Here is a 90,087-nt window from a genome sequence, read left to right on the forward strand (position 1 = left end):
CAAAACGGGCCCAGCCCGGTGGCGGACGGCTTGCAGGAAGCGGGGTTTGCCCGCACACCGCGCGGACTACGGCTCCGGTAAGGCCGCGATAGCGATGCCCGAAGGAGACACCGTCTGGCACACCGCGGCCGTCCTGCGCGAGCAGCTGGTCGGGCGCACCCTGACGCGCTGCGACGTCCGCGTCCCCCGGTACGCGACTGTCGACCTCACCGGGCAGACGGTCGACGAGGTGATCAGCCGGGGCAAGCACCTGTTCATCCGAGTGGGCCGGGCGAGCATCCACTCACACCTGAAGATGGACGGCAGCTGGCGGGTCGGCGACCGGCCGGTGCGGGTCGACCACCGGGCACGGATCGTCTTGGAAGCCGGCGCCGTCCGCGCCGTCGGCGTGGACCTCGGCGTCCTGGAGATCCTGGAGCGCGACCGCGACGGGGACGCCGTCGCTCACCTGGGGCCCGATCTGCTGGGCGAGGACTGGGACGCCACCATCGCCGCCGCCAACCTGGCGGCCCAACCGGACCGGCCGCTCGCCCAGGCGCTGCTCGACCAGCGGGTGCTGGCGGGCATCGGCAATGTCTACTGCAACGAGCTGTGTTTCGTCAGCGGACACCTGCCCACCGCACCGGTGAGCGCGGTCGCCGACCCGCGCCGGCTGGTCGCCCGTGCTCGAGACATGTTGTGGCTGAACCGCTCCCGCTGGAACCGCTGCACCACCGGCGATACCCGGGCCGGGCGGCAGCTGTGGGTCTACGGGCGCGCCGGGCAGGGTTGCCGTCGCTGCGGCACCCCTATCAACTACGACGACTCCGGGGAACGGGTCACGTACTGGTGCCCGTCCTGCCAGCGCTGACGCGCCCGGCTACGCCGCGCTTGCGATCGCCACTAGCCCTACGGTGGCGACCCGCAGCGCCCGGCTACGCCGCGCTTGCGATCGCCACTAGCCCTACAGCGACGACCCGCAGCGCCCGGCTACGCCGCGCTTGCGATCGCCACTAATCCCGGGCGTGCGCCAGGAAGAACTCCGCGATCGCCTCCGACCCGTCGAGCGCGCGGGTGGTGGGCCCGATGATCGCCTTGGGCAGGTATTGCCTGCCGCCCGGCCAGGTGTGCCCGCCGCTGTCGATCTGGTAGAAGGTCACCTCGGTGGACGCCGCACACGCCGTGGAGTCGAAGCGATGCACGACGGTGCCGTCCCCGACGTTGGGCAGCGCCTGCACCGAGGGGTCGCCCTGGCATCCATCGGCCGAACGCCACTTGTTCACCATGGTGGTGGCGGAGATGGAGTGGCTCAGCCCGCCTCGGCCGCGCACAGCCCCACCGTTGAACGGCACCAGCGGGTCGGCGGTGCCGTGGGCCTCCCAGACCGACACCGGCCGCGACGGATTGCACGCCACCCCGACGCCCAAGGTGCCCGCCACGGGCGCGACCGCGGCGAACACCTCGGCGCGGTCACACGCCAGCCGGTTGGACATGAAGCCCCCGTTCGACATCCCGGTGACGAAAACGTGCCCGGGGGCGATGCCGTAATCGTTTTGCACCTTGTTCACCAGGCCCGTCAGGAAGCCGACGTCGTCGATGTGCCGGCGATCCGCCGGCGACGCCCCCCGCCCGTCGGCCCAGCTCTTGTCGAAACCGTCGGGATAGACCACGAGCAGGTTGTGGGCGTCGGCCACGGCATCGAAGCCGGTGAGCCCCCGCTGACCGTTCCCGGTACCACCGCCGCCGTGCAGGCTCAGCACCAGACCGACTGGGCTACCCGGCGGCACGTGCAGCAGGTAAGTTCGATCCATGCCGCCGGAACGGAACGTCCCGGAGGCATCCCGAGCGGTGGCCGCCGAAACATGCCGCACACCACATCCCACCAAGCACACCGCTACAACGGCCACTGACAACCAACGCACGTACGGCATATCGTCAATACACCGACGGAGCCGATGCCGGAGCAAACCTGGGTGTGGCGATGATCGCAATATCAGTGATCCTGCACCGTGCGACGCCGCAACGTGCGAATAATATTCGGGCAGCCCCCGCGGTCAACGAGCAACGGCACTTCGATGTCACGGGAGTATCAGAAATGACGAGGACCCAGATTCGCAACCCCAGCCTGCTGCTGTTGCTGTTGGCTGCCGGGGTTGTCCCGGCGACCGGATTGCTGGGCGCGCTGGGAGCGGTCCCGGCTGCCCACGCCAGCGCGGCCGACGACGCTTTCCTCGCGGCGCTGACGGCCAAGGGCATCAACTACGAGTCGCCCGAAACCGCCATCCGGTCCGGTCATTTGGTGTGCCAGGAACTCGAATCCGGTGAATCGCCGCAGCAGGTGGCCAACGACGTCATGACCAACAGCCACCTCGATGGCTACCACGCCGGCTACTTCGTTGGCGTGAGCATCCGGGCGTACTGCCCCAAGAATCAGGCCTGAAATTTACAGGCAGTTGACAGGCTCGTGACAAGCGCGCCGGTAAAATTGGGCTGAACCTATCTCGAGAACTCGAAGGCCAAATGATTCCTAAACTTTTGGTCGGCGTTGCACTCATCCTCGGCGCTGCAGGTTGGACGGCAGCATCGGCAACGGCCGACCCAAGCCCGTTTAGCACGCTGAGCTGCAGTTGCCAGGAGACGGCTCCGGCGGGCAGCACGACCCTGACGGACAAGGTCGATCGGGGAATCCAGCAAGGCCTTTCGGATCCGCCGGCCATCGCCGTCGAGCACTGACACTCACTTTCGCGTCCGCCGCTCGATGTAGTGGTAGCGCGCGGCCCGTCGCCGGATGCGATCCGCGCTTCCGCGGGTGCGGTGCGGCTGCCCGACGATGTGCATCGGCTCGCTGTAGAAGAGCAACTTGCCCAGCTCCACCAGCACCAGGTAACAGACGACAAAGGTGCCCAACACGGCGAAGAACTGCCACGGCAGCGGCGTGAAACCCAGGGTGCGGGCCAGCGGTGAAATCGTCAGCCCGGCACCGACGGCGACCACGGTGAGGCTGGTGACGGCCAGCAGCGCGCTGGGCCGGCTGCGAAAGAACGGCACCATGCGGGTGCGAATGACGAAGATGATCAGCGTCTGCGTCGCGAGGGATTCCACGAACCAGCCCGTCCGGAACTCGATGGCACCGGCGTGCAGCACGCCCAGCATCAACCCGAACGTCAGGAAGTCGAACAGCGAACTGATCGGGCCGAAGATCAGCATGAAGCGGCGGATGAACGCGACATTCCAATGCGACGGCGCGTGCAGCTGCGCCGCGTCGACCCGGTCGGTCGGGATCGCCAGCTGCGAGGTGTCGTAAAGCAGGTTGTTGAGCAGGATTTGGCTGGGCAGCATCGGCAGGAACGGCAACAGTGCCGACGCGGCCGCGGCGCTGAACATGTTCCCGAAATTGCTCGACGTGCCCATCAACACGTACTTGATGGTGTTGGCGAAGATGCGGCGGCCCTCGGCCACCCCGGTCGCCAGCACACTGAGGTCTTTTTCCAGCAGCACCACGTCGGCCGCATCCTTGGCCACGTCGGTGGCGCTGTCGACCGAGATCCCCACATCGGCGGCGTGCAAGGCCAGCGCGTCGTTGACACCGTCGCCCAGGAAGCCGACGGATCGCCCCTCGCGCCGCAGCGCGACGATCAGCCGCGCCTTCTGCTCGGGGGAGATGCGCGCGAAGATGGTGCGCTTTTGCGCGATCTCGGCGAACGCGTCGTCGTCCAACGGGTCCAGCTCCGCACCCGTGATGGTGCCTTTGGATTCCAAACCCATTTCGCCGCATACCTTTTCGGCAACCTGTGGATTGTCCCCGGTAGCGATCTTCAGCTCGATGCCCAGGTCGGCCAGCTCGGACAGCGATTGCCGCGCAGCCGATTTGGGCTCGTCGGCAAACACCAGGAACCCAGCGAGCGACAGATCGCATTCGTCCGCCCGGGTGAGCGTCGTCATCGCGGGCGCCGGTTTGGTGGCCACGGCCACCACCCGGCGCCCGGCGGCGAACAACTCCGCGAGAGTCTCCTCCGCCGCCGGCGGGACCGCTCGGCACTGGGCCAGGACCTGCTCGGGCGCCCCCTTGACCACCAGCACCCGGCCTCCGTCGTCGTCGACCAGTGCCGACGTTGCCCGGCGTGCATGGTCGAACGGCAGCATCGCAACCCGGCGCGCGGCACCGGCCACCAATTGGTGCGCCTGCGGGGACTCCCAGAGCGCGGCGTCGAGCGAATTCGCGCTGGTGCCACCGGTTTCCGGGTCCACATCGGTGGCCAGCAGCCCCAGCCGGCGGACCGGGTCGCTGTGCGCGCCGGCGGGATCGACCGAGTCGACCAACCGGATCCGGCCCTCCGTCAATGTTCCGGTCTTGTCGGTGATCAGGATGTCGATGTCGCCGAGGTCCTCGATGCACACCAGCCGCTTCACGAGCACCTTCGCTTTGGCCAGCTGCCGTGCCCCGGTCGCCAGGCCGGTGCTGACGACGGCGGGCAGCAACTGCGGCGTGATCCCGACCGCGATCGCGAGCGAGAACAGCACGGAGTCGATGAGCGGCTTCTGCAGCAACAGGTTGCTGATCAAGATGATCACCATCAGCGCGACGGCGACTTGCAGCAGCAGGTAGGAGAACCGGCGCAGCCCGACCTGGAAGCCGGTTTCGGGCTGGCGTTCGTCCAATCCCGATGCGATGCGCCCGAATTCGGCGTTCTTTCCGGTGGCGTACACCACCCCGGTGCCCTCGCCGGCACTGACGATGGTGCCCATGAAGGCCAGGTCGGTCGCGTCAGCCACGTCGGTTCCGGCAGGCACCGGTTCCGGCGATTTCTCCGATCCCGTCGATTCGCCGGTCAGGATGCTTTCGTTGCATTCCAGGCCGCTGACCTCGATCAGCCGGACATCGGCCGGCACCGCCTCCCCCAGCGACAGCCGAATCACGTCACCCGGGACGAGCGCGGTCACGGCGAGCGAGACGAACTTCCCGTCGCGGCGCACCACGGCGTTGTGGTGCACGCTGGCGTGCAGGTCGGCGGCGGCCCGCTCAGCGCGGTATTCGTTGATGAAGCCCAGGCCGATGCTGGCCACCAGGATGATGCCGATGATGACGGCCTGCATGCTGTCGCCCAGGAAGTACGACACGACCGCGGTGCCGGCCAGCAGCATGAGCACCGCGTTGCGCAGCTGACGACCAAGCACCGCAAAGACATTGACGCGGTGGGTGCGCACCGCGTTCGGTCCGTAGCGCGTCATCCGGGCGGCGGCCTCCGCGCTGGACAACCCGGCCGCCGAGCTGTCCAGCCGGCGCAGCACCTCGTCGACCGGCGCGGCCGCGACCAGCGTCGTGGTCGAGGCGGCGGTCTCCTGTCGGGGGTCGGTGATCATAGCCAGTCGCGACGTTTGAACATCACGTAAATCACCACCATCAGGACGAAGATAAGGCTGGTGCTGGCGAGGAAGCCGGCGAGGTGGCCGAAGCCCGGGTAGGGCACGTTCTGACCGTAAAAGCCCGTGATCGCGGTGGGGACGGCGATGATGGCCGCCCATCCGGTCAGCTTCTTCATGATCGTGTTCAGCCGGGCATCTTGCAGCGATAGGTTGGTTTCGAAAATCGTTGTGACCATGTCGCGCAACGACTCCGTCCATTCCGAGACGCGAAGCACGTGGTCGTACAGGTCGGCGTACAGCGGGTCCAGTTCCGGGGCGGTGCCCACCTCCTGGCGGTGGTGCTGAATCGAGTTGACGACCTCCCGCATCGGCAGCGCAACCCGCCGCAGGCCCACCAGGTCGCGTCTCATCTGAAACGTCCTGCGCTGAAAGCTCGCCTGGCGCGGCTTGCCGTCGAACAGCTCGTCTTCGATATCTTCGATGCAGTCGTCCAGGGCCTCCACCGCGGCGAAGTGACTGTCCACCACGACATCGAGCAACCCGTGCACCAGAGCGCCCACACCGTACTGCTGGGCGCCGATCTCCTCCCAGCGCCGGGTGACCGCGGCGATGTCGAAGTCGGGCGCCAGGCGCACGGTGATCAAACCGCGGGGAAGCACGAAGGCCGAGATCCGCTGCATGGACAGCATCCGCCGCGGCTCGTCGGTGCCTTCGCCCGCGACGTTGACGGCATAGACGGTGAAGAACGTGTGGGTTTCGTACGCGGTGGCCTTGACGCGCTCGGCCGCCGCCACGGCGTCCTCGACGGCCCACGTGTTGAGGCCGAGTTCGGCTGCCAGGCCGCACAGCGCGTCGTGGTCCGGCTCGCACAAATCCACCCAGACCAGGGCGTCGGGTTCGCGAAGGTACTCGGAGATGTCGTCGAATGCGAACTCGTCCTGCGGCTTACCGTGGCGCCACAGGCGTCCTTGGATGTTGGGCGCGACCTGCACGAGGCCATCCTCTCAGCCCAGGCCGTCCAGCGCCTCTCAGTAGGTGGAGATTTCGTCCTGCGCGGGCAGGTCGCCGCTGACCATGAAGACGACCCGGCGGCCGACTTCCACGGCATGATCGGCGAAGCGCTCGTAGAAGCGGCCCAGCAACGCCGCGTCCACGGCGCCGGGAATGTTGTCGGTCCAGTCGTCATCCAACAGCACGCTGAACAACTGCCGGTAGAGCTCGTCCATCGCGTCGTCTTGTTCGCGAAGTCGGACTGCCTGCTGCGGATCGTGGGAAATCAGCACCTGTTTTGCGCTGTCGCCCAAGGCGATTGCCACCTTGGCCATGTCGGCGAAACACGCGCGGACCCTTTCCGGAAGTACCCGGTTCGGGTGCTCCCGCCGGGCGATCTTGGCGACGTGCACGGCCAGGGCGCCCATTCGTTCGATGTCGGCGATGAGCTGTACAGCGCTGAAGACCGCCCGTAACTCGCCGGCAACCGGTTGTTGCAGCGCCAGCAACGCGAACGCTTCCCGTTCCGCTCGCGCCCGCATCACCACCATTCGGTCGTGTTCCCGGATGACCTCTTCGGCGGCCTCAAGGTCGGCCTCCAACAGGGCTTCGGTTGCCCGCCGCATGGCGTCGTTGGCCAGGCCGCACATCTGGCTGAGTTCAACGGTCAACTCGGCCAGCTGGTGGTGATAGGCGGTTCGCATAGCGCAACGGTGGCCCAATGCGAGCCGATTTCACAAGGGACGAAAGCCACCCGAAAAGGGCCTGAACGACTCCTCCCCCGCGCGCCACCGCCCGTTAATCTGCCGCTATTACCATGCCGAGAACACTCCAACGATCCATGTGAGCCGGGAGAGCACGGTGACCACACGACGCGGCCTGCCCGGCTTGGGCATGCTGTTGGCGCCGCTGCGCGTCGCCGCCGTGGGTACCGAGATCGCCGCCGGCACCGCCCTGTTGGGCGGCAATGTCGCGATGAGCATGGGCAGGTCCCTGGTGCGCGCCACGCCGGACGTTCCGGCGCTGACCCGCGCGGCGGCGGGCGCGGTGCTCGAGGCGGCGGGCGGACCACCGGCGCGGCGCACCAGCAGTAACGGTGCGCGGCACTGGATCGAGGTGCGGGGTCTGGAAAGTGCACAGGCCCCGGCAATCGCGACCGACGTTTTGGCGGCCGTCCGCGCGACACCCGGCGTACGGCAGGCCTACCTCAACCGCACCCTCGCGCGGGTGGTGGTCACCGTGGCTGACGGCGGACCGTCGGCCTCGGAGCTGTCCCGGACAGTCGCCGGCGCCGAACGAAGGCGCGCGGGCAGGCAGCTGCCGGCCAGCCTGCCGGGCGACGACGCGCTACTGATGGGCCGGATGGTCGCGGCCACGGCCGCCTCTGTGGGCCTTGGCCTTTCACTGACCGGCAGTCTGCTGCGGCTGCCCCGACTGCCGGACTTGGTGGCCGTACCGCCGACGGTCGCCGACCACCTGCCGCGGCTGCGCAGGGAGCTGGAGCGGCGTCTCGGGCCCGACGGCACCGACGTGTTGTTCGGCATCGTGAACGCCACCGCCGCCTCCCTGACGCTGTCGCCGACGGCGGCGGCCGCCGAGGCCGCCACCCGCACCATGCTGGCGGCCGAGGCGTGGAACGGCAGGCTGGCGTGGTCCCGGCATGAGCCCGGGTTGGCCGGCCGGCCGGTGGCCGACGACGCCGGCGCGGCGCCGATCGCCAACCCAGCGCCCCCCGACGGGCCCGCGGAACGCTACGCCAACCGCATCGGCATGGCGGGCCTCGGAGCCGCCGCCGCGGTCGGCTTGCTCACCCGCAACCCCGACGCGGCCGGCGCGGCCGCGCTGGCCGCCATGCCCAAGCCGTTGCGCACCGTGCGGGAAGCGTTCGGTTGCACGATGAACCGTGGCCTTTCCACCCGCCACGACGCGCTGGTGCTGCGCCCCCGGGTGTTGCGGACACTCGACCGGATCGACGCGATCATGGTCGACCCGCGCGCGCTGTACACCGACGAATTGACGGTCAGTCGGGTACTCGGAGTGGACAATTCGGCCCGCGCCCACGCCTGGGAGGCGGTTCGGGCCGCACTCGACAACGACGGCCTGAAACCGGGATGGCACCCGCTGACCGACATACCCGGGGCCGGCAGCGTCGGCGAGGCACTCATCAGCCCCGTCCGCAATCCGTTCGCCGCCGCGGTGCTGACCGAGGCGCGGCGGTCACAGCCACGCGTCTATTCCCTCGACGACGACGGATTACGTTCCCTGGCACAAGGTTTCGACCAGCTCTACCCCGCGGACGGGTCGATCGACCACGCGGTGGCGGCGGCCGTCGCGGAACTGAAGGCCGCCGGGAACACCGTGGCGCTGTTGACCACGTCGGACATGCGTGCCGCGCACCGCTCCGACGTGACGATCGGCCTGCTGCGGCCCGGGCATTCCCCGCCCTGGGGCGCCGACGTGATCGCGCAAGATCTGACGGGCGCCTGGCGGCTGTTGCACGCGCTGCCCGCCGCGCGCGCCGCCACCGACAACGCCGTCCGGTTGTCCGCGTCGGCTTCGGCGATCGGCGCGTTGATGCTGATTCCCGGTGTGCCCGGGCGAAGTTCGGCATCGGTCAACGTCGGCATGTTCGCCAGCCTGTGGTTCGGGTACCGGGCGGCCGTGAAGACGCTGCGCGATCCGCTGCCGGAGCCCGAAACCAGCCACGACTGGCACGCGTTACCGGTTGCCGAGGTGCAGCGGCTGCTGCCCCGCCCAACGGAGGAGGACCGCGAGGAGACGACCGCCTGGTGGCAGCAGGTGCCACCGGTTCGCGCGCTGCACGACGCCAGCGTGGCGTCGTGGGGAGTCGTCCGCGATTTTGCCGAGGAGATGCGCGGTGACCTCGCGGACCCCATCACCCCGCTGCTGGCCACCGGCGCGGCGGCCAGCGCGCTGCTCGGCTCGCCTCTGGATGCCGTGCTGGTGGGCAGCGTGCTGTTGGTGAACGCCGCCTTGTCGGCCGAGCAGCAGTTGCACGCGGAGAGCACCCTGAATCGCCTGCTGGCGGTGCAGGATCCGCCGGCGAGGCGGCGGGTGGGTGCGCTGGACGCGCACCGTCGCGAGAAGGTGCCGACCAAGCGGCTGCGGCTGGGCGACATCATCGAAGTCCATGTCGACGAGGTGGTGCCAGCGGACGCCCGCCTGCTGCACGCCTCGAACGTGGAGGTCGACGAGTCGACGCTGACCGGCGAATCGCTGCCGGTGGCCAAGCAGACCGACCCCACGCCGGGCGCCCCGCTCGCCGAACGGACCTGCATGCTCTACGCCGGCACGACGGTGGTCGCGGGTACGGCGGTGGCCGTGGTCACCGCGGTGGGATCGCAGTCGGAGATGCGCAGGGCGCTGGCGATGGCTCCGAGGAAGATGCAGGAGATCGGGCTGCAGCGGCAGTTGCGGCACATCACCCGCCGGGCCCTGCCGTTCAGCGTGGCCGGCGGGGGCCTGGTCGGACTGCTCAGCATGGCGCGGGGCACCGGGTTGCGCGAGGCGGTGTCCAGCGCGGTCACGCTGATCGTCGCCGCCATCCCGGAGGGCCTGCCGCTGGTGGCGACGCTGGCCCAGCTGGCCGCTGCGCGCCGGCTCACCGGCGAGTCGGTGCTGATCCGCAACCCGCACTCGGTGGAAGCCTTGGCCCGGCTGAACGTGGTGTGCTTCGACAAGACCGGGACGCTGAGCGAGAACCGGCTGAAGGTCAAGGCGGTGCGCCCGATGACGGGCTACACCCCCGGTGCGCTGCTGGATGCCGCGTTGAGCACCAGCTACGCCCGGCACACCCACCGTGTCGACCACGCCACCGACGATGCGATCCACCGCGCGGCAGAAGACCCCGCCCTGCGCGGCGACGGCTCCGGGCCGCAGCGGCTGACCCGGGACGCCTTCCTGCCGTTCCAATCCGGTCGCCCGTTCGCCGCCGCGCTCGTCGGCACCCGGCTGACCATCAAGGGCTCACCCGAGGTGCTCGCGTCGGCGCTGCTGCACGACGACCACCCCTTGACGCAACAGGTCGACGAGATGGCGGCCAACGGGTTACGGGTGCTGGCGGTGGCCGAGCGTCAACTCAGCGCGAGTGAAGCCGCCTCCGCGGCAAAGGATCCCGACCGCCTCGAGGCCCTGTGCGGCTCGGGCCTCACCCCGGTCGGCCTGCTCGGACTGGCGGACACCCCACGGGCCGCCGCCCCCGCGGTGCTGAAGGAACTCGGCGAGCGTGGCATCGGTGTCCGGCTGATCACCGGCGACCACCCGGCGACCGCGGCGGCGATCGCCCAGGAGCTGGGGATCGACGTCACCGCCGACCAGGTGATCACCGGCAGCGATTGGGAGGCCCTGTCCGCCGACCAACGCGCCGACGCGGCGGCGTCGCGGGTGGTGTTCGCGCGGATGACGCCGGAACACAAGATCGCCGTGGTGCAGACCCTCGAGCGGTCCGGGCTGGTGACGGCGATGGTCGGCGACGGCGTCAACGACGCCGCCGCGATCCGGGCGGCCAGCGTGGGCATCGGCGTGGCGGCGCGCGGCAGCGATGCGGCCCGCACCGCGGCGGACGTGGTGCTGCTCGATGAACGGATCGAGGCGCTGCTCGACGCGCTGGACGAGGGCGAGCAGCTGTGGCGGCGGGTGCAGTCGGCGGTGTCGATGCTGTTGGGCGGCAACCTCGGTGAGGTGTGCTTCGCCCTGCTCACCACCGTCCTGACCGGGCGTTCGGTGCTCAACGCCCGCCAGATGCTCCTGGTCAACATGCTGACCGACGCGCTGCCCGCCGCCGCGTTGGCCGTCAGCCCCCAGACGGGCACCGCCGACGTCGACCGCGACGAGGCGGCGATGTGGCGGGCGATCGGAATCCGCGGTGCGGCCACCACGATCGGCGCCACGGCCGGCTGGGCGATGGCCGGCGTGACCGGCCCGCCGCGCCGCGCGGCGACGGTCGCGCTGGTCGCGTTGGTGGGTGCGCAGCTCACCCAGACGCTGGTCGATTCGCGCGCCCCGCTGGTGGTGTTGACCTCGGTCGGCTCGCTGGGCGCGCTCGCGGTGGTGGTCAGCACCCCGGGACTCAGCCAGCTGTTCGGCTGCACGCCGCTTGACCCGCTCGCCTGGGGCCAGGGGTTGCTGGCCGCGGCGGCGGCCAGCGGCCTGTCGGCGGTCGCCCCCGACCTGCTGCTGCGCGCGTCGCAGGGCGCGCAGCGGCGCTGGCTCGGCGTCGAGCCGGCGACCGAACCCGAAAGGGCACAAAGTCCCACCCCTTCGGTGCGGCCGACCCTGCCGGGTCCCGGGCGCGCCGACCACGATTGAGGCGTGCACATGCAAAATCGCTTACAGCTCAAGCCCTATCGGTCCGTATCGGAGCACATCGACGGTGCCTGGTGGCCGCGAACGACGAACCTGCTCGACGAGTTGCCGGGCCTGCTGACGGCGGTGTCCGAGCGGCTGGGCCCGGTCGTGATGGTGGGCTACCGCCGCAACGGCTGGCACGACACCCCCGCGCTGGTGCAGATCGGCGGCCACACGGTCGAACTGCTGGCCTTCACCAGCGACGAGCCGTCCAGCGTCATCCTGATCGGGGAGAACGGCCACCACCTCACACTGCACGTCATCCGCCCCGATGCCGGCGACGAGGTGGCCCGTCAGGCGCTGGAGCAGGCGCGGGTGCCCGCCGACGACGGGGTGCCGTCGCGCAGCCGGTCAACGGTGGCGCGATCCGTGGCCGACGTCGCCGACAACCTGGCCCGCCATGAGGGGCTCGGCGACGAGCAACGGACCGCGCAGATCAAGCGCTGGTCCGAGGAGGCCGCCGAGCAGTTCGTCGACGCACCCGTCCAGACCTTCGTGCCGATCCTCGTCGAACACATCGTTCGCAACCGCATGATGGAGTCCCGCAGAGAAGCCCCGTCGGTGCTGCCGGCGAGCCACCCCTGAGCGGCTGACCGCGTTCGGTGGACGCCGCGCTGATCGACCCCGACCCCGCGCTCCTCGACGCCGCCGCCGTCGTCGAAAAGCTGCGCACCGACGCCGAACTCGGGCTGACCGCCGAGGAAGCCGCCCGCCGGCTCACCGTCGTCGGCGCGAACGATATCGCGAGCGTTCCGCCGCCACCGGCCTACCAAAAGCTGCTGGCGCAGTTTCGCAGCCCCCTGATCTACCTGCTGCTCGCCGCGCTGGTCGCCTCCCTCGCGGTCTGGGTTGTGGAGGGGGCCGGCGGCTGGCCCGTCGACGCGGTGGTGATCGCGGTCATCCTCGTCCTGAACGCGCTCCTGGGTTACGCGCAGGAAGCGCGCGCGGAGCGCGCGGTCAGTGCGTTGGCGCGGATGGCCGCGACGTCGGCGACCGTCCTCCGCGGCGGCACGCGGCGCACCGTTCCCGCGAGCGAGGTGGTGCCCGGCGACGTGCTGCTGCTCGCCGAGGGGGATGCCGTCGCGGCCGATGCCAGGCTGCTGTCGGCCGCGGGGCTGGAGGTGTCGGAGGCCGCGCTGACGGGCCTGAGCGAACCGGTGCTCAAGGACGCCCGGACGCTGGCCGAGCCTTCGGCGCTCGGGGACCGAGCGGACATGGTGTTCAAGGGCACCGCGGTCAGCACGGGCGTCGGGCGGGCGGTGGTGACCGCTACGGGGATGGCGACCCAGACCGGGCAGATCGCCGGCCTGGTGCGCATCGCCGACCATGAGCCGACACCGTTGCAGCGCGAGGTGGCCCGGGCCAGCCGACTGCTGGGGATCGGAGTGCTGGTGATCGCCGTCGTGGTGATCGCGACCATTCTCCTGGTTTTCGGCATGCATACCGCCCACGACGTGGTGACGGCAGCGCTGCTGGGCGTATCGCTGGCCGTGGCGGCCGTGCCGGAAGGCCTGCCGGCCATCATGTCGGTCGTGCTCGCGCTGGGCATGCGGCGGATGGCCGGCCAGAACGCCGTCGTCAAGGAGCTGTCGTCCGCCGAGACCCTGGGGTCGGCGTCGGTGGTGTGCTCGGGCAAGACGGGCACGCTTACAACCGGGGAGATGACGATCGTGCGGGTCGTCACCCCCCTCGGCGAGGTGAAAGTCACCGGCGCCGGGTACCGGCCCGAGGGCCGCCTCGAGCGGGGCGGGTCGGCGCTGCCCGAGGGCGACGACCTGCGGCGCCAGGCCGCCCTGGTGCTCGACGGGGGGGCCGCCGCCGCCTGTAATGCCACCCTCGACGCGCACGACGGTCGGTGGACGATCCACGGCGATCCCCTCGCCGCGGCCTTCCTGGTGGCCCGACGGAAGCTCGGCGACGGACCCCGCCCGACTCCGGCCGACGTGACGACGGGCGAGCCCGACGAGGTGCTCGGCCACTGCACGCACCTAATGGCCGGCGATCGGCTGGCTCGGCTCGACGACTCGACACGGGCCGCGATCCGAAGCGATGCCGAGCGGCTGGCGCTCGACGCCCTGCACACCGTCGCGGTCGCCTGCCGGTCCGAAGGGCACCTGGTGTACCTGGGCATGGTGGGGATCACGGATCCACCCCGACCGGAGGCGGCGGCGGCGATCGCCGAGGCGCGCCGCGCCGGGGTGAGGGTCGTGATGATCACCGGCGACCATCCCCGGGTGGCGGCGCGCATCGCCCGGAAGTTGGGTATCGAAGACGGCGAGTCGGCCGTGTCCGGCGCTGAACTCGCCACGCTGGATGACGAGCAGCTGCGGGAAACGGTGCGCCTGCACTCGCAGTACACCCAGGTCGATCCGGCGGACAAACAGCGCATCATCGACGCGCTGCAGGCCGACCACGAGATCGTCGCCGTGACCGGGGAGGGTATCAACGACGCGCCCGCGCTGAAGGCGGCCGACATCGGTATCGCCATGGGCCGCACCGGCACCGAGGTCGCCAGAGAAGCAGCGAACATGATCCTCGCCGACGACAACTTCGCGACCATCGTCCAGGCCATTCGCGAAGGCCGGGGCATCTTCTCGAACATCAAGAAGACCCTGCGCTACCTGCTGTCCTCCAACATGGGTGAAATCTTCACCGTCTTCTTCGGCGTCGTGCTGGCCGGGGCGATCGGCCTGTCGCAGGGCCACACCGTCGCGCTGCCGCTACTGGCCACGCAGATCCTGTGGATCAACCTGCTGACCGACGGCGCGCCGGCCCTGGCGCTGGGCGTGGACCCGCACACCGAAGACGTCATGAGCCGGCCGCCGCGCACGGCCTCGGATCGGGTCATCGACGCCCGGATGTGGAACAACATCGTCGTGATCGGCGCGGCGGTGGCGGCCGCGACACTCGTCACGATCCACCTCTACGCGCCCGGCGGACCCCTGCCGTCGTCCCTGAACACCGCCCGCACCGCGGGCTTCACCGTGCTGGTGATCGCCCAGCTGATCAACACCATCAACGCCCGTTCCGAGACCCGGACCGCCTTCCACCGGTTTTTCGCCAACGGCTGGTTGTGGGCGGCGATCGGGTTATCGGCGCTGCTGCAGGTGGCCGTTGTTCAGCTGCCGGTTCTCAACACCGCCTTCACCACCACGCCGCTGTCCCCGAGCCAGTGGCTGGTGTGCGGGGCCATGGCCAGCACGGTCCTGTGGGTCAGCGAGATCCGCAAGCTCATCTTGCGCCACCGGACATCACGGCCGTGATCGCCTCCATGTCCGCCCGGCTCGGCAGTCCCCAGTCGGGCTGGTAGCCCAACAATTCGTTGACCCGCACCGTCTTCATGTCGATGTCGAGAAGTTCGATGGCTTCCAGCGGCACCAGCGCCGGGTGGACGTAGCCGCAGGTGCGGGCGAGCTGCAGCAACTCGAAGCGCAGGGTGGCGAGGTAGTTGGCGCAGCGCACCGACTTCAGGTCCGGGTCGAGGCCGTGCTGCAGCCACGGTGACTGGGTGGCCACGCCCGAGGGGCAGCGGCCGGTGTGGCAGCGCTGGGCCTGAATGCAGCCGATGGAGAACATGGCGGTTCGGCCGACGTTGATCATGTCGCAGCCGGTGGCCAGCGCCAGCAGCGCGTTCTCCGGGATGCCGAGCTTGCCCGACCCGACGAAGACCACATCGTGGTGCAGCCCGTGCTCGGCGAAGGCCCGGTAGACCCGGGGCTGCGCCCATTTGAAAGGCAGGGCGACGTGGTCGCTGAAGACCAGCGGGGCGGCGCCGGTGCCGCCCTCCCCGCCGTCGACGGTCACGAAGTCGACGCCCGTCCCGGTGCGGGCCATGCGCGCGGCCAGGTCACACCAGAACCGCTCCTCCCCGACCGCCGATTTGATGCCGACCGGCAGGCCCGTCTCGGCGGCGATGGTCTCCACCAGCTCCAACAGCCCGTCGACGTCACGGAACGCGGAATGGCCGGCCGGGCTCCTGCAGTCCACCCCGACCGGAACGCCGCGGATGGCGGCGATCTCGGGGGTGACCTTGGCGCCCGGCAACACGCCGCCCAGGCCCGGCTTGGCGCCTTGGCTGAGCTTGATCTCGATGGCGCGGATCGCCGGCGTGGCCGCCACCCGATCGATCAGCCGGGGCAGGCTGAAGCGGCCGTCGTCGTCGCGGCAACCGAAGTAGCCGGTGCCGATCTGCCAGACCAGGTCGCCGCCACCCAGGTGATACGGCGACACCCCGCCCTCGCCGGTGGTGTGCAAGGCGCCGGCGATGGCCGCGCCCTTGTTCAGGGCGGTGACGGCCGCGCCGCCGAGCGCGCCGAAGCTCATCCCGGAGATGTTGACCACCGATGACGGGCGGAAGGCTTTGGTGCGCCCCCGCGCGCCGCCCAGCACCTTGGCCGCCGGCAACGGCACCGCCGGGTCGGGGTGCTCGGGTTCGCCCACCGGCGCCGCGACGGGGAACGCCGCGTGCTTGATGATCGGATAGTTGTGCACCCGTTCCAGGTCGTTGTCGGTGCCGAAGCCGAAGTACCGGTTGGCCAGCTTCGACGACGTGTACACCCAGCGGCGCTGGTCGCGGCTGAACGGCCGCTCCGCGTCGTTGTCCGTCACGATGTACTGGCGCAGTTCCGGGCCGACGGCTTCCAGTAGGAACCGCAGGTGCCCGATGATCGGGTAGTTGCGCAGGATGGTGTGACGGCGTTGCAGGAGATCCCACCCCGTCAGTCCGGCCAGGCTCCCGCCGACCAACGCGGCCAGCGCCCGGGATTTCAAGAATCGAATTCCGTGTAGACGCCCAGCAGATCGCGCGCCGACACGATGCCGACCAGCGCGCCGTCGCGTTCCACCAGCACGTGGCGGATATAGCGGTCCATCATCCGGGCCGCGACCTGGTCGACCGAGGCTTCGGCGTCACACCACACCAGTTTCGTGCTGGCCACGTCGGAGACCGGTGCGGTGGCGAGGTTTCGCCCGGCGGCTACCGCCCGCACGATGTCACGCTCGCTGACCAGCGCGGCCGGCCGTGCCTCGTCGCCGATCACGACGGCTCCCACGTCGCAGGTCACCATGGCCCTGGCGGCGTCGGCGATCGTGGCGTCGGCCGGGACGCGGGCCACGGGGTCACCGGTGATGGTGGAGATCGGGATGGACCCTGGCGTAGATATCTCAGTCACGTCTCCATGCTGGCCAGAGGGCGGCTGGCCTTCTAGTGACCTGAGTCCTCAATCCGCGTCCATCCGGCCCTAGCCCATTTGGGAATGCGGGACCACGCTGGCACGCATGGGCGCTATGGCACGCCGGGGCTGGTTGCGGCCCGCTCAGTGGGTCGAACCGATCCTTGCCGCGGTGACCGTCGTCGCGTTGGCGGCCGGGGGGATCGCCTGGCTTGCCGGGGCGCCGCGGGTCGCCGACGGCTGCTGGATCGCGGGCACGGTGGTGGCGGTGGTCCCCGCGGTGGTGTGGGTGCTGGCCGCCCTGCGCCGGGGCCGATTCGGGGTCGATCTGATCGCCGTGTTGTCGCTGCTCGGCACGCTGCTGGTCGGTGAGTACCTCGCGGGCGCGTTGATCGCGGTCATGCTGGCCGGTGGGCGGGCGCTGGAGGCCGCGGCCGAGCGCCGCGCATCCCACGATCTGCGGGCGCTGCTGGAACACGCGCCGCGATTCGCCCGCCGCCGCGTCGGGTCGGCGGTCGACGTGATCGCGCTGGACGAGGTCGCGGTCGACGATCTGCTCGTGGTGGGCCCGGGCGAAGTGGTGCCCGTCGACGGGCGCATTTCCGGCGCGATCGCGGTGCTGGACGAATCGGTCCTGACCGGCGAACCGCTGCAGGTCGAGCGCGGCGTGGGCGAGCCGGTGCGCAGCGGGGTTGTCAACGCGGGCAGCGCCTTTGAGATTCACGCCACCGCCACCGCCGCCGACAGCACCTACGCACAGATCGTCCGCCTGGCCGCGGAGGCCGGGGCGGAGAACGCGCCGGTGGTAAGGCTGGCCGACCGGTACGCGGCGTGGTTCTTGCCGTTGACGCTGTTGGTGGCCGGGGCGGCCTGGCTCGCCGGCGGGTCACCGGTGCGGGCGGTGGCGGTGCTGGTGGTGGCGACGCCGTGCCCGCTGTTGCTCGCGGCACCGGTCGCGATCGTGTCCGGGCTGTCGCGGGCGTCGCGGCGCGGCGTGGTCATCCGCAGCGGTGGCGCGCTGGAAAACCTCGGCCACGCAACGACTTTGGTGATGGACAAAACCGGCACCCTGACCATGGGGCGTCCCGTCGTCATCGACGTCGCGGCCGCGCCCGGCCGCGATGCGCTCGAGATCCTGCGGGTGGCCGCCTCGGTGGATCAGATGTCTCCGCACGTGCTGGCCGAGGCGATCGTCACCGCGGCGCGGGCCCGCGGTCTGCCGCTGTCGCTACCCACCGAGGTGGCCGAGGAACCGGGCTGCGGCGTCACCGCCAGCCTGGACGGTCGGCGGGTCCACGTCGGCAAACTCTCGCACGACACCGCGACCGCGGCATGGGCCCGCGCGGTGGTCAATCGCGCCCTGCTGGACGGCGCCGCGATCGCCTGGGTCTGCGCCGACGGGCGGCCCATCGGCGCGGTATTGCTGCGCGACCCGTTGCGCCGGCATGCGCCGCGAACGCTGCGCCGGCTACGCGAAGCCGGGCTGAACCGATTGGTCATGCTGACCGGTGACCGCGCCGAACCCGCCCGCGAGGTCGCCGCCGTGCTGGGTTTGGACGAGGTGTACGCGGAACAAAGCCCGGCCGACAAGGTGGCCGCCGTGCGGACCGAGCGGGAGCGCGCCGTGACCGTGATGGTCGGCGACGGGGTCAACGACGCGCCCGCGTTGGCTGCGGCCACGGTCGGCGTGGCGATGGGCGCCCGCGGTGCCACCGCGTCCTCGGAGGCCGCCGGCATCGTGTTGACCACCGATCGGCTGGAGCGGCTCGGCGACGCGATGGACATCGCCCGCTGGTCGCGGCGCATCGCCGTGCAGAGCGCGGTCGTCGGCATGGTCCTGTCGCTGGCGGCGATGGCCGTCGCCGCCATTGGTTGGCTCCCACCGGCGGTCGGCGCACTGGTGCAGGAGGGCATCGACGTCGCCGTGATCCTCAACGCGCTGCGCGCACTGCGCGGCAACCCGGACATCGAGGTCGACCTCCCCGCGTCGACCGAGCAGATGTTGCGGCGCTTCGACGCCGAACACGACGAGCTGCGCGACGCCGTGGATCTGCTGCGCGACGCCGCCGACCAGTTGGCCGCCGCGCCCGATCGGTCGGCGCTGGAGGCGATCAGCCGCGCGCACGCCGTGCTCACCGAGCGCATCATCCCGCACGAGCAAGCCGAGGAGACGCAGCTCTATCCCGCGCTGGCCCATCCGCTGGGCACCAGCGAAGCGACCGCCCCCATGAGCCGCGCCCACGCGGAGATCCAGCGACTCTCCGACCGGATCGGCGCGCATCTGGCCTTGGCCCAGAGCAGCGGGGCGATCGGCCCCGACCAGCTCGACGACCTGCTCGCCTGCCTATACGGGTTGCATGCCCTGCTACGCCTGCATTTCCTGCAGGAGGAGGAAAGCTATTTCACCCTCGCCGAGGACGAACCCGGCGGCCCGCGAAAGCCAGATGGCCGGGATGCCTTGGCGGACAAGCTATCCCGCTGAAGGCGGCCGTTTCATAACGGTGCCGGGCAGCTCCGCGCCGATTTCGATGTCCTCGTAGTCGCGCCCGTCACCCCGGCCACCCTTGCCGCCCACCGGCGGCCGCATCGGCGCCACCGGCATGGCGGGGGTTTGCCCCGCCCCCGCCGGAAGCGCGGACACTGCCGAGGCGAGCTGCACCGGCGGCTGCGCGCCGGGCAGCATCCCCACCGTCGCGGGCGGCATGCTCAGCTTGCCCACCAGCACGGAAACGCCCAGCGCGCCCCGAGGCGCCAGCGCCCCGGAGCCGAGGGCGTTCACGAGGCTCGCATCCGCCGACGCCAAGGCAGCCGAACCCTCCGCCAGGCCCTGGCCGATGTCGGCGCCAACGCCTGAAAGTGCCTGGGCCGCATTGAGCTGCGCCAGGTAGCTGAGCAGGTTGACGGGGAATCCGCCGGCGATGAACTGCCAACCCCAGATGCTGGTGTAGCCGAACCAGCCCTTGTTGGGGTCGAACGGGGTGACGCCGAGCGCGTCGATGATCGACCCCGTGGAAGTCTGAGAGCTTGCCAGCGCGTTGGCGGCCGGCACCAGCGAGGCCTGGATGGAGACCCCCGAGGGGTTGGCGACGGGCGGCGGAGACGAGAGCGGAGAGAGCTTGACCGCGTTCAGCGAGGTCGCGCCGTAGCGATACATCGCCGCCGAGTTGTTGACCCACATGGCGTTGTACTCGGTTTCGGTTTCGGCGATGGCCGGAGCGTTGATACCGAAGAAGTTGGTGGCCAGCAACATCGCCAACCGGGCCCGGTTGGCCGCGACGACAGAGGGATGCACCACCGTCCAGTGGGTCAATTCGAATGCGGCCGTGACCGTTTCGACCGATGCGGCGATTTCCTGGCATTGCGCCGCGGTGGTCCGCAACCAGGCCAGGTAGGGCTCGAAGGCCTGGGCCATCGCCGCCGAGGACGGACCCTGCCACGTCCCGGTCAGCGACGCCAACTCCGCGGTATAGCTGCTCGCGGCCGCCTCCAGTTCGGCGCTGAGCTCTTGCCACGCGCCGGCCGCTTCGATCATTGACCAGGCGCCGGGTCCGGAGTGGATCAGCGCCGAAGTGATCTCGGGCGGCAGCAGCCCGAAATCAATCACGTCTCGCCCAACCGAACAGGACGCGCACGGTTATTTTGCTTGGGCGACAGGGTATTTGCGCCGCGATTAACCTATCCGGCGGCGAGAATCGACTTCCGGAGTGGGGAGGCGTCATCGGCTCTCATCCCCCGCTTGGCGGTCGGTGAATCACCTTCTTCGGGAGTTCCGCCCCGTATTCAAGGTCCTCAAACTTCTGTTGCTTCCGCTTGCGCCAGCCGCTGCCCGCCGAGTTGGTGGCCGGCGCCATCATGGGCATGACCGGCATGCCGGTGAGCCCGGCGTCGGCGGGCAGGGGCGACACCGACGATGCGAGTTGCACCGGCGTCTGCGTCGCCGGTAGCAGGCCCACCACCGCGGGCGGGGCGGTCAGCTTGCCCAGCGAAACCCCGACCCCCGTCGCCGCCGCGGCCGCTCCCCCGGGTGCGGCTTGCAAGGCGCTGGCCAGCCTGGTCACCGACGACGCCAGCGCTCCCTCGCCCTCCGAGAGCCCCAGGCCGATGTCGCTGCCCACGCCTTGCAGCGCCTGGGCCGAGGTGTTCTGCGCCAGGTAGCTGAGCAGGTTGACGGGGAACCCGGACGAGATGAACTGGTTGCCCCAGGTGCTGAAATAGCTGAACCAGCCGGCGTTGGGGTCGAAGGGGGTGACGCCGAGCGAGTCGATGACGTTCCCCGTGCTGGAGGCCGTGGAGTTGAGGAGGGCGTTGGACACCACTCCCTGTTGGTTGAGCGTCCCCGCCGGATTCGTGATGGCGAGCGGCGAATTGAATTGCGACAGCGACGTGGTCGCTTGCGACGACGCCGCCTGATATCGGGTCATCGCCGCGGAATTGTTCGCCCACATGGTCTGGTATTCGTCCTGGGTCGCCGCGATTGCCGCGGTGTTCTGCCCGAACCGGTTGGTGGCCAGCAACTGCGCCAGCTGCGTCCGGTTGGCGGCGACGACGGAGGGGTGCACCACCGCCGAGCGGACGGCGGTGAACGCCACCGCGGCGGACTCTGCCGAGGTGGCCATTTGCTGGGCCTGCTGCGCGGTGGTGCGCAGCCAGATGAGGTAGGGCTGTACGGCCTGCAGCATCGCCATCGAGGATGGGCCGTCCCACGAATCGATCAACGACGACAACGCGGACGCATACACGGCAACCGAGTTTTCCAACTCGACGCCCAGATTCTGCCACGCGCCAGCGGCCTCGATCAGCGAACCCGCCCCGGGACCGGAATGGATGAGCGTCGAGGTGACCTCGGGTGGCGCGAATAAGTCCATCACATCTCACCTTGTCTACGCCGGGTACGCAGCCGGAAATTTTCGATTACCAAGTTGCAAAGAGCCCGGAAACATTACGCATTCACCCCCCAGGGCGCCGCCCGCTCCCTTCCCGTCGAGTTCCGGACCGTGAGAACGATATACCGGCGACCTTAGGGTATCCAAAGTATTAGCCGGCGTCGGCACCTCGAAGAGCGGCTAACGGGATCGCCGACGGACGCTCTAGACCGTCACCGACGCACCGCTGGTCACCTCGATGATCCGATCGGCGATGCCGCGGCGCTGCATCTCGCGCGTGAAGTCGGCCAGCGGTGAAGCGAAGACGCGATAGTCGTCGAAATGCACGGCATAGCCGCGGGCTACCCGATCGCGGACTGCTCGCGCGGCCCGGAAGATTTCCACTACAGGCCGGGCAAGCAGATGGGTGCTCCGTAGCAAGGCGGCGGACCTAGCGGCCGGCGGGGAGCGTCGCCCTCCCACACGAACTGGCCAACGTTGCCCATCCCGCCGACGGGGACCCAGTACCAGTGGTGGCACACGCCCATATCCCAACGGACATCGGGCATCGGCAACGGTTGCCCCGGGCACCAGTCGTGCGGGACCGTGAAGTTGTCCAGGGGCAAGGGGCCGATCACTTGCGGCGCAATACCGCGCTCCGCCTCGGCCGTGCCCGCGGCCAGGCCCAGACCCGCCACCGCCACGCCGCCGGACAGCAGCACCCCGGTAATGACCTTCCTGACCTTGTGATTGTTCGACATTGCTTCGCGCCTTTCCTCGACGCTCCGGGATCAGTATCCGCTCGCGCCGACCCCGTCACCGGGGAAGTGGACTACGCGAATCAGCAGACACCGAGCGGTCCGCTACCGATCCCAGAAAGGCACCGCTCTAGGTCGCCCGGTCTAGGTCTTCGTCAGCGTGAAGCGTTGCGTGTCAGTTCCCGCACTGTTGCAGGACGAAGCTGGCCAACTGACGGATTCTGTTCCCTGCAACGTCACCGCATCGAAGGAATACGTGCTGGTGAGAGGGTACTTATCCCCAGCATCGCAGTAGGGGTGAATGATGACTGGCGCAGTCGTCCAGGTGGTGCCGTCTAGGTGGGCTTGGACGTCCCAGACGGGCCTCTCGCGGTGCTGGACACGCAAACAGCCCGCACCGCACGGGGCAAGAAACCACTGTTCGTCATAAGCGCCGAAGCCGTTCGCACTCACATCGTGATGCACGTTGTACAGGCCGTTGAGGTCTTCTGCCTGCGCCGGGCCCGCTAGCGCCACGCTTGCGGCGGCCGCCAGAGCGGCGGTGGCGGCAGCAAGGCTTCGAGTGATCGTCATCGATTTCCTCCGTTCCCGATTGAGGCCTCGAGGCCAGAGAAGTGAGTCTTAGCCCTAGATGGATGCGGGGCCAGAGCCGTGGGTCCCCGGGAGTGGGGTCGTTGGTCCCGTTACGGCGCGGTCATCAGAGCATTGAGCCGATCATGGTTTCGGCGTCGGGCCACACCGAGTCGCGAAGGTCTGAGCCGGTGGTGAACAAATCAATGAGGGCCGCCTCTCCGGTGGAGGTGTTGAGCAGCGCGACGGCGATTCCGTACAACGGCGACGTGCCCTGGTGGGTTGACAGATCGCCGGTGAAGCGGGCGAACTGCTCCTGCTGGAAGTGGAGGCTGACCAACTGCTTGGGATTGGAGGCCTTTTCGATCGCAACGTTCGTCAAAGATTTGGTCGCCGATTGGATGAACCCGGGAAGTAGCTGGGTGACGTTTCGGGCACTCGATTGTTGGACGACGACCAGCATGTTCGCGGTGTCGTCGTCGTTGTTCAGAATCACAGAGCCATTGTCTTGGCGTACGGCCATCCAGGCTGGGGCGGGAGTGATCGATACGTCATCGAAGCTGACCGCGGCTTTGGCCACGAGGGCTGCGGATGCACGCTGGCCGTACGCCGTGGAGGCAGCGGTTGGTCCGCTCGTGAGGATGCGGTGTTTTGGCGGGAACACGAACCACGCCGTCAGACCGGCGGCGATCAGGACGACCACGGTGATGATCACGGCGATTACGCCGGCCCCCCATCGGTGCCCCACGCGCCCCCCGTCCGCGGGGTAGCTCGGCGGCGGTGCAGCAGACGACATCGTTTCTCCTCGGTGTCGGTGGCGCGGTCAGGCCACCGGCTTACCGCCCGGCAACTGACGGGGCCGGACTTCGTAAACCATTGCGGCGCTGGCGGTTCCGCATACCTGGCAGAACGCAGCACCGGGCACCATCGCGGCCCCGCAATGCGCGCAGACCTGTTCGGCAGCAGCCGGATGCGCCAGGGCTTTGTCCCCACTGAGGGCTTCTTGGGCTTCAGCGAGCAGGCCTCGATGCAGCTCGTTGCGCGCTGCGATCAGTCCGGCCGCGGCCAGCACCAGCGCTGCCACTGTGGTCAGCACGATGCCCCGGGCGCCGTAGGGCTCCAGCAAGGTGGTGGCCAGCTCGTACAGCACGAGCAGCGTCAACCCTTGTGCCAGACCGATGACGGGCTTGCCGGTCGCCTCACGCAGCCGCATCACCGTGACCGCCGCAGCGGTAGCGAAGAGAATGGGCTGCAGAAATCCCAGGGTCAGTGCGATGAACGCCACGTGCGCGGGGTCCCCGGCGGTCGAGTCGATGTGGGTGAATGCGCCGCGCTGCACGACGATGCTCAAGCCAAGCGACAACGCCGCACCGCTGAGCGAGCAGCTGATCAGGGCATCGATGGGATGGCGGAACGCCGCCCGAGCGGTGATCAGCGTCGGCGCGATCAGCACCGCAACGAAGGCGACCACGGGCACCAGCACACCGAGTTCCAGGATCCGGCTACCCGAAGGCGGCCAGTGGGCCGGCGCGACCAGCACGACACCCTTGGTGAACTGGTTTTCCAGTAGGCCCACAGCCACACCCAGCAGCAACGAGAGCAGAAAGCCGACGCCGACCACCGTGATCGGTTCATCACGCCACACATCGTGGTCGTGGATGTAGGCGAGCACGGCCGCCGGTAATGCCACCGCCGCCAACACCAGCGAAATCGAGAGCACCCCGAACGCGGCGGCCAGCAGCGCCGCCAAGAGCGCCAGCGCGACGGCATTGCGGTACGCGCTTTGACGGCCAGCCGACAAGTGCGGCATGAGGGTGCTCATCACCGCCAGCGCACGCACCGGCTCATCGGGCACGGCAGCAAAATGTTGTGCCCGATCGATGCCGGGATGCAGCGGCGTGCCGCAGCGGGTACAGAAGCGGGCAGCTTCGGAATGCGGTGTCGAGCAGTTCGGGCACTCCATCATGTCCTCCGGGCTGGTCGAGAAGTTCCGTCTGCCGGCGTCAACTCCTGCCGATCCGAACATCTCCGATCACCCGGTACAAGAGACGAAAGTCCTCGACCGGCGCATGGCTGGGCGCCGTCAGAGCATCGAGCTGATCATGTTTTCCGCGTCGGGCCAGGCCGCGTCGCGTAGGTCGGTGCCAGGGGTGAACAAATCGATGAGGGCTTCCTCCCCCGTGGAGGGGTTCAGCAGCACGACGAGCACCCCATACACCGTCAGGGTGCCCTGCTGGGTGGACAGATCGCCGCTGAAGCGGACGGACTGCTTCTGCTGGAAATGGGGGCTGTTCAACTGCTCCGGCTTGGAGGCCGTCTCGACCTCGACGCTGGTCAACGACAATTTGGATTTCGACTTTCTGATCCACCCGGGAAGTACCTGCGCGACGTCGTTGGCATCCGATTGGACGACTATCACCTCCATGAACTTCTTTTTGTCCTTGCCCAGGATCACACCGCGCTTACCTTCTTGGTCTACGAGCACCCAGCCGGGTGCGGGGGTGATCGAGACGTCGTCGAGGCTGATCGCGGCTGTGGACACGAGCGTGGGCGCGGTAGGCGCACGCCGGCCCATGGAGCCAGGGGTTGCTTTGGGCGTGGGGACGTTGACCTCAGGAGAGGGCGGGGTGCTGTGTTTTGGTGGGAACACGAACAACGCTGTCAGGGCCGCGGCGATCAGGACGACCACGGTGATGATCGCGGCGATCACGCCGGGCCCCCATCGGTGCCCCCTGCGTCCCCGGGTCGCGGGGTAGCTCGGCGGCGGTGGGGTCCGTTCGGGCGGCGGTGCGGCGGACGACATTCGTTTCTCCTCGGTGTCGACGTGGCGCGGTCGCCGGAGATCGCGAAACAGCGCGGCGACGTCAACTCCTCCTGATGCGAACATCTCGGATCACCCGCTACAAGAGACGAAAGTCCCCGAGGGCGCGGAGTTAGCTCCGCCCGCCTGCCCCGCTTAGAGTCGAAAGCCCCTGTCGCCCGTTGGCTCACCCGATTGAAGATGCGAAAGCAGCCCGTCGACCTCGGGGGTCAAATGTCCGCCCACAGCGCAGTACGTGCGGAGCCACCAAACCAGGCTCAACGACCGTCGTTCACCTACGACGCGTTCCTGTCCTACAGCCATCGTGACGGGGAGGCCGTGGCCGGGATCCAGAAGGGCTTGCACCACATCGGTCGTCGCGTGGGCAAGTTGAACGCGTTGCGGGTGTTTCGGGATAGCACCGACCTGGCCGCCAATCCCAACCTGTGGGGCAAGGTCAGCAACGCGATGGACCAATCGCGCTATCTGATTGTGGTGCTTTCGTCGTCGGCGGCGGGCTCTCATTGGGTCAACCAGGAGGTCGCCTACTGGCTGGATCGGCGCGGTCCCGACCAGCTGTTGGTGGTGGTGGTGGAGGGCCAGCTGTGCTGGGACGGCGAGAACCGCCGGTTTGATCCCGGCCGGTCGGATGTTGCGTTGCCGGTGCTGACCGAGCCTGGGGTGCTGCCCGCCGAACCGCTTTATGTCGACATCAGCGGCGACGCGCCATGGGATCCGCACGGGCACGCCTTCCGGGACAAGGTCACCGACCTGGCCGCCCCCATCCATGGGAAGTCCAAGTATGAGCTTGCCAGCGACGACCTGCGTGAACAGCGGCGCTTCCGGCGCTTTCGCCGAGCCGCCATCGCGGGACTGGTTTTCCTTACTCTCCTCGCAGTCGTGGCGGCATCGATCGCGGTCGTGAAACAACACGAAGCTACCCAGCAGCGACAACGAGCCGAACGCGAGCGGGACCGGGCTGTGGCGCTGAAGTTGACCTCGCAAGGACAGGCCATGCTTGCCGGTGTCGAAGGTGGCGGTGACGTGCGGGCGCTGCAGCAGATCCTGGCCGCGCCGCGTATCTCGCCGAATGCCGACACCGGCGCACTGTTCACCGGGGTGGTGGCTCGGCGAAGCACCGTCAAGATGATCCAGTTAGCCGACCCGGTGAACAGCGTGGCAGTCAGCCCGGACGGGCGGCGCATCGTCTCCGGCGGCGACGACAAGGCCCTGCGGTTGTGGGATGCGGCCACCGGCCAACCGATCGGCGCGCCATTGACCGGCCACACCGCCCCAGTGCGGAGCGTGGCGTTCAGCCCCGACGGGCGGCGCATCGCCTCCGGGAGCTCCGACAACACCCTGCGGTTGTGGGATGCGGCCACCGGCCAGCCCATCGGCGCCCCACTGACCGGCCACACCGACGCGGTGCGCAGTGTGGCTTTCAGCCCGGATGGGCGGCGCATCGTTTCAGGCAGTCTCGACAACAAGCTGCGGCTCTGGGACGCCGGCACCGGCCGGCCCATCGGCGCCCCGCTTATCGGCCACACCGACGCGGTGCTCAGCGTGGCGTTCAGCCCGGACGGGCACCGGATTGTCTCCGGCAGTTGGGATGAGAGCCTGCGGCTGTGGGACGCCGACACCGGCCGGCGCATCGGCGCCCCGATGACCGGTCACACGAGCTGGGTGCTCAGCGTCGCGTTCAGCCCCGACGGGCAGCGCATCGTCTCCGGCAGCCACGACAACACCCTGCGGCTGTGGGACGCCGACACCGGCCGGCCCATCGGCGCCCCACTGACCGGCCACAAGAGCGGCGTGTACGGGGTGGCTTTCAGCCCCGACGGCACGCGGATCTGCTCCGGCAGCGGCGACCACACGGTGCGGATCTGGGACGCGGCTACCGGACGACCCATCGGCACCCCGCTGACGGGCCACCTCAACTGGGTTTGGAGTGTGGCCTTCAGCCCGGACGGACGCCACATTGTCTCCGGCAGTTGGGACAAGACGCTGCGGGTGTGGGACCCACACGCGGAGGAATCCATCACCGGGCACACGCTTCCGGTGATCGGAGTGGCGTTCAGCCCCGACGGGCAGCGCATAGCCTCCGGGAGTGACGACAAGACCCTGCGGCTGTGGGACACCGGCACCGGCCGGCCCATCGGCGCGCCACTGACCGGCCACACCCGCACGGTGTCGGCCGTGGCGTTCAGCCCAGACGGGCAGCGCATCGCCTCCGCGAGCGGCGACAAGACCCTGCGGCTGTGGGACGCCGGCACCGGCCAGCCGATCGGCGCCCCCCTGACCGGTCATACGGACTGGGTGACCAGCGTGGCGTTCAGCCCCGACGGGCAGCGCATCGTGTCCGGCAGCGGCGACGGGACAGTGCGGATCTGGGACGCGGCCACCGGCCAGCCCATCGGCGCCCCCCTGACCAGCCGCACCGGCCAGGTGTGGAGCGTGGCGTTCAGCCCCGACGGGCGCCGCATCGTCTCCGGCGGCTTCGACGCCACGCTGCGGTTGTGGGACGCGGCCACCGGCCAGCCCATCGGCGCTCCCCTGACCGGCCACACCGCCCAGGTGCGGAGCGTGGCGTTCAGCCCCGACGGACGCCGCATCGTCTCCGGCAGCATCGACACCACGCTGCGAATCTGGGACGCGGCCACCGGCCAACCCATCGGCGCCCCCCTGACCGGCCACACCGGCCAGGTGTGGAGCGTGGCGTTCAGCCCCGACGGGCAGCGCATCCTCTCCGGCAGCGACGACGCCACGCTGCGGCTGTGGGATGCGGCCACCGGCCAGCCCATCGGCGCCCCCCTGACCGGCCACACCGCCCAGGTGGAGAGCGTGGCGTTCAGCCGCGACGGGCAGCGCATCGTCTCCGGCAGCGACGACACCACGCTGCGGCTGTGGCCCGCGCTATCCCCGGCGGACTGGCCCGCGCTGCTGTGCGACAAGCTCGCTGCGAACATGAGCCATCAGCAGTGGAAAGAGTGGGTCTCACCCGACACCCCCTACATCGCGGTCTGCCCCGGCCTCCCGGTCCCACCCGATAACCCAACCCGGTAAGGAGCTTTAGCGCCTGGGCGCCACCGGCCTCCGACGAAATCAGCCCAGCGATCGCCGGCTGACGAATTCCCGCCGGGCACCCGTCACCGGATCGTCGAACTCGAGGCGCTGCGCCAGCAGCCGCAGCGGAGTGCTGAAGTCGTCGGCCGGCACGTCAATGATGTTGGGGTACAACGGGTCTCCGTCGATCGGCACGCCGAGGGCGGCCATGTGCACGCGCAGCTGGTGGGTGCGCCCGGTGCGCGGGGTCAGCCGGTACAGGCCGTCCGGGGAGACAAGTTCCACCAGCGTCTCCGCGTTGGGCGCTCCGGGTTCGCAGACAGCCTGCAAAACCCCGCGCCGCTTGACGATCCGGCTGCGCACCACGCGCGGCAACACCAGTGCCGGATCCACGCCGGCGCGCGCCAGATACGTCTTGCGCACCAACCCCCGCGAGAACAGCGTCTGGTATGCACCGCGCATCTCGCGGCGCGCGGTGAACAGCAACACCCCGGCGGTCAACCGGTCGAGCCGATGCGCCGGGCTTAACTCCGGCAGGCCCAGTTCCCGGCGCAGCCGCACCAGCGCCGTCTGCGCCACGTGCCTGCCGCGGGGCATGGTGGCCAGGAAGTGCGGTTTGTCGACCACCACGATGTCCGCATCGCGATGCAGGACCGGGATGTCGAACGGCACCGGAACTTCATGAGTCAGCTCCCGGTACAGAAACACGTGTGCGCCGGCGGGCAGCGCCGTGGCCTCGTCGACCACCGCACCGTCGGCGTCGACCACCTCCCCGGCCAGCACTTTCGACCGCGCGGCCGCGCCGAACCGCTCGGTCAGCTCGGCCAGGACCGGTCCGCCGCGCAGCCGCACCCGCGCCGGGCCGAGCCCGTCGCGCACCGGCAGCGGCGCCGGCCTCACCACACGCTCAATTCAAAGGCACCGGCTCGAGGATCTCGGCGCGCGCCTCCGGGGCACTGGCCCGCAGCTCGTCGGCCGACACGTCGTCGGGCTGGGCCTGCGACAAGATCTCGGCCTCCACCCGCGCGGAGTAGTTCGCCACCTCACGCTCGACGTCCGCGGCGCTCCAGCCCAGCACGGGCGCGACCACCTCGGCGACCTCACGGGCGCAGTCCACGCCGCGGTGCGAGTACTCGATGGAGATGCGCATCCGGCGGGCCAGGATGTCCTCGAGATGCAGCGCCCCCTCGGCGATGACTGCGTACAGGGCCTCCACCTTCAGGTAGCCCGGCGCCTCCTTGATCGGGCTGAGCAGGTCGGCGTTTCCGGCCGCCAGACCCAGCACGTCGCCGATCAGCGAACCGTAGCGATCCAGCAGATGCCGCACCCGGTACGGATGCAAACCTTGCAGCCCCGCAACGTGTTCGGCCTGATTCACCAGGGCGAAGTAACCGTCGGCGCCCAGCAGGCTGACCTTCTCGGTGATCGAGGGCGCCACGCGGGCCGGGACGAACTGGGCCGCGGCGTCGATCGCATCGGCGGCCATCACCCGATAGGTGGTGTACTTGCCGCCGGCGATGGCCACCAATCCCGGCGCGGGCACCGCCACGGCGTGCTCGCGCGACAGTTTGGAGGTCTCCTCGCTCTCTCCGGCCAGCAGCGGCCTCAGCCCGGCGTACACGCCGTCGATGTCGGCATGGGTCAGCGGAATGGCGAGCACGGTGTTGACCGTCTGCAGGATGTAGTCGATGTCGGCCTTGGTGGCCGCGGGGTGGGCCAGGTCCAGGTTCCAGTCGGTGTCGGTCGTGCCGATGATCCAGTGCGTGCCCCACGGGATGACGAACATCACCGATTTCTCGGTGCGCAGGATGATCGCGACGTCGCTGACGATACGGTCGCGCGGCACCACCACGTGCACGCCCTTGGACGCGCGCACCTGAAATCGCCCGCGCTGCTTGGACAATGCCTGAATCTCGTCGGTCCACACCCCGGTCGCATTGACCACGACGTGGCCGCGGACTTCGGTGACGGCGCCGTTCTCGGAGTCGCGGACCCGCACGCCGGTCACCCGGTCGCCCTCGCGCAGCATCGCGACCACCTGCGTGGAGGTCCGCACCACCGCGCCGTAGTGGGCGGCGGTGCGCGCGACGGTCATGGTGTGCCGGGCGTCGTCGACGACGGTGTCGTAGTAGCGGATTCCGCCGATCAACGCGCTGCGCTTGAGCCCCGGGCTCAACCGCAACGCGCCGGCCCGGGTCAGATGCCTTTGCGCCGGAACGGATTTCGCGCCGCCCATCCGGTCGTAAAGGAAGATGCCCGCGGCGACGTAGGGCCGCTCCCACACTCGATTGGTCAGTGGAAACAAGAACGGCATCGGCTTGACCAGATGCGGCGCCAGGGTGGTCAGCGACAGCTCCCGCTCGTAAAGCGCCTCGCGCACCAGCCCGAACTCCAGTTGTTCCAGATAACGCAACCCACCGTGAAACATCTTCGACGACCGACTCGAGGTGCCCGACGCGAAATCGCGCGCCTCGACCAGCGCCACCTTGAGCCCGCGGGTGGCGGCGTCCAGCGCGCAACCGGAGCCCACCACGCCGCCGCCGATGACGACGACGTCGAACTGCTCGGCGCCGAGTCGCTCCCACGCCAGCGCGCGCTGCTGAGGTCCCAACGTGGAAGCCGCCCAGGTCTGTGTGCTTTGGGGCGCCTGTATCGGGTTGCTCACGGCAGAGGACTCCTCACCGGGAAACTCCTGTCGGTTACTCGCCAGTAGGACGGTGTCGGACCAAGGCTAGTCGAGATCGTCGTGCGCCATCAGCCGACGAGCGGCCTCGGTGATCGAACCGGACAGCGAGGGGTAAACGGCGAGCGTCTGCGCCAGCTCGTTGACCGTGATGCGGTTTTGGACGGCCACGGCGATCGGCAGGATCAGTTCCGAGGCGATCGGGGCCACCACCACGCCGCCGATCACCACGCCGGTGGACTTCCGGCAGAACATCTTCACGAAACCCTGTTGCAGCCCGGACATCTTGGCCCGCGCGTTGGTGCGCAGCGGCAGCATGATCGTGCGGGCCGACACCGAACCGTCGTCGATCATCGTTTGCGGCACCCCGACGGCCGCGATCTCCGGCCGGGTGAACACCGTTGCGGCCACCGTGCGCAACCGGATCGGGCTGACGCCCTCGCCCAGCGCGTGATACATCGCGATGCGGCCCTGCATGGCGGCCACCGAGGCCAGCGGCAGCAGGCCGGTGCAGTCACCGGCGGCATAGATGCCGGCCACCGAGGTCCGCGATACCCGGTCCACGGTCAGGTAGCCGCCGCGGCCCAGCTCGATGCCGACGCGGTCCAGGCCGAGGCCGCCGGTGTTGGGGACCGACCCGATGGTCATCAGGGCGTGGCTGCCCTCGACGGTGCGCCCGTCGGCCAGGGTGACCAGCACGCCGCCGTCGGTGCGGGTCACCGACTGGGCGCGGGCGTTCTTGACCAGCTCGACACCGCGCTCGGAAAACGCCTCTTCCAGAACCAACGCGGCGTCGGCGTCCTCGTAGGGCAGCACCCGGTCCCGGCTGGCGACCACCGTCACGGGTACGCCCAGCTCGGTGTAGGCGTGCACGAACTCGGCGCCGGTGACGCCCGACCCGACCACGATGAGGTGTTCGGGCAGCGCCTCCAGGTTGTAGAGCTGCCGCCAGGTCAGGATCCGCTCACCGTCGGGCTGCGCGGACGGCAGGACCCGCGGGCTGGCGCCCGTCGCGATCAGCACGACGTCGGCCTCGTACTCGCTGGTGACGGGGCCGTCGGACCCCGAACCGGAATGGGTCGCCTTGATGCGGTGGCAGGCCAGCCCTGGCGTGGGGTCGATCAGCTCGCCGTGCCCGGCGACCACATGCACGCCCATGCCGAGCAGCTGTTCGGTGATATCGGCCGACTGCTCGGTGGCGAGTTGTTTGACCCGGGCATGAATCTGCGGCAGCGAGATCCTGGCGTCGTCGATGTCGATGTCGAAGCCGAGCCGCGGTGCCCTGCGCAACTCGGTGCGCAGCCAGGTCGAGGCGATGAACGTCTTGGACGGCACGCAGTCGTCCAGCACGGCCGCGCCGCCGATCCCGTCGGAGTCGATCACCGTGACGTGGGTGGTGTCGGGGTGTGAGGTGGCGGCCACCAGCGCGGCTTCGTAACCGGCCGGGCCTCCACCGAGGATCACGATGCGGGTCGCCACAGCCCCAACCTAGCGGGGTGACCCGCCAGCCCGCAGGTGGAGGCGCGGCCGCGAGAGCCCTCGGGAGAAGACCGCTCGTGCCCGTGACGTCTAAGCTTTCCCCGTGCCGCTCTACGCCGCCTACGGGTCGAACATGGATCCTGAGCAGATGCTCAAGCGCGCACCCCATTCGCCGATGGCCGGAACGGGCTGGTTGCACGGGTGGCGCTTGACGTTCGGGGGCGAGGACATCGGCTGGGAAGGCGCGCTGGCCACCGTCGTCGAAGATCCGAATTCCAAGGTGTTCGTCGTCCTGTACGACATGACCCCGGCCGACGAGAACAACCTCGACCGGTGGGAGGGCTCCGAGTTCGGGGTGCACAAGAAGATCCGCTGCCGGGTGGAGCGCATCTCGTCGGACACCAGCACCGACCCCGTGCTGGCATGGCTGTATGTGCTCGACGCCTGGGAGGGCGGGCTGCCGTCGGCGCGATACCTGGGCGTGATGGCCGATGCGGCCGAAATCGCCGGAGCGCCAGCCGATTACGTGCACAACCTGCGAACTCGACCGGCCCACAACATCGGCCCGGGAACCGGCTCCTAAGGCCCGTGTCGATTCTCTCCACACCAGTCGTCGCCGACGCACTGGCCCGCACGTTCGCCGCCACGGTCAGGCCGGCTCCGAAAGCCGCCGTGCGGTTTCCAGAATTCCGGAGCCAGACCTCTGAGGTCTCCATCCCCGCCCGGCACGGTCCCGTACCGGCAACCGTCTACCACCCGCCGGCCGGCACGGCGAACCCGTCCGTCTACGTCAACGTGCACGGCGGTGGCTTCGTGGTCGGTCACCCCGAACAAGACGATCCGTGGTGCCGATACCTCGCCGCGAACGCGGGCGTCGTTGTGATCAACCCGGACTATGTGCTGGCGCCGCGTCACCGCTTTCCCGCGGCGCCACATCAGGTCTACGACATCGTGTGCTGGGCGGCCGCCCCCGACCGCGACTGGGACGGCAGCCGGCTCTGCGTCGGGGGCCAGAGCGCCGGCGGCAACCTCAGCGCCGCCGCGGCACGGCAGGCGCTGGAGAACGGCGGGCCACGGATCGCGTTGCAGGTGCTGCATTACGCGCCGCTTGACCTCGTGACGCCCACCCGCGACAAGCTGTCCAGCGCCGGCGACCGGGCGGTCATGAAACCGTGGATGGGCGAGGTGTTCGACACCGCTTACGTACCCGACCCGGCGCAGCGGCGCGACCGCCTCGCCTCTCCCGCCTGGGGTGACAACGCGGACGGAATCGCGGGCATCGCACCGGCACTGGTCGTCACGGCCGAACACGACCGGCTTTGCGACGAGGCCCGCAGATACGCCGAAAAGCTCGACGCCGCAGGGGCATTGGCGGAGTACCACGAGGTGGCCGGCGTCGACCACGGCTACAACATCATGAGCGCGGCGACCGACGTCACCCGGCGAACCTACGCACACATCGCCCAGCACGTCGTGCGTGCCACGAGCTAGGGCAGCGAGAACGCGGCCGCCTGCTCGACGATGTTGACCATCACGCGCAGCCCGATCGCCAGGGCGCGCTCGTCGAGGTCGAACGTCGGCTGGTGCAAATCCAGCTGCGGCCCCTGGCCCGGCCACACGCCCAGGCGCGCCATCGCGCCGGGAATCTCCTCGAGGTACCAGGAGAAGTCCTCGCCCCCGCCGGACTGACGGGTGTCGGCCAGCGCGTCCGGGCCGATGGCCTCGATCGCGTGGGTGAGGATGCGGGTCGAGACGTCCTCGTTGACCACCGGCGGCACGCCGCGCCGGTATTGCAGCGTGTGGTCGATGCCCAGCGGCGCCAGCAGCGCCGACACCGTCTCGCGGATGATCTCCTCGAGGCCCACCCAGGTCTGCCGGCTGGCGGTGCGGACCGTGCCGCCCAGCACACCGCTCTGCGGAATGGCGTTGGCGGCCACCCCCGCGTTGACCGCGCCCCACACCAGCACGGTGCCGTTGCGCGGGTCGATGCGGCGCGACAACACGCCGGGCAGCCCGGTGATCAGCGTGCCGAGCCCGTAGACCAGGTCGGCGGTCAGGTGCGGACGGGACGTGTGGCCGCCCGGCGAATGCAGGGTGATCTCGATCTGGTCGGCCGCCGAGGTGATGGGTCCGTGCCGGACCGCGATCTGCCCGACCTCGAGCCGGGGGTCGCAGTGCAGGGCGAAGATCCGCGACACCCCGGTGATCGCGCCCGCGGCGATGGCGTCGATCGCGCCGCCGGGCATCAGCTCCTCGGCGGCCTGGAAGATCAGCCGAACCCCGACCGGCAGCTCCGGCACCGACGCCAGGGTCAGCGCGGTGCCGAGCAGGATCGCGGTATGGGCGTCATGGCCGCAGGCGTGCGCGACGTTGGGCATGGTGGAGGTGTAGGGCGCGCCGGTCCGCTCGGCCATGGGCAGCGCGTCCATGTCGGCCCGCAGCGCGATTCGCGGCTCGTGTTCGGGCCCGAGATCGCAGACCAGTCCGGTGCCGCCGGGCAGCACCTTGGGGTTGAGCCCCGCGTCGGCCAGCCGCTCGGCGACGAACTGGGTGGTGGCGTACTCCTGGCGGCCCAGCTCGGGGTAGCGGTGGATGTGCCGGCGCCATTCGACCAGGTCGTCGTGGTGTACGGCCAGCCAGGAGGAGGCGGCGTCGGCGAGGCTCATGCGTGCACCCGCCGTTCCCGCGCAGCCAGCACGCGGTCACGTTCGGCCGGCGTCTGGGCCAGCTGAACCACCGTGCGAGCCAGCATGATCGCACCCTCCACGACGGCGCGGTCCCCGCTCGGGCTGGCGGCGGCGGTGGCGAACGCGCGCTGGTGCACCGTGGCGCCGCCGGCGTCGACCCCGACCACCGGATGGATCCCCGGCAGCACGTGCGTCACGTTGCCCATGTCGGTGCTGCCCATGGGCAGCGCCGCCTCGAACTCGCGGGCCACCGGCTCGCGCCCGAGCCGGCGCATCTCGTCGCGGAAGACGTCGGCCAGCCATTCGTCGGGCCTGAGTTCGTCGTAGGCGGGTGCCGGGTTGTCGATCTCGTACTCGCAGCCGGTGGCCAGCGCACCCGCGGCGAAGCACGCATACATCCTGCCCTCCAGCTGTCTCAACGAATCCGACTCGAACGCCCGCATCGCATACTCCAGCGTCGCGTGCCCGGGGATGACGTTGACCGCCTGGCCGCCATCGGTGACGATCCCGTGCACCAGTTGGCCGGGGGCCAGCTGCTGCCGCAACAGCCCGACGGCCACCTGCGCGACAGTGACGGCGTCGGCGGCGTTGATGCCCTGATGCGGCGCGACGGCGGCGTGAGATTCCTTGCCACGGTAGTGCACGGTCGCTTCCGACAGCGCCAGCGAGCGGGCCGCGGCGATGTCGGCCGGTCCGGGATGCAGCATCACCGCCGCAGCGACGTCATCGAAAACCCCGGCCTGCAGCAGCAGCGCCTTGCCGCCGCCCATCTCTTCGGCGGGGGTACCGATCAGCGCCACCCGCAGGCCCAGGTCGTCGGCCACGTCGGCCAGCGCCAGCGCGGTGCCCACCGCCGATGCGGCGATGATGTTGTGGCCGCAGGCGTGGCCGATCTCGGGCAGCGCGTCGTATTCGGCGCACACCCCGACGGTCAGCGGCCCGCTGCCGAAGTCGGCGCGAAAGGCGGTGTCCAGACCGCCCGCGGACGCGGTGATCTCGAAACCGCGTTCGGCGACCAGCGCCTGGGCCTTGGCGCAGCTGCGATGCTCGGCGAACGCCAGCTCGGGCTCGGCGTGGATGGCGTGGGACAGCTCAACCAGGTCGGAGCCCCGTCGCCGCACGACATCCTCGACGTTGTCCAATGCGGTGGTGGGCATTCTCGCAGTATCCCACCGCGACCTTCACGGCCTCAGTTACACCAGTCCGGCGATGAATCCCGCCGCCTGTCCGGGGTAGGGCGGCACACCGTAATCGTGGTGGGCCTCCCGGTCCCGGCCGCCGACCACGCACACCGGATCACCGGCAACGCAGATGTCGATGGCGCGGCCGGCGAACTGGCCCGCGGTGGACAGGGGCGTGTTGAACCGGTTGCCGGGATTGCCGAACACCGCCACCGCCGCCACCTTGTTGGCCAGGCCCGGATCCAGCGCCGGAGCCGACCCGAAGTTGCCGATGCGCTCGCCCAGCGGCGGCACCCCCGCCAGCATCGAGACCGCGGCGGCGCCCTGCGAGAAACCGCCAAGCACCAGCTTCGTCTTCGGGCACTGGTCGGCCATCTCCGCGATGTGGTCGCGGGCGTCGTTGGCGCCGTCGGCGGTCTGCAGGAAGTTGTAGCTGGCCGGGTAGTTCACCGCGTACGCGTCGACGCTGCGCGAGCCGAGGGCGGGCTGCAGCGCGGCGAGCAGCGCGTCTCCGGCGACTCCGAGCCCGGGCGGCTCCGCGGTGCCGCGGGCGAAGATGAGCTGAACGTCGGAGCATCCGTCGGCCCGCGCCGTCGGCACCCGGCCGCCCGCGATCGAAAACAGCGACACCGCAACGGCGACGGCCAGGCCGACCACCTGCCACCTACGAAGTTTCATGCGGCAGATTTTCACATATGCCGGCGCGGGCCGTCGCGGCGCTAAGCTCCCCGACTGTGAGCGACCCCGCGTCCGACCCCACCGAACTGGCGCGACTGGCGGCGCAGGTCATCGCTGAGCGCACCGGCGTGCCCGCGCACGACGTCGCCATCGTGCTCGGATCGGGATGGCGCCCGGCCGTCGCCGCCCTCGGCTCCCCGACCGCCGTGCTGCCCCAGGCCGACGTGCCCGGGTTCGCGCCACCGACCGCCGTCGGGCACACCGGCGAGCTGATCTCGACGCGCATCGGCGAGCGCCGGGTGCTGGTGCTGGTCGGTCGGGTGCACGCCTACGAGGGTCACGACCTGTGCCACGTGGTGCATCCGGTGCGGGCGGCCTGCGCGGCCGGGGCGCGCATCGTCGTGCTCACCAACGCGGCCGGCGGCCTGCGGCTCGACCTGGCGGTCGGCCAGCCGGTGCTGATCAGCGACCACCTCAACCTGACCGCCCGCTCGCCGTTGGTCGGCCCGCAGTTCGTGGACCTGACCGACGCCTACGCGCCGCGGCTGCGGGACCTCGCTCGCCAGGGCGACCCCGGGCTCACCGAGGGCGTCTACGCCGGCCTGCCGGGGCCGCACTATGAGACCCCCGCCGAGGTGCGCATGCTGCGGGCGCTGGGCGCCGACCTGGTCGGCATGTCGACCGTGCACGAGACCATCGCGGCCCGGGCGGCCGGCGCCGAGGTGCTGGGGGTGTCGTTGGTCACCAACGCGGCCGCCGGGATCAGCGGCGAGCCGCTGAGCCACGCGGAAGTGCTCGCCGCCGGCGCCGCGTCCGCCAGCCGAATGGGCGCGCTGCTGGCCGACGTCGTAGCCCGGTTCTGAGATGAAGCCCGAGGAGTGGCGGCGATCCGCGCCCCCCGGCCACGCCGGGCTTGCGATCGCCGCGGCGGAGTGGATCGCACACGATCCCGACCCGGCGACGGCCGCCGAACTCGCGGCGTGCGGTCCCGACGAGCTCGCCGCGCGTTTTGCCCACCCGCTCACATTCGGCACCGCCGGCCTGCGCGGTCCGGTGCGCGCCGGTCCCGACGCCATGAACGTGGCGGTGGTGTCGCGCGCCACCTGGGCGGTGGCGCGGGTGCTCGACGGGCGCGGCCTTGCCGGCAGGCCGGTGATCGTCGGGCGCGACTCCCGGCACGGCTCCGCCGTTTTCGCCACCGTCACCGCCGAAGTGCTTGCCGCCCAGGGCTTCTCGGTGCTGCTGCTGCCCGGGCCGGTGCCGACGCCGGTGGTCGCGTTCGCCGTACGCCACACCGGCGCCGCCGCCGGGATACAGATCACCGCCTCGCACAACCCGCCGACCGACAACGGCTACAAGGTCTACACGGACGGCGGAATCCAGATCGTCTCCCCCACCGACCGCGAGATCGAGGCCGCGATCGCCGCCGCTCCCCCGGCCGACGAAATCCGCCGAGCTCCGGTGCAACCCGCCGTCACCGATTTGGTCGAGCGCTACATCGCGCGGGCCGCCGCGGTGCGGCGCGGCACCGGTTCGGTGCGGGTGGCTCTGACCCCGCTGCACGGGGTGGGGGGCGCCGCGGTCGTGGAAGCGTTGCAACGCGCCGGCTTCGGGCAGGTGCACACCGTGGGAGCGCAGTTCGCGCCGGACCCCGACTTTCCCACCGTCGCCTTCCCCAATCCCGAGGAGCCCGGCGCCACGGACGCGCTACTCGCGTTGGCCGCGGAGGTCGCCGCCGACGTCGCGATCGCGCTCGACCCCGACGCCGACCGATGCGCGGTCGGTGTCCCCACCGGCTCGGGCTGGCGCATGCTGTCTGGGGACGAAACCGGTTGGCTGCTGGGCGATTACATCTTGTCGCGGGTCGCCGATCCCCGAGCGGCGGTGGTGGCCAGCACCGTGGTGTCATCACGGATGCTGGCGGCCATCGCGCGCCGGTACGGGGCCACCCACGTCGAAACCCTCACCGGCTTCAAGTGGCTGGCGCGCGCCGACGCCGACCTGCCGGGCGGCACGCTGGTGTACGCCTACGAGGAGGCGATCGGGCACTGCGTCGACCCGGACGCCGTGCGCGACAAGGACGGCATCAGCGCCGCGGTGCTGGTGTGCGATCTGGTGGCCGCGCTCAAAGACCAGGGCCGTTCGGTTTCCGACGCGCTCGACGAGCTCGCCCGGCGGTACGGCGTGCACGACGTCGCGGCGGTGTCGCGCCGCGTCGCCGACGCCGCCGAGGCCGCCGAGCTGATGCGGCGGCTGCGCGAGACGCCACCGGAGACGCTGGCCGGGTTCACCGCGACCGTCACCGACATCGTCGACGCGCTGATCTTCACCGGCGGCGACGACGACGCGTCGGTCAGGCTGGTGGTGCGGCCTTCCGGGACGGAGCCGAAGCTGAAGTGCTACATCGAGGTTCGCTGCGCGGTGACCGGCGAGCTGGATGACACCCGACAGCGGGCCAGGGCGGTGCGGGACGAGCTGGTGTCCTCGGCGCAGAGCTGGTGAGTTAGCGCGGCCCGTATTGACGGTCGCCCGCGTCGCCGAGACCCGGCACGATGTAGGCGTTCTCGTTGAGCCCGTCGTCGACCGCCACGGTGAACAGGCGCGCCTCGGGCGCCTTCTTCTCAAGCGCGGCAACGCCTTCGGGTGCGGCCACCGCGCACAACACCGTGATGTCGGTCGCACCGCGCTCCAGCAGCAGGCCGACGGTGTACTGCAACGACCCGCCGGTGGCCAGCATCGGATCCATGACGAACACCGGCAGACCGGCCAGCTCGTCGGGCAGCGACTCGAAATACCCAGTCGCCCGATGGGTTTCCTCGTCGCGGGCCACGCCGACGAATCCGACCCGGGCTTGCGGCAGGAGCGCGAGCGCCTGGTCCACCATGCCCAGTCCGGCCCGCAGCACCGGCACCAGCAGGGGCGGTTTGGCCAGCCGCACTCCCTGCGTCTCGGCCAGCGGCGTGCGGACCGGAAAGGTCTCTCGGGGCGCGTCCCGGGTGGCCTCGTAGATCAGCATGGCGGTCAGATCCCGCAACGCCGCCCGAAAACCCTCGTTGTCGGTGCGTTCGTCGCGCATCGTCGTCAGCCGGGCGACCGCCAGCGGGTGATCGACAACGCGCACCTCCACGGTGTTCGACCTTATATAACGATCCGGCCGCATTTCGCTAACGCCCCGCTGAAGCCGCCCGCGTCGCCACAGGCGGCGCGCCGGGTCGACCCATATGCTCCCGTAGTGCTGAGCGGAATCACGGGTTCAACAGGGTTGACGGGCAGGGCATTTCGAGTCTTTGGGCTGCTCGGCGCGATGACCTTGGTCGCGTTGGCGGCCAGCCCGCTGACTCCGCGGATAGGCCTTGTGGCAGCGGCCATTCCGCAACCCGCGCACATCGTGATCGTGGTGGAGGAGAACCGCTCCGAAAACGGCATCATCGGCAACAAGTCGGCACCCTTCATCACCGCGCTGGCCGCGGGTGGGGCCAACATGGTCCAGTCGTTCGCCGAAACGCACCCCAGCGAGCCGAATTACCTGGCGCTCTTCGCCGGCAACACCTTCGGGGTGACCACGGACCAGTGCCCGGTCAACGGCGGCGCCGCGCCCAACCTGGGCTCCGAATTGCTGGCCGCGGGCCACACATTCGTCGGCTTCGCCGAAGGCCTGCCCGCGGTCGGCTCGCCGGCGTGCAGCGCCGGCAAGTACGCGCGCAAACACGTGCCCTGGGCCAACTTCACCAACGTGCCGCCGGCGAACTCGCTGCCGTTCTCCGCCTTCCCGATGGGCAACTACGCCAGCCTGCCCACCGTGTCGTTCGTCATCCCCAACAACGACAACAACATGCACGACGGCTCCATCGCTCAGGCGGACGCCTGGCTGAACCGCCAGCTGTCGGGCTACGCCAATTGGGCGGCGGCCAACAACAGCGTGCTGATCGTGACGTTCGACGAGGACGACGGCGGGACGCGAAACCAGATCCCCACGATCTTTTACGGCGCGCACGTCCGTCCCGGCAATTACAGCGAACAGATCAACCACTACAACGTGCTGTCCACGATCGAGCAGATGTACGGCCTGCCCAAAACCGGATACGCGGCCAGCGCGCCACCGATCACCGATATCTGGGGCTAGCCGCTCCCGACGGCAGGCCCCCTCCCCGGCCGTCGCTATTGTGTGCCGCATGGCTGCTGACCTCGTGCCCATTCGCCTGAGCCTCTCCGACGGTGACCGCTACACCGTGTGGGCGCCCCGCTGGCGGGACGCCGGCGACGAGTGGGAGGCGTTCCTGGGCAAGGACGAGGACCTGTATGTCTTCTCCTCCGTCGCCGACCTGGTCGCGTTCGTGCGCTCGGACACCGACAACGACCTGGTTGACCACCCGGCGTGGAAGGACCTGACCGCGGCGCACGCGCACAAGTTCGCACCGGCCGCCGACAAGCAGTTCGATCTGGTCGCGGTCGAGGAGCTGGTGTCGGAGAAGCCGACCGAGGAGTCGGTGAGCGGGCTGGCCCGCACGCTGGCGCTCGTCTCGTCCATCGGGTCGGTGTGCGAGCTCGCGGCGGTCTCGAAGTTCTTCAACGGCAATCCCACGTTGGGCACCGTGTCGGGCGGGATCGACCACTTCAGCGGCAAGGCCGGCCTCAAACGCTGGAACGCGCTCGGCGAGATCATCGGGCGCAGCTGGGACGACGTGCTCAGCGCGATCGAAGACATCGTCACCACCCCCGAGGTGGACACCAAGCTGTCGGCCAAGGCCGCCGACGAGCTGGCCGAAGAGCCCGAGGAAGAAGAAGCAGACGACACCGAGGCCGTCGCCGAGGCCGACGAGGACGCCGACGAGGACGTCGACGACGAGGCCGACGAGCCCGTGGAGGCCGACGCCGAGGAACCCCGCGCGGCCGTGGACACCGTGATCCTGGGAAGCGACGAGGATTTCTGGCAGCAGGTGGGCATCGATCCGGTTCGGATCATGACGAGTTCGGGCACCTTCTACACCCTGCGGTGCTACCTCGACGACCGCCCGATCTTCCTGGGCCGCAACGGGCGCATCAGCGTGTTCACCTCCGAGCGGGCGCTGGCCCGCTACCTCGCCGACGAGCACGACCACGACCTGGCCGACCTGAGCACCTACGACGACATCCGCACCGCCGCCACCGACGGTTCGCTGGAAGTCAAGGTCACCGAGGACAACATCTACGTGCTCAGCGGGCTGGCCGACGACATCGCCGACGGGCCGGACGCCGTGGACCGCGACCAGCTGGACCTGGCCGTCGAACTGCTCCGCGACATCGGCGACTACTCGGAGGAAGGCACGGTCGACAAGGCGCTGGAGACGGGCCGCCCGCTGGGCAAGCTGGTGGCCTACGTGCTCGAGCCCGGCTCGGTCGGCAAGCCCTCGGCGCCGTACGCCGCGGCGGTGCGGGAATGGGAGAACTTGGAGCAATTCGTCGACGGCCGGCTCAGGCGCGAATAGCCCCCGTTTGACGGGCCCCCGCGTCTCCTCTTTACTGGCGGGTGTCGCTTCCCGGGATCGGCCCGTTACCGCTGTACGGCTTTCAACGCCCGGGCATGCTGTTGTTCGGTTTGCTCCCGCTGGCTCTGCTCGCGGTCTACCTCCTCGTCCAGGCTCGCCGCCGGCGCCGGCTGCGACGGTTCACCGAGGCGACCGTGCCACAGTCGCCGACGCGGCACATTCCGATCGCCGTCTCACTGCTCAGCCTGGTCCTGCTGACCATCGCGCTGGCCACCCCGACCCACGACATGCGCATCCCGCGCAACCGGGCCGTCATCGTGCTGGTCATCGACATGTCGCAGTCCATGCGGGCAACCGACGTCCCACCGAACCGGCTCAAGGCCGCCGAGGAGGCGGCCAGCCAGTTCGCCAGCCAGCTCACGCCCGGCATCAACCTCGGGCTGGTGGGCTTCGCGGGCACGCCGTACCTGCTGGTGCCGCCGACGCCGCAGCACCAGGCGACCATCGACGCCCTGAAGAAACTCGACTTCGCCGACAGCACGGCCACCGGCGAGGCCATCTTCACCGCCCTGCACGCGGTGAGCGCTACCGCGATCACCGGAGGCGACACCCCGCCGCCGGCCCGCATCGTGCTGCTCTCCGACGGCAAGGAGAACAAGCCGTCCAACCCCAGCGATCCGCATGACGGGGTCTACACCGCGGCGCGGCTGGCCCGCGACGAAGGGGTGCCCATCTCGACGATCTCGTTCGGCACCAAGACCGGCGAGATCGAGATGGACGGGCAGCGGGTCGCCGTCCCGGTCGCGACGGACCAGATGAAGATGATCGCCAAGCTGTCCGGCGGGCAGTCGTACACCGCCAGCAACGTCGCCGAGCTCTCCAAGAGCTACAACGCGATCGAGAAGGACATCGGCTACCGCACGGTGCCGGGACCGGGCAGCGCCGGGTGGTTGCGCCTGGGCGTCATCACCGCCCTGATCGCGACGGCGCTGGCGCTGCTGATCAACCGGCGGCTCCCGGTCTGATCGCTCAGGAGGGCAGCCGGCGGTTCAGGAACAGGCCGGCCAGGATGGCGCCGGCCATCGCGACGGCCCCCAACAGCATCCACGCCAGGCTGGCGTCGCCCTTAACGGTCTCGTAGCCGATCTGGCGCTGCAGCGTCGAATAGACGTTCTTCAGCGACTCGAGGCTGTCGGCGTGGAACGACTGGCCGTCGGTGATCTCGCAGATCTTCTGCAGCGTTTGGTCGTCGACGGGAACCGGGATGGTGGCGCCCTCGTACTCGACCGTGCCGTAAGGCGTCCCGAAGGAGATCGTCGAGATCTGCACACCCTCGGCCTTGGCGGCCCGGGCGGCGGTGAACGCCCCCTGCGGGGCGTTGGGATCCAGCGGCACGTTCTCGGCGCCGTCGGACTCCAGCACGATGCGCGCCGGCGGCGGGCCGTCGCCGCCCCCCATCACCGAGCCGACCGTCGCGATGGCCTGCAGCGCGGTGAAGAGACCTTCACCCGTCGCGGTCTTGGGGGCCGGTTTCAAGTTGTCGATCGCCGCCTTCACGGCCGCGCGGTTGGTGGTCGGGGAGACCAGCAGCGAGGCGTTTGCCGCGAACTCCACCAGCCCCAGGTTGATGGCCGGCGTCAGGTCGTCGGCGAATTGCTTGCCGGCCTCCTTGGCGGCGGTCAGCCGGTCGGGCGGGACGTCGGTGGAGGCCATGGACTCCGACACGTCGATAACCAGCATGACGACCGCGCGGTTGAGCGGGATCCGGACGTCGGAGGTCGGCCCGGCCATCGCGGTGGTCAGCAGCACCAGCGACACGGCCAGCAGGATGGTCGGCACGTGCCGCCACCGGCTCGGGTGCGCCGGTGCGACCCGCTCGAGCACCTCCATGTTCGCGAACCGCAGCACCCGCCGGCGGCGGGCGAACTGCAGCACGACGTAGAGGCCCAGGACCAGCAGAACGAGCAACAGGAACAGGAAGAACCACGCGTTCTGGAAGCCGGTGACCGAGACGGGGCCCAGCAGGGGCAACTTCATGTGCAGCCACACTATGCGCGAACTGTGGACCGCGCACGGCCCGCCGGGTCAGCCGGCGACGAGGTCGCGGCGCTGCGTGAACTTGATGTCGAGGCTGCGGAGGTGGGTCTGCAGCCCGGCGTCCTGGATCGGGATCAGGTGTGCGGGCTCGTCGGTCTCGTTGTAGTGGGCGTGCCACATGCCCGGCGGGGTGGTGAAGGCGCAGCCGGCCCGCCAGTCCACCCGGGTCGGGTCGGCGATGTCGCCGTGCTCGTCGAGGCGGGTGCCCAGCAGCGTGTAGCAGCCGCTGGCCGGCGCATCGAGGATGAGGTCGAGGGCGACCGACTGGTGCCGGTGCGGGCGCTGCACCTGGTTCGGGGGCAGCACCCCCAACATGGCCCACAGGACGTGGGTGATGGTCAGCGTCTGTTCTTGGTTGGCGTTGGCCAGCAGCACGCTGACCCGGCTCTTCTCGTTGGCGCCGGGGCGCGACGCGATCTCCTCCAGCTTGGCCACCGCATCCGAACGGCGGAACTTGGTCGCCCGGAACCGCGGCTGGGTGGCTTCGGCGCCGAGGTATCGCATCAGCGGCTCGTCGTGCACCCAGTACATGGCCGTGTCGGCGGCGGCGTAGAAGACCGACTGGGTGCCCGCGGGGAGGGTGAGGAAGTCGCCCTTCTCCCACTGGACCAGGTGGCCGTTGACCGCGGCGAAGCCGCGCCCGTAGAGCACGTAGTACAGCTGCGAGGTGGCGTTGGGGCTGGTGTCGACCTGCTCGCCCGGCCGGATTCGCACGAAGTTGGCCAGCAGCGCGGGGCTGGTCGCCGCGCCGGTCTCGATCTGCAGCTCCTTGGACAGATCCAGCGGGATCACCCCGGTGGGCCGGTCGGTGTAGACATCCGCATCGAACCGGGTAACCGGAACCTGCGGGACGTGTCCCGAGCCGATGGGGTTGGCGGCCTTGGAGTACTCGAAATACTCGGCGTCGGAGGCCCAGTCCTGGAAGCGACCTTCGAAGCCGTACTCGGCCACGTTGATCATCGGCGCGGGAATCGTCGGATCCAGGTTTGGGGTCAGGGCTGTTTCGGTGACGGACATTCGCGTCTCCTTCGGACCGTTCGCGACTGGGGTGCGTCTCATGTTTTTCTCGTATCTATCTTGTATCTCAGTTGCCAGTTTGTCAATGTTGGCGGGGTGCGACGCGGTACGGCCCAGCCGGTAGGCCGTCGGGTGTACCGTCACCACACGCTGGGATACGACTTAGCTACCGGAAGGCTGCCGTGGCAACGAGTGACCCGCGGCCGGGCACGGCCAAGGACCGCGCGCTGGATTACGTCAAGACGCAGGTCCTCACCGGCGCGTTCCCGGGCGGGGAGCTGATCAGCGAGGGTGACGTGGCCACCGCGCTGGGGATGTCGCGCACCCCGGTGCGCGAGGCGTTCCTGCGGCTGGAGGCCGAGGGGTTGCTGCGCCTGTACCCGCAGCGCGGCGCCCTGGTGGTGCCCGTTTCGCCCGACGAGGTCCGCTCGGTGATGGAGGCGAGGCTGCTCCTCGAGCAGTTCGCCGCCACCAAGGTGGTGGGCCGCGGGCCCGCCGCGTGCGCCGCGGTTTTCGAGCGGCTGTCGGGCGAGTTGCAACGGCAGCGTGCCGCCGTCGACCGCACCGACTGGGCCGAGTTTCTCGACGCCGACCGCTCCTTCCACGCCGTCACTCTGGCCGAGTCGGGGAACGCCATCTTGTCGGGTTTCTATGGGTCCCTGCGGGATCGGCAGATGAGGATGATCGGCGAATCGGCGCTTCGCGACCCCGACCGGGTGACGACGATCCTCGACGAGCACCGCGATATCGCCGAGGCAGTGCGCGACGGCGACGCCCAGCGGGCGCTGCGCGCGGTGCAGATCCACCTGGCCGGCACGGTGCGCGCGATCGGGTTCGCGGCCGACCTGAACTGACTTCCACACGAATTGTGTTAGAAGTCCGTCTTTTCGGGGAAATCCTTCTCGCAGATGGCGCCCACCCCGGGTGCCGTTACGACAGGAGCTGAAATGGTCGGATCCATCATCCTCGCCATCATCGTGGGCGCGATCGTCGGTGTGGTCGCCCGCCTGGTGATGCCGGGCAAGCAGAACGTCGGCATGATCATGACCGTCGTGATCGGCGCCGTAGGCGGTTTGATCGGCTCGGCGGTCGCCAGCCAGTTCGGATACCACAACGCCAACGGTGGCATCGCGTGGATTCCGTTCTTCATCGGAGTCGGCGCCGCCATCGTCCTCATCGCTCTCTACGAGGCGCTGACGGGTCGTCGCACCGGCACGCGCCTTACCCGCTGAGCCGAAAGCTGCGCCGCTCGCCCGTGTTTCGGGCGAGCGGCGTCAGCCTGCGATCAGTACGGCGTAACGCGGTTTGATCACGTCGTCGATGATCGCCAGCCGCTCGTCGAACGGGAGGAACGCCGACTTCATCGCATTGATGGTGAACCGCTCGAGGTCGCTCCAGCCGTAACCGAAAGCCTCGACCAGTCGGCACATTTCGAGGCTCATCGTGGTATCGCTCATCAGCCGGTTGTCGGTGTTCACGGTCACCCGGAACCGGGTGCGGGCCAACAGGTCGAACGGGTGGTCCGCAATGCTTTTCACCGCGCCGGTCTGCACGTTGGAGCTCGGGCACAGCTCCAACGGAATTCGCTTGTCCCGCAATATCGATGCCAGCCGGCCGAGCCGAACCCGGCCGTCACCGAGGACGTCGATATCGTCGACGATGCGCACCCCGTGGCCCAAGCGGTCGGCGCCGCAGAAGGCGATCGCCTCGTGAATGGACGGCAGGCCGAATGCCTCCCCCGCGTGAATGGTGAAGCGCGCGTTGTGGTCTCGCATGTACTCAAAGGCGTCCAAGTGCCGCGTTGGGGGGTTCCCGGCCTCGGCGCCGGCGATGTCGAATCCGACAACTCCCTTGTCCCGGAACCGGATTGCCAGCGCGGCGATCTCCCGGGACACCGCGGCGTGCCGCATGGCCGTGACCAGCAGCCGCACCACGATCGGCCGGCCCGCGGCGGCGCAGGCCTTCTCGCCGTCGGCGAAGCCGGCCAACACGGCGTCGACGATCTCGTCGAAGGACAGCCCACGGTCGATGTGCAGCTCGGGCGCGAATCGGATTTCGGCGTAGACGACCGAGTCGGCGGCCAGGTCCTCCACGCATTCGTAGGCGACGCGATGCAGAGCGTCGGACGTCTGCATCACCGCAACGGTGTGCGAGAACGGCTCCAGGTAGCGCTCCAGCGAGCCGCTGTGCGACTGGGTGCGAAACCAGGTGGCCAGCTCGTCGACGTCGGTGGTGGGCAGCCCGTCGTAGCCGGTCTGGCCGGCAATCTCGACCACCGTGGACGGGCGAAGCCCCCCGTCGAGGTGATCGTGCAGCAGCGCCTTGGGTGCCTTCTTGATCTGCTCGAGTCCCAGGGGTGTGGTCACTTGACGATCCGATCGATGATCAGCGGGCGCGAGACCGGTGGCGTGTCGCCGATGCTGTAGCCGCCGTCCAGTTCGGCCAGCGCCGCGGCGAAGCGCTCCGGGGTGTCGGTGTAGAGGGTGAACAGCGGCGCGCCGGCCGCGACCGGTTCGCCGGGGCGGCGGTGGATCCGGATGCCGGCGCCGGCCTGCACCCGTTCGCCCGGACGGGACCTGCCCGCACCGAGCCGCCAAGCCGCCAGCCCCACTGCCATCGCGTCGATATCGCCCATTGTGCCGCCCCGGGCGGCGGTCACGGTGTCGGAATGCGCACCGATCGGCAACGGAACCGACAAATCGCCGCCCTGGGCGGCGATGAGCCGGCGGAACCGGTCCATCGCGGTGCCGTCGCGCAGCGTCTCGGCGGGGTCGCGACCGTCGACCCCGGCCAGCTCGAGCATCTCGGCGGCCAGCCGCAACGTCAGCTCGACCACGTCGGGCGGGCCGCCGCCGGCCAGCACATCCAGCGACTCGGCGACCTCGAGGGCGTTGCCCACGGTCGCGCCCAGCGGGCCGTTCATGTCGGTCAACAGCGCGCGGGTGGGCACCCCGTGCGCCGCACCCAGCTCGACCATGGTGTGGGCCAGCTCGCGGCACCGGTCCGCGGAGCGCAGCAGCGCCCCGGCACCGACCTTCACGTCGAGCACCAGCGCGCCGGTCCCCTCGGCCAGCTTCTTGCTCATCACCGAGCTGGCGATCAGCGGCAGCGACTCGACGGTGGCCGTGACGTCGCGCAGGGCGTACAGCTTGGCGTCGGCCGGCGCGAGCTCTCCGGCCGCGAAGATGGCTGCGCCCACATCGCGGAGTTGGTCGCGCACCCGCCGGTTGGACAGGGCGGCGGTGAACCCGGCGATGGACTCGAGCTTGTCCAGGGTGCCGCCGGTGTGCCCGAGCCCCCGCCCCGACGCCTGCGGCACCGCGGCGCCGCAGGCGGCCACGACGGCCACCAGGGGCAGGGTGATCTTGTCCCCCACGCCGCCCGTGGAGTGCTTGTCCACAGTGGGCTTACCCAGGTCGCGGAAGTCGAGCCGTTCGCCGGACGCCAGCATCGCCGCGGTCCAGCTGGCGGTCTCGCCGCGGTCCATGCCGCGCAGGAAGATCGCCATCAGCAGCGCCGACATCTGCTCCTCGGCGACCCGGCCGTGGGTGTAGGCGTCGACGACCCATTCGATGGCGGCCTCGGACAGCCGGCCGCCGTCGCGCTTGGTTCGGATCACCGTCGGCGCGTCGAATGCGTAGTCGGTCAACGGGGTTCCCGCGGCAGGTCGGCGCTGAAGGCGTCGGGCAGGAGCTCGCCGAGGCGGCGCGGCCCGGCCGGATGGTCGACCAGCAGGTCGGGGCCGCCGTGCTCCAGCAGCAGCTGGCGGCATCGCCCGCACGGCATCAGCGGGGACCCCTGCCCGTCGACGCAGGCCAGCGCGATCAGCCGGCCGCCGCCGGTCGCGTACAGGGCGCACACCACACCGCATTCGGCACAGAGACCAAGGCCATATGAGATGTTTTCCACATTGCAACCGGTGACCACGCGCCCGTCGTCCACCAGCGCGGCCGCCCCCACCGGGAACCGGGAATACGGCGCGTAGGCCCTCGCGGCAGCACTGATTGCCTTGTGGCGCAACATGTTCCAATCGACATCAGGCATATCGCAACCTCGCTCAGCTCTTGCTACGTCAGACGGTCAGCCTAGCTCTGACATGTCACTTCGCTTGGCGGACTGTGCGGCGCAGGCGGTCCCCCGGCCGGGTTAGGCTGAACTGCCCGGCTTGATGTCAGAAGGCGGTGAGGACTGGGTGACCACACAGGCGACAACCGCGGATCCGGCAAAAGAATCTGCGCCCTCGCGCAAGCGGCGTCCACCCCGGACCCTGTATCGGGGCGACCCGGGCATGTGGTCGTGGGTGTTGCATCGCATCAGCGGCGCGACCATCTTCTTCTTCCTGTTCGTCCACGTGCTGGACGCCGCGATGCTGCGGGTCAGCCCGCAGACCTACAACGCGGTGATCCACGACTATCAGACCCCGGTCGTCGGCCTGATGGAGTACGGGCTGGTGGCCGCGGTGCTCTTCCACGGGCTGAACGGCATCCGCGTCATCCTCATCGACTTCTGGTCCGAGGGCACCCGCTACCAGAAGCTGATGTTCTGGATCGTCGGCGTCGTCTTCCTGCTGCTCATGGTTCCGGCCGGCGTGGTGACCGGCATCCATATCTGGGAGCACCTCCGATGAGCGCCCCCGACCTGCAGCTGGGCCGGGGCCAGGTCGCCCCGGTGCACCAGCGCAGCCACGACCGGCCGGCCAGCCTCGACAACCCGCGCTCGCCGCGCCGCCGGGCCGGCATCCCCAACTTCGAGAAGTTCGCGTGGCTGTTCATGCGGTTCTCCGGAGTCGCGCTGATCATCCTGGCCGTCGGACACCTGTTCATCATGCTGATGTGGGACAACGGCGTTTACCGCATCGACTTCAACTACGTGGCGCAGCGCTGGGCCTCGCCGTTCTGGCAATTCTGGGATCTGGCGCTGTTGTGGCTGGCGCAGCTGCACGGCGGCAACGGCCTGCGCACCATCATCGACGACTACAGCCGCAAGGACAGCACCCGCTTCTGGCTCAACAGCCTGCTGCTGCTGTCGATGGGTTTCACGTTGGTGCTGGGCACCTATGTGCTGGTGACATTCGACCCGAATATCGGAGGCTGACCGGTGATCCAGCAACACCGCTACGACGTGGTGATCGTCGGCGCCGGCGGCGCCGGCATGCGCGCGGCGGTGGAAGCCGGCCCACGCGTGCGGACCGCGGTGCTGACCAAGCTCTACCCCACCCGCAGCCACACCGGGGCCGCCCAGGGCGGGATGTGCGCGGCGCTGGCCAATGTCGAGGACGACAACTGGGAATGGCACACCTTCGACACCGTCAAGGGCGGCGACTACCTCGCCGACCAGGACGCGGTGGAGATCATGTGCAAGGAAGCCATCGACGCGGTGCTCGACCTCGAGAAGATGGGGATGCCGTTCAACCGCACCCCCGAGGGCCGCATCGACCAGCGCCGGTTCGGTGGGCACACCCGCGAACACGGCAAGGCCCCGGTGCGCCGGGCGTGTTACGCAGCCGACCGCACCGGCCACATGATCCTGCAGACCCTCTACCAGAACTGTGTCAAGCACGACGTGCAGTTCTTCAACGAGTTCTATGCGCTGGACCTGGTTTTGACGGAGACGCCGAGGGGCCCGGTGGCCACCGGCGTGGTGGCCTACGAGTTGGCAACCGGCGAGATCCACGTCTTTCACGCCAAGGCCGTGGTCCTCGCGACCGGCGGGTCGGGCCGGATGTACAAGACCACCTCCAACGCACACACGCTCACCGGTGACGGCATCGGGATCGTGTTCCGCAAGGGACTTCCGTTGGAGGACATGGAGTTTCACCAGTTCCACCCGACCGGCCTGGCCGGGCTGGGCATCCTCATCTCCGAAGCCGTGCGCGGTGAGGGCGGCCGGCTGCTCAACGGCGAGGGCGAGCGGTTCATGGAGCGCTACGCGCCGACGATCGTCGACCTGGCGCCGCGCGACATCGTCGCCCGCTCGATGGTTTTGGAGGTACTGGAGGGCCGCGGCGCCGGCCCGCACAAGGACTACGTCTACATCGACGTCCGCCACCTCGGCGAGGACGTGCTCGAGGCCAAGCTGCCCGACATCACCGAGTTCGCCCGCACCTACCTGGGCGTGGACCCCGTGCACGAGCTGGTCCCGGTCTACCCGACGTGTCACTACGTGATGGGCGGCATCCCCACCACCGTCACCGGACAGGTGTTGCGGGACAACACTTCTACGGTGCCGGGCCTGTATGCGGCCGGCGAGTGCGCCTGCGTGTCGGTGCACGGGGCCAACCGGCTGGGCACCAACTCGCTGCTGGACATCAACGTCTTCGGCCGCCGCGCCGGCATCGCCGCCGCGGATTACGCCGACGGGCACGACTTCGTCGACATGCCGCCCAACCCGGAGGCGATGGTGGTCGGCTGGGTCGGCGACATCCTGAACGAGCACGGCAACGAACGCGTGGCCGACATCCGCGGCGCACTGCAGCAGTCGATGGACAACAACGCCGCCGTGTTCCGCACCGAGGAGACGCTGAAGCAGGCACTGACCGACATCCACGCGCTCAAGGAGCGCTATTCCCGAATCACCGTGCACGACAAGGGAAAGCGCTTCAACAGCGACCTGCTGGAGGCCATCGAGCTGGGCTTCCTGCTGGAGCTCGCCGAGGTCACCGTGGTGGGGGCGCTGAACCGCAAGGAGTCCCGGGGCGGGCATGCCCGGGAGGACTACCCGAACCGCGACGACGTCAACTACATGCGCCACACCATGGCCTACAAGCAGGGCGCCGACCTGCTGAGCGACATCGCGCTGGACTTCAAACCCGTCGTGCAGACCCGCTACGAACCGAAGGAACGGAAGTACTGATGACTGCAGGCGAGTCTGTCGAACCCCGCGTCGAGCCGCCACTTCCGCCCATCCCCGAGGGGGCGGTGATGGTGACGTTGAAGATCGCGCGATTCAACCCCGACAATCCCGATGCCTTCGCGGAAACCGGTGGTTGGCAAAGCTTTCGGGTGCCGTGCCTGCCCAGCGACCGGCTGCTCAACCTGCTGATCTACATCAAGAGCTACCTGGACGGCACGCTGACCTTCCGGCGCTCCTGCGCCCACGGGGTGTGCGGCTCGGACGCCATGCGCATCAACGGCGTGAACCGGCTGGCCTGCAAGGTGCTGATGCGCGACCTGTTGCCCGAGAAGAAGGGCAAGCAGCTGACCATCACGGTGGAACCCATCCGTGGCCTGCCGGTGGAGAAGGACCTGGTGGTCAACATGGAGCCGTTCTTCGACGCCTACCGCGCGGTCAAGCCGTACCTGGTCACCAGCGGGAATCCGCCGACACGGGAACGCATTCAGAGCCCCACCGACCGCGCCCGCTACGACGACACCACCAAGTGCATCCTGTGCGCGGCCTGCACCACCAGCTGCCCGGTGTTCTGGCACGAGGGCAGTTACTACGGCCCGGCGGCGATCGTCAACGCGCACCGCTTCATCTTCGACAGCCGCGACGAGGCCGCCGCCGAGCGTCTCGACATCCTCAACGAGGTGGACGGCGTGTGGCGGTGCCGCACCACGTTCAACTGCACCGAGTGCTGCCCGCGCGGGATCCAGATCACCAAGGCGATCCAAGAAGTCAAGCGCGCGCTGATGTTCACCCGCTGACCCCGCGCGGCTCAACAGAGTTCGTGATGACTACTTCGGTTGCCCCCCAACCGTTTAGCCTGGTACATCGCGGTATCTGAGGCGGTGACCAACTCGCCCAGGAGGGCGTGCGGCTCGGCCGCGGTGTCGTCCAGGCGGGCGCAGGCGGTGCCGATGCTGGCGGTGACCCCCGCCGCCGACGCCGCGATGGCCCGGCACATCCGCGCGGCCAGGGACTCGGCGTTGCAGCCCGCGGACGTGCCGGCCAACAGAAACTCCTCACCGCCGCTTCGCGCCACCACCGCCTGGTTGTCGGCGGCGGCCAACAGCGCCTTGGCGACTTGGACCAGCGCGTGGTCGCCGGCGGCGTGGCCACACCTGTCGTTGAGGGCTTTGAAATTGTCGAGGTCGACGAGCATGACCACGAGGTGGGAGTCGATGCCCCGGCGCGCCACGATCATCCCCAGCGCCTCGTGCTGGAATGCGCGCCTGTTGAGCAGGCCGGTCAACGGGTCGCGGTCCGCGGTCAGCAGATCGCCCGACAGGGCGCGCACCAGGACCCGGATCGCCAACGGCAGGGCGATGTTGACCTCGATCACCAGCCACAGATCCACCCCGGCCAGGCTGGGGTGGCCGGTTCGGGCCAGCGACAACGCCTCCCAGGAGCCGACCGCGGCGGCGACCGCGAAGTTGTAGAGCACGAAGCCCGTGGTGTGGAAGAACGCCATGTAGGCGCCGAAGGTGGCGAAGGCGATGCAGCCGATCAGGGCGGCCAGCGGGTTGGGGTGCGCCAGGCACGCCAGGGCGACGGCGGTGTTGCACGTAATGGCGAAGACGACCGACTGGCAGCGGGTGGGCCAGCGCAATATCCACAGCAACACCCCCGCCGCACCGCCGGCGACGGCAGTCCACATCATCGTTACCGGAACCGGCCCGCGGGGACCGTCCGAGCCGGCGAGCAGAGCGAGAAGGCACAGCACCATCGACGCGGCGATCAACGCCATCACGGCCCGGGTGGCGCCGCTCAGGCGCCGCGAAGCGAGGTAACCGGAAAGCCAGTCATACTGATCGGCCCGCCACCATGGGCTGAACAGCGCGGTCATCGTCGACCCCCATCGCCAACCACTGGTCATCGATGCCGAGTGGCTAGCCGCATGCTACGACTCTCGGGCGGTCGACGAGGCACAATCCGACCGTCACACTTTCGCGGCCCGTCTCGTCTCAGGGGTATGACACAGAAAACCCGCATCGAGCCCCTGTCCCCCCAGCGCGCCGGGCTGCTGACCCGCGCGATGTACCGGATCGCCGCGCGGCGCTACGGCCAGGTTCCCGAACCGTTCACCGTGGCCGCCCACCATCGCAAGCTGATGGTCGCCGGCGTTGTGCATGAGACGATGATCGACCGCGCGTCCAAGGTGCTGCCGGTCAGCGTGCGTGAGCTGGCGGTGTTGTGGACCGCGCGCAGCGTCGGCTGCTCCTGGTGTGTCGACTTCGGGTCGATGCTGCAGCGCCTGGACGGCCTCGACGTCGAGCGGCTCAAAGAGGTCGACAATTACGCCACCTCAACGGCTTTCACCGACGACGAGCGCGCCGCAATCCGCTATGCCGACGCGATGACGACCGATCCGCACACCGTCACCGACGAGCAGGTCGCCGACCTGAGGGCCCGGTTCGGCGATGCCGGCGTGATCGAGCTGACCTATCAGATCGGCGTGGAGAACATGCGGGCCCGGATGAACACCGCGCTGGGCATCACCGAGCAGGGCTTCAACTCCGGGGATGCCTGCCGCGTGCCCTGGGCTAGCGAGACCGCAGCGGAGAGCCGGTGAACTTGTCCGGGTTGGCGATATCCCAAAGCGCGCAGACCTTTCCATCGCGCACCGTCAACGCCGTGATCCGCGGCAGCATCTCCCGGTAGCCGTCGGACGCCGGGCAACCGGCGGTGTAGACACCCAGTTCGCCGTTGACCAGCCCCAGCTGATACGAGGTGAACATCGCCGGTCCGTAGCGCTGCGCCAGGCCCAGCATGAACCGGACCACCTTGTCCGGGCCGTGAATAGTCTGAACGGCCGTGGGCGCCTTGCCATTCGAATCGCCGGTGAAGGTGACGTCGGGATGCAGCAGCGAGACCACGGTGTCCAGGTCGCCGGCGGCCATGGCGGCCAGCAGCCGACCGACGACCTCGTCGTGCGACGGGTCGGGCTTCGGCGGCGGTTCGGCCGCGACCGCCTTGCGGGCCCGCGACGCCAGCTGGCGGGCGCCGGCCTCGCTGGTGCCCAGCACTCCGGCCACTTCGGCGAAGGGCACCGCGAACCCGTCGTGCAGCACGAAGGCGACCCGCTGGTCGGGCGAGAGGCGTTCGAGCACCACCATCGCCGCGAACCGGGCGTCTTCGCGGGCCACCACGGCGGCCAGCGGATCAGCGGGGTCGAGCCCGGTCACCACCGGCTCCGGCAGCCAGTTGCCGGTGTAGGTCTCGCGCCGGTGCGCGGCCGAGCGCAGCTTATCCAGGCCCAGCCGGCTCACCACCGTGGTCAGCCATGCCCGCGGGTCGGTGATGGTGGCTTCCTGCCCGTCGAAGCGCAGCCAGGCTTCCTGGACGATGTCCTCGGCGTCGGCCACCGTGCCGGTGAGCCGGTAGGCGACCGCCATGAGGTGCGGCCGCAAGGATTCGAATAATGAGACCTGTTCGGTCTCGGTCATATCGCGAGCCTAGCGCGGCTAGTCTCGCAGACACCATGACAGAACACCTCTGGCTGCACTTCGCCCGGCACGGCTCCGGCATCACGCCGCCGATCATCGTCCGCGGCGACGGCGTGACCATCTTCGACGACCGCGGCAAGAGCTACCTCGATGCGCTGTCCGGGCTGTTCACCGTGCAGGTCGGCCACGGCCGCACCGAACTCGCCGAGGTCGCCGCGCGGCAGGCGAGCACGCTCGCGTACTTCCCGCTGTGGGGTTACGCCCACCCGACCGCGGTCGAGCTCGCCGAGCGCCTGGCGCGCTACGCTCCGGGCGACCTGAACCGGGTGTTCTTCACCACGGGCGGCACCGAGGCCGTCGAGACCGCGTGGAAGCTGGCCAAGCAGTACTTCAAGCTGACCGGCAAACCCGGTAAGCACAAGGTGATTTCGCGGTCGATCGCCTATCACGGCACCACCCAGGGCGCCCTCGCGATCACCGGCCTCCCTTCGTACAAGGCGCCGTTCGAACCGGTGACGCCCGGCGGATTCCGGGTGCCCAACACGAACTTCTACCGTGCGCCCGACCCGTTCGCCAACGACCCCAAGGCGTTTGGGCAATGGGCCGCCAACCGGATCGCCGAGGCGATCGAGTTCGAGGGCCCGGCGACGGTCGCCGCGGTGTTCCTGGAACCGGTGCAGAACGCGGGCGGCGCCATCCCCCCTCCCCCGGGCTATTTCGAACGGGTGCGGCAGATCTGCGATGAGTACGACGTGCTGCTGGTCTCCGACGAGGTGATCTGCGCGTTCGGCCGCATCGGGTCGATGTTCGCCTGCTCATCTGACATCGGAGACTTCGGCTACGTGCCCGACATGATCACCTGCGCCAAGGGGCTGACGTCCGGCTACTCGCCGCTGGGCGCGATGATCGCCAGCGAGAGACTGTTCGAGCCGTTCAACGACGGGGCGACCGTATTTCCGCACGGCTATACCTTTGGCGGACACCCGGTTTCGACGGCCGTGGGGTTGGCCAACCTCGACATCTTCGAGCGCGAGGGCCTCAACGACCGCGTCAAGCAACACGCGTCCGCCTTCCGGACCACCCTGGAGCGGCTCTACGACCTGCCCATCGTCGGCGACGTGCGCGGCGAGGGCTACTTCTACGGCATCGAGCTGGTCAAGGACAAGGCGACCAAGGAAACGTTCAGCACGGAAGAGTGCGAACGGGTGCTGCACGGCTATGTGTCGCCGGCACTCTTCGAAGCGGGCCTGTATTGCCGCGCCGACGACCGCGGCGATCCCGTCGTCCAGGTGGCGCCGCCGCTGATCAGCGGTCAGGCCGAGTTCGACACCATCGAATCGGTTTTGCGCGGCGTGCTCGCGGAGGCGTTCAACAAGATTTAGCGGCGCTTCACCGCGTCGGCCGCAACCAGAACCTCCCGGGAATGCGCCGCCGTCGGGTTGGTCACCATCCGGGTTACCGAGTTGCACAGCCAGGTGAGCGCCTCGCGCAGGCCGGCGTCGGACGTGGCGTCACGATGCTGCTGCAATTCGGTCAGCACGCCTTCCAGGCCGGAGCGGCGGACCTGCGTTGACTTCTCGACTTCCTTGATCAGCTGTTGCAGCGACCGCGGAGCGTCGCGGTTCCGCCGCAACCGGGACCAGAAACGATCGGTGTGAATGGCGGGCCCTCGGGTCTCGGCGGGGAGATTCGTTGCTGTCACGCTGACGGCATGCCCAGCGTAGTGGCTCGGCGGCGTTCTCGCGCGGTCCGGCGCTCTCGCAACTTCCGTCTCACCAGTCACAGCGCGGCTCCCTCGAATCGGGCCCACAATCGCCTAGTCTGCACAAGCAATGAACTTCCTACGCCCCGCATCGTGCCTGGCAGCGGCCGTTTTCCTGATCGCCGCCCCGGTGACGCTCGCCGCGCCCGCGGCCTTACCCGCCGCCCGTGCCGAGCCGGGCGGCGGACCCAACGCCGCACCCGCGAACTGCCCCTTCAAGGTGAACACCCCACCCGCGGTGGATTCGTCGGAGGTTCCCCAGGCCGGCGACCCGCCGATCCCGCTGGCGGTGCCCGCCAAGCCGGTAGGCGGCGAGGCGCTGGCCGGCTGCGGCATCGTCGCCGCGCCCGATACGCCGGCGCTGCCCAACGACGTCTCCGCCGACGCGTGGCTGGTGGCGGACCTGGACAGCGGCGCGGTGATCGCCGCGAAGGACCCGCACGGCCGGCACCGCCCCGCCAGCATCATCAAGGTGCTGGTCGCGATGGCCGCCATAAATGCGCTCAACCTGAACAAGGCGGTACCCGGCACCGCCGACGACGCGGCCGCCGAGGGCACCAAGGTCGGCGTCGAAGAGGGCGGGGTGTTCACCGTCAACCAGCTGCTGCACGGCCTGCTGATGCACTCCGGCAACGACGCCGCGCACGCGCTGGCCATGCAGCTCGGCGGCATGCAGCAGGCGGTGGAGAAGATCAACGTGCTGGCCGCCAAGCTCGGCGGCAAGGACACTCGGGTGGTGACGCCGTCCGGGCTGGACGGGCCCGGCATGAGCACGTCGGCCTACGACATCGGCCTGTTCTACCGCTACGCCTGGCAGAACCCGACTTTCGCCGACATCGTCGCGACGCGGACGTTCGACTTCCCCGGCCACGGCGACCACCCCGGCTACGAACTGGAAAACGACAACCAGCTGCTCTACAAGTACCCGGGCGCCCTGGGCGGCAAGACCGGTTACACCGACGACGCCGGCCAGACCTTCGTGGGCGCGGCCAACCACAACGGGCGCCGCTTGATGGCCGTGCTGCTGCACGGGACGCGGCAGCCGATTGCCCCGTGGGAGCAGGCGGCGCACCTGCTGGACTACGGATTCAGCACGCCGCAGGGCACCCAGGTCGGCAACCTGATCGAACCCGACCCCTCGCTGGCGCCCGCCAAACGCGACAGCGCGGCCGACAGGCAGGGCAGCGGCGCGCAGGCCGCGGGGTTCATCCCGTCGGCGGATGCGCTGCCGATCCGGGTGGGCGTCGCCGTCATCGGGACCATCATCGTGTTTAGTTTGATCATGGTCGCACGCTCGATGAACCGCCGACCCCAACACCGTTGACCGCCCGATCGCGGGGGCTGACCGTTGGGTTGACCGCCGCCAGCATCGGCGTCATCTATGGCTACGACCTGTCCATCATCGCCGGCGCGCAGCTCTACGTCACCGAGGACTTCGGGTTGTCCACCCGGCAACAGGAACTGCTGACGACCATGGTGGTGATCGGCCAGATCGCCGGGGCGCTCGGTGCGGGCGTGCTGGCCAACGCGATCGGGCGCAAGAAATCGGTGGTGCTGCTGCTGGTCGCCTACGCGGCGTTCGCGCTGCTCGGTGCGCTCTCGGTCTCGCTGCCCATGCTGTTGGCCGCGCGGCTCCTGCTGGGCCTGACCCTCGGCGTGGCGGTGGTGGTCGTGCCGGTATACATCGCGGAATCGGCCCCGACGGCGGTGCGCGGGTCGCTGCTGACCGCCTATCAACTGGCCATCGTCAGCGGGCTCATCGTCGGCTACCTGACCGGATATCTACTGGCCGGCACCCACAGCTGGCGCTGGATGCTGGGGCTGGCCACCGTGCCCGCAATGTTGTTGCTGCCGTTGCTCATTCGCGCGCCCGACACGGCGCGGTGGTACGTGCTGAAGGGCCGGCCCGACGAGGCCCGCCGGGCGTTGCTGCGCGTCGAGCCCGACGCCCGGGTCGACGAGGAGCTCGCCGAGATCGGCCGCGCCCTGGGCGAAGGGAGCGGCGGCTGGTCCGAGATGCTGCGCCCGCCGTATGCGCGGGCCACCGCCTTCGTGGTCACGCTCGGCTTCCTGATCCAGATCACCGGCATCAACGCGATCATCTATTACAGCCCACGGATATTCCAAGCGATGGGCTTCGCGGGCAACTTCGCGCTGCTGGCGCTGCCGGCCCTGGTCCAGGTCGCCGGGTTGGCCGCCGTGGGCGCATCGCTGCTGCTCGTCGACAGGGTGGGCCGGCGCCCAATCCTGTTGTCCGGCATCGCCATGATGATCGCCGCCGACGTCGTGCTGATGGGCGTGTTCGGGCGGGGCATCGGCGGCGCGGCACTCGGCTTCGCCGGCATACTGCTGTTCATCATCGGCTACACCATGGGGTTCGGGTCCCTGGGCTGGGTGTACGCCAGCGAGAGCTTCCCGTCCCGGTTGCGGTCAATCGGGTCGAGCACGATGCTCACCTCCAACCTGGTGGCCAACGCGATCATCGCCGCCGTGTTCCTCACCATGCTGCATTCCCTCGGTGGCGCAGGCACTTTCGCAGTGTTCGCCGCCCTGGCAGTAGTCGCATTCGTCGTCGTCTACCGGTTTGCGCCGGAGACCAAGGGCCGCCAGCTGGAGGAAATCCGGCACTTCTGGGAAAACGGCGGGCGATGGTAGTGATCGCCGCCGGCACCATGGTGCTCGACGGGCAGGTCCGCCGGCCGGGCTGGCTGGAGACGGACGGCGGGCGGATCGTGGCCTGCGGCGCGGGCGCCCCGCCCCGCCCGGCCGACACGGACTTCCCCGACGGCACCGTGGTGCCCGGGTTCATCGACATGCACGTGCACGGCGGCGGCGGCGCCTCCTACACCGACCGCGGCGGCATCACCGGGGCGGCCGAATTCCATCTGCGGCACGGCACCACGACGACGCTCGCCAGCCTGGTGACCGCCTCGCCCGCGGAGTTGCTCGCAGGCGTGCGCGCGCTCGCCGAAGCCGCCCGGCACGGCACCGTCGCCGGCATCCACCTGGAGGGGCCGTGGCTCTCCCGGGCCCGCTGCGGTGCGCACGAACCGGCCCAGATACGCGATCCGGACCCGGCCGAGATCGACGCCGTGCTCGACGCGGGCGCCGGCGCGATCCGGATGGTCACCCTGGCGCCCGAGCTGCCCGGGGCCGACGAGGCGATCCGGCGCTTTCTCGGCGCCGGAGTGGTTGTGGCGGTGGGGCATACGAACGCCACCTATGAGCAGACCGAGCACGCCATCGCACTCGGCGCCACGGTCGGCACCCACCTGTGCAACGCGATGCCGCCGCTGCACCACCGCGAGCCCGGGCCGGTGCTCGCCCTGCTGCGCCACCCGGGAGTCACCGTCGAACTGATCGCCGACGGCGTGCACGTGCACCCGGCCGTCGTGCGCGCGGTGATCGGGGCCGCCGGGCCCGAGCGGGTCGCCGTCGTCACCGACGCCATCGCCGCGGCCGGCCGGGGTGACGGGGCGTTCCGCCTCGGCGCGGTGGCCGTCGACGTGGTTTCCGGCGTTGCGCGGGTTGCCGGGACGTCGACGATCGCGGGCAGCACCGCGACCATGGACCGGCTGTTCCGCGCGGTGCATGCCGATGCGGGACTGGCGGTGGCGGCGCAGACGACCTCGGCGACGCCGGCACGGACGCTCGGCCTGGAGCGGGTGGGCAGCCTGCGCGCCGGCCATGAAGCCAATCTCGTTGTGCTGGATCGCGATCTGGGAATCGTCACTGTCATGGCCCGTGGCGAATGGTTGGTGACGGGGGGCGGGGGGTCTCAATAGTGCGGTCCGTCGGGCATCGCGCCCCGTCGACACGTCGACGGGGAGACGTAGCCGGCTACCGCGGCTCTAGGACGATGACGGGGATCTCGCGGTCGGTCCAACTCTGGTATGACTCGAAATCTGCGTAGGTGTCGATGAGTCGCGGCCAAAGTCGCGCTCGTTCGTCGGCGTCGGCTTGACGCGCCGTCACGGCGCGGCGCTTGGCACGAACTGTGATGTGGGTGTCGGGATTGATCAACACGTTGCGATACCACTGGGGGTTCTCGTCACGTCCTGCCGCCGAGGCGACGACGATGACGTTGGGACCATCGTTCATGTACAGCAACGGCGTCGTGAAGCGCTTACCGGACTTACGCCCTAGGTGGTCCAGCAACAACGTTGGGGCGGGCTTGCGGAAGCCGGCTCCGATGCGCAGGTTGCCCCCGAAGCGTCCTTGGCTGACGCGGTAAACGGACGCGTGGGCCCGGCTGAGGTAGCGCGACGCCAGCAAGACAAATCGCGAGTTGAGCTGTCTTGGTTTCTGCACAGCCATCGCGCCTCTCGAAGATGGGTGGGATCAGGTGGTGCGCGATCTAGGACCGACTTGGGTTGCCGAGGAGGTTAAGCGCGGTGCTGATGCCTGCTTCCAGCACGTCGCCGGACAGTTCCGGGTCGGTGACCGCCCGCGCGAGTTGCAGGCTGCCGACCAGAAGTGTGAACAACCCGGTCGCCCTGCTGCGAGCGGCCGCCGGGTCATCCGGCGACAAATGGGCTGCCACCGCGTCGATGATGGCTTGCGCGCCCTGGGTGTAGGAGGCTCGGATCGCTCGGTCGCAGCGGCCGATCTCATCGAGCAGCGCCGCCGACGGACAACCGATCGCCGGGCGGTCGCGGTGATCCGCGGAAAGGTACTCGCGGATGAAATGCTCGAGCGATTCCCCGCCGGGCGGTAGCGCCGTCATCGCGGCCGCTTGGTTTCGGAGCTGGTCGGACACCACGCTGGCCACAAGGTCATTTTTCGATCCGAAGTGGGCGTAGAAGGCGCCGTTGGTGAGCCCGGCGTCCGCCATCAATGCCGCGATCCCGGAACCGTCGATGCCGTCGCGCTTCAACCGTTGGCCCGCTCGTTCGATGATCCGGCGCCGCGTCTCGACCTTGTGCGCCGTGTCGTACCTCGCCATCCCTTGTCCTCCAATGGCCAGCTCGTCTCTTGACTCATGATACATCATTGTCTTACGGTCATAATATTATGACTGGCAGCCAAAGATTGGCAGGTTTCCGCCGGCCCCGCATTCCCCGACCTTCCGCCGGTCCGCCGCACATAACCGACCGCGGCGTCGCGGACACACCGAAAGGCATGACATGGCCACCTGGAAAGACACGCCCACGCGCAAGATTCGTGCCAACGGCGTCGACTTCGCCTACCGCGAGGTCGGAACCGGCGCAGGTGTTCCCGTGGTCTTCCTGCACCACCTGACCGCGGTGCTCGACGACTGGGATCCCCGAGTCATCGACGGCATCGCCGCGCACCGCCACGTCATCGCGTTCGACAATCGGGGCGTCGGCGCGACGAGCTCCAAGGTGCCCAGCAACATCGACCAGATGGGCGCGGACGCCATCGCATTCGTCCGGGCGCTAGGCCTGACGCACGTGGATCTGCTGGGATTCTCACTCGGCGGCGGCGTCGCCCAGATGGTTGCCCTGCAGGAACCAAGCCTGGTGCGACGCATGATCCTGGCCGGAACGGGGCCGCGCGGCGGAGGAGGCATCGAACAGATCACCAAGATCTTCGTCATCGCCTATCTCAAAGCCGCGCTCACGCGTAGCGATCCAAGAAACTTTCTGTTCTTCCCCCGCACCCCGGAGGGAAAGCGTGCCGCGTCCGATTATTTGCGCCGCCTGAAAGAACGCGCGCTCGACCGCGACAAGCCCATATCGGTTCAGGCCCGCGTCGCGCAACTGAAGGCGATCCGAGCGGCCGGCCTGAGTGCCCCCGACGACCTCTCTGCGATCACCCAACCGGTTCTTGTCGTCAACGGCGACCACGATCTGATGGTCGAAAGCAGCCTCTCCGCCGACATGGCACGACGGATTCCCAACGCGCAGTTGAGGATCTATCCCCGCTCCGGCCACGGCGGCGTGTTCCAGTACCACGAGACCTTCGTCGCCGATGTTTTGCGCTTTCTGGGCGAGGAGTCAACCACCGAAGAAAAGGGAGTGTCCGATGAACAACACGCACCACAAAGATGACCTGATCCTGTCCTACCGCGATGCGCCGGCACGCTCGGTCAGCGCCGGCGGCGTGACCTTCGTGTATCGAGAACTGGGCCCCAAAGGGGGTGTGCCCGTGGTGTTCTTGGTCCATCTCGCAGCGACCCTGGATAACTGGGATCCCCGCATCATCGATCCCATTGCCGCCCACCACCACGTCATCGCATTCGACAACCGCGGGGTGGGCGCCTCCAGTGGTGAGGTGCCGTTGACCGTCGAGGCTATGGCCGATGACGCTTACATGTTCATTCAGGCACTCGGCCATCACACCGTCGACATCTTCGCGTTCTCGCTCGGCGGCATGGTCGCCCAGGCGCTCGTGCTCAAGCACCCGGACGTCGTCCGCAAGCTGATCTTGACCGGCACCGGACCAGCGGGCGGAAAGGCGATCGATAAGGTGGCCGGGGTCACCTACTACGACATGGTTCGCGCGACCCTCACGCGTCGCGATCCCAAGGAGTATCTCTTCTTCAATCGCGACGCCACTGGCCGCCGCGCGGGCCGCGAGTTCGTAGAACGCCTCGAGGAACGCACTGAGGATCGCGACGCTCCGATCACGATCAAAGCATTTCAGCGGCAACTCAAGGCGATCAAGAAATGGGGGCGCTCGACACCGGCCGTCTTGTCGGGAATCAGCCAGCCGACCCTCATCGCCAACGGCGACCACGACCGGATGGTGCCGACCGTGCTCTCCGAGGACCTGCACCGCAGAATCCCCGGTTCGCAACTCATCATCTACCCGAACTCCGGCCACGGCGGGATCTTCCAGTACCACACCGACTTCTCGGCGAAGGCTGTCGCTTTCCTGACCGACTGACGAATCCGTGTGGGGTGTGCCCGCATCACCGACGTATCGTCGGGGCCCGGCCCCTGGCGGGCAAAGCGTTCCGACCGCTACCGGCCCCGCCGCGTGACACGCGAAAGAGCCAGCGCCCCAACGGCTCCCATCGCCATCGCGGTCAGCGTCTGCCGCGTGCTGATCCCCTCGTCCAGTTGCACGCGCGGGGCGATGATCGCCGGCGCGGGCGGTGCGACGTGGCGGGTGCGCGGGTGATCGGATGCCGTCGCCGCCCACGCGGTGCAGAAGAGCACGAGATACGAGGTGATGTAGGCGAACACCATCAGACCCAGCACCGGGCCGAACGTGGCTCCCGCGGGGCTGCGCAACACCACCCGCAGATAGATGGAACCCACCTGCTTGAACGCTTCGAACCCGACCGCCGCCATCAGCGCGCCGCGCGCCGAGTCGGCCAGGCTGACCTTCTCGCGCGGCAGCCGGGCGATCATCCAGGTGAACAGCATCCACGAGATGGCGGTCGAGATCACGATCGACAACAGCCAAAACAGCCAGTCCAATACCGAAAGCTGCGGCACCCCAAGCCATTTCAACAGTGCGGCGAGGGGCGCGTCATGGCCAACGGTGGTCAGGCCGACAGTGGCCACGATCACCGCGAAGGTCCCCAGCATGGCCAACAGATCGGAAAGCTTGTTGCGCACGAAGCCCGGCGACTCGATGCGCTCGTCCCACCACATCTCCGTCAACGCCTGGCGTAGATGCGATATCCAGCCCAGACCCGCCCAGACCGCGGTGGCCAGGCCGATCACACCCACCGACGCCCGCGCATCGATCGCCGAGTTCATCAAGTCGAGCAGCTGATCGCCCAGCGCGCCGGTCACCTGGGACCGGATGTGGTCGTCGATCGATTTCAGCAGCTCGGGCCGCCGGACCAGGATGAACCCGAAGGCCGCGAAACCGACCATCAGCAAAGGGAATAGCGCGAAGATCGTGTAATAGGTGAGGCCGGCCGCGAAGAACCCGCCGTTGCGGTCGTCGAAGCGCTGGTAGGCGCGCAGGACGTGGTCGAGCCAGCCGTACCGGGCCCGCAGCCGGTCGAGGGCGCCCGCCTTGGCCGGCTCGCTCATGGTGAACTCATCCTCGTTGCGGAAGGAAACCTAACCGATCGTAGACCCGCCGAACGGTTTCGCCGGCCACATCCTCGGCCCGGTGTGCCCCGGCCGCCAGGATCCCCTCCAATTCGGCTGGGTCAGCCAGCAATTCGTCGACGCGGGCCTTGATCGGGCTGACGAACTCGACGACCGCCTCGGCGGTCTCCTTCTTCAGGTCGCCGTAGCCCCGTCCGGCGTAGCCTTCCACGAGCTTGTCGATGCCGACGCCGGTGACCGCGGACTGGATGGTCAGCAGGTTGGACACGCCCGGCTTCGCGTCGGTGTCGAAGCGGATCTCACGCTCGCTGTCGGTGACCGCCGAGCGAATCTTCTTCGCGGACGCGGCGGGATCGTCGAGCAGGTTGATCAAGCCGGCATCGGTGGCCGCCGACTTGCTCATCTTCGACGTCGGCTCCTGCAGGTCGTAGATCTTGGCGGTGACCTTCGGGATCAGCAGGTCGGGAACCACGAACGTGTCGGGGAACCGGCTGTTGAACCGCTGGGCCACGTCGCGCGCCAGCTCGAGATGCTGGCGCTGGTCCTCGCCCACCGGCACCAGCTCGGCGTCGTAGGCCAGGACGTCGGCGGCCTGCAACACCGGATAGGTGAACAGGCCCACGGTGGTGGAGTCGCCGCCCTGGCGGGCCGACTTGTCTTTGAACTGCGTCATCCGCGAGGCCTGACCGAAGCCGGTGAAGCAGCCCAGCACCCAGGCCAGCTGGGAGTGCGCGGGCACGTGGCTCTGCACGAAGATCGTGCTGCGGGCGGGGTCGATGCCCAGCGCCAGGTATTGGGCGGCCGTGGCCAGGGTCCGGCGGCGCAGCGCGTCGGGATCCTGGGGGATCGTGATGGCGTGCAGGTCGACCACGCAGAAGAAGGGCTCGTGATCGTCCTGCAGCGCGACCCACTGGGTGATGGCACCCAAGGCGTTCCCCAGGTGAAGCGAATCGGAGGTGGGCTGCACGCCGGAGAAAATCCGGCGGGATCCGGTAGCGGTGCTCATGATGCACCGATCTTTTCACGCGGCCCGCTTCTGCCGAGTGCCCGGCCAGCCGGGCCCCCGCCTTCCAGAGTGCGGCGAGACGGGCGCTCGCGCTGCCCTCGCTTGCGGTACCGGCGGTACCGCCTTTAATGTCGGCGGTATGGGGAGCAAGAGGACGAACAGCAACACAGGGACGCGGCCACCGATCCACCTCGGTTCGGGACAGCCGGTTCTGTTGCTGCACCCGTTCCTGCTGTCCCAGGCGGTCTGGGAGGACGTCGCCCGGCGGTTGGCCGACACCGGGCGGTATGAGGTTTTCGCCCCGACGATGGCCGGCCACAATGGCGGGCCGCCCGCCGGGACCTGGTTCCTGTCTTCGGCGGTGCTGGCCGACCACGTGGAGCACCAGATGGACGAGCTGGGCTGGGATACCGCCCACATCGTCGGCAACTCGCTGGGCGGCTGGGTCGCGTTCGAGCTCGAGCGACGCGGGCGGGCGCGCAGCGTCATGGGCATCGCCCCGGCCGGCGGCTGGACGCGGTGGAGCCCGGCCAAGTTCGAGGTGATCGCCAAGTTCATCCTCGGCATTCCGCTACTGGTGCTGGCCTGGCTGTTCGGCCCGAAGGTGATGCGCCTGCCGTTCAGCCGCCAGCTGGCCACCTACGCGATCAGCGCAACGCCGGAGGGGATCAGCGACTCTCAACTGCTCGGCTGCATCGACGACGTCGCCCACTGCCCGGCCTACTTCCAGCTGCTGGTCAAGTCGCTGCTGCTGCACGGCCTGCAGGAGCTCGCCGAAAACGCCGTCCCGGCGCACCTGGTGATCTGCGAGAAGGACCGGATTGTGCCCGCACCCAGGTTCAGCCGGCATTTCACCACCCATCTGCCCGACGACCACCAGGTCACCGAGCTCGACGGCGTGGGGCACATCCCGATGTTCGAGGCGCCCGAGCGCGTGGCCGAACTGATCACCGAGTTCCTCGACGAGTGCACCGCCGCAAGCCGGGGCGCGAACCCATCGGCTAGTTAGCCAGCTTCTTTTCCAGGTTCTCGGCGATCGAGTTGAGGAACTCCTCGCTCTGCTGCCATTCCTGGTCGGGGCCGATGAGGATGGCCAGGTCCTTGGTCATCTTCCCGCTCTCCACCGTCTCGACCACCACGTTTTCCAGCGTCTGGGCGAACTCGATCACCTCCGGGGTGCCGTCGAGCTTGCCGCGGTGCTGCAGCCCACGCGTCCAGGCGAAGATCGAGGCGATCGGGTTCGTCGACGTCGGCTTGCCGGCCTGGTACTGGCGGAAGTGCCGGGTGACGGTGCCGTGGGCGGCCTCGGCCTCGACCGTCTTGCCGTCGGCGGTCATCAGCACCGACGTCATCAGCCCCAACGATCCGTAGCCCTGCGCGACCAGGTCGGACTGGACGTCGCCGTCGTAGTTCTTGCAGGCCCACACGTAGCCGCCCTCCCACTTGAGGCAGGCGGCCACCATGTCGTCGATCAGCCGGTGCTCGTAGGTCAGCCCCTCGGCCTCGAACTTGTCCTTGAACTCCTCGTCGTAGATGCGCTGGAACTCGTCCTTGAACATGCCGTCGTAGGCCTTGAGGATGGTGTTCTTGGTGGACAGGTACACCGGCCACTTGGCGTTCAGGCCGTAGGCCAGCGAGGCGCGCGCGAAATCCCGGATGGATTCCTTGAAGTTGTACATCCCCATCACGACACCACCGTCGTCGGGGATGGACACCACCTCGTGCACCATCGGCTTGCTGCCGTCCGACGGTGTGAACGTGATCGAGACGGTGCCCGGCTTGTCGACCTTGAAGTTCGTCGCCCGGTACTGGTCGCCGAACGCGTGGCGGCCGATGACGATCGGCTTGGTCCAGCCGGGCACCAGGCGCGGCACGTTGGAGATCACGATCGGCTCACGGAAGATGGTGCCGCCCAGGATGTTCCGGATCGTGCCGTTGGGTGACAGCCACATCTTCTTCAGGTTGAATTCGGAGACACGGGCCTCGTCGGGGGTGATGGTGGCGCACTTGACACCCACCCGGTGCTTCTTGATGGCGTACGCGGCGTCGATCGTCACCTGATCGTTGGTGCGGTCGCGGTTTTCGATGCCCAGGTCGTAGTAGTCCAGGTGGATGTCGAGATGCGGCAGGATCAGCATGTCCTTGATGAACTTCCAGATGACCCGGGTCATCTCGTCACCGTCGAGCTCGACTATGGGCCCCTTGACTTTGATCTTGTATTCGCCTGACATATCGAGCCCGACTTTCTGTTTGCGGCTCTTAACCTTACGAGCCTTGCGAAGCGGCTAACGCCTCATTGAACGTCTTGCTCGGCCGCATCACCGCAGTCGTCTTCTCGCTGTCCGGGTAGTAGTAGCCACCGAGGTCGACCGACTCGCCCTGCGCCTCGGCGAGCTCGGCCACGATGGTGTCCTCGTTGTCGCCCAACGACTTGGCCAGCGCGGCGAAATGCTCGCGCAGCTCTTCGTCGTCGGATTGCGCAAGTTCGGAGGCCCAGTACAGCGCCAAATAGAACTGGCTGCCGCGGTTGTCGAGTTCGCCGGCCTTGCGCGACGGACTCTTGTTGTTCTCCAGCAGCTTGCCGATCGCCGCGTCCAGCGTCTTGCCCAGTATCTTGGCGCGCTCGTTGTCGGTCTTGATCCCGATATCTTCGAAACATGCTCCGAGAGCGAGGAATTCACCGAGGGAATCCCAGCGCAGATGATTCTCCTCGAGCAGTTGGTGGACGTGCTTGGGCGCCGAACCGCCCGCTCCCGTTTCGTACATTCCGCCGCCGGCCATCAACGGCACGATGGACAGCATCTTGGCGCTGGTGCCCAGCTCCAGGATCGGGAACAGGTCGGTGAGGTAATCGCGCAGGATGTTTCCGGTTGCGGCGATGGTGTCCTGCCCGCGCATCGCGCGCTCCAGCGTGTACCTCATGGCCCACACCTGCGGCATGATCTGGATCTCCAGGCCCTCGGTGTCGTGCTCTTTGAGGTACTCCTTGACCTTCTTGCGCAGCTCGACCTCGTGCGGCCGCTCGGTGTCCAGCCAGAACACCACCGTCATGCCCGAGTTCCGCGCCCGGTTGACGGCCAGCTTGACCCAGTCGCGAATCGCTTCGTCGGTGACGATGGGCATCCGCCAGATGTCGCCGGCCTCGACGTTCTGGGTGAGCAGGACTTCCCCGGTGTCGAGGTCGACGATGTTGGCGACGCCGTCCTCGGGGACTTCGAACGTCTTGTCGTGCGAGCCGTACTCCTCGGCCTGCTGCGCCATCAGGCCGACGTTGGGCACGGTGCCCATCGTGGTCGGGTCGAACTGCCCGTGGGTTTTACAGAAGTTGATGATCTCTTGGTAGATCCGGGAGAAGGTCGACTCGGGGTTGACGGCCTTGGTGTCCTTCTGCCGCCCGTCGGCGCCCCACATCTTGCCGCCCGCGCGGATCATCGCCGGCATCGAGGCATCCACGATCACGTCGCTGGGCGAATGAAAGTTGGTGATGCCCTTGGCCGAATCGACCATCGCCAGTTCGGGGCGGTGTTCGTGGCAGGCGTGCAGGTCGCGGATGATCTCCTCGTGCAGCGACGCGGGCAGCGCCTCGATCTTGCTGTAGAGGTCGACCAATCCGTTGTTGACGTCGACGCCCAGCTCGTCGAAGAGCTCCTGGTGCTTGGCGAAGGCGTCCTTGTAGAAGACCTTTACGGCGTGGCCGAAGACGATGGGATGCGAGACCTTCATCATCGTTGCCTTGACGTGCAGCGAGAACATCACGCCGGTCTCGTAGGCGTCCTGCATCTGCTCTTCGTAGAACTCGACCAGGGCCTTCTTGCTCATGAACATGCTGTCGATGACGTCGCCTTCGCGCAGCTCGACCTTGGGCTTGAGCTCGAGGGTCTTCCCGCCCTTGGTCTCCAGCACCATCTTCACGTTGCGCGCGCGGTCCAGCGTCATCGACTTCTCACCGTGGTAGAAGTCGCCGTGCCGCATGGTCGCGACATGGGTGCGCGAGGCCGGCGACCACTCCCCCATGCTGTGTGGGTGCTTGCGCGCGTACTCCTTGACGGCCTTTGGCGCGCGCCGGTCCGAGTTGCCTTCTCGCAGAACCGGGTTGACCGCGCTGCCCAGGCATTTGCCGTAGCGGGCGCGGATTTCCCTCTCCTCGTCGGTCTTCGGACTCTGCGGGAAGTCCGGAATCTTGAAGCCTTTGCCCTGCAGCTCCTTGACGGCGGCGATCAGCTGGGGCACCGAGGCGCTGATGTTCGGCAGCTTGATGATGTTGGTGTCGGCGAGCTTGGTCAGCTTGCCCAGCTCCCCCAGGTTGTCCGGAACCCGTTGCTCTTCGGTCAGGTGTTCGGGGAACTCGGCGAGGATCCGGGCGGCGACGGAGATGTCGCTGGACTTGATCTGGATGCCCGCCGGCTCCGCGAAGGCGCGCACGATCGGGAGGAACGCGTAGGTCGCCAGCAACGGCGCCTCGTCGGTCAGTGTGTAGATGACGGTCGGCTGTTCGGCGCTCACGGTCCCTCTCCCGGCGTGGCAAATCTTCGAATATCGGTCAGATCTCTGGGGGGCTCAGCGTTCTTCCTGCCACGTTATCAAGGGCGTTTGGCCAGGTGTCGACCCGCCATTGGCACGAAGTCGGCACAGTAAGCTAATCTTCGTATTGGTCATGAGTGCCAGCATCAAGCCCCGGCTTGCTGGCCGGCAACCCTCCAACCGCGGTGGGGTGCCCCGGGTGATGACCAGGTCTAGTAGCCACAGGCTGCGCGGCAAGCGCGGGTCCGCCATAACGGACCCCTGACTAGAGGGGAAGACGTGATGTGCACATATCCAGCTTCTTCGGATCGGCCCATGTGTCGAATCGTGTCGCGCTGCTAACCCGCAACCCCGATACCCGATTCGCCAATCTCGAAGCAGAAAGCAAACCCACGTGAGCCCCGACAACAGCACCACCAGCAACGACGACACCGACCCGACCGCCCGCTGGTCGTTCGAGACCAAGCAGGTGCACGCCGGTCAGCAACCGGACCCGGCGACCAACGCCCGCGCCCTGCCGATCTACCAGACCACGTCCTACACGTTCGACGACACCACCCACGCCGCCGCGCTGTTCGGACTGGAAGTTCCGGGCAACATCTACACCCGGATCGGCAACCCGACCACCGACGTCGTCGAGCAACGCATCGCCGCGCTCGAGGGCGGTGTGGCCTCGCTCTTCTTGAGCTCCGGGCAGGCCGCTGAGACCTTCGCCATACTGAACCTCGCGTTTGCCGGGGATCACATCGTCTCCAGCCCGCGGCTCTACGGCGGCACATACAACCTGTTCCACTATTCGCTGGCCAAGCTCGGCATCGAGGTCAGCTTCGTCGACGACCCCGACGACCCGGACTCCTGGCAGGCCGCCGTGCGACCGAACACCAAGGCGTTCTTCGGCGAGACCATCTCGAATCCGCAGATCGACGTGCTGGACATCCCCGGGGTGGCCGGCGTCGCCCACGCCAACGGGATACCGCTGATCGTCGACAACACCATCGCCACGCCCTACCTGATCCAGCCGTTCAAGCACGGCGCGGACATCGTGGTGCATTCGGCCACCAAGTACCTGGGCGGGCACGGCTCGGCGATCGCCGGCGTCATCGTCGACGGCGGCACCTTCGACTGGACGCAGGGCCGCTTCCCCGGATTCACCACACCCGACCCGAGCTACCACGGCGTGGTGTTCGCCGAGCTCGGCCCGCCGGCGTATGCGCTGAAGGCGCGCGTGCAACTGCTGCGCGACCTCGGTTCCGCCGCTTCGCCATTCAACGCGTTCCTGGTGGCTCAGGGCATCGAAACGCTGAGCTTGCGCATGGAGCGCCACGTCGCGAACGCGCAGCGCGTGGCCGAGTACCTGGCCGGCCACGACGGCGTGTTGTCGGTCAACTACGCCGGCCTGCCAAGCTCGCCGTGGCACGAGCGCGGAAAAAAGCTGGCGCCCAAAGGAACCGGCGCGGTGCTGGCGTTCGAGCTGGCCGGCGGCGTCGAGGCCGGCAAGGCGTTCGTGAACGCCCTGAAGCTGCACAGCCACGTCGCGAACATCGGCGATGTGCGTTCGCTGGTGATCCACCCGGCGTCCACCACCCACGCGCAGCTGAGCCCGGCCGAGCAGCTGAGCACCGGGGTCAGCCCGGGACTGGTGCGGCTGGCCGTCGGCATCGAGGGCATCGACGACATCCTGGCCGACCTGGAGCTCGGGTTCGCCGCGGCGCGCAAGTACGGTGCGGACGCGCAAACCTCGGGCGCCGACCCGCAAGCCGTGGCGGCGTTCTAAGGACCCCGGCGATGACGATCTCCGACGTCCCCACCCAGACGCTGCCCGCCGAAGGCGAGATCGGCCTGGTGCACATCGGCTCGCTGACCACCGAGAGCGGCGCGGTGATCGAGGATGTCTGCATCGCCGTTCAGCGCTGGGGTGAGCTGTCGCCGACCCGCGACAACGTGGTGGTCGTGCTGCACGCGCTGACCGGTGACTCGCACATCACCGGCCCCGCCGGACCCGGGCATCCCACCGGCGGCTGGTGGGACGGGGTGGCCGGCCCTGGCGGGCCGATCGACACGGACCGCTGGTGCGCCGTGGCCACCAACGTGCTGGGCGGTTGCCGCGGTTCGACCGGACCGAGCTCGCTGGCCCGGAACGGAAAGCCTTGGGGCTCACGGTTTCCGATGATTTCGGTGCGCGATCAGGTGGAGGCCGACATCGCCGCGCTGGCAGCGCTCGGGATCGACGAGGTGGCCGCCGTGGTCGGCGGATCCATGGGCGGCGCAAGGGCTTTGGAGTGGATGGTCGGTCACCCCAGCCGCGTCCGGGCCGGCCTGCTGCTGGCGGTCGGTGCGCGGGCGACCGCGGACCAGATCGGCACGCAGACCACGCAGATCGCGGCCATCAAAGCCGACCCGAACTGGCAGGGCGGCGATTACCACGGCACCGGCCGCACACCGGACACCGGCCTGACCATCGCCCGCCGCTTCGCCCACCTGACCTACCGCGGGGAAGCTGAGCTTGACACCCGGTTCAGCAACGACAAGCAGGGCGCCGAAGACAGCCGGTATGCCGTGCAGAGCTACCTGGAGCATCAGGGCGACAAGCTGCTGGCCCGCTTTGACGCGGGCAGCTACGTGACGCTGACCGAGGCGCTCAACAGCCACGACGTCGGTCGCGGCCGCGGCGGGGTGCGCAAGGCCCTGAGCGGTTGCCCGGTGCCGGCCGTCGTCGGCGGCATCACCTCCGACCGGCTGTACCCGCTGCGGCTGCAGGAGGAGCTCGCCGAGCTGCTGCCGGGCTGCAGCGGTCTGCAGGTTGTCGAATCCATCTGCGGGCACGACGGCTTCCTGGTGGAATCCGATGCGGTCGGCGAGCTGATCCGCAAGACGTTGGATTTGGCCGACTCGGCGGACGGCGAAGGCGCGTGTCGGCGGTGACCCGCTCTCGCCACGACCGCTCCCTGTCGTTCGGTTCGGCGGCCGCGGCCTACGAGCGGGGGCGCCCGTCCTATCCCCCGGAGGCCATCGACTGGCTATTGCCACGCGACGCGCGCCAGGTGCTGGACCTGGGTGCGGGTACCGGCAAGCTGACCACCCGGCTGGTGGAGCGCGGGCTGGACGTGGTGGCCGTCGACCCGATTCCCGACATGCTGGAAGTGTTACGTACCTCCCTGCCGGAGACCCGGGCGCTGCTGGGCACCGCGGAGGGAATCCCGTTGCCGGACAACAGCGTCGACGTCGTGCTGGTCGCGCAGGCATGGCATTGGGTGGATCCCGAGCGCGCCATTCCGGAGATAGCCCGCGTGCTGCGCCCGGGCGGTCGGCTGGGACTGGTGTGGAACACCCGCGACGAGCGGCTGGGCTGGGTGCGGGAGTTGGGCGACATCATCGGCTCCGACGGCGACCGGGGCCGTTTCGACGTCACGCTGTCCGAGTCGTTCACCGAGCCGGAGCGCCACCAGGTCGAGTGGACGAATTACCTTACGCCGCAAGCGTTGATCGACCTGGTCGCATCACGCAGCTACTGCATCACCTCGCCGACCGAGGTCCGCACCAGGACACTGGAGCAGGTGCGCGAGTTGCTGGCCACCCATCCGGCGCTGGCGAATTCGACTGGGCTGGCGCTGCCCTACGTCACCGTGTGCATCCGGGCGACGCTGTCCGAGTAGACAGCACTAAGGCGCATCGTCATCGTCATCCCGTAGCAGCTTTTCGGGGTGGTGGAAGGTGTTGGTGCGGGTGGTCCATCCGCCGGGTTTGATGAGGCGGTGGTGAGGTCCGCAGGCGAAGGTGAGGCCGTTGATGTCGGTGCGCCGGGATTGGGCGTAGTCGGTGACGTGGTGGACCTCGGAGAGGTAGCCGGGCACGGTGCATCCGGGTGCGCTGCAGCCGCGGTCCTTGGCATACAGCACGATTCGCTGTCCGGGGGAGGCCAGCCGTTTGGTGTGGTAGAGGGCTAGGGGTTTGGCGTTGTCGAAGACGGCCAGGTAGTGGTGGGCGTGTCGGGCCAGGCGGATCACGTCGCTCATCGGCAGCCGGGTGCCCCCACCGGTGCGGCCCGTGCCGGCGGCGGCCTGCAGGTCTTGCAGTGTCGTCGTGACGACGATCGAGGCCGGTAATCCGTTGTGCTGGGCCAGTTTTCCCGAGGCCAACAGCGCCCGTGCGGCCGCGAGCAGCCCGTCGTGGTTGCGTTGCGCGGCGTTGCGGGCGTCGCGGTCGATGGCCTCTTCACTGGGGGCGCCGTCCACGCATGCGGTGTCATCGAGGGGGTTGCACATGCCGGGCGCGGCGAGTTTGGCCAGTACGGCTTCCAGGGTGGCGCGTAGCTCGGGGGTGATCATGGCGCGCAGCTGTGACATGCCGTCGGGGCCCTGCTTGCCCAGCATCAAACCACGCCGTCGCGCCCGGTCGCTGTCGGTGTAGGTGCCATCGGGGTTGAGGCAGTCGGCTACGTGGTCGGCGAGTTCGGCGAGCTGCTCGGGGCGAAAGTGGGTGCCCGCCGCGGCCAGGTCGGCCTCGACGGCCTCGCGGGTGGCGGCATCGACCCAGCCGGGCAGGTGGTGAAAGAACCGACGGATCACCGCCACCTGCCCGGTGCCCAATTTGCCGGCGCGTTGGGCGGCGGCGGTCGCGGGCAGGACCGGCTCCAGCGGTTCGCCGGTCAGCCCGTGGCGCGGGCCCAGGTCGGTGGCCTCCCGCACGCGCCGGGAGGCCTCGGCGCGGCTGATCAACGTGGCCTCGGCGATCGCATGCGGCAGGGTGCCACCCAACTCTTCTGGGGTGGCCTGGTGAGCCAGGTTGTTGATCAGTGGATGCTCGACGGCGGCGATGCGGCGGCGGAAGCGCTCGCAACGCTCCAAAAAGTCCAGACACCGCTGGGTGTTCGACGCGTCGAACGACAGCTCACAGGCCCGGTCCAAGTCGGCATCCAGCGCGTCGAAAACCTCGACCGCATCGTCATGCCTACTTGGATTCATACCGTCAAACTAGCCACCCCCACCGACAAGAAGCGGTCCGAAATCGCCATAGATGCACACTCGTGCAAATGATTTCGGATCAGTCGTCGACCAGGCTGAGGATCGGTGTCGGCACCGGACCAACCACTTCGGTGGCGCGAGCATCAACGCCGGCGGGTGCGACCCGTGCAATCCGTGACTCGATGTCGTAGGGCACGATGATTGCCGTCGCACCTCGGACGCGGCTGACAACACGCGCCATCTTGTCAGCCGTGCGGTCGTGCAGTAGCCGGCCCAAGAGCGGTGAATAGGTGCGCCGTGGCAACAGCACCGTCACCCTGGTGTCCGGATGGTCCTTGAGGACGCGCACCACCAATTCGTGTGCGGCGCGGCTCAGATGACGATCCGGACAGTTGATCAGCCACAGCGGGGTGTGGTGCTCAAAGCGATCCCAACGCTCGCGCAGCCGCACGGCATGGTCGACGTCGATCACGAAGTGCACCGCGGTGAGCTCGTCGGCATGCAGGCCATAGCCGAGACGCACCGCCTCGATCTCGGCCAGGTCAATCGTGTCCACGAACACCAGCACCTGCAGCCGTGGATGCCGCGCAAGGTCAAGGTCTTCCGTGCGCGACATCTCCAGCACGGACGCCTCGTCACGGTATTTCCGGTTCAGCCGCATCAAGGCCAGCACCAGCAACGGGAAGATGACGACGATGAGCCACGCCCCCTCGGTGAACTTGGCCACCACGAAGATTCCCACCACGATCGTCGACATGATTCCCGCCGACAGATTCACCACCAACTTGAATCGCCACCCCTGCCCGCGCTGGGTCAGATGATGCTTGGCCATACCGTACCCGGCCATCGCGAATGCGGTGAACACGCCGATCGCGAAGAACGGCACCAGCGCACTCACCTTGGCTTCGGTGACGATGAGCAACACCATCGCCAGCGCGGTCAGCACGAAGATGCCGTTCGAGAACACCAGGCGATGGCCGCGTTTGGTCAAGGGGCGAGGCAAAAAGCGGTCCTCGGCAACGAAACTCGCCAGCGCGGGGAAGCCGTTGAAGCTGGTGTTGCAACCCGTGAACAGGATCGCCGCGGTCGACGCCTGCACCAGGAAATACAGAACATTCCCGATCACGCCGTGGCCGAAGACCGCCCGGGCGATCTCGGACAACATCGACGGGTATTCATCGCGATAGGGTGCGGCGTGGGTGACGTGCGTCAGCCACGCCACTCCCGCGAGCAGGAAGCCGAGGATGCAGGCCATCCACGTCAGCACCCGACGGGCGTTGACGCCCTGGGGTTTCTGAAAGATGTTGACGGTGTTCGACACCGCCTCGACACCGGTCAGTGAGGTACCGCCGTTGGCGAAGGCGCGCAACACGATCAGGAGGCTCGCCCCCATGACCAGGCCGCCACCCTGATGAACCGGCACTAGACCCACGATGTGCTGCGGATCGTATCTCGGTAACCCCCAGAATATTTCACGAACAAAGCCGGTCAAGATCGTCACCGTGATCATGCCGATGAAAGCATAGGTCGTCATCGCGAACGTGCGCCCCGATCGCCGCAGTCCGCGCAGGTTGGCCAGGCAGATCAAGACCACCGCCGCCAGCGTGATCTCCAGGTGGTAGGGCCGTAGCTGCGGAATCGCCGACACGACCGCCACGGTCGCGGCCGCGGGCTGCACCGCCACGGTGACCACGTAATCGATGAGGAGCGCGGCGGCCGCGACCTGTGCCAACCGGGGTCCAAAGTTCTCCCGTGCGACCGTGTAGGACCCGCCGGCCCGCGTGTAGGCCATGACGATCTGGCGGTATGACGCGGCTACCAACGCGAGGACCACCAGAATGACTCCGGTAATCGGAAGCACCAACGCGAAAGCCGCCATCCCGGCGGCCGGCAGCAGTTCGATCATGATCTGCTCGGTGCCGTACGCGGTCGAGGAGATCGCGTCGGGTGACAGTGCGCCGAGTGCAACGGGATTCGACAATCTCTCCCCGTCCAGCTGGTCGGTGGTCAACGGCTGCCCTAGGAAAAGCCGCTTGCACTTATCGGTAAAGGAGAGCGGTATCCCGCCACCCGGTTGGGTCACAGCATCCCTTCCTCGAAGGCTTTCCAAGCGATTTGGATCTAGTGCCGGCCCGACTCGAGGCCGAATGACGTCATCCCGCGCGGGTGACCTCGGCGATGCGGGACTCGATGTCATAGGGCACGATCTGCGCGACCGCACCGGGAATGCGGCTGACGGCGCGGGCGATCTTGTCCGCCGTGCGGTCGTGCAGCAGCCGGCCGACGAGCGGCGAATAGGTTCGGCGTGGCAACAGCACGGTCGCCTTGGTGTCCGGATGGTCCTCGAGCACCTGCTGCACCAACTCGTGCGCGGCGCGCCCCAAGTGCCGATCGGCGCAGTCCACCAAGCGAAGGGAGGTGTCGTGTTCGAATATCTCCCAACGCTTCTGCAGCCGGGCGGCATGATCGGCGTCGATCACGAAATGCACGACGGTCAGCTCGTCGGCGTGCAGACCGTTCCCATATCGCAGCGCTTCCACCTCCGCGAGGTCGATGGAATCCACGAAGACGAAGACCCGGTGCCGGGTGTAGCGGGCCAGAACCGGCTTTTCCGTGCGTGACATCTCCAGCACGGAGGCCTCCGCACGGTACTGGCGGTTCAGTCGCATCAACGCCAGCACCAGCAGCGGGAAGACGACGACGATGAGCCAGGCGCCCTCGCTGAATTTCGCCACCGCAAAGATCCCCACCACGACCGTCGACAGGATCCCGGCGGAGAAGTTCACCAGCACCTTGCGCCGCCAGCCTGGGCTGCGCGTGCTCAGGTAATGCTTCGTCATCCCGTAGCCGGCCATGGAGAATCCGGTGAACACACCGATCGCGTAGAAGGGCACCAGCGCATCAACCGAGCCCCCGGTGATGAGGAGCAATCCGATCGACAGCGCGGTCAGGGCGATGATGCCATTGGAGAAGACCAGGCGATGGCCGCGTTTCATCAGTGGGCGTGGCAAAAACCGGTCCCCGGCAACGAAACTCGCCAGCGCGGGAAAGCCGTTGAAGCTCGTGTTGCCGCCGGTGTAGAGGATCGCCGCGGTCGACGCCTGCACCAAGATGTAGAGCACATTGCCGATCACGCCGTGACCGAAGACGGCCCGGGCGATCTCGGACAACATGGACGGGTACCCGTCGGTGTGCGGGACGGCGTGGGTCACGTGCGTCAGCCACGCCACACCTGCGAGCAGGAACGCGAGGATGCAGGCCATGATTGTCATGACTCGCCGGGCGTTGATGCCCTCCGGCTTGCGGAAAGTGGTGACCGTGTTCGATATGGCTTCGACTCCGGTAAGTGATGAGCCACCGTTGGCGAACGCGCGCAATACAATCAGAACGGTCGCACCCATCACCAATCCGCCGCCCTGCTGGACCGGCACCGCTCCGATGATGTGCTGGGGGTCGTATGTCGGGAGGTTTCCGCACAGCTCGCGAATGACTCCGACAACGATGGTTAGCGACACCATGGTCACGAAGGCGTAGGTGGGCACCGCGAAGCGTGCTCCCGCTTCCCGCAGCCCGCGCAGGTTCGCAAAGCACATCAACAACACCATGCCGACGGTGATCTCAAGGCTGTATGGGCCCAGGATCGGTAACGCCGAAGCCACCGCGACAGTCCCCGCGGCGCATTGCACGGCGACCGTGACCACGTAGTCGATCAGCAGTGCCGCCGCGGCGACCTGCGCAACCCGAGGGCCGAAATTCTCCCGCGCGACCACGTACGATCCGCCGGACCGCGTATAGACCATGACAACTTGGCGATACGACGCCGCGACCAGCACCAGGATCAAGAGAATGACGCCGGTGATCGGAAGCAGCAGGGCGAACGCCGCCATCCCGGCCGCAGGCAGCAGTTCGATCATGATCTGCTCGGAGCCGTATGCAGTCGAGGAGATTGCGTCGGGCGACAGCACCCCGAGCGCGACCGGGTTGGACAACTTTTCGTGTTCGAGCTGCGAGTTGATCAGGGGCCTGCCGAGAAGGCCCCGCTTGCACACGTCGGACAGTGATGACCATGCCCTGTGCTCACCGGGCCGCCTGTCAGCCAAAGATGTTGGCACAGCGCATATTCCTTCCCCCGCCTGTTCTGAAACGTTTTCCCCGAGCGATGATGCTCGCCGACAGCGTATCTGCCGCAATTGTTTTTGTCGCCCTACCCTCTTCGGCCGGCAACCATAAACACAGGAAATTGTCAGAAGAATTGTCAGCAGACTCTCAGCGGGCCACTTGGATGTAACAAAGAATGCGCCGCTGGTAACAAACGCTCAGCTTCCGAGCTGATTGAGCACCGGAACGCATCTCGCGATAACTGTTGTGCGATAAGGCAATTTGCAATGACGCCGCTGTCTGCCCATACCGCCCTATATGGACAGTAAATGCACAGGAATGTCAACGGGGTTGTACAGCAATGATTCTGGGCGCTACGGTGACACGCACCTCTATACCATTTGACACAAGCCGCACTTGTATAAATTGAGTTACGTTGTGCTCTAGTGTATTCGAGCGTCGGGTTCCAATCGTCGACGGCCTCTTCGTTGGAAACCCGAAAGCCTTCGCGCTCGCCGCATCCGGAATCTGCCTGTTAGCATCGGATTAGATCTCCATTCCCTTGGAGTAGCGCGAGATGCCCGCTAAGCGAATAAGTGCTTGTGCCACATGGGTTTCGCGTCACTGTTCGTGATCAATGTCGACGGAGGGGTAGCCGTGGTCCGCGGAGAGGTGAAACGTCATGACCCAGTGCATCATCGTCAGCGGTGATGACGCGCTGGCGTCGACCATCGTCGACGAGTTGAAGAGGGCCGGCGCGAGCGTCGCGAGACTCCTCGATTCGGAACTCGCCGGCGCCCGCGTCAAAACCGAACTCGCCAGGGCGGGCGTCGCCGCAGCGTCGGCTGTCGTGTGCGCCGGAAATGATGACGCGACGAACTTGGAGATCGCACTGCTGGCGCGGAAGGCCAACCCGAACATCCGCGTGGTCGCCCGGGTGGCCAACGACGTATTGCGCGAAGCCGTCGCCGCCGACGAGGGGCCCAGCGCGATCCTCGGTGTTGCCGATCTCGCGGGCGCTGCGGTCGTCGAGGCGTGCCTGGCGCGCACCACGCACCCCTTCGAGGTGGCGGGGATCGAGTTCGTGGTCTTCGGCGCCGAGGCACCATTCGATGCGTCGCTGCGGGAGATCTATGGCGACCTGGCCCCGGTGGCGATGGTCCACAACGAGAACGCCGCCAACCCCGGTGAGGTCCTCGTATGCCCGGGACGTGATCTGCGGGTCAGCGCCGGCGACTGGACGGCGATGATCGGCACTACCGAGGAGGTCGCCGCCTGCGGCATCAAGGTTCCGCGTCAGGCGCGAACGCGTGCACGCCAATCACGCTTGCGCCGGATCCTGTATGCCGCGCGCGCCCTGCCCGACGAGGTCAACCCCGCGTTCTATCCCGTGATCGTCGCGCTGATGTTTCTGGTCATCGGCTCTACGACGTTGCTGCACTTCTCCTACACCCACCCGGGCATGTCCTGGACCGACGCGTTCTACTTCACCAACGAGACGATCACGACGACGGGTTACGGCGACTTCAGCTTCGCCAAACAGCCGACCTGGCTGCGGCTGTACGCCGCCGTGCTGATGCTGGCCGGCGTGACCACCACCGCCCTGCTTGTCGCCTTCATCGCCGACGTGCTGCTCTCGCGGCGATTTCTCACGTTGTCCGCCCGCCCGAGGGCACGCCACTTGCGCAACCACATCATCGTGGTCGGGTTGAGCGCGCTCGGGGTTCGGGTCGTCACCGACCTGACAGAGGCCGGTTACGACGTGGCGGTGATCGAGCGCGACCAGAACAACCCCTTCCTGTCGACGACAGCCGAGCTCGACGTGCCGGTCATCTTCGGGGACGCGACATTGCGCCCGACCCTGGAAGCGGCCCGAGTCGACAGCGCCCGCGCAGTCGCGGTGCTGACCCGAGACGACATGGTCAACATCGAGGCGGGGATCGTGGTTCGCGAAATGTTGGGCTCCGAGCCGGCCCCGGCCGGCAATCGGTGGAGCAAGGTCCCGCTTGTCCTGCGGGTGTACGACCATGACCTGGGATCCGCGGTCGCCCAGCGGTTCGGCTTCGAAAACGTCCGTTCCACAGTTGAACTGGCCGCGCCGTGGTTCATCGGCGCAGCGATGGGCCTGCAGGTGCTTGGCACGTTTTCGGTCGGAAACCGATCGTTTCTGATCGGAGGAATGTACGTGCAGGCCGGCAGCGAACTCGACGGGCTGCAGATGTTCGAAGTGTCGACGCAAACCCGTGTCATCGCAGTCACTCGGGAGGATGCACCCGTTCGGCTGCATCCGCGCCGGGATGCGCGGCTCAGCGCCGGTGACACCGTCTATCTCGTCGGTCCATACCGAGAACTCATCGCCACCTTGCGTAAGGGGCAGCCCCTGCGGCGCCCTGCCGCGGACGGATCACTCACCGACGGTGATTGTCGTTGTGCCGAACCTGGAATGGACGCCGATGCGCCGAATGAAGACAACGTTCGACGCCTCCAACCAGCCAGAGAGGGGCGCGGTGTAGCGAGCCATTGACCGCTACAACACATTGATTCTCACGTTGACCGAGCTCGACGCCCGCCCCTCGGCAACGTCTCGGCGCAGGCTAAGCCGCGCCATGCCAACAATTCATTTAGGGGGAGGCTTGTCGTCCATGGCTCTGGGGATTGCCGCGTGTGCCCGCGATCCGCTCTCGTTCGGATAGCTGGGCTTTGCAATGGATTTTGCGACGCTACCGCCGGAAGTCAACTCGGGCCTGATGTACGCCGGTCCGGGTTCGGGACCAATGCTTGCCGCCGCCCAGGCATGGGAATCGGTTGCAGCAGAGCTGTATACCGCCGCCGGCTCGTATGAATCGGTGGTCTCTGCTCTCATCGCCGGACCATGGCTGGGTCCGTCGTCGATCATGATGGCTGCCGCCGCCAACTCCTACGTGTCGTGGTTGAGCACAACCGCCGCGCAGGCGGAGCAGACCGCTACGCAGGCCATTGCCGCCGCCGCAGCCTACGAGGCAGCGTTCGCGGCAACCGTGCCGCCGCCGGAGGTCGCGGCCAACCGGAGCCAACTGGCGATGCTGGTTGCCACGAATCTGTTGGGGCAGAACACGCCTGCGATCGCAGCGACCGAAGCTCAGTACGGCGAGATGTGGGCGCAAGACGCGGTCGCGATGTACGGCTACGCGGGATCCTCGGCGGCGGCCACGCAGATGACGCCGTTCACCCCGCCACAGCAGAACACCAATTCGGGGGCGCAGGCCGGTGCGCTCAGCCAAGCTGCCCAGCTGCCTGCCGGGTCCGCGCACAGCGCGGTCTCGAGCGCTGCCGGCTCAGCGAGCTCGGCGTCTGGGGCGGCGGGCGCCGCGGCGTCCGCGCTCGGCGTGAACTCGCCGTTGGACCTGATCAATGTCGGTGCGGACGCGATTGCCTATGGCGTCGACGCCCCATTGGCCCCGCTGGGAGCGGTGTCCATGCCCATCGACCTGATCGGTGCTGAAACCGGTTTGCACACCGATGACATCGTCAGTGACTGGGATGTTAACGGCGCGCCCCTGTCGGTAGTGAGGAGCGTGACACCGCCCGTCCCGGCGACAACGCCCAACGTGGTGTCAACGACGACGTCGGCGAGACTGGGCGAGGGCGACTCGATCGGCCGGCTCTCGGTGCCGCCGACCTGGGTTGCGGCGACCCCGGCGATACGCCCCATCGCGCTCGCGTTGCCGGCCGCGCCCGCCGGTGCCGCCGCGACGGCGGTGGTGCCCGGTTTCGAGAGCACGTTCGGCGAGATGGCCCTGGCGGGCACGGCAGGACGCGCCATTCGCGACGCCGTCGGCAGGCGCGACGGCGGCCGACGAATCGCGGAACCCGTTGGTAAGCAAGCAATCAACGATCAAGCTTCCGGTGCGGATGGAGAGGTGCCCACAGAGAGCGAGCCGCGCACCGTGGTGACGGGCATCGCCGCCGAGATACGCGAGTTCGCCAGGCTGCGCGACGAGGGGCTGATATCCGACGAGGAATATGTCGAGCAACGAAATCGTCTGCTCGGCCGCTAAGACCTCAGAAATTCAGCCCGGAGAACATGACTCGATTCGGGTCGTACTTCTGCCGCACGGTCGTCAGCCGCGACAGGTTCGACCCGAAGTAGCGCGCCGGCGCGCCATTGGCCTCCAGGTAATTCACGTATCCGCCGACCGAAATCTGTTGTACCGCTTGGTGTGCGGAGCTCAGCCAGCTGTTCGCGGCGCTGACCTGGCTACTGGAGGGTTCGACGTACCACTGCAGGACGGCGGCCTGATTGCGCCACGGAAACGCGGTGTCACCCGCGGCCACGTCCGCGACGGCGCCACCGAGCGGGTCGACGAGGACCGACGCCTGTCCAGCACCTGCCGGCCATTGCCCTATCGCGGTGGCAATGGCATGAGCCGCAGCGGAATCCACCGGCCCGATGACATCGGATCCGGCCACGAAGGAGCGTGCCGGAGGGTTGGCGCTACCGCCGGCCAGGAACATCACCAGATCCGTACGGTTCATCGTCTTGTTCGAAACCGAGGTGGGTACCACCCCGACCGCGGACTTGATCGCATCGACCACTCCCGACCCCGCGCCCGCCGGGCATGTTGCCAGTACATGGCAATTCGGGGCGGAGCCGACCATCAGATCGACGATGCCCCAGGTGTTTCGGTCAGCGGCGTTCAGCCATGACTGCCAGCCGACGAGCACCTGGGTGGCCGACGCGGGCGGGAAGTCGAGGCGCACGACGTCACTGTCGGCCGTCGCGAAGGTGGAGAACGTCATCGACGTCGTCACCCCGAAATTGCCGCCGCCACCGCCGCGAAGCGCCCAGAACAGATCCGGGTTGTCGTTGGCGGAGGCGGTCACCACGTCGCCGCTGGGCAACACGACCGTCGCCGACTGCAGCGCGTCACAGGTCAGGCCCGCGCGCCGGGTGTCGGGCCCGATCCCACCACCTAGCGCGAGTCCCGCGACACCGACGGTCGGGCACGTACCGCTGGGGATCGCCCGACCGGCGCCGGTCAAAGCCTGATGGATCGCGTACAGCGTGGTCGCGGGGGTGACGGTGACGTTGTTGCCGTCGAAGTTGGCGCCACCCGGAAGCCCACGCAGGTCCAGGACCAACGTGCCGTTGGCGCTCGACGCACCGACATACGAATGCCCACCGCCGCGCGGCGCGACCTTGAGGTTGTTGGCCGTCGCGAACGCGACAGCCTTCTGCACGTCGGCCTGCGACGAAACCGTCACGACGGCAGCGGGACTGGAGTTGTCATAGAACGAGTTGAAAACCTTTTTACTGGTGGAGAATTGAGCGGCATTGGTCGGCAGGACAACGGTGCCGCCGATGGAGGAGGCCAGCCCACCCCATCCGGCGACGGGATCCGCGGCCGCCCGCGCGGTGCCCAGAACCGCACCGGTTGCCAGCATTCCGACGGCGCCGCGGAGAAAGGTCTGGCGCGAGATGTCCCTCTGCAACCAGGGGTCCAGCGGACGGCTGCGATTCGTCGTCATGTGCGGAGATTCTTAAACATTTCTCACCGAAAAGCCCGGAGCTTACGGCCGTGTCAGATCACAGTGTGGCCTCGATCCGCCGAGGGTCTTGACGGCATACGGCGGCCCAATAATCGAAGCGGCGGCCGCGGCGATCGCGCAAAACGCTAATTGTGCGAAGCTTTATCCCACCGTGTCGCAAACGTGACAGTGATAGCTCAGAGTTCGTAACGTGATTCGAGTGCATTCTGCGCACTCCACGAATGAGGGGGAGGCTGCATGAAGGCACTGGCACGAACGCATCACTGGATCTGGATGTTTCGCCACCAGCCTCTGACCGTTCGCCTGCTGGCCGTGGTTGCCGGCCTGCTCACCGCGGCCTCGGCGTTCGCCGCTCCAGCCGAGGCGGACAACCCCGACGACAACTTCATCGACGCGCTCAACCACGCCGGCATCGACTTCGGCGAACCCGGGAACGCGATGTCGGTCGGTCAGTCCATCTGCCCCATGCTCGCCCAGCCGGGCGGCAACTTCGCCGCGGCCGCGTCCAGCGTGTCCGGGCGGGGCATGTCCCCCATGATGGCGCGCATGTTCACCACAATCGCGATACAGACCTACTGCCCCGAGCAGATGGCAAACCTGGCCAGCGGCAATTTGTCCGGCGTAGTGCCGCAGATGCCCGGAATGGCCGGGCAGATCCCCGGCATGCCCGGGATGGCCGGGCAGATCCCCGGGATGGCGGGGCAGATCCCCGGGATGGCCGGGCAGATCCCGGCGGTCCCGGGTATCTAACGGGTGCCGAGCGGATCGATGGTCCACGCGATGTAGACCATCGCCCCCGCGACCGTCGCGGTGGTGATGAAGTCAATTCCCTTGCTGCGCACCGCCAAAACACCGGACCGATCATCGGACAGCACCAGTCGCAGCGCCGCCGCCAGACCGACACCGATACCGATCAGCAGCGCACCGCGACGCCAGAAGCTGGCCCCCACCAGCGCGAGCGCCGTGGCGAAGGTCAAGCCGACCAGCAGGATTGGCCACTGGGCCCTGACGACCGACCTCGCGCTCATTGCCGCTCGGCCAGCTCGACGACGTTGCTCAGCAGGAACGCCCGGGTCAACGGACCCACTCCACCGGGATTCGGCGACACGTGGCCGGCGACCTCCCACACGTCGGGGTGGACGTCGCCGACCAACCCGTTGTCGGTCCGGCTGACGCCCACGTCGACGACCGCGGCGCCCGGACGCACCATGTCGGCGGTCAGCATGTGTGGCACCCCGACGGCGGCCACGACGATGTCCGCCTGCCGGGTGTACGCGGCCAGATCGCGAGTTCCGGTGTGGCACAACGTCACCGTGGCGTTCTCGGAACGGCGGGTGAGCAGCAGCCCCAGCGGACGGCCGACCGTCACGCCGCGGCCGATGATGACCACATGCGCGCCCGCTATCTCGACGCCGTAGCGCCGCAGCAGGTGCACGATCCCGCGTGCGGTACACGGCAGCGGTGCCGGAACGCTGAGCACCAGCCGGCCGAGGTTCGTCGGGTGCAGTCCGTCCGCGTCCTTGTTCGGGTCGACACGCTCCAGCGCCGCGTTCTCGTCCAGCTGCTTGGGCAGCGGCAACTGCACGATGTAGCCGGTGCAGTCGGGGTTGGCGTTCAGCTCGTCGATGGTGTCTTCCAGCGTCGCGGTGCTGATGTCGGCGGGCAGGTCGCGGCGGATCGACGTGATGCCGACCTTGGCGCAGTCCGCGTGCTTGCCCCGGACATAGGCCTGCGAGCCGGGATCGTCACCGACAAGGATGGTGCCCAGTCCGGGGGTGCGACCCGACGCGGTCAGTGCGGCCACCCGTTGTTTGAGGTCGACGAAGATCTCGTCGCGGGTGGCCTTGCCGTCCAGTGTGATTGCGCCCACGCCTGACAGTCTGGCACGGTCAATGATGGCGACCCGCCACGCCCGGCTTCGCCGCGCTTGCGATCGGCACCGTGCCCAATGATGGCGACCCGCCACGCCCGGCTTCGCCGCGCTTGCGATCGCCATTAAGCTCCCGATATGTCAACCCCTCCGGACGTGTTCAGCCCGGCCAAGCTCGGCCCGGTCACGCTGCGCAATCGCACCATCAAATCGGCGACCTTCGAGGCCCGCACGCCCGACACCTTGGTGACCGACGACCTGATCGAATACCACCGCCTTCCCGCGGCGGGCGGCGTCGGCATGACGACCGTCGCGTACTGCGCCGTCTCCCCCGGCGGCCGCACCGAGGGCAACGGGATCTGGATGCGCCCGGAGGCGGTGCCCGGGTTCCGCCGGCTCACCGATGCGATCCACGCCGAGGGCGCGGCGGTCAGCGCGCAGATCGGCCACGCCGGTCCGGTCGCCAACGCCAAATCCAACAAGGCCAAGGCGCTGGCGCCGGTGCGGTTCTTCAACCCGATCGGAATGCGGTTCGCCAAGAAGGCGACCCGCGACGACATCAACGACGTCATCGAAGGGCATGCCAACGCGGCGCGGCTGGCCATTGAGGCCGGCTTCGACGCGGTCGAAATCCATTTGGGCCACAACTACTTGGCGAGCTCATTTCTGTCGCCACTGATCAACCGCCGCGACGACGAGTTCGGCGGCTCGCTGGAGAACCGGGCGAAGGTGGCCCGCGGCATCGTGATGGCCGTTCGCCGCGCGGTGGAAAAGGAGGGCACGCCGATCGCGGTCACCGCCAAGCTGAACATGGCCGACGGCGTTCGCGGCGGCATCAGCACCGAAGAATCGCTGATCACCGCGAAGTGGTTGCAGGACGACGGCGGCCTGGATGCGATCGAACTCACCGCGGGCAGTTCGCTGGTCAATCCCATGTACCTGTTCCGCGGCGACGCACCGCTGAAAGAGTTCGCCGGTGCGTTCAAGCCACCGCTGAGTTGGGGCATGCGCATGACGGGCAAGAAGTTCCTGCGCGAGTACCCCTACCGCGAGGCCTATCTGTTGCGCGACGCCAAGCTGTTCCGCGCCGAGCTGACGATGCCGCTGATCCTGCTGGGCGGCATCACCAACCGGGAGACGATGGACCTGGCGATGGCTGAGGGATTCCAGTTCGTCGCGATGGCCCGGGCGCTGCTGGCCGAGCCGGACCTGATCAATCGGATCGCCGCCGACGGCGACCAACACAGCGTGCGTTCGGCGTGCACCCACTGCAATCGGTGCATGCCCACGATTTACACGCGGACGCGTTGCGTCGTCACGGGCGCGCCGGATGTGTTAGCCCACTGATAGCGGGCCGCTAACGCATATTTGGGCCTCAGGTTGGCCTTGGGTCCACGAGATACAGTTGGTCCGATGAGTTCACCAGCCCCGCCCGTCTTGACGGTTCGTTTTGACGGGTCAGAACGCACTTTTGCCGCCGGTCACGACGTGGTGGTGGGGCGCGATCTGCGCGCCGACATGCGCATCACGCACCCGTTGATCTCGCGCGCGCATCTGTTGCTGCGCTTCGACCAGGGCCGGTGGCTGGCGATCGACAACGGTTCGCTCAACGGCACTTTCGTGAACGGCCGGCGAGTGCCGGTGGTCGAGATCCACGACGGCCAGAGCCTCAACATCGGAAACCCCGACGGGCCGCAGCTGCTGTTCGAAGTCGGGCGGCACCAGGGGATGGCCGGGCGCCCACCGCAAACCGAGTCGATGGGCATTCCAGCCGCGGCTCACCCGGGCGGGACGGCCTGGTCCCTGTCTCTTATACACATCT

75 protein-coding genes, 3 pseudogenes and 1 riboswitch (1 of these 79 cut by a window edge) are annotated in these 90,087 nt (G+C 68.4%); of the genes and pseudogenes, 37 read left to right on the forward strand and 41 right to left on the reverse strand.

Annotation, left to right across the window (positions count from 1 at the left end; genetic code table 11):
• Both A5758_RS18105 and nei2 read left to right on the forward strand, forming a co-directional pair.
• On the forward strand, nt 1-81 hold the 3' portion of the coding sequence (locus tag A5758_RS18105; protein ID WP_067742701.1) for an ATP-dependent helicase. 4,497 nt of this gene lie to the left of the window's left edge; only the last 81 of its 4,578 coding nucleotides appear in the window; its start codon lies off the left edge, out of view; it ends in the stop codon at nt 79-81.
• A 13-nt stretch (nt 82-94) separates the two neighbouring features.
• Nucleotides 95-850 carry an endonuclease VIII Nei2 gene (gene nei2, locus A5758_RS18110; protein ID WP_067742704.1) on the forward strand — a complete coding sequence of 252 codons (756 nt, stop codon included), beginning with the start codon at nt 95-97 and terminating at the stop codon, nt 848-850.
• Nucleotides 851-992: 142 nt separating this feature from the next.
• Here the strand turns inward: nei2 and A5758_RS18115 are convergent, their stop codons facing one another.
• Nucleotides 993-1,910, reverse strand: coding sequence for a PHB depolymerase family esterase (locus tag A5758_RS18115; protein ID WP_067742707.1), 918 nt, complete (start codon nt 1,908-1,910; stop codon nt 993-995).
• Nucleotides 1,911-2,074: 164 nt separating this feature from the next.
• Between A5758_RS18115 and A5758_RS18120 the strand changes: the two genes are divergently transcribed.
• A complete protein-coding gene (locus A5758_RS18120; protein ID WP_067205200.1) occupies nt 2,075-2,419 on the forward strand; it encodes a DUF732 domain-containing protein in 345 nt (114 codons plus the stop codon).
• Nucleotides 2,420-2,715: 296 nt separating this feature from the next.
• Here A5758_RS18120 and mgtA read toward each other — a convergent pair whose 3' ends face one another.
• The 3 genes from mgtA to phoU are packed head-to-tail and all read right to left on the reverse strand — an operon-like array spanning nt 2,716 to nt 7,037.
• Nucleotides 2,716-5,340 (reverse strand): magnesium-translocating P-type ATPase, encoded by a 2,625-nt coding sequence (gene mgtA, locus A5758_RS18125; protein WP_067742710.1) that lies wholly within the window; start codon nt 5,338-5,340, stop codon nt 2,716-2,718.
• A complete protein-coding gene (locus A5758_RS18130; protein WP_067742713.1) occupies nt 5,337-6,335 on the reverse strand; it encodes a magnesium transporter CorA family protein in 999 nt (332 codons plus the stop codon). Before A5758_RS18130 ends, mgtA begins: the two co-directional genes overlap by 4 nt.
• 36 nt (nt 6,336-6,371) lie before the next feature.
• On the reverse strand, nt 6,372-7,037 hold the full coding sequence (gene phoU / locus A5758_RS18135) for a phosphate signaling complex protein PhoU (RefSeq protein WP_067742716.1): 666 nt from the start codon (nt 7,035-7,037) through the stop codon (nt 6,372-6,374).
• A gap of 190 nt (nt 7,038-7,227) precedes the next feature.
• On the opposite strand from phoU, the gene A5758_RS18140 reads away from it, so the two are divergent.
• The 3 genes from A5758_RS18140 to A5758_RS18150 are packed head-to-tail and all read left to right on the forward strand — an operon-like array spanning nt 7,228 to nt 14,963.
• The gene (locus tag A5758_RS18140; protein ID WP_067742874.1) at nt 7,228-11,661 is read left to right on the forward strand and encodes a cation-translocating P-type ATPase; all 4,434 of its coding nucleotides are present in this window, start codon (nt 7,228-7,230) and stop codon (nt 11,659-11,661) included.
• Nucleotides 11,662-11,670: 9 nt separating this feature from the next.
• Nucleotides 11,671-12,285: a DUF5994 family protein gene (locus tag A5758_RS18145; RefSeq protein WP_067205188.1), complete on the forward strand. Its 615-nt coding sequence runs from the start codon at nt 11,671-11,673 to the stop codon at nt 12,283-12,285.
• A 17-nt stretch (nt 12,286-12,302) separates the two neighbouring features.
• The gene (locus A5758_RS18150; RefSeq protein ID WP_067742719.1) at nt 12,303-14,963 is read left to right on the forward strand and encodes a cation-translocating P-type ATPase; all 2,661 of its coding nucleotides are present in this window, start codon (nt 12,303-12,305) and stop codon (nt 14,961-14,963) included.
• Here the strand turns inward: A5758_RS18150 and A5758_RS18155 are convergent.
• Nucleotides 14,932-16,470, reverse strand: coding sequence for an FMN-binding glutamate synthase family protein (locus A5758_RS18155; RefSeq protein ID WP_067742722.1), 1,539 nt, complete (start codon nt 16,468-16,470; stop codon nt 14,932-14,934). The two genes, A5758_RS18150 and A5758_RS18155, sit on opposite strands and share 32 nt — an antisense overlap.
• Complete coding sequence (locus A5758_RS18160) at nt 16,467-16,871, reverse strand: CBS domain-containing protein (RefSeq protein ID WP_067742725.1); 405 nt, start codon at nt 16,869-16,871, stop codon at nt 16,467-16,469. Before A5758_RS18160 ends, A5758_RS18155 begins: the two co-directional genes overlap by 4 nt.
• A gap of 115 nt (nt 16,872-16,986) precedes the next feature.
• On the opposite strand from A5758_RS18160, the gene A5758_RS18165 reads away from it, so the two are divergent.
• Nucleotides 16,987-19,353: a heavy metal translocating P-type ATPase gene (locus A5758_RS18165; protein WP_067742728.1), complete on the forward strand. Its 2,367-nt coding sequence runs from the start codon at nt 16,987-16,989 to the stop codon at nt 19,351-19,353.
• On the opposite strand, the gene A5758_RS18170 is transcribed toward A5758_RS18165, so the two are convergent.
• The 8 genes from A5758_RS18170 to A5758_RS18205 all read right to left on the reverse strand — a co-directional run bounded on the left by A5758_RS18170 (nt 19,342) and on the right by A5758_RS18205 (nt 25,948).
• Entirely contained in the window at nt 19,342-20,472 is a 1,131-nt protein-coding gene (locus A5758_RS18170; protein ID WP_067742877.1) for a PPE family protein, read from the reverse strand. The two genes, A5758_RS18165 and A5758_RS18170, sit on opposite strands and share 12 nt — an antisense overlap.
• Before the next feature lie 124 nt (nt 20,473-20,596).
• On the reverse strand, nt 20,597-21,736 hold the full coding sequence (locus tag A5758_RS18175) for a PPE family protein (RefSeq protein WP_067205171.1): 1,140 nt from the start codon (nt 21,734-21,736) through the stop codon (nt 20,597-20,599).
• 222 nt (nt 21,737-21,958) lie between these two features.
• Nucleotides 21,959-22,138: a hypothetical protein gene (locus tag A5758_RS18180; RefSeq protein ID WP_067742731.1), complete on the reverse strand. Its 180-nt coding sequence runs from the start codon at nt 22,136-22,138 to the stop codon at nt 21,959-21,961.
• Complete coding sequence (locus tag A5758_RS18185) at nt 22,138-22,494, reverse strand: hypothetical protein (protein ID WP_067205166.1); 357 nt, start codon at nt 22,492-22,494, stop codon at nt 22,138-22,140. Before A5758_RS18185 ends, A5758_RS18180 begins: the two co-directional genes overlap by 1 nt.
• Before the next feature lie 141 nt (nt 22,495-22,635).
• Nucleotides 22,636-23,064: a hypothetical protein gene (locus tag A5758_RS18190; RefSeq protein ID WP_067742734.1), complete on the reverse strand. Its 429-nt coding sequence runs from the start codon at nt 23,062-23,064 to the stop codon at nt 22,636-22,638.
• A gap of 124 nt (nt 23,065-23,188) precedes the next feature.
• The gene (locus tag A5758_RS18195; RefSeq protein ID WP_067742737.1) at nt 23,189-23,776 is read right to left on the reverse strand and encodes a hypothetical protein; all 588 of its coding nucleotides are present in this window, start codon (nt 23,774-23,776) and stop codon (nt 23,189-23,191) included.
• Nucleotides 23,777-23,884: 108 nt separating this feature from the next.
• On the reverse strand, nt 23,885-25,087 hold the full coding sequence (locus A5758_RS18200; RefSeq protein ID WP_231987348.1) for a zinc ribbon domain-containing protein: 1,203 nt from the start codon (nt 25,085-25,087) through the stop codon (nt 23,885-23,887).
• A 57-nt stretch (nt 25,088-25,144) separates the two neighbouring features.
• A complete protein-coding gene (locus A5758_RS18205) occupies nt 25,145-25,948 on the reverse strand; it encodes a hypothetical protein (RefSeq protein ID WP_156622688.1) in 804 nt (267 codons plus the stop codon).
• Nucleotides 25,949-26,062: 114 nt separating this feature from the next.
• Here A5758_RS18205 and A5758_RS18210 point away from each other — a divergent pair, with 114 nt between their 5' ends.
• Nucleotides 26,063-28,924 (forward strand): TIR domain-containing protein, encoded by a 2,862-nt coding sequence (locus A5758_RS18210; RefSeq protein ID WP_082939749.1) that lies wholly within the window; start codon nt 26,063-26,065, stop codon nt 28,922-28,924.
• A 39-nt stretch (nt 28,925-28,963) separates the two neighbouring features.
• Here A5758_RS18210 and A5758_RS18215 read toward each other — a convergent pair whose 3' ends face one another.
• The 3 genes from A5758_RS18215 to A5758_RS18225 all read right to left on the reverse strand — a co-directional run bounded on the left by A5758_RS18215 (nt 28,964) and on the right by A5758_RS18225 (nt 33,086).
• Nucleotides 28,964-29,824: a pseudouridine synthase gene (locus A5758_RS18215; RefSeq protein ID WP_067742884.1), complete on the reverse strand. Its 861-nt coding sequence runs from the start codon at nt 29,822-29,824 to the stop codon at nt 28,964-28,966.
• A 7-nt stretch (nt 29,825-29,831) separates the two neighbouring features.
• The gene (locus A5758_RS18220; RefSeq protein ID WP_067742746.1) at nt 29,832-31,589 is read right to left on the reverse strand and encodes a glycerol-3-phosphate dehydrogenase/oxidase; all 1,758 of its coding nucleotides are present in this window, start codon (nt 31,587-31,589) and stop codon (nt 29,832-29,834) included.
• A 66-nt stretch (nt 31,590-31,655) separates the two neighbouring features.
• Complete coding sequence (locus tag A5758_RS18225; protein ID WP_067742749.1) at nt 31,656-33,086, reverse strand: NAD(P)H-quinone dehydrogenase; 1,431 nt, start codon at nt 33,084-33,086, stop codon at nt 31,656-31,658.
• A 103-nt stretch (nt 33,087-33,189) separates the two neighbouring features.
• Between A5758_RS18225 and A5758_RS18230 the strand changes: the two genes are divergently transcribed.
• Nucleotides 33,190-33,669, forward strand: a complete 480-nt coding sequence (locus A5758_RS18230) for a gamma-glutamylcyclotransferase (RefSeq protein WP_067742751.1) — start codon at nt 33,190-33,192, stop codon at nt 33,667-33,669.
• An 89-nt stretch (nt 33,670-33,758) separates the two neighbouring features.
• Entirely contained in the window at nt 33,759-34,577 is an 819-nt protein-coding gene (locus A5758_RS18235) for an alpha/beta hydrolase (RefSeq protein ID WP_067742887.1), read from the forward strand.
• On the opposite strand, the gene A5758_RS18240 is transcribed toward A5758_RS18235, so the two are convergent.
• Genes A5758_RS18240 through A5758_RS18250 form a run of 3 tightly spaced genes read right to left on the reverse strand, consistent with a single transcriptional unit; the run spans nt 34,574 to nt 37,632 of the window.
• The gene (locus tag A5758_RS18240) at nt 34,574-35,752 is read right to left on the reverse strand and encodes an amidohydrolase (RefSeq protein ID WP_067205138.1); all 1,179 of its coding nucleotides are present in this window, start codon (nt 35,750-35,752) and stop codon (nt 34,574-34,576) included. The two genes, A5758_RS18235 and A5758_RS18240, sit on opposite strands and share 4 nt — an antisense overlap.
• Nucleotides 35,749-36,930 (reverse strand): M20 family metallopeptidase, encoded by a 1,182-nt coding sequence (locus tag A5758_RS18245; RefSeq protein WP_067742754.1) that lies wholly within the window; start codon nt 36,928-36,930, stop codon nt 35,749-35,751. The genes A5758_RS18240 and A5758_RS18245 overlap by 4 nt, the downstream gene beginning before the upstream one ends.
• A 36-nt stretch (nt 36,931-36,966) precedes the next feature.
• On the reverse strand, nt 36,967-37,632 hold the full coding sequence (locus A5758_RS18250; protein WP_067742890.1) for a cutinase family protein: 666 nt from the start codon (nt 37,630-37,632) through the stop codon (nt 36,967-36,969).
• Between the two features lie 56 nt (nt 37,633-37,688).
• On the opposite strand from A5758_RS18250, the gene A5758_RS18255 reads away from it, so the two are divergent.
• Together A5758_RS18255 and A5758_RS18260 are read left to right on the forward strand one after the other, a co-directional pair.
• Entirely contained in the window at nt 37,689-38,495 is an 807-nt protein-coding gene (locus tag A5758_RS18255) for a purine-nucleoside phosphorylase (RefSeq protein WP_067742892.1), read from the forward strand.
• Nucleotides 38,496-38,550: 55 nt separating this feature from the next.
• Nucleotides 38,551-40,134 (forward strand): phospho-sugar mutase, encoded by a 1,584-nt coding sequence (locus A5758_RS18260; RefSeq protein ID WP_067742895.1) that lies wholly within the window; start codon nt 38,551-38,553, stop codon nt 40,132-40,134.
• Nucleotide 40,135: 1 nt separating this feature from the next.
• Here A5758_RS18260 and upp read toward each other — a convergent pair whose 3' ends face one another.
• On the reverse strand, nt 40,136-40,759 hold the full coding sequence (gene upp / locus A5758_RS18265) for a uracil phosphoribosyltransferase (RefSeq protein WP_067742757.1): 624 nt from the start codon (nt 40,757-40,759) through the stop codon (nt 40,136-40,138).
• Nucleotides 40,760-40,936: 177 nt separating this feature from the next.
• Between upp and A5758_RS18270 the strand changes: the two genes are divergently transcribed.
• From A5758_RS18270 to A5758_RS18280, 3 genes are read left to right on the forward strand one after another with little or no spacing between them, the layout of a single operon-like run.
• The gene (locus A5758_RS18270) at nt 40,937-41,755 is read left to right on the forward strand and encodes an alkaline phosphatase family protein (protein WP_067742760.1); all 819 of its coding nucleotides are present in this window, start codon (nt 40,937-40,939) and stop codon (nt 41,753-41,755) included.
• A 49-nt stretch (nt 41,756-41,804) separates the two neighbouring features.
• Nucleotides 41,805-43,097 carry a primosomal protein gene (locus tag A5758_RS18275; protein ID WP_067742763.1) on the forward strand — a complete coding sequence of 431 codons (1,293 nt, stop codon included), beginning with the start codon at nt 41,805-41,807 and terminating at the stop codon, nt 43,095-43,097.
• A gap of 41 nt (nt 43,098-43,138) precedes the next feature.
• Nucleotides 43,139-44,122 (forward strand): VWA domain-containing protein, encoded by a 984-nt coding sequence (locus A5758_RS18280; protein WP_067742766.1) that lies wholly within the window; start codon nt 43,139-43,141, stop codon nt 44,120-44,122.
• Between the two features lie 4 nt (nt 44,123-44,126).
• On the opposite strand, the gene A5758_RS18285 is transcribed toward A5758_RS18280, so the two are convergent.
• Both A5758_RS18285 and A5758_RS18290 read right to left on the reverse strand, forming a co-directional pair.
• Nucleotides 44,127-45,134, reverse strand: coding sequence for a VWA domain-containing protein (locus A5758_RS18285; RefSeq protein WP_067742898.1), 1,008 nt, complete (start codon nt 45,132-45,134; stop codon nt 44,127-44,129).
• Nucleotides 45,135-45,182: 48 nt separating this feature from the next.
• A complete protein-coding gene (locus A5758_RS18290) occupies nt 45,183-46,211 on the reverse strand; it encodes a cupin (RefSeq protein ID WP_067742769.1) in 1,029 nt (342 codons plus the stop codon).
• Nucleotides 46,212-46,393: 182 nt separating this feature from the next.
• Between A5758_RS18290 and A5758_RS18295 the strand changes: the two genes are divergently transcribed.
• Together A5758_RS18295 and A5758_RS18300 are read left to right on the forward strand one after the other, a co-directional pair.
• On the forward strand, nt 46,394-47,065 hold the full coding sequence (locus A5758_RS18295) for a GntR family transcriptional regulator (protein WP_067742772.1): 672 nt from the start codon (nt 46,394-46,396) through the stop codon (nt 47,063-47,065).
• A gap of 93 nt (nt 47,066-47,158) precedes the next feature.
• On the forward strand, nt 47,159-47,443 hold the full coding sequence (locus A5758_RS18300) for a GlsB/YeaQ/YmgE family stress response membrane protein (protein WP_067742775.1): 285 nt from the start codon (nt 47,159-47,161) through the stop codon (nt 47,441-47,443).
• A gap of 42 nt (nt 47,444-47,485) precedes the next feature.
• On the opposite strand, the gene A5758_RS18305 is transcribed toward A5758_RS18300, so the two are convergent.
• The 3 genes from A5758_RS18305 to A5758_RS18315 are packed head-to-tail and all read right to left on the reverse strand — an operon-like array spanning nt 47,486 to nt 50,255.
• Nucleotides 47,486-48,577, reverse strand: coding sequence for an adenosine deaminase (locus A5758_RS18305; RefSeq protein ID WP_067207532.1), 1,092 nt, complete (start codon nt 48,575-48,577; stop codon nt 47,486-47,488).
• A complete protein-coding gene (locus tag A5758_RS18310) occupies nt 48,574-49,860 on the reverse strand; it encodes a thymidine phosphorylase (RefSeq protein WP_067742777.1) in 1,287 nt (428 codons plus the stop codon). The genes A5758_RS18305 and A5758_RS18310 overlap by 4 nt, the downstream gene beginning before the upstream one ends.
• Nucleotides 49,857-50,255 carry a cytidine deaminase gene (locus A5758_RS18315; RefSeq protein WP_067742781.1) on the reverse strand — a complete coding sequence of 133 codons (399 nt, stop codon included), beginning with the start codon at nt 50,253-50,255 and terminating at the stop codon, nt 49,857-49,859. The genes A5758_RS18310 and A5758_RS18315 overlap by 4 nt, the downstream gene beginning before the upstream one ends.
• Before the next feature lie 244 nt (nt 50,256-50,499).
• On the opposite strand from A5758_RS18315, the gene sdhC reads away from it, so the two are divergent.
• Genes sdhC through A5758_RS18335 form a run of 4 tightly spaced genes read left to right on the forward strand, consistent with a single transcriptional unit; the run spans nt 50,500 to nt 53,857 of the window.
• On the forward strand, nt 50,500-50,838 hold the full coding sequence (sdhC, locus tag A5758_RS18320; protein ID WP_066945389.1) for a succinate dehydrogenase, cytochrome b556 subunit: 339 nt from the start codon (nt 50,500-50,502) through the stop codon (nt 50,836-50,838).
• A complete protein-coding gene (locus A5758_RS18325) occupies nt 50,835-51,305 on the forward strand; it encodes a succinate dehydrogenase hydrophobic membrane anchor subunit (RefSeq protein WP_066945393.1) in 471 nt (156 codons plus the stop codon). Before sdhC ends, A5758_RS18325 begins: the two co-directional genes overlap by 4 nt.
• A gap of 3 nt (nt 51,306-51,308) precedes the next feature.
• Entirely contained in the window at nt 51,309-53,063 is a 1,755-nt protein-coding gene (sdhA, locus tag A5758_RS18330; protein WP_067742784.1) for a succinate dehydrogenase flavoprotein subunit, read from the forward strand.
• Nucleotides 53,063-53,857, forward strand: coding sequence for a succinate dehydrogenase iron-sulfur subunit (locus A5758_RS18335; protein WP_067742787.1), 795 nt, complete (start codon nt 53,063-53,065; stop codon nt 53,855-53,857). The genes sdhA and A5758_RS18335 overlap by 1 nt, the downstream gene beginning before the upstream one ends.
• Before the next feature lie 11 nt (nt 53,858-53,868).
• Here the strand turns inward: A5758_RS18335 and A5758_RS18340 are convergent, their stop codons facing one another.
• Nucleotides 53,869-54,969: a diguanylate cyclase gene (locus A5758_RS18340; protein ID WP_231987349.1), complete on the reverse strand. Its 1,101-nt coding sequence runs from the start codon at nt 54,967-54,969 to the stop codon at nt 53,869-53,871.
• A gap of 63 nt (nt 54,970-55,032) precedes the next feature.
• On the opposite strand from A5758_RS18340, the pseudogene A5758_RS18345 reads away from it, so the two are divergent.
• Nucleotides 55,033-55,665: pseudogene (locus tag A5758_RS18345) on the forward strand (carboxymuconolactone decarboxylase family protein); the annotation flags it as partial.
• On the opposite strand, the gene A5758_RS18350 reads toward A5758_RS18345, so the two are convergent.
• Entirely contained in the window at nt 55,637-56,539 is a 903-nt protein-coding gene (locus tag A5758_RS18350; RefSeq protein ID WP_067742795.1) for a sigma-70 family RNA polymerase sigma factor, read from the reverse strand. The pseudogene A5758_RS18345 and the gene A5758_RS18350 overlap by 29 nt on opposite strands.
• Nucleotides 56,540-56,574: 35 nt before the next feature.
• Between A5758_RS18350 and A5758_RS18355 the strand changes: the two genes are divergently transcribed.
• On the forward strand, nt 56,575-57,921 hold the full coding sequence (locus A5758_RS18355) for an aspartate aminotransferase family protein (protein ID WP_067742799.1): 1,347 nt from the start codon (nt 56,575-56,577) through the stop codon (nt 57,919-57,921).
• Here A5758_RS18355 and A5758_RS18360 read toward each other — a convergent pair.
• Complete coding sequence (locus tag A5758_RS18360; RefSeq protein ID WP_231987350.1) at nt 57,918-58,241, reverse strand: hypothetical protein; 324 nt, start codon at nt 58,239-58,241, stop codon at nt 57,918-57,920. The two genes, A5758_RS18355 and A5758_RS18360, sit on opposite strands and share 4 nt — an antisense overlap.
• A 130-nt stretch (nt 58,242-58,371) precedes the next feature.
• Here A5758_RS18360 and A5758_RS18365 point away from each other — a divergent pair, with 130 nt between their 5' ends.
• Genes A5758_RS18365 through nagA form a run of 3 tightly spaced genes read left to right on the forward strand, consistent with a single transcriptional unit; the run spans nt 58,372 to nt 62,086 of the window.
• Nucleotides 58,372-59,625 (forward strand): D-alanyl-D-alanine carboxypeptidase family protein, encoded by a 1,254-nt coding sequence (locus tag A5758_RS18365; protein WP_067742801.1) that lies wholly within the window; start codon nt 58,372-58,374, stop codon nt 59,623-59,625.
• Entirely contained in the window at nt 59,622-60,956 is a 1,335-nt protein-coding gene (locus tag A5758_RS18370; RefSeq protein ID WP_067207571.1) for a sugar porter family MFS transporter, read from the forward strand. The genes A5758_RS18365 and A5758_RS18370 overlap by 4 nt, the downstream gene beginning before the upstream one ends.
• Nucleotides 60,950-62,086, forward strand: coding sequence for an N-acetylglucosamine-6-phosphate deacetylase (gene nagA / locus A5758_RS18375; RefSeq protein WP_067207574.1), 1,137 nt, complete (start codon nt 60,950-60,952; stop codon nt 62,084-62,086). The genes A5758_RS18370 and nagA overlap by 7 nt, the downstream gene beginning before the upstream one ends.
• Before the next feature lie 55 nt (nt 62,087-62,141).
• Here nagA and A5758_RS18380 read toward each other — a convergent pair whose 3' ends face one another.
• Together A5758_RS18380 and A5758_RS18385 are read right to left on the reverse strand one after the other, a co-directional pair.
• Entirely contained in the window at nt 62,142-62,618 is a 477-nt protein-coding gene (locus tag A5758_RS18380; RefSeq protein ID WP_067742804.1) for a nitroreductase family deazaflavin-dependent oxidoreductase, read from the reverse strand.
• Nucleotides 62,619-62,658: 40 nt separating this feature from the next.
• Complete coding sequence (locus tag A5758_RS18385) at nt 62,659-63,246, reverse strand: TetR/AcrR family transcriptional regulator (RefSeq protein ID WP_067742807.1); 588 nt, start codon at nt 63,244-63,246, stop codon at nt 62,659-62,661.
• Between the two features lie 181 nt (nt 63,247-63,427).
• On the opposite strand from A5758_RS18385, the gene A5758_RS18390 reads away from it, so the two are divergent.
• Both A5758_RS18390 and A5758_RS18395 read left to right on the forward strand, forming a co-directional pair.
• Nucleotides 63,428-64,315 (forward strand): alpha/beta fold hydrolase, encoded by an 888-nt coding sequence (locus A5758_RS18390; RefSeq protein ID WP_067742810.1) that lies wholly within the window; start codon nt 63,428-63,430, stop codon nt 64,313-64,315.
• Nucleotides 64,290-65,153 (forward strand): alpha/beta fold hydrolase, encoded by an 864-nt coding sequence (locus A5758_RS18395; protein ID WP_067742813.1) that lies wholly within the window; start codon nt 64,290-64,292, stop codon nt 65,151-65,153. The genes A5758_RS18390 and A5758_RS18395 overlap by 26 nt, the downstream gene beginning before the upstream one ends.
• Before the next feature lie 77 nt (nt 65,154-65,230).
• Here A5758_RS18395 and yhjD read toward each other — a convergent pair whose 3' ends face one another.
• A complete protein-coding gene (gene yhjD / locus A5758_RS18400; protein ID WP_067742816.1) occupies nt 65,231-66,259 on the reverse strand; it encodes an inner membrane protein YhjD in 1,029 nt (342 codons plus the stop codon).
• Between the two features lie 7 nt (nt 66,260-66,266).
• Nucleotides 66,267-67,286 carry a tryptophan--tRNA ligase gene (gene trpS, locus A5758_RS18405; protein WP_067742819.1) on the reverse strand — a complete coding sequence of 340 codons (1,020 nt, stop codon included), beginning with the start codon at nt 67,284-67,286 and terminating at the stop codon, nt 66,267-66,269.
• A gap of 211 nt (nt 67,287-67,497) precedes the next feature.
• On the opposite strand from trpS, the gene A5758_RS18410 reads away from it, so the two are divergent.
• Entirely contained in the window at nt 67,498-68,295 is a 798-nt protein-coding gene (locus tag A5758_RS18410) for an alpha/beta fold hydrolase (RefSeq protein WP_067207627.1), read from the forward strand.
• On the opposite strand, the gene A5758_RS18415 is transcribed toward A5758_RS18410, so the two are convergent.
• Nucleotides 68,288-69,517, reverse strand: a complete 1,230-nt coding sequence (locus A5758_RS18415) for an NADP-dependent isocitrate dehydrogenase (protein WP_067742822.1) — start codon at nt 69,515-69,517, stop codon at nt 68,288-68,290. The genes A5758_RS18410 and A5758_RS18415 overlap by 8 nt on opposite strands.
• 34 nt (nt 69,518-69,551) lie before the next feature.
• The gene (locus tag A5758_RS18420) at nt 69,552-71,789 is read right to left on the reverse strand and encodes an NADP-dependent isocitrate dehydrogenase (RefSeq protein ID WP_067742825.1); all 2,238 of its coding nucleotides are present in this window, start codon (nt 71,787-71,789) and stop codon (nt 69,552-69,554) included.
• Between the two features lie 147 nt (nt 71,790-71,936).
• Nucleotides 71,937-72,053, forward strand: a riboswitch (SAM riboswitch).
• Nucleotides 72,054-72,201: 148 nt separating this feature from the next.
• Here A5758_RS18420 and A5758_RS18425 point away from each other — a divergent pair.
• The 3 genes from A5758_RS18425 to A5758_RS18435 are packed head-to-tail and all read left to right on the forward strand — an operon-like array spanning nt 72,202 to nt 75,460.
• Nucleotides 72,202-73,581 carry a bifunctional o-acetylhomoserine/o-acetylserine sulfhydrylase gene (locus A5758_RS18425; RefSeq protein WP_067742828.1) on the forward strand — a complete coding sequence of 460 codons (1,380 nt, stop codon included), beginning with the start codon at nt 72,202-72,204 and terminating at the stop codon, nt 73,579-73,581.
• Between the two features lie 11 nt (nt 73,582-73,592).
• On the forward strand, nt 73,593-74,729 hold the full coding sequence (locus A5758_RS18430) for a homoserine O-acetyltransferase (protein ID WP_067742831.1): 1,137 nt from the start codon (nt 73,593-73,595) through the stop codon (nt 74,727-74,729).
• Complete coding sequence (locus tag A5758_RS18435) at nt 74,726-75,460, forward strand: class I SAM-dependent methyltransferase (protein ID WP_067742904.1); 735 nt, start codon at nt 74,726-74,728, stop codon at nt 75,458-75,460. Before A5758_RS18430 ends, A5758_RS18435 begins: the two co-directional genes overlap by 4 nt.
• Nucleotides 75,461-75,466: 6 nt before the next feature.
• On the opposite strand, the gene A5758_RS18440 is transcribed toward A5758_RS18435, so the two are convergent.
• The 3 genes and pseudogenes from A5758_RS18440 to A5758_RS18450 all read right to left on the reverse strand — a co-directional run bounded on the left by A5758_RS18440 (nt 75,467) and on the right by A5758_RS18450 (nt 80,868).
• Complete coding sequence (locus A5758_RS18440; protein WP_067742834.1) at nt 75,467-76,768, reverse strand: HNH endonuclease signature motif containing protein; 1,302 nt, start codon at nt 76,766-76,768, stop codon at nt 75,467-75,469.
• Nucleotides 76,769-76,904: 136 nt separating this feature from the next.
• Nucleotides 76,905-78,851: pseudogene (locus A5758_RS18445) on the reverse strand (APC family permease); the annotation flags it as partial.
• A 70-nt stretch (nt 78,852-78,921) separates the two neighbouring features.
• Nucleotides 78,922-80,868, reverse strand: a complete 1,947-nt coding sequence (locus tag A5758_RS18450; protein ID WP_082939754.1) for an APC family permease — start codon at nt 80,866-80,868, stop codon at nt 78,922-78,924.
• Nucleotides 80,869-81,548: 680 nt separating this feature from the next.
• Between A5758_RS18450 and A5758_RS18455 the strand changes: the two are divergent.
• Nucleotides 81,549-83,258: pseudogene (locus A5758_RS18455) on the forward strand (NAD-binding protein); the annotation flags it as partial.
• A gap of 313 nt (nt 83,259-83,571) precedes the next feature.
• Nucleotides 83,572-84,903, forward strand: a complete 1,332-nt coding sequence (locus tag A5758_RS18460; RefSeq protein ID WP_067742837.1) for a PPE domain-containing protein — start codon at nt 83,572-83,574, stop codon at nt 84,901-84,903.
• Between the two features lie 4 nt (nt 84,904-84,907).
• Here the strand turns inward: A5758_RS18460 and A5758_RS18465 are convergent, their stop codons facing one another.
• The gene (locus A5758_RS18465) at nt 84,908-86,338 is read right to left on the reverse strand and encodes an FAD-binding oxidoreductase (protein WP_067742906.1); all 1,431 of its coding nucleotides are present in this window, start codon (nt 86,336-86,338) and stop codon (nt 84,908-84,910) included.
• Nucleotides 86,339-86,632: 294 nt separating this feature from the next.
• Between A5758_RS18465 and A5758_RS18470 the strand changes: the two genes are divergently transcribed.
• Nucleotides 86,633-87,145 (forward strand): DUF732 domain-containing protein, encoded by a 513-nt coding sequence (locus tag A5758_RS18470; RefSeq protein ID WP_067742840.1) that lies wholly within the window; start codon nt 86,633-86,635, stop codon nt 87,143-87,145.
• Here A5758_RS18470 and A5758_RS18475 read toward each other — a convergent pair.
• Together A5758_RS18475 and A5758_RS18480 are read right to left on the reverse strand one after the other, a co-directional pair.
• Entirely contained in the window at nt 87,142-87,423 is a 282-nt protein-coding gene (locus tag A5758_RS18475; RefSeq protein WP_067742843.1) for a DUF3017 domain-containing protein, read from the reverse strand. The genes A5758_RS18470 and A5758_RS18475 overlap by 4 nt on opposite strands.
• Nucleotides 87,420-88,265, reverse strand: a complete 846-nt coding sequence (locus A5758_RS18480) for a bifunctional methylenetetrahydrofolate dehydrogenase/methenyltetrahydrofolate cyclohydrolase (protein WP_067742847.1) — start codon at nt 88,263-88,265, stop codon at nt 87,420-87,422. The genes A5758_RS18475 and A5758_RS18480 overlap by 4 nt, the downstream gene beginning before the upstream one ends.
• Nucleotides 88,266-88,403: 138 nt before the next feature.
• On the opposite strand from A5758_RS18480, the gene A5758_RS18485 reads away from it, so the two are divergent.
• Together A5758_RS18485 and A5758_RS18490 are read left to right on the forward strand one after the other, a co-directional pair.
• A complete protein-coding gene (locus A5758_RS18485; RefSeq protein WP_067742850.1) occupies nt 88,404-89,612 on the forward strand; it encodes an NADH:flavin oxidoreductase in 1,209 nt (402 codons plus the stop codon).
• Between the two features lie 66 nt (nt 89,613-89,678).
• Nucleotides 89,679-90,087, forward strand: a 409-nt coding sequence (locus A5758_RS18490; protein ID WP_156622692.1) for an FHA domain-containing protein, incomplete at its 3' end; no start/stop codon positions are given.

This window comes from Mycobacterium sp. 852014-50255_SCH5639931, assembly GCF_001665605.1.
Lineage (GTDB): Bacteria > Actinomycetota > Actinomycetes > Mycobacteriales > Mycobacteriaceae > Mycobacterium > Mycobacterium paraffinicum.

Coding starts and splice junctions, on each gene's coding strand:
- A5758_RS18120 (WP_067205200.1), top strand. CDS start 2,075: ATGACGAGGACCCAGATTCGCAACCCCAGCCTGCTGCTGTTGCTGTTG.
- A5758_RS18325 (WP_066945393.1), top strand. CDS start 50,835: ATGAGCGCCCCCGACCTGCAGCTGGGCCGGGGCCAGGTCGCCCCGGTG.
- A5758_RS18350 (WP_067742795.1), bottom strand. CDS start 56,539: ATGACCGAGACCGAACAGGTCTCATTATTCGAATCCTTGCGGCCGCAC.
- A5758_RS18240 (WP_067205138.1), bottom strand. CDS start 35,752: ATGAGCCTCGCCGACGCCGCCTCCTCCTGGCTGGCCGTACACCACGAC.
- A5758_RS18485 (WP_067742850.1), top strand. CDS start 88,404: ATGTCAACCCCTCCGGACGTGTTCAGCCCGGCCAAGCTCGGCCCGGTC.
- A5758_RS18335 (WP_067742787.1), top strand. CDS start 53,063: ATGACTGCAGGCGAGTCTGTCGAACCCCGCGTCGAGCCGCCACTTCCG.
- nei2 (WP_067742704.1), top strand. CDS start 95: ATGCCCGAAGGAGACACCGTCTGGCACACCGCGGCCGTCCTGCGCGAG.
- A5758_RS18390 (WP_067742810.1), top strand. CDS start 63,428: ATGGCCACCTGGAAAGACACGCCCACGCGCAAGATTCGTGCCAACGGC.
- A5758_RS18175 (WP_067205171.1), bottom strand. CDS start 21,736: ATGGACTTATTCGCGCCACCCGAGGTCACCTCGACGCTCATCCATTCC.
- yhjD (WP_067742816.1), bottom strand. CDS start 66,259: ATGAGCGAGCCGGCCAAGGCGGGCGCCCTCGACCGGCTGCGGGCCCGG.
- A5758_RS18145 (WP_067205188.1), top strand. CDS start 11,671: ATGCAAAATCGCTTACAGCTCAAGCCCTATCGGTCCGTATCGGAGCAC.
- A5758_RS18385 (WP_067742807.1), bottom strand. CDS start 63,246: ATGGCGAGGTACGACACGGCGCACAAGGTCGAGACGCGGCGCCGGATC.
- A5758_RS18250 (WP_067742890.1), bottom strand. CDS start 37,632: ATGAAACTTCGTAGGTGGCAGGTGGTCGGCCTGGCCGTCGCCGTTGCG.
- trpS (WP_067742819.1), bottom strand. CDS start 67,286: ATGAGCACCGCTACCGGATCCCGCCGGATTTTCTCCGGCGTGCAGCCC.
- A5758_RS18200 (WP_231987348.1), bottom strand. CDS start 25,087: ATGTTCGGATCGGCAGGAGTTGACGCCGGCAGACGGAACTTCTCGACC.
- A5758_RS18275 (WP_067742763.1), top strand. CDS start 41,805: ATGGCTGCTGACCTCGTGCCCATTCGCCTGAGCCTCTCCGACGGTGAC.
- sdhC (WP_066945389.1), top strand. CDS start 50,500: ATGTGGTCGTGGGTGTTGCATCGCATCAGCGGCGCGACCATCTTCTTC.
- A5758_RS18440 (WP_067742834.1), bottom strand. CDS start 76,768: ATGAATCCAAGTAGGCATGACGATGCGGTCGAGGTTTTCGACGCGCTG.
- A5758_RS18205 (WP_156622688.1), bottom strand. CDS start 25,948: ATGTTCGCATCAGGAGGAGTTGACGTCGCCGCGCTGTTTCGCGATCTC.
- A5758_RS18415 (WP_067742822.1), bottom strand. CDS start 69,517: ATGTCAGGCGAATACAAGATCAAAGTCAAGGGGCCCATAGTCGAGCTC.
- A5758_RS18115 (WP_067742707.1), bottom strand. CDS start 1,910: ATGCCGTACGTGCGTTGGTTGTCAGTGGCCGTTGTAGCGGTGTGCTTG.
- A5758_RS18185 (WP_067205166.1), bottom strand. CDS start 22,494: ATGTCGAACAATCACAAGGTCAGGAAGGTCATTACCGGGGTGCTGCTG.
- A5758_RS18470 (WP_067742840.1), top strand. CDS start 86,633: ATGAAGGCACTGGCACGAACGCATCACTGGATCTGGATGTTTCGCCAC.
- A5758_RS18300 (WP_067742775.1), top strand. CDS start 47,159: ATGGTCGGATCCATCATCCTCGCCATCATCGTGGGCGCGATCGTCGGT.
- mgtA (WP_067742710.1), bottom strand. CDS start 5,340: ATGATCACCGACCCCCGACAGGAGACCGCCGCCTCGACCACGACGCTG.
- A5758_RS18365 (WP_067742801.1), top strand. CDS start 58,372: ATGAACTTCCTACGCCCCGCATCGTGCCTGGCAGCGGCCGTTTTCCTG.
- A5758_RS18460 (WP_067742837.1), top strand. CDS start 83,572: ATGGATTTTGCGACGCTACCGCCGGAAGTCAACTCGGGCCTGATGTAC.
- A5758_RS18315 (WP_067742781.1), bottom strand. CDS start 50,255: ATGCCTGATGTCGATTGGAACATGTTGCGCCACAAGGCAATCAGTGCT.
- A5758_RS18165 (WP_067742728.1), top strand. CDS start 16,987: ATGGCACGCCGGGGCTGGTTGCGGCCCGCTCAGTGGGTCGAACCGATC.
- A5758_RS18430 (WP_067742831.1), top strand. CDS start 73,593: ATGACGATCTCCGACGTCCCCACCCAGACGCTGCCCGCCGAAGGCGAG.
- A5758_RS18290 (WP_067742769.1), bottom strand. CDS start 46,211: ATGTCCGTCACCGAAACAGCCCTGACCCCAAACCTGGATCCGACGATT.
- A5758_RS18475 (WP_067742843.1), bottom strand. CDS start 87,423: ATGAGCGCGAGGTCGGTCGTCAGGGCCCAGTGGCCAATCCTGCTGGTC.
- A5758_RS18395 (WP_067742813.1), top strand. CDS start 64,290: ATGAACAACACGCACCACAAAGATGACCTGATCCTGTCCTACCGCGAT.
- A5758_RS18355 (WP_067742799.1), top strand. CDS start 56,575: ATGACAGAACACCTCTGGCTGCACTTCGCCCGGCACGGCTCCGGCATC.
- A5758_RS18245 (WP_067742754.1), bottom strand. CDS start 36,930: ATGCCCACCACCGCATTGGACAACGTCGAGGATGTCGTGCGGCGACGG.
- A5758_RS18190 (WP_067742734.1), bottom strand. CDS start 23,064: ATGACGATCACTCGAAGCCTTGCTGCCGCCACCGCCGCTCTGGCGGCC.
- A5758_RS18285 (WP_067742898.1), bottom strand. CDS start 45,134: ATGAAGTTGCCCCTGCTGGGCCCCGTCTCGGTCACCGGCTTCCAGAAC.
- A5758_RS18210 (WP_082939749.1), top strand. CDS start 26,063: ATGCGAAAGCAGCCCGTCGACCTCGGGGGTCAAATGTCCGCCCACAGC.
- A5758_RS18140 (WP_067742874.1), top strand. CDS start 7,228: ATGCTGTTGGCGCCGCTGCGCGTCGCCGCCGTGGGTACCGAGATCGCC.
- phoU (WP_067742716.1), bottom strand. CDS start 7,037: ATGCGAACCGCCTATCACCACCAGCTGGCCGAGTTGACCGTTGAACTC.
- nagA (WP_067207574.1), top strand. CDS start 60,950: ATGGTAGTGATCGCCGCCGGCACCATGGTGCTCGACGGGCAGGTCCGC.
- A5758_RS18380 (WP_067742804.1), bottom strand. CDS start 62,618: ATGGCTGTGCAGAAACCAAGACAGCTCAACTCGCGATTTGTCTTGCTG.
- A5758_RS18340 (WP_231987349.1), bottom strand. CDS start 54,969: ATGACCAGTGGTTGGCGATGGGGGTCGACGATGACCGCGCTGTTCAGC.
- A5758_RS18270 (WP_067742760.1), top strand. CDS start 40,937: ATGACCTTGGTCGCGTTGGCGGCCAGCCCGCTGACTCCGCGGATAGGC.